The sequence below is a fragment of the Paraeggerthella hongkongensis genome (genome assembly GCF_003726035.1).
In the GTDB taxonomy this organism is placed as follows: domain Bacteria; phylum Actinomycetota; class Coriobacteriia; order Coriobacteriales; family Eggerthellaceae; genus Paraeggerthella; species Paraeggerthella hongkongensis.
On the sequence record NZ_QICD01000002.1, the window covers coordinates 172,283 to 287,625 of the forward strand.

Annotated in this window: 102 protein-coding genes and 1 tRNA gene (2 of these 103 running past the window's edge); 12 read left to right on the plus strand and 91 right to left on the minus strand. The window is 63.3% G+C overall.

Annotated elements, in window-relative coordinates:
* Positions 1-549 carry the 3' portion of a cysteine peptidase family C39 domain-containing protein gene (locus tag DMP08_RS02120; protein ID WP_123191345.1) on the plus strand. The gene continues 174 nt to the left of window position 1, outside the view, so only the last 549 of its 723 coding nucleotides appear in the window; its start codon lies off the left edge, out of view; the stop codon is at positions 547-549.
* A gap of 92 nt (positions 550-641) precedes the next feature.
* On the opposite strand, the gene DMP08_RS02125 is transcribed toward DMP08_RS02120, so the two are convergent.
* The 9 genes from DMP08_RS02125 to uvrA form a co-directional block, all read right to left on the minus strand.
* On the minus strand, positions 642-1,394 hold the full coding sequence (locus DMP08_RS02125) for a formate dehydrogenase accessory sulfurtransferase FdhD (RefSeq protein ID WP_123191346.1): 753 nt from the start codon (positions 1,392-1,394) through the stop codon (positions 642-644).
* Between the two features lie 88 nt (positions 1,395-1,482).
* Positions 1,483-2,382, minus strand: a complete 900-nt coding sequence (locus DMP08_RS02130) for a formate dehydrogenase accessory protein FdhE (protein ID WP_123191347.1) — start codon at positions 2,380-2,382, stop codon at positions 1,483-1,485.
* Between the two features lie 182 nt (positions 2,383-2,564).
* The gene (locus DMP08_RS02135; RefSeq protein WP_123191348.1) at positions 2,565-3,326 is read right to left on the minus strand and encodes a cytochrome b/b6 domain-containing protein; all 762 of its coding nucleotides are present in this window, start codon (positions 3,324-3,326) and stop codon (positions 2,565-2,567) included.
* Positions 3,326-4,246, minus strand: a complete 921-nt coding sequence (locus tag DMP08_RS02140; RefSeq protein WP_123191349.1) for a 4Fe-4S dicluster domain-containing protein — start codon at positions 4,244-4,246, stop codon at positions 3,326-3,328. Before DMP08_RS02140 ends, DMP08_RS02135 begins: the two co-directional genes overlap by 1 nt.
* Positions 4,247-4,261: 15 nt before the next feature.
* A complete protein-coding gene (locus DMP08_RS02145) occupies positions 4,262-7,399 on the minus strand; it encodes a molybdopterin-dependent oxidoreductase (protein WP_148042319.1) in 3,138 nt (1,045 codons plus the stop codon).
* 410 nt (positions 7,400-7,809) lie between these two features.
* Complete coding sequence (locus tag DMP08_RS02155; protein WP_123191352.1) at positions 7,810-8,658, minus strand: alcohol dehydrogenase; 849 nt, start codon at positions 8,656-8,658, stop codon at positions 7,810-7,812.
* A gap of 128 nt (positions 8,659-8,786) precedes the next feature.
* On the minus strand, positions 8,787-10,391 hold the full coding sequence (locus DMP08_RS02160) for a GNAT family N-acetyltransferase (RefSeq protein WP_244596748.1): 1,605 nt from the start codon (positions 10,389-10,391) through the stop codon (positions 8,787-8,789).
* 237 nt (positions 10,392-10,628) lie between these two features.
* Positions 10,629-12,173: a GNAT family N-acetyltransferase gene (locus DMP08_RS02165; protein ID WP_123191354.1), complete on the minus strand. Its 1,545-nt coding sequence runs from the start codon at positions 12,171-12,173 to the stop codon at positions 10,629-10,631.
* Positions 12,174-12,334: 161 nt separating this feature from the next.
* Positions 12,335-15,214 carry an excinuclease ABC subunit UvrA gene (gene uvrA, locus DMP08_RS02170; RefSeq protein WP_123191355.1) on the minus strand — a complete coding sequence of 960 codons (2,880 nt, stop codon included), beginning with the start codon at positions 15,212-15,214 and terminating at the stop codon, positions 12,335-12,337.
* Between the two features lie 228 nt (positions 15,215-15,442).
* On the opposite strand from uvrA, the gene DMP08_RS02175 reads away from it, so the two are divergent.
* Entirely contained in the window at positions 15,443-15,787 is a 345-nt protein-coding gene (locus DMP08_RS02175) for a nitrous oxide-stimulated promoter family protein (RefSeq protein WP_123191356.1), read from the plus strand.
* Positions 15,788-15,900: 113 nt separating this feature from the next.
* Here DMP08_RS02175 and DMP08_RS02180 read toward each other — a convergent pair whose 3' ends face one another.
* From DMP08_RS02180 to mtnA, 16 genes are all read right to left on the minus strand, one after another.
* Complete coding sequence (locus DMP08_RS02180) at positions 15,901-18,108, minus strand: FtsX-like permease family protein (protein WP_123191357.1); 2,208 nt, start codon at positions 18,106-18,108, stop codon at positions 15,901-15,903.
* Positions 18,098-18,937 carry an ABC transporter ATP-binding protein gene (locus DMP08_RS02185; protein ID WP_123191358.1) on the minus strand — a complete coding sequence of 280 codons (840 nt, stop codon included), beginning with the start codon at positions 18,935-18,937 and terminating at the stop codon, positions 18,098-18,100. Before DMP08_RS02185 ends, DMP08_RS02180 begins: the two co-directional genes overlap by 11 nt.
* Before the next feature lie 135 nt (positions 18,938-19,072).
* A complete protein-coding gene (locus DMP08_RS02190; protein WP_123191359.1) occupies positions 19,073-20,101 on the minus strand; it encodes a sensor histidine kinase in 1,029 nt (342 codons plus the stop codon).
* Positions 20,098-20,766, minus strand: a complete 669-nt coding sequence (locus DMP08_RS02195; RefSeq protein WP_123191360.1) for a response regulator transcription factor — start codon at positions 20,764-20,766, stop codon at positions 20,098-20,100. The genes DMP08_RS02190 and DMP08_RS02195 overlap by 4 nt, the downstream gene beginning before the upstream one ends.
* 75 nt (positions 20,767-20,841) lie before the next feature.
* Positions 20,842-21,312, minus strand: coding sequence for a hypothetical protein (locus tag DMP08_RS02200; RefSeq protein ID WP_123191361.1), 471 nt, complete (start codon positions 21,310-21,312; stop codon positions 20,842-20,844).
* 350 nt (positions 21,313-21,662) lie between these two features.
* On the minus strand, positions 21,663-22,634 hold the full coding sequence (locus DMP08_RS02205; protein ID WP_123191362.1) for a tyrosine recombinase: 972 nt from the start codon (positions 22,632-22,634) through the stop codon (positions 21,663-21,665).
* Positions 22,624-24,048 (minus strand): methylenetetrahydrofolate--tRNA-(uracil(54)-C(5))-methyltransferase (FADH(2)-oxidizing) TrmFO, encoded by a 1,425-nt coding sequence (trmFO, locus tag DMP08_RS02210; protein WP_123191363.1) that lies wholly within the window; start codon positions 24,046-24,048, stop codon positions 22,624-22,626. The genes DMP08_RS02205 and trmFO overlap by 11 nt, the downstream gene beginning before the upstream one ends.
* A 122-nt stretch (positions 24,049-24,170) precedes the next feature.
* Entirely contained in the window at positions 24,171-25,091 is a 921-nt protein-coding gene (gene dprA / locus DMP08_RS02215; protein ID WP_420541181.1) for a DNA-processing protein DprA, read from the minus strand.
* A complete protein-coding gene (locus tag DMP08_RS02220) occupies positions 25,088-26,581 on the minus strand; it encodes a YifB family Mg chelatase-like AAA ATPase (protein ID WP_123191456.1) in 1,494 nt (497 codons plus the stop codon). The genes dprA and DMP08_RS02220 overlap by 4 nt, the downstream gene beginning before the upstream one ends.
* Entirely contained in the window at positions 26,581-27,087 is a 507-nt protein-coding gene (locus tag DMP08_RS02225; protein ID WP_123191364.1) for a YraN family protein, read from the minus strand. The genes DMP08_RS02220 and DMP08_RS02225 overlap by 1 nt, the downstream gene beginning before the upstream one ends.
* Before the next feature lie 521 nt (positions 27,088-27,608).
* Entirely contained in the window at positions 27,609-28,397 is a 789-nt protein-coding gene (locus DMP08_RS02230) for a ribonuclease HII (protein WP_123191365.1), read from the minus strand.
* Positions 28,398-28,522: 125 nt separating this feature from the next.
* Positions 28,523-28,870, minus strand: coding sequence for a 50S ribosomal protein L19 (rplS, locus tag DMP08_RS02235; RefSeq protein WP_114565784.1), 348 nt, complete (start codon positions 28,868-28,870; stop codon positions 28,523-28,525).
* Between the two features lie 144 nt (positions 28,871-29,014).
* Positions 29,015-29,347 carry an AzlD domain-containing protein gene (locus DMP08_RS02240; protein ID WP_114565785.1) on the minus strand — a complete coding sequence of 111 codons (333 nt, stop codon included), beginning with the start codon at positions 29,345-29,347 and terminating at the stop codon, positions 29,015-29,017.
* Positions 29,347-30,033 (minus strand): AzlC family ABC transporter permease, encoded by a 687-nt coding sequence (locus tag DMP08_RS02245; RefSeq protein WP_123191366.1) that lies wholly within the window; start codon positions 30,031-30,033, stop codon positions 29,347-29,349. Before DMP08_RS02245 ends, DMP08_RS02240 begins: the two co-directional genes overlap by 1 nt.
* Before the next feature lie 229 nt (positions 30,034-30,262).
* Positions 30,263-31,306: a deoxyguanosinetriphosphate triphosphohydrolase gene (locus tag DMP08_RS02250; RefSeq protein WP_123191367.1), complete on the minus strand. Its 1,044-nt coding sequence runs from the start codon at positions 31,304-31,306 to the stop codon at positions 30,263-30,265.
* Positions 31,307-31,407: 101 nt separating this feature from the next.
* On the minus strand, positions 31,408-32,484 hold the full coding sequence (gene mtnA, locus DMP08_RS02255; RefSeq protein WP_123191368.1) for an S-methyl-5-thioribose-1-phosphate isomerase: 1,077 nt from the start codon (positions 32,482-32,484) through the stop codon (positions 31,408-31,410).
* A 207-nt stretch (positions 32,485-32,691) separates the two neighbouring features.
* Between mtnA and DMP08_RS02260 the strand changes: the two genes are divergently transcribed.
* Positions 32,692-35,436 (plus strand): cation-translocating P-type ATPase, encoded by a 2,745-nt coding sequence (locus tag DMP08_RS02260; protein WP_244596750.1) that lies wholly within the window; start codon positions 32,692-32,694, stop codon positions 35,434-35,436.
* Positions 35,437-35,539: 103 nt separating this feature from the next.
* Entirely contained in the window at positions 35,540-36,469 is a 930-nt protein-coding gene (locus DMP08_RS02265) for a MarR family winged helix-turn-helix transcriptional regulator (protein ID WP_123191369.1), read from the plus strand.
* Positions 36,470-36,521: 52 nt separating this feature from the next.
* Here the strand turns inward: DMP08_RS02265 and DMP08_RS02270 are convergent, their stop codons facing one another.
* Genes DMP08_RS02270 through DMP08_RS02285 form a run of 4 tightly spaced genes read right to left on the minus strand, consistent with a single transcriptional unit; the run spans position 36,522 to position 40,251 of the window.
* Entirely contained in the window at positions 36,522-37,247 is a 726-nt protein-coding gene (locus DMP08_RS02270; RefSeq protein ID WP_123191370.1) for a hypothetical protein, read from the minus strand.
* 15 nt (positions 37,248-37,262) lie between these two features.
* Positions 37,263-39,119: an FAD-dependent oxidoreductase gene (locus DMP08_RS02275; RefSeq protein ID WP_123191371.1), complete on the minus strand. Its 1,857-nt coding sequence runs from the start codon at positions 39,117-39,119 to the stop codon at positions 37,263-37,265.
* Between the two features lie 13 nt (positions 39,120-39,132).
* Complete coding sequence (locus tag DMP08_RS02280) at positions 39,133-39,624, minus strand: FMN-binding protein (RefSeq protein WP_123191372.1); 492 nt, start codon at positions 39,622-39,624, stop codon at positions 39,133-39,135.
* 57 nt (positions 39,625-39,681) lie between these two features.
* On the minus strand, positions 39,682-40,251 hold the full coding sequence (locus tag DMP08_RS02285) for a cytochrome c3 family protein (protein ID WP_123191373.1): 570 nt from the start codon (positions 40,249-40,251) through the stop codon (positions 39,682-39,684).
* A gap of 371 nt (positions 40,252-40,622) precedes the next feature.
* Between DMP08_RS02285 and DMP08_RS02290 the strand changes: the two genes are divergently transcribed.
* Positions 40,623-41,249 carry a TetR/AcrR family transcriptional regulator gene (locus DMP08_RS02290; RefSeq protein WP_123191374.1) on the plus strand — a complete coding sequence of 209 codons (627 nt, stop codon included), beginning with the start codon at positions 40,623-40,625 and terminating at the stop codon, positions 41,247-41,249.
* An 85-nt stretch (positions 41,250-41,334) separates the two neighbouring features.
* Positions 41,335-42,330: a DUF5692 family protein gene (locus DMP08_RS02295; RefSeq protein WP_123191375.1), complete on the plus strand. Its 996-nt coding sequence runs from the start codon at positions 41,335-41,337 to the stop codon at positions 42,328-42,330.
* 127 nt (positions 42,331-42,457) lie between these two features.
* On the opposite strand, the gene DMP08_RS02300 is transcribed toward DMP08_RS02295, so the two are convergent.
* From DMP08_RS02300 to rpsP, 20 genes are all read right to left on the minus strand, one after another.
* Complete coding sequence (locus DMP08_RS02300; protein ID WP_161555402.1) at positions 42,458-42,961, minus strand: rhodanese-like domain-containing protein; 504 nt, start codon at positions 42,959-42,961, stop codon at positions 42,458-42,460.
* On the minus strand, positions 42,954-44,126 hold the full coding sequence (locus DMP08_RS02305) for an XdhC family protein (RefSeq protein WP_123191377.1): 1,173 nt from the start codon (positions 44,124-44,126) through the stop codon (positions 42,954-42,956). The genes DMP08_RS02300 and DMP08_RS02305 overlap by 8 nt, the downstream gene beginning before the upstream one ends.
* Positions 44,127-44,262: 136 nt before the next feature.
* Positions 44,263-44,754, minus strand: coding sequence for a hypothetical protein (locus DMP08_RS02310; RefSeq protein ID WP_123191378.1), 492 nt, complete (start codon positions 44,752-44,754; stop codon positions 44,263-44,265).
* 18 nt (positions 44,755-44,772) lie between these two features.
* A complete protein-coding gene (locus tag DMP08_RS02315; protein ID WP_123191379.1) occupies positions 44,773-45,852 on the minus strand; it encodes a hypothetical protein in 1,080 nt (359 codons plus the stop codon).
* 5 nt (positions 45,853-45,857) lie between these two features.
* A complete protein-coding gene (locus tag DMP08_RS02320) occupies positions 45,858-46,805 on the minus strand; it encodes an FAD binding domain-containing protein (protein ID WP_123191380.1) in 948 nt (315 codons plus the stop codon).
* 15 nt (positions 46,806-46,820) lie between these two features.
* Positions 46,821-49,133: a xanthine dehydrogenase family protein molybdopterin-binding subunit gene (locus DMP08_RS02325; RefSeq protein WP_123191381.1), complete on the minus strand. Its 2,313-nt coding sequence runs from the start codon at positions 49,131-49,133 to the stop codon at positions 46,821-46,823.
* A complete protein-coding gene (locus DMP08_RS02330; protein WP_123191382.1) occupies positions 49,133-49,849 on the minus strand; it encodes a 2Fe-2S iron-sulfur cluster-binding protein in 717 nt (238 codons plus the stop codon). The genes DMP08_RS02325 and DMP08_RS02330 overlap by 1 nt, the downstream gene beginning before the upstream one ends.
* Before the next feature lie 144 nt (positions 49,850-49,993).
* Positions 49,994-52,600 (minus strand): winged helix-turn-helix domain-containing protein, encoded by a 2,607-nt coding sequence (locus DMP08_RS02335; RefSeq protein ID WP_148042320.1) that lies wholly within the window; start codon positions 52,598-52,600, stop codon positions 49,994-49,996.
* 39 nt (positions 52,601-52,639) lie between these two features.
* Positions 52,640-53,020 (minus strand): iron-sulfur cluster assembly scaffold protein, encoded by a 381-nt coding sequence (locus DMP08_RS02340; RefSeq protein WP_161555403.1) that lies wholly within the window; start codon positions 53,018-53,020, stop codon positions 52,640-52,642.
* The gene (locus DMP08_RS02345) at positions 53,007-54,263 is read right to left on the minus strand and encodes an aminotransferase class V-fold PLP-dependent enzyme (protein WP_161555404.1); all 1,257 of its coding nucleotides are present in this window, start codon (positions 54,261-54,263) and stop codon (positions 53,007-53,009) included. Before DMP08_RS02345 ends, DMP08_RS02340 begins: the two co-directional genes overlap by 14 nt.
* Entirely contained in the window at positions 54,256-54,888 is a 633-nt protein-coding gene (locus DMP08_RS02350) for a nucleotidyltransferase family protein (protein ID WP_123191386.1), read from the minus strand. The genes DMP08_RS02345 and DMP08_RS02350 overlap by 8 nt, the downstream gene beginning before the upstream one ends.
* Before the next feature lie 542 nt (positions 54,889-55,430).
* Positions 55,431-58,169 carry a pyruvate, phosphate dikinase gene (gene ppdK, locus DMP08_RS02360; protein ID WP_123191388.1) on the minus strand — a complete coding sequence of 913 codons (2,739 nt, stop codon included), beginning with the start codon at positions 58,167-58,169 and terminating at the stop codon, positions 55,431-55,433.
* 57 nt (positions 58,170-58,226) lie between these two features.
* Complete coding sequence (locus tag DMP08_RS02365) at positions 58,227-59,111, minus strand: pyruvate, water dikinase regulatory protein (RefSeq protein ID WP_123191389.1); 885 nt, start codon at positions 59,109-59,111, stop codon at positions 58,227-58,229.
* Positions 59,112-59,115: 4 nt separating this feature from the next.
* Positions 59,116-61,206, minus strand: a complete 2,091-nt coding sequence (gene glyS, locus DMP08_RS02370) for a glycine--tRNA ligase subunit beta (protein WP_123191390.1) — start codon at positions 61,204-61,206, stop codon at positions 59,116-59,118.
* A complete protein-coding gene (locus DMP08_RS02375; RefSeq protein ID WP_123191391.1) occupies positions 61,203-62,168 on the minus strand; it encodes a glycine--tRNA ligase subunit alpha in 966 nt (321 codons plus the stop codon). Before DMP08_RS02375 ends, glyS begins: the two co-directional genes overlap by 4 nt.
* Positions 62,169-62,216: 48 nt before the next feature.
* Entirely contained in the window at positions 62,217-62,780 is a 564-nt protein-coding gene (gene lepB, locus DMP08_RS02380; RefSeq protein ID WP_123191392.1) for a signal peptidase I, read from the minus strand.
* Positions 62,781-63,081: 301 nt separating this feature from the next.
* Positions 63,082-63,801 carry a tRNA (guanosine(37)-N1)-methyltransferase TrmD gene (gene trmD, locus DMP08_RS02385; protein WP_123191393.1) on the minus strand — a complete coding sequence of 240 codons (720 nt, stop codon included), beginning with the start codon at positions 63,799-63,801 and terminating at the stop codon, positions 63,082-63,084.
* A gap of 43 nt (positions 63,802-63,844) precedes the next feature.
* Entirely contained in the window at positions 63,845-64,294 is a 450-nt protein-coding gene (locus DMP08_RS02390) for a ribosome maturation factor RimM (protein WP_244596751.1), read from the minus strand.
* A gap of 72 nt (positions 64,295-64,366) precedes the next feature.
* The gene (locus DMP08_RS02395) at positions 64,367-64,621 is read right to left on the minus strand and encodes a KH domain-containing protein (RefSeq protein WP_114565815.1); all 255 of its coding nucleotides are present in this window, start codon (positions 64,619-64,621) and stop codon (positions 64,367-64,369) included.
* A gap of 5 nt (positions 64,622-64,626) precedes the next feature.
* Positions 64,627-64,872 carry a 30S ribosomal protein S16 gene (gene rpsP / locus DMP08_RS02400; protein WP_114565816.1) on the minus strand — a complete coding sequence of 82 codons (246 nt, stop codon included), beginning with the start codon at positions 64,870-64,872 and terminating at the stop codon, positions 64,627-64,629.
* A gap of 667 nt (positions 64,873-65,539) precedes the next feature.
* Between rpsP and DMP08_RS02410 the strand changes: the two genes are divergently transcribed.
* Positions 65,540-66,265, plus strand: a complete 726-nt coding sequence (locus DMP08_RS02410; RefSeq protein ID WP_123191395.1) for a B3/B4 domain-containing protein — start codon at positions 65,540-65,542, stop codon at positions 66,263-66,265.
* A gap of 126 nt (positions 66,266-66,391) precedes the next feature.
* Here the strand turns inward: DMP08_RS02410 and DMP08_RS02415 are convergent, their stop codons facing one another.
* The 18 genes from DMP08_RS02415 to DMP08_RS02510 form a co-directional block, all read right to left on the minus strand.
* A complete protein-coding gene (locus tag DMP08_RS02415; protein ID WP_123191396.1) occupies positions 66,392-66,898 on the minus strand; it encodes a GNAT family N-acetyltransferase in 507 nt (168 codons plus the stop codon).
* 203 nt (positions 66,899-67,101) lie between these two features.
* Positions 67,102-68,514, minus strand: coding sequence for a signal recognition particle protein (gene ffh / locus DMP08_RS02420; RefSeq protein ID WP_123191397.1), 1,413 nt, complete (start codon positions 68,512-68,514; stop codon positions 67,102-67,104).
* Between the two features lie 747 nt (positions 68,515-69,261).
* Positions 69,262-70,182, minus strand: coding sequence for a signal recognition particle-docking protein FtsY (ftsY, locus tag DMP08_RS02430; RefSeq protein ID WP_123191399.1), 921 nt, complete (start codon positions 70,180-70,182; stop codon positions 69,262-69,264).
* 287 nt (positions 70,183-70,469) lie between these two features.
* Positions 70,470-74,030: a chromosome segregation protein SMC gene (gene smc / locus DMP08_RS02435; RefSeq protein ID WP_123191400.1), complete on the minus strand. Its 3,561-nt coding sequence runs from the start codon at positions 74,028-74,030 to the stop codon at positions 70,470-70,472.
* 6 nt (positions 74,031-74,036) lie between these two features.
* Complete coding sequence (rnc, locus tag DMP08_RS02440) at positions 74,037-74,882, minus strand: ribonuclease III (protein ID WP_114565951.1); 846 nt, start codon at positions 74,880-74,882, stop codon at positions 74,037-74,039.
* 68 nt (positions 74,883-74,950) lie between these two features.
* The gene (plsX, locus tag DMP08_RS02445; RefSeq protein ID WP_123191459.1) at positions 74,951-75,976 is read right to left on the minus strand and encodes a phosphate acyltransferase PlsX; all 1,026 of its coding nucleotides are present in this window, start codon (positions 75,974-75,976) and stop codon (positions 74,951-74,953) included.
* A 204-nt stretch (positions 75,977-76,180) separates the two neighbouring features.
* The gene (gene rpmF, locus DMP08_RS02450; protein ID WP_114565823.1) at positions 76,181-76,360 is read right to left on the minus strand and encodes a 50S ribosomal protein L32; all 180 of its coding nucleotides are present in this window, start codon (positions 76,358-76,360) and stop codon (positions 76,181-76,183) included.
* A gap of 316 nt (positions 76,361-76,676) precedes the next feature.
* Positions 76,677-78,551 carry an ABC transporter ATP-binding protein gene (locus DMP08_RS02455; protein WP_123191401.1) on the minus strand — a complete coding sequence of 625 codons (1,875 nt, stop codon included), beginning with the start codon at positions 78,549-78,551 and terminating at the stop codon, positions 76,677-76,679.
* Between the two features lie 182 nt (positions 78,552-78,733).
* Entirely contained in the window at positions 78,734-79,435 is a 702-nt protein-coding gene (locus DMP08_RS02460) for a hypothetical protein (RefSeq protein WP_123191402.1), read from the minus strand.
* A gap of 4 nt (positions 79,436-79,439) precedes the next feature.
* Positions 79,440-80,297, minus strand: coding sequence for an ABC transporter ATP-binding protein (locus DMP08_RS02465; protein ID WP_123191403.1), 858 nt, complete (start codon positions 80,295-80,297; stop codon positions 79,440-79,442).
* The gene (locus DMP08_RS02470; RefSeq protein ID WP_123191404.1) at positions 80,290-80,661 is read right to left on the minus strand and encodes a GntR family transcriptional regulator; all 372 of its coding nucleotides are present in this window, start codon (positions 80,659-80,661) and stop codon (positions 80,290-80,292) included. Before DMP08_RS02470 ends, DMP08_RS02465 begins: the two co-directional genes overlap by 8 nt.
* 527 nt (positions 80,662-81,188) lie before the next feature.
* Positions 81,189-81,737: a YceD family protein gene (locus DMP08_RS02480; protein ID WP_123191406.1), complete on the minus strand. Its 549-nt coding sequence runs from the start codon at positions 81,735-81,737 to the stop codon at positions 81,189-81,191.
* Positions 81,737-82,210, minus strand: a complete 474-nt coding sequence (locus DMP08_RS02485) for an ATP synthase subunit B family protein (protein WP_103265837.1) — start codon at positions 82,208-82,210, stop codon at positions 81,737-81,739. The genes DMP08_RS02480 and DMP08_RS02485 overlap by 1 nt, the downstream gene beginning before the upstream one ends.
* Before the next feature lie 163 nt (positions 82,211-82,373).
* Complete coding sequence (gene coaD / locus DMP08_RS02490; RefSeq protein ID WP_114565826.1) at positions 82,374-82,856, minus strand: pantetheine-phosphate adenylyltransferase; 483 nt, start codon at positions 82,854-82,856, stop codon at positions 82,374-82,376.
* 27 nt (positions 82,857-82,883) lie between these two features.
* Positions 82,884-83,477, minus strand: a complete 594-nt coding sequence (gene rsmD / locus DMP08_RS02495) for a 16S rRNA (guanine(966)-N(2))-methyltransferase RsmD (protein WP_123191407.1) — start codon at positions 83,475-83,477, stop codon at positions 82,884-82,886.
* A 1-nt stretch (position 83,478) separates the two neighbouring features.
* Positions 83,479-85,683, minus strand: coding sequence for an ATP-dependent DNA helicase RecG (locus tag DMP08_RS02500; protein WP_123191408.1), 2,205 nt, complete (start codon positions 85,681-85,683; stop codon positions 83,479-83,481).
* A complete protein-coding gene (locus DMP08_RS02505; RefSeq protein WP_123191409.1) occupies positions 85,676-87,310 on the minus strand; it encodes a DAK2 domain-containing protein in 1,635 nt (544 codons plus the stop codon). The genes DMP08_RS02500 and DMP08_RS02505 overlap by 8 nt, the downstream gene beginning before the upstream one ends.
* A gap of 86 nt (positions 87,311-87,396) precedes the next feature.
* On the minus strand, positions 87,397-87,744 hold the full coding sequence (locus tag DMP08_RS02510) for an Asp23/Gls24 family envelope stress response protein (protein ID WP_123191410.1): 348 nt from the start codon (positions 87,742-87,744) through the stop codon (positions 87,397-87,399).
* A gap of 219 nt (positions 87,745-87,963) precedes the next feature.
* Between DMP08_RS02510 and rpmB the strand changes: the two genes are divergently transcribed.
* Entirely contained in the window at positions 87,964-88,155 is a 192-nt protein-coding gene (gene rpmB, locus DMP08_RS02515) for a 50S ribosomal protein L28 (protein ID WP_114565831.1), read from the plus strand.
* Positions 88,156-88,283: 128 nt separating this feature from the next.
* On the opposite strand, the gene DMP08_RS02520 is transcribed toward rpmB, so the two are convergent.
* The 5 genes from DMP08_RS02520 to rpe are packed head-to-tail and all read right to left on the minus strand — an operon-like array spanning position 88,284 to position 92,780.
* Complete coding sequence (locus DMP08_RS02520; protein WP_123191411.1) at positions 88,284-89,003, minus strand: zinc ribbon domain-containing protein; 720 nt, start codon at positions 89,001-89,003, stop codon at positions 88,284-88,286.
* A 49-nt stretch (positions 89,004-89,052) separates the two neighbouring features.
* Positions 89,053-89,958 carry a Nif3-like dinuclear metal center hexameric protein gene (locus DMP08_RS02525; protein ID WP_123191412.1) on the minus strand — a complete coding sequence of 302 codons (906 nt, stop codon included), beginning with the start codon at positions 89,956-89,958 and terminating at the stop codon, positions 89,053-89,055.
* Positions 89,959-90,003: 45 nt separating this feature from the next.
* Positions 90,004-90,813 carry a histidinol-phosphatase HisJ family protein gene (locus tag DMP08_RS02530; protein ID WP_123191413.1) on the minus strand — a complete coding sequence of 270 codons (810 nt, stop codon included), beginning with the start codon at positions 90,811-90,813 and terminating at the stop codon, positions 90,004-90,006.
* 52 nt (positions 90,814-90,865) lie between these two features.
* Positions 90,866-92,071: a cysteine desulfurase family protein gene (locus DMP08_RS02535; protein WP_123191414.1), complete on the minus strand. Its 1,206-nt coding sequence runs from the start codon at positions 92,069-92,071 to the stop codon at positions 90,866-90,868.
* Positions 92,072-92,075: 4 nt separating this feature from the next.
* A complete protein-coding gene (gene rpe / locus DMP08_RS02540) occupies positions 92,076-92,780 on the minus strand; it encodes a ribulose-phosphate 3-epimerase (protein ID WP_123191415.1) in 705 nt (234 codons plus the stop codon).
* A gap of 211 nt (positions 92,781-92,991) precedes the next feature.
* Here rpe and DMP08_RS02545 point away from each other — a divergent pair, with 211 nt between their 5' ends.
* Together DMP08_RS02545 and DMP08_RS02550 are read left to right on the plus strand one after the other, a co-directional pair.
* Positions 92,992-93,468: a methylated-DNA--[protein]-cysteine S-methyltransferase gene (locus DMP08_RS02545; protein ID WP_123191416.1), complete on the plus strand. Its 477-nt coding sequence runs from the start codon at positions 92,992-92,994 to the stop codon at positions 93,466-93,468.
* Positions 93,465-95,501 carry an NAD(P)H-hydrate epimerase gene (locus tag DMP08_RS02550; RefSeq protein ID WP_123191417.1) on the plus strand — a complete coding sequence of 679 codons (2,037 nt, stop codon included), beginning with the start codon at positions 93,465-93,467 and terminating at the stop codon, positions 95,499-95,501. Before DMP08_RS02545 ends, DMP08_RS02550 begins: the two co-directional genes overlap by 4 nt.
* On the opposite strand, the gene DMP08_RS02555 is transcribed toward DMP08_RS02550, so the two are convergent.
* From DMP08_RS02555 to DMP08_RS02635, 17 genes are all read right to left on the minus strand, one after another.
* Positions 95,491-95,946 (minus strand): DUF3887 domain-containing protein, encoded by a 456-nt coding sequence (locus DMP08_RS02555; RefSeq protein WP_123191418.1) that lies wholly within the window; start codon positions 95,944-95,946, stop codon positions 95,491-95,493. The two genes, DMP08_RS02550 and DMP08_RS02555, sit on opposite strands and share 11 nt — an antisense overlap.
* Before the next feature lie 374 nt (positions 95,947-96,320).
* Positions 96,321-97,322 carry an NAD(P)H-dependent glycerol-3-phosphate dehydrogenase gene (locus DMP08_RS02560; protein ID WP_123191419.1) on the minus strand — a complete coding sequence of 334 codons (1,002 nt, stop codon included), beginning with the start codon at positions 97,320-97,322 and terminating at the stop codon, positions 96,321-96,323.
* A 187-nt stretch (positions 97,323-97,509) separates the two neighbouring features.
* Positions 97,510-98,169, minus strand: coding sequence for a glycerol-3-phosphate 1-O-acyltransferase PlsY (gene plsY, locus DMP08_RS02565; protein WP_123191420.1), 660 nt, complete (start codon positions 98,167-98,169; stop codon positions 97,510-97,512).
* Between the two features lie 7 nt (positions 98,170-98,176).
* A complete protein-coding gene (gene der, locus DMP08_RS02570; RefSeq protein WP_114565842.1) occupies positions 98,177-99,490 on the minus strand; it encodes a ribosome biogenesis GTPase Der in 1,314 nt (437 codons plus the stop codon).
* Positions 99,491-99,514: 24 nt separating this feature from the next.
* Complete coding sequence (locus DMP08_RS02575; protein WP_420541182.1) at positions 99,515-100,975, minus strand: DUF512 domain-containing protein; 1,461 nt, start codon at positions 100,973-100,975, stop codon at positions 99,515-99,517.
* 50 nt (positions 100,976-101,025) lie between these two features.
* Entirely contained in the window at positions 101,026-101,862 is an 837-nt protein-coding gene (gene ispH, locus DMP08_RS02580) for a 4-hydroxy-3-methylbut-2-enyl diphosphate reductase (protein WP_123191421.1), read from the minus strand.
* Positions 101,859-102,746, minus strand: a complete 888-nt coding sequence (locus DMP08_RS02585) for a lysophospholipid acyltransferase family protein (RefSeq protein WP_123191422.1) — start codon at positions 102,744-102,746, stop codon at positions 101,859-101,861. Before DMP08_RS02585 ends, ispH begins: the two co-directional genes overlap by 4 nt.
* On the minus strand, positions 102,743-103,441 hold the full coding sequence (cmk, locus tag DMP08_RS02590) for a (d)CMP kinase (RefSeq protein ID WP_123191423.1): 699 nt from the start codon (positions 103,439-103,441) through the stop codon (positions 102,743-102,745). Before cmk ends, DMP08_RS02585 begins: the two co-directional genes overlap by 4 nt.
* Positions 103,438-104,766, minus strand: a complete 1,329-nt coding sequence (gene aroA, locus DMP08_RS02595) for a 3-phosphoshikimate 1-carboxyvinyltransferase (protein WP_123191424.1) — start codon at positions 104,764-104,766, stop codon at positions 103,438-103,440. The genes cmk and aroA overlap by 4 nt, the downstream gene beginning before the upstream one ends.
* On the minus strand, positions 104,756-105,931 hold the full coding sequence (locus DMP08_RS02600) for a prephenate dehydrogenase (protein ID WP_123191425.1): 1,176 nt from the start codon (positions 105,929-105,931) through the stop codon (positions 104,756-104,758). Before DMP08_RS02600 ends, aroA begins: the two co-directional genes overlap by 11 nt.
* Positions 105,932-106,044: 113 nt before the next feature.
* Positions 106,045-106,863 (minus strand): pseudouridine synthase, encoded by an 819-nt coding sequence (locus DMP08_RS02605; protein ID WP_123191426.1) that lies wholly within the window; start codon positions 106,861-106,863, stop codon positions 106,045-106,047.
* A 93-nt stretch (positions 106,864-106,956) separates the two neighbouring features.
* Complete coding sequence (scpB, locus tag DMP08_RS02610; protein ID WP_123191427.1) at positions 106,957-107,778, minus strand: SMC-Scp complex subunit ScpB; 822 nt, start codon at positions 107,776-107,778, stop codon at positions 106,957-106,959.
* 1 nt (position 107,779) lies between these two features.
* Positions 107,780-108,571: a segregation and condensation protein A gene (locus tag DMP08_RS02615; protein WP_123191428.1), complete on the minus strand. Its 792-nt coding sequence runs from the start codon at positions 108,569-108,571 to the stop codon at positions 107,780-107,782.
* 12 nt (positions 108,572-108,583) lie between these two features.
* Positions 108,584-109,261, minus strand: coding sequence for a site-2 protease family protein (locus tag DMP08_RS02620; RefSeq protein WP_123191461.1), 678 nt, complete (start codon positions 109,259-109,261; stop codon positions 108,584-108,586).
* A 555-nt stretch (positions 109,262-109,816) separates the two neighbouring features.
* Positions 109,817-110,899, minus strand: a complete 1,083-nt coding sequence (gene serC / locus DMP08_RS02625; protein WP_123191429.1) for a 3-phosphoserine/phosphohydroxythreonine transaminase — start codon at positions 110,897-110,899, stop codon at positions 109,817-109,819.
* Positions 110,900-111,052: 153 nt separating this feature from the next.
* A complete protein-coding gene (locus DMP08_RS02630; RefSeq protein ID WP_123191430.1) occupies positions 111,053-111,523 on the minus strand; it encodes a tRNA (cytidine(34)-2'-O)-methyltransferase in 471 nt (156 codons plus the stop codon).
* Positions 111,520-113,604, minus strand: a complete 2,085-nt coding sequence (locus DMP08_RS02635) for an ABC-F family ATP-binding cassette domain-containing protein (RefSeq protein WP_123191431.1) — start codon at positions 113,602-113,604, stop codon at positions 111,520-111,522. Before DMP08_RS02635 ends, DMP08_RS02630 begins: the two co-directional genes overlap by 4 nt.
* A gap of 171 nt (positions 113,605-113,775) precedes the next feature.
* On the opposite strand from DMP08_RS02635, the gene DMP08_RS12405 reads away from it, so the two are divergent.
* On the plus strand, positions 113,776-113,928 hold the full coding sequence (locus tag DMP08_RS12405) for a hypothetical protein (RefSeq protein WP_161555405.1): 153 nt from the start codon (positions 113,776-113,778) through the stop codon (positions 113,926-113,928).
* Positions 113,929-114,070: 142 nt separating this feature from the next.
* Positions 114,071-114,445 carry a MerR family transcriptional regulator gene (locus DMP08_RS02640; protein ID WP_123191432.1) on the plus strand — a complete coding sequence of 125 codons (375 nt, stop codon included), beginning with the start codon at positions 114,071-114,073 and terminating at the stop codon, positions 114,443-114,445.
* Positions 114,446-114,605: 160 nt separating this feature from the next.
* Here the strand turns inward: DMP08_RS02640 and DMP08_RS02645 are convergent.
* A tRNA-Asn gene (locus tag DMP08_RS02645) sits at positions 114,606-114,680 on the minus strand.
* Between the two features lie 134 nt (positions 114,681-114,814).
* A protein-coding gene (gene trpS / locus DMP08_RS02650; protein WP_211328370.1) for a tryptophan--tRNA ligase crosses the window boundary here: on the minus strand, positions 114,815-115,343 show its 3' portion. It continues 518 nt past the right edge of the window; 529 of the gene's 1,047 nt are visible here — the last part of the coding sequence; its start codon lies off the right edge, out of view; its stop codon occupies positions 114,815-114,817.

A 115,343-nucleotide genomic window follows, 5' to 3' on the forward strand; every position in this document is an offset into this window, starting at 1 on the left:
CACGAAGGCTCGCCACACGATCTGGACCAGGTGCAGGCGCTCACCGAGCAGAAGATGGCCGAAGAGGCCGTGCGGGCTGCCGCCGAGCGGTCGAACAAGCGGCTCGACTACGACCCCGCGCTCATCACCGCCATCGGCAACCAGCTCAACGGCGGCCACACCATCTGCTGTCCCGCCTACGCGTGCGCTTACGGCGACGCGATCCTTACCGGGCAAGCGAACGGCCACGAAGCGTACGGATGCGGATGCTGCACGTGGCCCGGATGGGGCGGAGGGAACTCCTCGTTTCGCTCGCTCGGATCTGACGCAGCCCTATTGCGAGAAGCCTACGACGAGATCGCCGCAGGCAGGCCCACCGTCATCCATGTATCCGGACCCTACGGCGAGCACTGGATCTGCCTCATGGGATACCAAAACGTTCAGGACCCCGACAACCTCACGCTGGACAACTTCCTGGCTCTCGACCCCGCGAACGGAGAAGAGCACGTTGCCTCCTATCGCTACGCGCTGTACGGCGACTCCTGCCAACACGTAAGCGACCTGCGCTGATACCCGAATGAGACAAAGGGACGGGGTCAATGACTCATTTTCCGGCCTGCGGCTGAAAATGAGTCATTGACCCCGTCCCTTTGTCTCATTCCTTACCCGGAGATGCGCTCTGGACAGGACAACACCCTCAGGCGACCGTCGCGACAATGCGAAACAAGCGTAACGCCTAAAGAAGCCGCGCGTCGAGCCGCTTCATCGGTAGCCGACTTGCGCGACACCAGCACGGGGCACCCGCCGCGATACGCTTTCAGCGCCATCTCCGCGCTGATGCGTCCTGTGATGAACAGGGCCTTGTCACGTACATCCACGCGATCGAGCCACGCCTGCCCTATCAGCTTGTCCATGGCGTTATGGCGCCCTATGTCCTCGCGCACCAGCAGCAGGCGATTCGCCCCCGGCGCGCCCAAGCCGCATCCGTGCACGCACTCGCCCGTGTTGCGCCGCGGGCTTCTTTCGCACAGCTCGTCCATGCAGGACAGAAGCGCATCGGCATCGAAACGCGCGGTTGTCGACAGCCGCGCCGCATCCGGCACGCACGTCCCGCTGCGCATGAGCGCGGATTGCGCGCAGCCAGACGACGTCACGCGATGCAGAGGCACGTAGCCGTCGACCGCCTGCTCGCCCGACGCTACGTACACCTCCGCCTTCTCGGGATCCGCCGTGACCTCGACCAGGCGGTCGCGGTCGCTCAGCAAGCCCTCCGAAAGCAAATAGCCCACGGCAAGCTCGTGCAGCCCGTAGGGGCTTCCCTGGCTGACCGCCACCGGAGCGTCGTTCAAATAGATGCGAATAGGTCGCTCGGCCGTCTCCCGCGGGACGGGCGCGGCGTATTCCACGATGGCCACAAGCGGCCTCCTTTCGTTTGCTCTTCCTGCATTCGGCGCGCAGCCGGGTGCGCTTTGCGCATGCGCGGCTGCATGCGCGCCAGCGCGATCAGCGCTCGCCAGCCGCTTGGGCGTTCGCCTGCTGATAGGCGATCAGATCCAAACGCGCCATCACCACGTCCTCCACCTCGAAGGCGAAAGGAGCCAGCGCATCCTCCTGGTACACGGTGCGCACGTAACCGCCGCATTCATCGCAGGTGGCTATACGGTGCGCGTCGTCGCCCTCCACGTTGAAGTAGTGCAGGTGCGCCTGGTTCTGCGTGCCGCAGCGCGCGCAGCGGACCCGCTCGAAATCCCACGCGGTGCCGCACTGGCCGCACCACAGCTCCTTGCCGCGGCCCTGCACCGCCTGGGTGTCGCCCACGCGCGCCACCGTAGCGGCACCGCCGCACACCGGGCAGCGCATCGGATGCGGTTCAGCCGCGCCCGCCTTGCGCAACGCGGAACCGACCTGGGCGGCCGGCCCGTCGAGCAGCGCGCGCAACGCCAGGGATGCAGCCAGCGCCCCTACGCGAGCGGGGTCTTCGCTCATGCCGTCATCGCGCAGAAGCGCCCCGAACGACTCGACGTATGCGGCAGGATCGCTCCCCGCGCACGCCACGTCGCTCGCCGCCACCACTCGATCCCATTTCGTGCGCGCGAACGCCTCCTGCACCGTAGCAGGAAAGCCGCCGCTGTCCAGCAGGCACGCCGCCGTGCGCGCGATTGCATCGGCAAGCGTTTCCGGGTCGATCGCCACCGGCGCATGGGCAAGCACCGGCTCCGATGCGGCATGCCAAGCAAGCAGGTCCTCGGCGGCAGGCACTTCGTACGACAGCGTAGCAGCTTCGGCCGCCACGCTGTCCTGAACGCCCCACACCTCGCGGAAGAACGCCAAACGGGCCGCGTCCGCGTCTTCGGATTTCGTCTTGTACGCGGCTATAGCCGCGTCGATGCGCTTCAGGTTCATTCCTGGTTCCCTCTCGTCGTATGTCCTCGTCATGCATCGAGCATCAGGTTATCCATCGGGACGCTCTGCGCGAAACCTCGGGCTTGCCAAACGGCAAGCGCTCGAGAGCGCCCCCGTGGAAGACCTGCGCCGCACCGGGCGGGCGCGAACCCGCCCGGCAGCGAAAGCCTCTCCCTACACGTTTACTTCTCCACGACGTTCTTGCCGCTTGCGATCTCCTCGCGAGCCCAGTGGCCCCAGTGGTACAGGGCGTCGGACTCGGACACCATGCCGTCGCCGAACATCAGCTTGGCCGTGCCGCGATACGGCTGGAAGATTCCCGCGCCCAGGAAGATGTGCGCCAAGCCGAACACGGCGATGAGCAAGAAGCCCACGTCGTGCAGGAACAGCGTCACGCCGTACACGCCGGCACCGAAATCGAACACCGTCGTACCCAACAGCAAGATGACGCCCGTTACGCCCATGAGCGCGCCGGCAAACCACAGCATGCCGTCGGCGAAGCGCTGGCCGGACTTCAGCTCGCGCTGGTCGGGCATATGGATCCACTTCGCCATGAACAGGTACGGGAAGAACAGGAGCATCCACTTCTTGTCGTCGGAATCCCACCGATCGAACAGGTTCTTGAAGACGTGCTTCACGCCCTTCGGAGCCATGATGGCGCTGATGAGCGGCACCGCCACGAACACGACGCCGAGCACGCGGTGCGACATGCGGATGGCGAACACCGTGTCCGCGCCCACCGCAGCCGCCAAGGCCGGAACGAACACGAACAAGCCGGAGATGCACAGCAGGATGCACGCGATGATCGTGATGCCGTGCGTCAGACGGGCCTGCAGCGAATGGCGCTTGATGTAGCGCTGCTTGCCGCTTGCCGCCATCTGGTCCAAGAACGCCTTGTTCTTGGCGGCTTCCTCAGCGGAAACCGCAACGGGTCCCTTGCTCATCAGTTGCCTCCCTTCTTGCCCGGAAGGTTCTCGGTGATGTGCTCCATCACCGTCTCCTCGTCCTGTCCGTCGCCGTGCTTGAGCACGTTTCCGCTGTCGACGGACAACGTGTCTTCCGTCTCGGCGTTGTACGCCAGCTTATCGCGCTTGTAGCCGATGCCCAGAACGAACATGGCCGCCAAGCCCGCAACCGTCAGGCCCGTCACGGCGCCCGTGACCGGCTTCATGATCTGCGTCAGGCCGACCATCGGGTTGATCTGCGGATCCACAACCTGGCCATGAGCCTCGACGCCGTACTTGAGCACCTGCACAACATGGAGGCCGCCGATCTCGTCCTCGCCGTACACGCAGGCGTCGCTATAGCCTTTGCCCTGCAGGTACGCCACGCGCTCGCGGGCGATGGCCAGCATCTCCTCGCGATCGCCGAACTTGAGCGCTTCGGGCTGGCACGTGGTCACGCAGGCCGGCTGCATGCCCTGCTCGACGCGGTCGAGGCAGCCCGTGCACTTGTTGATCTTGCTGTTGGGACCATGGTAGCGCGGCACGTCGAAGGGGCATGCCGACTTGCAGTACTGGCACCCGACGCACTTGGACTCGTCGACCGACACGAAGCCCGTCTCCTCGTCCTTGGCGAGCGCGCCGCCCGGGCAAACGGTCGCGCAGGGAGCATCCGTGCAGTGCTGGCACGAACGACGGCCGAACGACCACATGACGCCCTTGTCTCCGCCGGCTTCCTCGTTGAAGCTGATCAAAAGGCGCGTGTCGCCATTCAGGTTCATCGGGCTCTGGTACGAACCCGTCCAAGGATTGCCGTTCTTCTCCAGCGTGGAGGGCAGGTTGTTCCACATCTTGCACGCCACCTGGCACCCGCGGCACGCCGAGCACCGGGAGGAGTCGAACAAAATCGCTTTCTCAGTCATTTCTCATCCCCTCCCTTACGCCTTCTCGACGTCCACGAGGAACGCCTTGTACTCGGGCACGAACGTGTTGGGATCGCCCACGTTCGGCGGCAGGTCGTTCACCACGTCGCCCGTGCCGAACTCTCCCGCCCAACCGAAGTGATGGGTCATGCCCACCTGGTGAACCGTCTGGCCGTTCACGGTGAACGGCTTGAAGCGCGGCGTCACCAGCGCATGCACCTTGACCGAACCGCGGTTGTTGAACACGCGCACCAGATCGCCGTTGGCGATGCCCTTCTCGGCCGCCAGCTCTTCGGACATCTCGATGAACTGCTCGGGAGACGCCTCGAGCAAAGCCGGGCAGCAGCGGGTCTGGCCGCCGGTCTGCCAATGCTCGGTGACCGAATAGGTGGTCACGGCGATAGGATACTGGCTGCGGTCGCCCTTCTTCACCGACTCGTACTCGGCGAAGCGGATGCACGGCGAGTTCTGCGAGCCGTTCATCTGGTTGTCAGCCGGGCTCTCGAAGGGCTCGTAATGCTCGGGAACCGGACCGTCGTTCATGCCGTAGCTGATCAGACGGGCGTTTTGCTCCCACAACATGAAGAACGCCTTGTTGTTCGGCGGAACGGGAGTGCCGTTTTTAGCCGTCACGAAGTCGGCCACGTCCACCTGGTCCCACTTCTCGCCGGTCCACTCGACCAGCTTCTTCTGCGGGTTCCAAGGCTTGCCCGCCAGGTCGGCGGACGCGCGGTTGTACAGGATGCGGCGGTTCGACGGCCAGCAGTACGCCCACTCGGAGTTCAAACCGATGCCCGACTTGTCCTCGGTGTTGCGGCGGCCGATAGGCTGCTCGGCCGGATCGAGCGGGGCCTTCTTGTTGGCCCAGAAACCGGTGTAGATCCACATGGCGCACGCCGTGGTGCCGTCCGCCTGCAAATCGCCGTAGGTGCCCAGCAGATCCACATCGGCCTTGCCGAAGTCGGACGAGGCGATCTTGTAGCCGTTGAGCGCCCATGCCACGGGACGCGGGTCGATCTTGCCGTCCACGTAGTAGTCCCACTTCGCGTTCAGAATGGGATCGGGGTTGGCGCCGCCCTCCTTCTTGTACAGGTCCACGATGCTGGTCCACAGCAGGTCGCAGATCTCGTAGTCGGGCTTCGCCTCCTCCCACGGCTCGACGGCCGCGTAGCGGTACTGCAGCCAACGGCCCGAGTTCAGGATGATGCCGGGCTTCTCGTAGATGAGCGCGGCGGGCAGGAAGTACACCGTCGTGTCGATCTGGGAGGCGTCCATGTCGGGAGCGTCCCAGAAGCTGGCGGATTCCGTGATGACCCAGTCGGCCACGACCAGCCAGTCGAGCTTTGCCATGGAGCGGCGCACGTTGCCGGCGTTCGGAGCGGAGTGGCACGGGTTCATGCCCCAGTTGAAGTAACCCTTGATAACGCCCTTGTTCATCAGCTCGAACGAGCTCATGATGGTGTAGTCCGGGCTCTTGGGAACCTTCGGCCACCAATCGTAGCCGTAGTCGTTCTCGACCGTGGCCGCGTCGCCCCACCATTCCTTGAGCGAGGACACCAAGAACTTCGGCTTGTTGGTGTAGTAGCCGTCGGCGTACGTTTCCTTCTCGCACCAATCGCGCAGCGTGGGCGTGCCGTACTCGGTCGGCCACTTGAGGTAGGCCGGATGCTCGTGCACCATCATGCCCATGTCCGTCGCGCCCTGCACGTTCGGCTCGCCGCGCATGGCGTTCACGCCGCCGCCCGGCATGCCCGCGTTGCCCAGCAGAAGCTGCAGGATGGACATGGCGCGGCAGTTCTGAGCGCCGTAGTGATGCTGCGTCTGACCGAGCGCGTACAGGATGGTGCCGGACTTGTCGGGAGCGCCCGTAGCGGCGTACGTGGCGTACACCTTCTCGAGCAGACCCTTGTCCATGCCGCAGATGCTGGACACCGTGTCCAGGTCATAGCGGGAATAATGCTTCTTGAACTGCTGGAACACGCACATCGGATCCTGGAGGGTCTCGTCTTTCTTGGGCGTTTCCAGCGTCAGGGGCGTGAACGCCGGCGTGCCGGGCTTGTTCACCCAGGCGTAGTCGCCGCCCTCGGAGGTGTCCCACTTCGCCTCGGATTCCACCTGGTAGTGCCAGCTATGGTTGTTGTACGTAGCCGTCTTGTCGTCGAAGCCCGAGAATATGCCCGTGTTCACATCGAACGAGTATTCGGAATCGAGCAGGTACGAGGCGTTCGTGTAGTTCAACACGTACTCGTGCTGCCACAGATCGTTTTCGATGATGTAGTTGTACAGACCGCCGTAGAAGGCGATGTCGGTGCCCGAACGGATGGGGCAGTAGATGTCCGCCATCTCGGCCGAGCGGGTATAGCGGGGGTCGACGACGATCCACGTCGCGCCCCGGTCGAGCGCCTTCTGCACCCATTTGGCGGAAACAGGATGGTTCTCGACGTTGTTGGAACCGATCGTCATGATGACGTCGGCGTTCTGGTAGTCGCACCAATGGCCCGTCATCGAGCCGCGACCGAATGAAGCTGCCAGACCGGCAACCGTGGGGCTGTGTCAAACACGAGCCTGGTTGTCGACGGCTATCACCCCTAACGAGCGCATCATCTTCAAGATGAGGTACTCTTCCTCGGAGTTCTGCTGGCTGCCGCCCAGGCTCGCGATGCCGGGCGTGCGGTTGACCGTGACGCCGTTGGACGTCTCCTCGAACGTGGCGTCGCGCGTCTGCTTGACCCAGCGCGCGATCTCCGCGATAGCGTCGTCCCAGGAGATGTCTTCCCATGCGGAAGAACCGGGGCGCCGCACGAGCGGCTTCGTCTTGCGGTTCGGGTTCTTGATGACCTCGCGCGTCTGAGGATCAACCACGTTGCGCAACTGGAACATCGTCGCGCCCTTCGGGCACAAACCGCCCTGGTTGATGGGATGATCGGGGTCGCCTTCGAGGTTGATCAGCTCGCCGTCGCGCGTCGAGCAGATAACGCCGCACCCGCCCGAGCAGTAACAGCAGATGTTCGTGTACTCCTCGGTGTTCACGAGCTTCCAGTCTGAAGACGGCTCTACCGCGAACGCCTCCGACTGAGAGGACAGCTCAAACGCCATGGTCGCAGCTGCCGCTGCGCCAGCGGCTTTGAAAAAGCCCCTGCGTGACAGGTTCATGTCCTCGTTCTCCTTCCTTCTCGTCCAGTGAATGCACGCTTCGGGAACCAACGAGCGAAACGGCGCCGAGGGCATGGGAGACGTCGTCTTGTTCGCATGGTGCCAGGCTCGCATGCAGGGTCGCGGGCAGCAGCCCTCCGCTGCCTCGCTGTCGCGATCGTACCAGTTCGGCAGAAAGCGACCTCATCAGTTTCTGATGAAACGGGGGTCTTTATGCGTATACATGCGTAACCGGGCTATTTTTACTCGGTGAACGGCATTCCATCAAAAATGCCCTCTGACGAGGTGCGAAGGCCAACGGCGCGTTTCAGGCGGCAAACGGCGCGCAGGAAAACGGGAGCGGTAGCAGCGACCCTTCCGGGAGGCGAATGAGGACTCGTCTGCACATTGCATACGGCAAGAACGGGTTGCTACAGGTCCTCGATGACTTTGGCGGAAACCACATTGCTCGGCGATATGAGGATGGCGCCGACTTTGCCGATCTCCGGCGCGTCGACATAGAAGGTTCCGGAAAGCGTTTCACCCATGACGAACAATCCTTCGTCCTGCGTCGACACCACGATATCAACCCCGGATACTCCTTCGAGATGAGCCTTGTCGTTGGTCACCGCCACGATGAAATCAACCTTGTGCTCGACGAAATACGCCACCTGCTTCTCGACCGTGCGCTTCGACAGCGGGCGGTCCACGCTGAACACCCCAAACCGATGCGAGCCCTTCTTGAGAATCGTGCCCTCGGCGTAGCGCTCGGGAGATTCCGTATCCAACTCGAATACCGTGGCGCCCTTGCCCTCGTAGCTTGAGCGAGCCTCCTCAACCGTCAACGGCTTCTTCGCTTTCGATGCCGTAGAGCTAGCCGCCGACGACGCCGTTTCAAGCGCGCTGTTCTTGCGAGCCGTTTCGTCAAGCGCATCGGGCTTCGCGCGCGCGGCATCGGCTTCGGGAACCGAAACAGCTGCCGAACCCGCCGATTGCCCGCCCTCGAGGCTCTTGGGCGCTTCGGACTCTTGAGGCGAAATCGACCCGACAGGCGCGTCCGGGACAAGCGCATCGTCAACATCGGTATCGTCGGGCGGAACGGTGCCCGCGTACACGATGGCCGTGTAGCCGTCCATGCTGCCGAACGTGTCATCAATGTTCGAAGCCGCAACATTCCACGAATGCCCAGCGACCAGGTACCATCCCAAGCCGCCCAAACTGAGCACGATCAAGGCGGCGAACACCGCCAGCGCTATTTTTTCGCGTGATTGAGGAGACATAATGCCGGTTATTATACCCTTGTGCGCGCAGGGCGGCGGCGGATGCGCAAACCAGACAGAATCTCGACAGGTTCCAACGCCGGCGCGCGCCTTTGTCGATGCGTCCGACCGAGGCGCGCGCTAACCTGCTACCAGCACTTTTCGTAAACCACCCTGCGTTTCACACGGCCCAGCCTATCGCGTATCTCGATATCGCCGCAGAACACGTAGCCGCACTTCTCAAGCAGTGCGCGCATGGGCTGGTTCTCGGGGTAGACGTCGGCGCGCAGGCTGCGCCTCCCGGCATCGCGCGCGATGCGCTCCGCCGTGCCCAGGATATAGGCGCCCACGCCGCACCTGCGCGCCTTCTCCTGAACGCACACCCAGTGCAACGCGGCGTAATCAGGCTCTCCATCAGGCGGTTCAGGCGAATCGGTGAGCCACCGCGCGCCCGTTGCGCGCCCGTACGCGGGATCTCCCGCCGGGTTCACAGCGAACATGCCCAGCACGCGCTCGACGGGCTCCTCCGAATCACCGTCGCTCGCCTCGCCCGCCGTCACCACCACGTACGTCTTGCCAGCATCGATCGAGCGCATGATGCGCCGCGACGACGGGTACTTTTTCAGCCCTTCGTCAACTCCAAGGCGCGCAATAGCGCGGTGGGTTTCCTCCTGCAGCAGCTGCACGCGCCTGAAGTCGTCGCGCTTCGCCCTGCGCGCGGCGTAGTATCCCAGCTCGGACGCACGGCCTTGGAACAGCGGAAGGTCCTCGGAGGCACCGTCGTAGGCAGCCGCCCCTTTTGCGCCTTCCTGGCCCCGCTCGGTGATCATGAATATCATGGCCACGATCATCGCGCAGCCCACGACGTCGAACACCCCGACGGGAGTGCCCAGCCACACGGCAGAGATCACCGTCGCCGCAACCGGCTCCACGCACCCCACCAAACCCGCGCGCACGGGGCCCGCGTCGGTGATCCCCTGCAAATAGAACAGGTACGCGGCGAACGTGCCTACGAGCACCATGGCGATCAACACGCCCACCACCGACGGATTCAGATCGACCGGTATGGTCCACGGCTGCACCACTGCGGTGGACACCACGCCTCCCATGAGCATGGCCAAGCCGGTCACGATGAAGCTGCCCCATTTCTCCAGCGCCTTGCCGGGCAGCAACGTGTAGAACGCCAGCGCGATAGCCGAAATTAATCCCCAGAACAGCGCCTCGGGAGGGATGGCCAAAGACCCCAGATCGCCCTTCGTGGAAACGATGACCGTGCCCGCCATGGCCAGCACGAGCCCGATGCCCTGACGAAGGCTGGGCAGGCGCCGCGTGCGAAGGCACACGTACAGCATGATGATGATCAGGCCCAGTCGCTCGAGAACGGTGCCCGTCCCCGCGTTGGTGTACGAGATGGCGGTCAAGTAGCTCACCTGGGTCAACAGCACGCCCAGCATCGCGAACGCCGCGATGCGCCCGAGCGAGCGCTTGTCCCGGAACACGGCTGCAAGGTTGCGCGGCTCGCGCACCATGCACACCACCAGAAACAGGCACGCGGCCAGCAAAAGACGCACGCACGTGATCCAGGAAACGGGGATGCCGCCCTCGCCCGTGAGCATCTGGGCGCACGTACCGGAGAAGCCCCAGCAGATGCCGCCCAGCGCAGCGAACACTACGCCTCGAAAAATGCGCCCGCGCGACCGTTCGCTCGAAGAACCCCCGTCGTTCGCGCTCGTCGCCTCAGCTACCTGGCTCATTCCGACCCTCCCCTCGCGCATTCCGTCATGCCGAGCGAAGCGCTTCGGGGCATGAGGTCGGGGTGCGTGCTCTCCGGCTAACTGTCCATCGATTCGTCGCGTTCGTTCGGGGTGACGCTTGCCTGTTCGTCAGCACATTCTCGCATGCGGGAACAGCTTCGGTAAAGGACTTTCCGCATACTTTGAGAACTTTTTTGCAGTTGAACGAAAACGCCCCGTCAAACGGCTGTTTTAAAGCTACGAGCGCAAAACCCTCTCGTACGCGACGCGATGCTTCTCCCGTCCGAACACGTCGCGTATCACCATGGAGCCGCATCGCTCGTAACCGTGCTTCTCCAAGAGCTTCTGCATGGGAAGGTTCTGCGGGTACACATCGGCGCGCACGCTCAAACGGCCTCCTGCGCGCGCGATCTGATCGGCCTTGTCCAAAATGAACATGCCCACGCCGCGTCGCCGCGCGTGACGGTCGACCGAGACCCAATGCAGCTCGGCGTAGGGCTGCGGACTGGCCTTCGTGTCGGTAAGCCACGCGCCGTCAAGCTCGTTGTCGTAGTTCTTGTCGGGCGAAAACGAAACCGCGAACACCGCGATGACGCGGCCGTTGCCGTCCTCGATCACATGCGTGGTGCCGTTCTTTATGCTGTGCATGAGACGGCGCGCCGAGGGGTACTTCTTGCTGCGCCCTTCATCGATCCCCAGCTCGGCGAACGTTTCATGCCCCACGTCCAGCAACGCCGCAACGCGATCGAAGTCCTCGCGCACAGCCGGGCGCGCGGAGTAGTAGCCCAGAACCGACGCCCGACCGGCGAACAACGGCGGATCGTCGAAATCCGCAGCCGGCGCACCAGCCGCATCGCCGGGCGCCGCCTTCGGCTCGCGCTCGGTCACCAAGAAGATCATGACCACGATCATGACGCAGCCCAGCATGTCCCAAGCCGAAACGGAAGCGTGCAGCCAGAAGAGCGCCAGCAACGTAGCCGATACCGGCTCCACGCAGCAGAGCAGGCTCGCCTTCACCGGGCCGGCATCCGCCACGCCCTGCAGGTACAGCATGTACGCGCCCAGCGTGCCCACCAGCACGATGGCCACAAGCGCTGCCAGCGCGCCGCCCGAAAGCTGGACCGGCACCGTCCAGGGTTGGAACACCGCAGAGGCCGCCGATCCGCCGAACAGCATGGCCAGGCCCGTCACCAGCATGGCGCCCCATTTCTTCAGGACGCGCACGGGCATGAGCGTGTAAAAGGACAGCGCGACGGCAGACAGAAGACCCCAGGCCAGGCCCTCCACCGGAATGGCCAGGCCGCCGAAGTCGCCCTGGGTCGCGATGACCAGCATGCCGCCAAGGGCAAGCAGCAGGCCGCCCGCTTCGCGCAGCTTCGGGAAGCGGCGCTTGCGCAGGCACACGTACAGCATGATGAAGACGAGTCCCACCTGCTCGAGCGTGGTGCCCACTCCTGCGCTCGTGTACTCGATGGCGTACAGGTAGCTGATCTGCGTGAGCACGACGCCGAACACCGCGAAGGCGGCTATCTCGGCAAGCGAGCGCCAGTCGCGAAACACCGCAACCAGATCGCGCCAATTGCGCATAGCGGTTATGGTCAGGAAGAACGCGGCGGCTATCAGCATGCGCACGCAGGTGATCCATGTCGCCGGCGCGCCGTACTCCATGAGCAACTGCGCGCAGGTGCCTGAAAAACCCCAGCAGATGCCGCCCGCCAACGCGCACGCCACACCGCGCGCCACATGGCGCCTTCCGCCCGTCGCCGCTACCGCTTCCGCCACGTCTCCTCCGACTCTCGATCGATTCCGAATGCTTCCCCGGCCCCGTCAAGCGCCAAGGCCGCCGCGTATAGTCTCACGCGCGACGGCCTTGGTAAAGACAAGAATCGGTAAATTCTCGCAATATATGCATTGCGCCGCATAAACGGCGCGAAATCCGCCCGCTAGCCCAGCATGCGCTTCACGAACGAACCGGTATGGCTGCCCTCGACTTGGGCCACTTCTTCCGGCGTGCCCTGCGCCACGATCGTGCCGCCGCGGTCGCCGCCTTCGGGACCCAGGTCCACGATGCGGTCCGCGCACTTGATGACGTCCAAGTTATGCTCGATGACCAGCACGGTGTTGCCCGCGTCCACCAAGCGCTGCAGCACGACGAGCAGCTGGCGCACGTCCTCGAAATGCAAACCCGTGGTGGGCTCGTCCAGAATGTAGAACGTCTTGCCGGTCTGGCGACGTTGCAGTTCGCTGGCCAGCTTGACGCGTTGAGCCTCGCCGCCCGACAGCGTGGTAGCGGGCTGTCCCAGGCGGATATAGCCCAGCCCCACGTCGAACAGCGTTTGCAGCTTGCGCTTGATACCGGGAATGTTCTCGAAGAACGCCAAGGCGTCCTCCACCGTCATGTCGAGCACGTCGGCGATGTTCTTACCGCGGTAGGTGACCTGCAAGGTCTCGCGATTGTAGCGCGCACCGCCGCACACTTCGCACGGCACGTAGATGTCCGGCAGAAAGTGCATCTCGATCTTGATCTGACCGTCTCCCTTGCACGCCTCGCAGCGACCGCCGTTCACGTTGAAGCTGAACCGTCCAGGCCCGTAGCCGCGCGCCTTCGACTCCTGCGTCGAGGAGAACAGCGCGCGAATATCGTCCCACAAGCCGATGTACGTGGCAGCATTCGAGCGCGGGGTCCGTCCGATGGGGCTCTGGTCGATGTTGATGACCTTGTCGATCTTGTCCAGGCCGGTGATCTTGCGGTACGCTCCCGTGCGACGATGCGCGCGGTTCACGCGGTTCGCCAGCGCCGGAGCCAGCGTGTCGGTGACCAGCGAGCTTTTACCCGAACCCGACACGCCCGTCACCACGGTCAACGTGCCGAAGGGGATTTCGAGGGTGACGTTCTTCAGGTTGTTCTCGGTCGCACCCGTCAGCTTGAGCGATCCCCTGCGCGGCTTTCGGCGCGTCTCGGGCACCTCGATGGCGCGACGGCCCGACAGGTAGTCGGCAGTAAGCGACCCTTCCGTGCGCATGACCTCCTCCGGGGTGCCGGCGGCCACCACTTCCCCGCCGTGCTCGCCCGCACCCGGACCCATGTCCACCACGAAGTCGGCGCTTCGGATGGTGTCTTCGTCATGCTCGACCACGATGACGGTATTGCCCAGGTCGCGAAGATGCTCGAGCGTGGCGATAAGGCGCTCGTTGTCCCGTTGGTGCAAGCCGATGGACGGCTCGTCCAAAATGTAGAGAACGCCCATAAGGCCCGCTCCGATCTGCGTGGCCAAACGGATGCGCTGCGCTTCGCCGCCCGACAGCGTGGCCGTGGCGCGCTCGAGCGTCAGGTAATCCAAGCCCACGTCGACCAAGAACTTCAGGCGAGCTTTGATCTCCTTCACGATAGGTCCGGCGATATGGCCGTCCTGGCCGTCAAAGGAAAGCCCCTCGAAGTACCGCAGGGAATCAGCCGCGCTCATTTCCGTTACGTCGTGGATCGACTTTCCGCCCACGGTCACGGCCAGGATCTCCGGCTTCAGGCGCTTGCCGCCGCACGTCTGGCACGGCACCACGGCAAAGTAGGTGGCCAGCTTCTCGCGCTGGGAATCGCTTTGAGCCTCCTGGTAGCGGCGTTGCACGGCAGCCAGCGCGCCCTCCCACTCGATGTACCAGTAGGTTTCGCGCCCGTCCACCGTCACGTAGTCGACGCGAACCTTTTGACCGTCCAGCCCATGCAATAGAGCGTCCTGAGCCTTCTTGGGCATATCCTCCCACGGAGTGTCCTCGTCCGTGCCCATGTGCTCGGCCACCGCGCGCAGTACCTGGGGGTAGTAGTTGCCGGTCTTGAACGGGGCGATCACGCCCTCGGCCAAGGTGAGCGACGGATCGGGAACCACGAGCGACGCATCCACTTCCTCGCGGCTTCCGATGCCCAGGCAATCCGGGCAGGCGCCGTAAGGGGCGTTGAAACTGAAATCGCGCGGCTGCAGCTCGTCCATGGAATGGCCATGCTCGGGACACGCGAGCGCCAGGGAGAAGATGTGCTCCCCTTCGCCCAAACCGCCCGTGGCGCCGCTCGACTTGCCGCCGCCCTCGCCGAGCGGCTTTCCATCCTCGCCCAGCACCTGCACGAGCACGCGCCCCTCCGCCAGCTTCGTCGCCAGCTCCACCGCTTCGGCAATGCGGCTCGTCGCGCCGTCCTTCAACTGCACACGATCCACCACCACGTCGATGAAGTGCTTGATCTTCTTGTTGAGCGTACGCGGCTCGCCGTCAAGCTTCACGATTTCGCCGTCGATGCGAACGCGGCCGAAGCCCTCCTTTTGCAAATCGGCGAACAGCTTCGTGAACTCGCCTTTGCGACCGGCCACCACCGGCGCCATGATAATGGCCTTCGCGTCGGGCGCGAGCGCCAGAATCTCGTCGGTCACCTGGTCGGTTGTCTGCTTCTTGATGACGCGCCCGCACTCAGGACAGTGCGGCACGCCCACGCGCGCGAACAGCAACCGCAGATAATCGTAGATCTCGGTGGTGGTGCCCACCGTGGAACGCGGGTTCTTGCTCGTGGTCTTCTGGTCGATGGACACCGCCGGCGACAGGCCGTCGATGCTGTCCAGATCGGGTTTGGACATCTGGCCGAGAAACATGCGCGCGTAGCTCGAAAGGCTCTCGACGTAACGGCGCTGGCCCTCGGCGTACATCGTATCGAACGCGAGGCTCGACTTGCCGCTGCCCGACAGGCCCGTGATGACGACCAACTCGTCACGGGGAATGGCGAGGTCGACGTTTTTCAGGTTGTGCTCGCGGGCACCTTTGATAACGATGGCGTTCTGTCCCATGTGCGCTTCCGCTCTTTCTTCCTCTATCGTTCAATCGGCATCCCTGCTCCCGGTTCAAGGGAGCAAATATGGATACCTGAAAACTATCATTTCCATGCAATCGTTCATTGTAGCGCACACGGCCCAGAGATAGCGCAAAAACATTTGTTCGTGTGTTCCTGTTCAAGGTTTACGCACATTTCGTTCGATAGACAACCTCGACGCACGAGCTATGGTACAGTGCCGCCTATGGAAGACATCCCGAAAACAGCCAAGCGACGCGAGCGCGAAAAGCGGACCATTTCGCAGATGGTCGCCCTCTACTGCGCGGGCAACCACGACCCCGCTGCGCGCACCGAACGAGCCCACTGCGGCGAAACCGTATGCCCCGACTGCGCTCGCCTGGACGAATACGCCGTGCTGCGCACCGAGCGCTGCCGCAAAATGGACGTGAAAACCTCGTGCGAAGCATGCGGCAACCAGTGCTACAAACCCGAGATGCGCGCGCAGATCCGCACCGTGATGCGCTACGCCGGCCCCCGCATGCTGAAAAAGCATCCCGTGGCCGCCATCCGGCACATCTTGGGGAAATGAGACGAAGGGACGGGGTCAATGACTCATTTTCAGCCGCAGGCCAGAAAATGAGTCATTGACCCCGTCCCTTCGTCTCGTCCAGGGCGCCCGTCCGGACGCCCTGCATCGGCAACCTATCCCAAAAGCTTCGATCCGAGCGAGCTTTTTATGACGCCCCGGCAGGTGAAATACGTCACCGCCAGGTAGCTTCCGTACACGAGCACGGTCAGCGCGCCCGTCATCAGGATGGGGCCGCTCACGGACACGCCCAGCAGGTCGAACACGCTCGACCCGATCACGCTGACGGCGCACGCCGCATGGCACACGGCAAGCCCCAGCGGCGCCAGGAAGTACACGAGCACCTGCGTGCGCAGCGACCCCAAGATCATGCGGCGGTCGCAGCCGATCTGCGCGAGCACCTTGTAGCGCGGCAGCGAATCGCTCGTCTCCGACAGCTGCTGGATGGCCAGCATGGCCGCCGTGGTGATGAGGAACGTGAACCCTATGTACAGAGCCAAATACGTGATGAGCACGTTCATGCCGCCCGCCTGCTCGATCACCTCGGCCTTGGTCATGGTCACGGTCACAGGCCAAGGCCGCGACCCGTACGACCAGCCGGCGCTCTCCTGCTGGTCGTCAGGCGGAAACGCCTGATCCAAAGCCTCCTCGAGCATCTTGTCACCCTGCGCCGCGTCGACGGAATAGTTCACGTCCAGGTAGCTCATGTAGGGCATGGTCCCGGCAGCGCGCGCCTCGGCGATCACGGAATCGGGCACGACCACGATGCCTGCATCGTTGACGAACGGGGACGTAGCCAGCACCTGCTCCGCGTACGCGCCCGTCGCCGTGAGCGTACGGCCCGCCACGTTCACTTGGCGCCCCTTTTCAGCTATCGCGCGCGCCAGGTCCTCGATCGCGCTCACAGCGTTGCTCACCGCGTAGCCGTCCTCCCCCACGCTGACCGGATCTTGACCGGTCAGCGTGCGCACGGCATTGAACTGCGACTCGCCCACGATCAGCAACGGCTGAGTGCGCATGCTGCTATCCTGCAAGGAATTTCCCGAACCCACCTGGTAGCGGTCCATGAACTCGCCGTACGTGGTGGTTCCTTCGGTCGGCTGGTACAGGTCGGCCTGGACCGATTCCTTCACGAAGTCGTTCCACCAAGGGGCGTCGGCGGATATGCGCGCGGCGATATCCCAGTTCCAGGATTCGCCCTCTGCGCGCAGCTGCTGCGCGCGCTCCTTTTCCCGCTGAAGGTAGGCCTCGGCCTCCTCAGGATCTTCCACGCGCATCTTCTCAAGGCGATCCTGCGCCAAATCGCCATGGCCCAAGTACACGTTCGCCGTGAGCGTGGCGTCGAACTGCGTGCTTCGCTCGATGTCCCCCGTGAACACGCTCACCAAGCCCGTTCCCGTGGAGAACACCGTCAACGAGAAGAACAGCATGACGCATACCACCGAAAGCGACAGAAACGCCGTATTCACTTTGCTGGCGATCTGGCGCATGGTGAACATGGCCAGTCCCTTGAAGTACACGCCGCGCGTCCGCTCGACCACGATGAGCGCGAACCCGGCCGCCGACCAGAAGAACAGGAACGTTCCCACCAGCATGAGCGCGGTCGCCAAGAAAAACTCGCGGCCGAACTCCATCATCCCGAAATCGACGAGCGTCTTGTACGCCGCCGCCAGCAACGCCACGGACGCAATGAACCCGACCAGGCTCACCCACGGGCTGCGCACGCGGAAGCCCTCGTTGCGGCTTTTCGCCGACAGCAGGTCGATCAGCTTATAGCGCCTGATAGACAACGTGTTGAACGCCGCAACCACCACGAAGATGATCGTGAAGCACGCAAGCGTCTGAACGAACGCCTCTGAAGAGAACACGAACCGGTACTGCTGCATGGGAATGTCGAAGAGCCCTGCCGTGAAAAACGACAGGCCTTGGGACAACGCCACGCCCAGCGCAAGACCCACGACAAGCGACACCGCGCCTACCGCGATCGTCTCCATGAGCACGATCGCCGACACCTGCCCGGGCCGCATGCCCAGAAGAAGGTAGGTGCCGAACTCCTGCTTGCGGCGCTTGATGAGAAAGCGGTTCGAATAGACCACCAAAAAGCCCAGAACGAACGCGATCAAAACCGAGAACATGCCCAGGAACTGGCCCGTCAGGTTGAATATGCTCTCGGTCGAGGCACCTTCCAGGTCGAACAGGATCGACTGGCTCTGCACTGAGTTGAACGCATAGAACACCGCCACACCGAACACGAGCGTCACGAAGTAGATGGCGTAGTCGCGCACCGAACGGCGGACGTTGCGAAAGGCGAGTTTAGACAGCATCGCGCACGTCACCGCCCAAGAACGTGACCACTTCCATGATGCGCGCGAAGAAGTCGCTGCGGGCGGTGTCCCCGCGACGGATCTCGTTGAACACCGCACCGTCCTTGACGAACAGGATGCGATGCGCGAACGACGCCGCGAACGAATCGTGCGTGACCATCATGATGGTGGCGTCCAAGTCGCGGTTCATCATGGTCAGGGTGTCCAGCATGGCCTGGGCGCTGCGCGAGTCAAGGGCGCCCGTGGGCTCGTCGGCCAAAACGATCTTGGGGTCGGCCACGATGGCGCGCGCGGCGGCGACGCGCTGCTTCTGGCCTCCCGACATTTGGTACGGGTACTTGCCCAGCACTTCCAACACGCCGAGCGTGCGGGCCACGGCCTCCACCTTGGGCTTTACCGTAGAGGCGGGATCGCCCTTGACGGTGAGCGCCAGCGCGATGTTTTCGAAGCCGGTGAGGGTGTCGAGCAAGTTGGAATCCTGGAACACGAATCCCAGGTCGTCGCGACGAAACTTCGCAAGCGAGCGGGAGCGCAACGCAGTGATGTCGCGTCCGTCCACCAGGATATGCCCGCTCGTCACCGTGTCGATGGTGGCCACGCAGTTCAAAAGCGTGGTCTTGCCGGATCCCGAGGGCCCCATGATGCCCAGGAATTCGCCCGGCATGACGTCGAAGCTGATGTCGTTGATGGCATGCGTCACGGAATCGCGGTTGCCGTACACCTTCTGAATCTGACGAACGGACAGAATAGGGTGCGCACCTCCCACAGGCGCGACTTTACCGTAGCCGTCTGCAGCGGTATCCTGCGGCGTCGCGTACACTTCAGTCATGATTGCTCCTTTGCATTTTTCGGACTGCAACGATAGTACGCCGCGCTGAAACGAAGAGCCATCGGGCGAACTTACACCACCCTTACAGATTTGAAAGGTTGAAAGGCGCACGAAGAAACCGCAGGCGGTCGACGCCTATCGGCTTGCGTCCAGACGGCGACGGTCATGCGGAAACCGTATCAACACGCGCGTTCCGACCCCTTCTTCGGAGGCAATCGCCACGCCTAAGCCCATTTTTCGGCACATTTGAGAAACCAGGTACAAGCCCATGCCGGTCGAGCTTCCCTGTTCCCGACCGTTCGACCCAGTGAATCCGCGCTCGAACACGCGCGAAACGTCGGCAGCCGGAATGCCGCGCCCGTCGTCGGAAATCTCGAGTATCGAGCATGCGTTCTTCGTTCCCGGATCGGCCTCGTGCAGCGAGAACCGAACCGAGGTCGCTCCGTACTTCGCCGAGTTCGAAAGCACCTGCCCAACAATGAAACCAAGCCACTTGCCATCCGCGAACACCCGCGCATCGTCATCCACTTCGATGACCGGCAAGGTTTCCCGCTCGATCAAGTAGCGGGCATTCTTCTTGCACGCCTCGCGCACCACCGCGGCAAGCACGGTTTCCCGTATGGCGTAATCTCGCTCGAGCGACGTGGAGCGAGCATAGTACAGAGCCTGCTCGACATAGGATTCGATGCGGTCGATCTCCCCCTTGATCCTCGATCCCTCGCTTCCGCGAAGCCCCGACGCCATAAGCGCGGCGGCGGCGATGGGGGTTTTGACCTCGTGAATCCACAGCTCGACGTACTCGCGGTAGGCTTCTGCTTCCTGCTTGTGACGCGCCACGTCGTCAGCCGCCGCTTTACCCACCCGTTCAAGCGCTCGGTAGGCAAGCCGGCCTTCCAGAAACGAGGGCTCTTCCAGAAGCGCCGAAGCGTAGTACGCTTGGTCGAGCTCTTCGGACAAGGCGTCGAGCTCCCGGCAAAAACGTCGACGGCGAGCGTAATCCAACGCCAAGGCGCCCGCCCAGCACGCTCCCACGAACGTCGCGGACAGAACCGCCGCATCAAAGCCCTGGCCCAGCACCGCGAACATGCCGGCCACCCCAAGGGCGCACGCCGCCCCGGCAGCGATGAACACCGCCCGGTCTTTGCAGTAGGAACCCGGCGTCATACCAGGTAGCCTTGGCCCCGTCGCGTAACCAGGAAGTCGTCGGGCACCCCGATGGACGAGAGACTCTTCCTCAAGCGGTTGATGTTGACGGTCAGGGTGTTGTCGTCGATGAACGCATCGGACTGCCACAGCTCCATCATGAGGTCCTGACGCGAGATGATGACGTCGCGATTCGACATGAGAAGGTGAAGGATCTTCAGTTCGTTTCGCGTGAGCTCGGTGGATTCGCCCTCATGCGAAACCCGCCCGCGCCCCGCGTCAAGCACGACGCCTTTGTGCTCGATGCGGGAAGGCGGTTCCTGTCGCTGGACCCGTCGCAGCACCGATTGGATACGGGCGAGCAGCACGGCGGGATTATAGGGCTTGGTCACATAATCGTCGGCACCCAGATTCATGCTCATGACCTCGTCGAACTCGCTGTCAGACGAGGTGAGCATGATGATGGGAACCTGGCTGGTCCGCCGTATGTCGCGGCATACCGCATGCCCGCCGGACCCCGGCAGCTTCAAGTCCAAGATCACGCAATCGGGATCGTCGGCAAGCGCCGCCTCGGCAATTCGACCGAAGTCCGTGCTCGTCGAGGCGAAATGCCCTTGCAGCTCGAGCAGACGCATAAGCTCTTCGCGCAGCGACGCATCATCTTCGACCACAAATATCCGAGCCATGATCCTCCTCCGAGCGGCACCTGGCGGCGCGCGTTTCCCAGAACTGCGTCGAAAAGCCTCACTCGGCCCGAAACGCTAATCCTTGTCGTGGTTCGCGTACGTCTTCGGCAGCACCGGGCAACCGACCTTCGCGCTTTTGAAGTACCGCAGGACAAAGCTGACTCCCGCCACCGCAAGAGCCGCGCCCAAACCGGTGTAGAAAAACGCGATGAACCAGTCGGGCACCAAGCCCGAAGCGCGCAAGGCAATGCCGAAGCCCATCATGCACGCCATGACGATATAGCCTTTCTTGTCGAAGAACTTCAGAACGTGCGTCTTATCCTCGCTGTAGCCCCTGATGCGCTCGGCATGCTTGCCCACCATCTTCGAGAACACGAAGATATGGAACAAAATGAAGATGAGCAGCGTCCCTCCGACCAAGGCCCAGAACAGCCAGCCGGTTTCGTTGAAATAGGCGGCTATGCCGATGTTGGCGATGTTGACGCCCGCGATGAACCACACGATGCCCGCCACCAACAGCAGCTTCTCGGTCGATATCTTCAGCATGAACTCGTCCCTTCACCGCAACGCCCCGTCATTGACGTTTCGCTATTATAGGCTTCTTGCACGGGGTTGCAAACAGAGGCGCGCCCGACAAACCCGCCCGACGCCCGATCAAAACCAAAATCCCGAGCAACCTCCAAGGAACGGAACCAGGGAAAGCACCGCCGCAGCCGCGCAGGCAAACGCCCTCATCTTCCGACTCATACGCTTCCTCCCGCCCATCCGTCCGAATTTCGCCGGCACGCTCATAACAGCCAATCCCAGTATGAGGAGACGGAGCCCGCGCCCGTGCAGCGAACGTAAAACGTCAAGCAGCAGTCACGAGGCCGCAACCATGTTGGAAAAAGCAGGGCCTAGCCGCGCGGATGAGCCTGCGCGTGAACCTTCTTGAGGCGCCCAGGCGTCAGGTGGGTGTAGATCTGCGTCGTAGACAAGCTGGCGTGTCCGAGCATTTCCTGCACGGTGCGCAGATCCGCGCCGCCCTCCAGCAAATCCGTGGCGAACGTGTGCCGCATGTCATGGGGGGACAGCGTCCCGTCCAGACCGGCTTTGGACACCGCGTCCTTGAACATCTTGCGCATAGCGTCCGTGCCCATCCGGTTTCCGCGCGTCGATACGAAAAAGTAATCGCAGGCGCGATCTCCAAGCAGGTTGGGACGGGCGATCAGGGCGTAGGTCCGCATCGACGACACCGCCATATCGTGCAGCGGGATGATACGCTCCTTGGAGCCCTTGCCGAAGACCTTGACCTGCCCGGTTGCGAAGTCCACATGCGCCGAGAGCAAGCCGGATGCTTCCGATACACGCGCGCCGCACGCGTACAGAAACTCGAGCAGCGCCTGGTTGCGCATGTCGGAATACGACTGACCGCGCACGTTGCCGGCCGAATCTCGCTTTCCGTACACAGAGAGCAGTTTCACCATGTCGGCGGGCCGGATAACGTGCGGCAGGCTTTTCGGCTGCTTGGGCCCCTGCAACACGCTGGCGGGATCCTCGTCGGCAGCACCCGTCACGTTGAGCCAGCGAAAGAAACTGCGCAACGCCGATAGCCGCCGATTGATGGTAGTGCGCGAGTACTGCGCATGGTCGAGCTCGCCCAAGTAACGGCGAAGCTGACGGTGACTTGCTTGCAAAGGGTCGATATCCTCGCGCCATGCCCAGCGCGCATAGTCCAGCAGATCGATCCGATAAGCGCGCACAGTATGGATGGAAGCGTTGCGTTCCACGCGCATAGCCTCGCAGAACGCCTCGACCATGGCCGCGGCAGCCGGATCGCACTCGGGTCGATCAACAGCGTCAGGCGAACCGCCGAGCTCAGCGGGCATCGAAGCACGTCTCCCCGCGACCGGCTTCAACGTCGGCTTCGGCCGACGACAGCAAACCGCAAGCGGCAAGGCCGTCGCGATACGTCAGCAGCGCCTGTTCGCCGCGCTCGGCATACGCAGCGTAACGATCGCGCTTGCTGCGGATATGCCGGTCGAGAGGGGCCATGATGCCGAAGTTCACGTGCATGGGCTGATAGTCCACCGTAGCAGGATCGGTCGCGTAGGCCATAAGAGCGCCGAAAGCCGTGTCGCGCGGAAGCTCGGGCAGGCTCTGCCCCTTCAGGAACGCCGTCGTCGACAGGGCTACGTGCAAGCCCGACCTGATAGCCTCGCAATACCCTTCGGTGCCGGCAAGCTGTCCGGCAACGAACACCGGAACCGTCGAATCGGGCAACGCGTCAAGGCGAAGACGCAGCTGCGCATCCAGCAAGCGAGGAGCATCGACGAACGTGTTGCGATGCATCACGCCGTAACGCGCGAACTCCGCGTTCTCCAAACCGGGGATCATGCGAAACACGCGCCGTTGTTCGGGAAACGTCAGATTCGTCTGAAAACCCACCAGGTTGTAGCTCATGCCCTGCGCGTCTTCCGCCCGCAACTGCAGGGCAGCCCAAGGCCGCCGGCCCGTACGGGGATCGGTCAGCCCCACCGGCTTGAGCGTCCCGAACCGGGGCGCGTCCGCACCCTTGCGGGCGATCTCCTCGATAGGCTGGCAAGCCTGGAACAAGTCGCGCGTCTCGAAATCGCGCTTGATGACGCGCTCTGCGTTCACCAGCTCTTCGATGAACGTCTCGTACTCCTCGCGGCTGAACGGCGCGTTGAGATAGTCGCCCGCACCGGTTTCGGCATCCTCGTAGCGGCTCTGGCGAAACAGCTTGTCGAAATCAAGGGAGTCGGCCATGACGATAGGCGCCGCCGCATCGTAGAACGCCAGATGCTCTCCGCCCGTGAATCGAGCAAGGTCCTCAGCGAGCGCATCGGAAGTAAGCGGGCCCGTGGCAACCACAAGAGCGTCCGCTCCCTGCGCGTATGCCGCAAGGCCGGTCGCCTCCTCCCGAACCAGCTCGATCAAAGGATGCGCTGCAATCCGCGCGGTCACATCGGCCGAAAAAGCCGCGCGATCGACCGCAAGCGCGCCGCCAGCAGGAACCGCGTTACGCTCGGCCGCCGCATAAACCTGCGAGCCAAGCAGGGCAAGCTCGCGCTTGAGCATGCCGGCAGCGCTTTGCGGCTTCGTGCTTTTGAGGGAGTTCGAGCACACGAGCTCAGCACAGTCCGACGACACATGGACGGGCGTAGACGAAACCGGGCGCATCTCCACAAGCCGGACGCGCGCGCCGCGGTCGGCAAGCTGCAGCGCGGCCTCGCTTCCCGCAAGCCCGGCTCCAAGTATGGTTACCGTTGAATTAGACATGCCTGCAAGGATACCAAACCCTGGCCGCGTGCAAGACAAAAACCGCGAAACTCCCCTGCTTCGCCGCAACAGTCCCTTCGGAGCCGCCGGAACCGGGCATGAGCCTGCTCGGAACACGCGCGTCATCGGACCACCGGTCCCCACCGGCCATCCGGGTGCCGCGCGAAAAGACCCGCGCGCTCCCCCTCGACAAGCCGCTGCATGAGCCAAGGAAGCGCGTCCTCCCCGTCGCAGCTTTCGCGCGCAAGATCCATCAAGCGCTCCATGCCCAAAGACTCCGCACGCAAAGCGGCCACCACCGGATCATCATCTTCCGCGCTTGCTCCTTCCGGGCAAAAGCGCTCCTGTTTCAAGCAACCGAACAGCGAGAACAGCGCGTCCTCGAAAGTCTCGTCGTCGATCACCGGCGTCGCGCCCTGATAAAGCAAACGATTGGCACCGCGCGACGAAGCCGCCGTGATGGCACCGGGAACCACCAAGACGTCGCGGTTCGCAGCCAGCGCCTCGTCGGCGGTGGAGAACGTCCCGGACGGCAACCCCGCCTCCACGATGAGCGTGGCGCGCGCGAGTCCCGCTATAAGGCGATTCCTCGTGCGGAACTGATGGGGCAAAGGCGGCTTTTCCCATTCATGCTCGGATGCCACCGCGCCGCCGGCATCGACGATCCGCTGGAACAGGCCGCTGTGTTCGGCAGGGTAAGGACGATCGCACCCTCCGCCTAGAAACGCGACCGTAAGCCCTCCTGCATCGAGCGCCGCTCGATGGGCGGCGGCATCGCAGCCGCGCGCGCCGCCCGACACCACGCACACGCCGCGTTCGGCGGCAATACGTGCGAACCGCTGGGCGCAACCGCGCCCATAAGGAGTTGCCTTGCGAGCTCCCACGATGGCGATTCCCTCCTGCAAAGCACCTGCGCTGCCAACGACGTACAGCTTCTTCGGCGGGTTGGACACAACCGCAAGGGCTTCCGGATAGTCGCGCCCGCCCAACTCGAGCACGTGCCGCGGGCCCGAAAGAGGCTGTCCTTGCACGCGCGCGCTCACGATTCTCCTTCCCGAAGCCTGAATCCCACGGCTTCGCACAAATGTCGCCGTTCCACGCGATCTCGCTCCTCCATGTCCGCCACCGTGCGCGCCAACGCAAGCGTGCGCATGATGGCCCGGCCGCTCATGCGACTTGCCTGGGCAACCTCTTCGAGGAACCTCTCGTCATCGTCCGAAAGACCGCAGGCCCGCACAAGGGCCTCCGACGTATCGGGCCTGCTCTCGTCGGCTCGCGCGCGCCTCCACGACGAGAACTCCCGCGCCCGCAGCACATCGCGGCGCAATTCTTCGGAGCCGGTCCCGCACCCGGTTGCCAGCACCTCGCCTGGAGGTATGCGGCGAACGTCGATATGCACGTCAATGCGATCCATGATGGGCCCGCCGATACGCCCCTGGTACAACTTGATCTGACGCTGGGAACACGTGCACGGTTCTTCCTCGTCGCCGTAGTATCCGCATGGGCACGGGTTCGATGCCGCCACCAGCATGAACCGCGCCGGGAAGTCGATGTTGCCATCCGCCCGCGTAACCGTAACCCGGCCCGCCTCCAAAGGCTGGCGTATCCCCTGAAGCGCCGAAGGCGAAAACTCCGCCAACTCGTCCAGGAACAAAACGCCGTTGTGCGCCAAGGTTATCTCGCCCGGGCGAACAGGGGACCCGCCTCCGACCAAACCCGCCAGCGTAGCCGAGTGATGAGGCTTTCGAAACGGGCGCGCGCCGCCAAGCACGGCTTCCAGGCTTTCCCCCGCCACCGAATGCACCACCGCCGTTTCAAGCGCCTCGTCCTTCGACAAAGGAGGCAGGATGGAGGGCAATCTTGAGGCCAGCATCGTCTTGCCCGAGCCGGGGGGACCCATCATGAGCACCCCATGGCCTCCCGCCGCCGCTATCTGCAAGGCCCGCTTCGCCATGCTATGACCCGCAATGTCGCGAAAGTCGGGCAAAGCCTCGCTGCGCTTGGCGAGCCGCCCGGTCATGACGGGAAACGGAAGCGTACGGAAGTCGGAAAGACTCTTTACGCAGCGATGCACCGCGCCTTTGACGGCGTACAGCCCCTCCGAGGGCGCCGCAGCCAACGCGCAGCCCAACCGCTTTGCGCACAGCGCGTGGGCGAGCAGGCCGGCAACGGGCCTGACCGCACCTTCCAGCGACAGCTCCCCCACGAACAAGACCCCTTCCACCGCCCGCGGATCCACCTGCCCCGTAGCGCATAGGATGCCCGCGGCAATGGGCAGGTCGAACCCCGTTCCCGTCTTCCTGAGCGTGCCCGGAGCAAGGTTCACCACCACTTTGCTCGCAGGCATCGTAAACCCGCATGACCGCAGCGCAGCCTTTACGCGCTCCCGCGACTCCTGCACCGACGCATCGGCCATCCCCACGATGGCAAAACCGGGAATCCCGTTCGAAACGCTTACCTCGACGTCCACCGCCACCGCCTCGACGCCGCGAACCGCAGCCGCGCGAACCGTACAGCGCCCCCTCGCAGCCATCATGACGAATACGCGTTGATGTGATGCCGGATCATGGCACGATCAGGCGCAACCAGCACGATGGAGACCACGTCGAAGCGCACCGGCACGTCGACCACATCGTAATCCCTCAAAAACAAAGCTGCTATGTTCTCGTAGCGCTTTCGCTTTTCGGGGTCCACCGCTTCTGAAGGAAATCCCTTCTCGCAACTCGATCGCGTTTTCACCTCCACGAACACCACCCACTCTTCATCTCGCGCGATGATGTCGGCTTCCCCCGCCGAGCACGTCCAATTCCGCTCGACGATCTCGTAGCCCCGTCGATACAGGAACCGGGCAGCAGCGTCTTCGCCGCGCTTCCCAAGCTCGATGTTGTGCGAGTCGGCACTCGAAGCGCCGTCCGACCCCTTCTTGCGCCCCCGACCTTGCTTCCTGCCCCGATCGTCTCCTGAACGATCTTCTCGTCTCGCTCCCTCGTCGCGCGCCGATGCCACAGCCCGTTCGGTAACTCCTGCCCGATCCTCCATGACCGCTCCCCCTTTCGTCGTGGCTCTATCATAACGAGCGCATCTAGCGGAAACATGACGTGCGTCTAGCGCCGACCCTGCGCAAATTCGCTCGAATCAGCGCGGGTTCTAGCCGAGATGCGGCGCGTTTCGAGCGCGAATCCGGCAAGAATCCAGCGCGTTTCCAGCGCGTTTCCAGCACAAATCAAGCAGGATTGAAAACGTCCAGGTCAGGCAAAGGGAAACCAAGAGGATATCGCTCGGAAGCTATGATAGATGCAGACTGGGCGAACTTTGCATCGCGCGCCGTATTCCGTGTTCAGCGCCAATGCCCGCGCCGCCTTCGCAACCGAGCCCCATGTCCATGCACCACGCGCGCCGCTTTCGCAACCGCGCGCCCTACGCATCCGCCGCCTCTCTCGCTTCCGCCGCGCCGTCGCATTCTCGCAGAATGCGGTTCGCAACGCCCGACCAGCGTCATCAACAGCGGACGAAAGCAACGAGCCCCATCGAAGCATCCGACAGGGCTCGGGGAAAAACCGCTAGAACAAAGCAGGCTGCGTGAACGCCGTGCAGAACGAGACGCGATGGATGGGCGTCAAGCCGTACCGCTTGATCGCCTCGATATGCGCGGCGCTCGCATACCCTTTGCACGAATCGAATCCGTAAGCCGGATACTCTTCGGCGTAACGGCACATGAGCGCGTCGCGCTCCACCTTGGCCACAATGGAAGCCGCAGCAATGGAGGCGCAGCGGCCGTCCCCCTTTACCACGTTCACTTCGCGCGGATCCATGCGCAAGGGATTGCCGTCAAGCAAAACCACATCAGGACGCGCGCCCGCGCGCTCCACGCTTGCAACGGCCCTCCGAAAAGCGGTGACCAAACTTGCAGTCATGCCGCACGCATCGATGTCGGCAGGCTCCACGTACTCGACCGTCCAAGCAAGCGCCGTCTCTTTGATCTGAGCGGCTATACGCTCCCGCGCTTCGGGCTTGACCTGCTTCGAGTCGTTCAATCCCTCGATAACGGGCTTGTCGGGGAGCACGACCGCCCCTACGGCCAACGGACCCGCCAAAGGACCTCGCCCCACTTCGTCAAGCCCCACGATCACCTGCGCGCCGCGCGCTGCGGCCAGCTCGCGCTCGTACGCGTACATCGAAGCCAATCGCTCGCGCTCGGCAGCCTGCGCCGCAAGACGCTTGCGCGCGCTCTCCATAGCGGCGAGCACCCCTTTGCGCGTCTCGGCCGCCAGAGAGCGCTCCAGCACGGCGAACTCGGCTTCGTCAGCCTGCTGCAATCGTTGCTTTATGTCGGCTACCGTCAGTCCCATGCGTTCCCTCTCCCTCTCCGATCCCTATCGGCGTCACCGCATCATAGCAGAAGCGCCGCATGCACAAGAAGAACACCTCGCTTCGTGTGAAACGAGGTGTTCTTGTACAAGTTGCTTCGCAGAGCTTAGCGGAAAGACTTCTCCTTGATTTTGGCAGCCTTGCCCACCTTGTTGCGCAGGTAGTAGAGCTTGGCGCGACGCACGTCACCGCGACGGACAACCTCGATCTTCTCGATCTTGGGAGAATGCACGGGGAAGGTGCGCTCCACGCCGATGGAGAAGCTGATCTTGCGGACGGTGAACGTCTCGCGGTTCGAAGCGCCCTGGCGGCGGATAACGTCGCCCTGGAACACCTGAACGCGCTCGCGGTTGCCCTCGACGATGCGGTAGTGGACCTTCACGTTGTCGCCCACGTTGAATTCGGGGACGTCCTGCTTGATCTGCTGCTGTTCAATGGCGCGAATGATATCCATGACCCGTTCCTTCTTATATGTTCAGTGAAAACTCGTTCGTGTTGTCTCATAAAGACACGATTGGACAGTATACCTCGATGTGCTTCTGCTTGCAAGGCAATTCCTTGCCTTATTCGGAAAAACTTGCCTACCTCCAAACCCCGCCTAGAAAAGCATGAGCACCGCGTACGCGGCGACGCCCGATACGGCGCACCACAGAAGAGACTTGGTCTTCCATGCCACCAGCGCAACCACCAGCGCGGCAACCAAAGGAGCGGCGGCAGGCCAGAGACCCGCATCGAACATCCCTGGTGTGAGCAGGTCGTTCGCCACCAACGCGGCAAACGCCGCCGGCGGTATGAACCCAAGCGCGCGCTCGACGTTCTCGGGTAGGTTGCGCCCCTTGAGCACGAACAAGGGAACCACGCGGCATATCAGCATGGTCACCGCGCAGCACGCGAACACGACAAAGAAGTCGCCCCATCCCATGGCTTCCATTAACCGCGCCCCCTTGCCCACGTGAACAGCAGCGCCGCAGCAACGCCCGCAAGCGACCCCACGAGGATTGCCGGACCGCCGAAGCCCGCAGCCTTGCACGCGAACACGCCCGCTATGGCCACGACCGCCGCTACGACGTTAGCGGCCGATACCTTCTGGGTAACCAGCAGGCAGATGAAGATGGAGGTCATAGCGAACGCCGCAATGGCCAGCGGAATGCCGATAGCGTTGCCCACGAGCGCGCCCACCACGTTCGAAAGCGCCCACGAGCTTTGCGAGAACAGGTTCACCATGGTGGCGCGGCCAACCGACCACTCCCCTTCGGCGAACTTCGACACGTTCACCCCGTAGCTCTCGTCGGTCACCGTGGCCGCGAACAGAAACGACAGGCGCTTCTTGACGCCGCGGCACGCCGGCGCGAACGCCGCCGAGTAGAGCATTTGCCTTGTGTTGACCAGCGAAACGCTTGCGATGATGGATGCCAGAGGCGAAGCCGCCAGCCACATGTTCGGGATCATGAACTGGCCGGCGCCCGAATAGAACAGCGCGGACAGCAAGAACACTTGCAAAGCGTTCAGCCCGATGGAGTCGCACAGGATGCCGCAGGGAATGCCGATGGCAACGTAGCCCAACATGATGGGCAACGCCGCTTGAAACGACTGTTTTATGTGATCCCCGGTAAGCATAGCGTCCCGATTATACAAGTTTTGTGCAGATGCGCAATGGGGGAATCTCGCTTGCCGTCAGCTTGCTGCCAGGAAGCTCGAATTGCAACGGACGCAACAGATTGTCGCCCGAAACGTACGGAATCGAAGCGAAAAACGTACGTATCGGGCGACAATCCGCCGGCGTGAGCGCATAAGCGGGAAACGGCCGCACAAGACGGCGGCAAACCGCGCACCAACGCGCTGCACATCAAAAATGCAAGGAATGCGGAATGAAAAGCTGCTGGTAGAGGCTCTTGGCGTAGCGGTCGGTCATGCCGGCCACGTAATCGGCCACGGCGCGCAGGTCGTCGCTTTCGGGAATGTCGCGGTACTCGCGCGGCACCTCTTCCACGTGATCGACGTAGTAATCGAACAAGTCCTCGATAAGGTGAGTCGCCTTCGCCACCTCGACCGTGACGGTCGGCGCGGTATACACGCGATCGAACAAAAATTCCCGCAGCTCCATCATCGCGTCCCACACCGTGCTGCTCATGCGAATATCGTCGATCGCGGCGGAGGTCTCCACCATGTCGCGTACGAGGGTCTCTATGCGCGTAGAGTGATCGGACCCCAAAACGGCGTGCGTAGCCGCGGGCAGGTCGGACTCGGAAAGGACGCCCGCGCGAATAGCGTCGTCGATGTCGTGGTTCACGTAAGCGATCCGATCCGCCGTGCCGACGATGCGGCCCTCCAGCGTTTCCGCCCGCAAATCGCCCGTATGGTTGAGGATGCCATCCCGCACCTCGGCTGTGAGGTTCAAGCCCTTTCCGCCGTTTTCGATGCGTTCGACCACGCGCAGGCTCTGCTCGTTGTGCCGGTACAACGCCGCCGCCCGGGAAGACTCCGGATCGATTCCCTTATGGCGCGCAAGGCAGCGAGCCAAGGCCGACTCCCCCGTATGGCCGAACGGCGTGTGCCCCAGGTCGTGCCCGAGCGAGATAGCCTCGGCGAGGTCTTCGTTCAAGCCGAGAGACCGCGCGATAGTCCGCGCGATTTGAGCCACTTCGAGCGTATGCGTGAGGCGCGTCCGAAAATGATCGCCCTCCGCCGCCAGAAACACCTGAGTTTTATGCGAGAGCCGACGAAATGCCTTCGTGTGCAGGATCTTGTCGCGGTCGCGCTGGTAATCGGTGCGCAAAACGTCCGGCTCGGCCGAGCGATCCCGGCCTTCGCTCTGATCAGCGAACGCCGCATCTACGGAAAGCGTCTCGTGTTCTCGCTGCTCTTGGTCTTCGCGATGGATGACATGCATGGAATCCTCCTTGCAACCGACGTCCTGAACGGCATTGTACCAGATGCAGCGCCATTTCATCGGGCAAGGCGGGTCCGCCCCGTCCTAGCGGCCTTCGCCGCTCATTCAGCCAGCTCGTGCGGCAAGAAGACGCCCCGCTCGGTGACGATGCGGGAAACGTAGCGCGCGGGGGTCACGTCGAAGGCCGGGTTCCATACGTTTACGCCCTCGATGGGGCAAGGCAGCACTTCAGACGGATCGCGCTCCTCGATGGGAATGAGCGAACCATCCGAAATGGAGAAATCGATGGTGGAAGTAGGAGCCGCCACGTAGAAGGGAACGTTGTGTTCGGCGGCCAGCACGGCAACGCCGTACGTGCCTATCTTGTTGGCCACATCGCCGTTGGCAGCGATGCGATCGGCTCCAACGATAACGGCATCCACCTGGCCTTTCGCCATAAGGCTTGCGGCCATGCCGTCGCAGATGAGCGTGGTGGGGACGCCCGCGCGGGAAAGCTCCCAAACGCTCAGTCGCGCGCCCTGCCCCACCGGGCGCGTCTCGTCCGCGTACACCCGCTCGATTCCGCCGCGCTCGGCCGCCGCATACACCACGCCAAGAGCCGTGCCGTAGAACACCGTGGCCAAGCTGCCGGCGTTGCAGTGCGTGAGGATCCGCGCGCCTTCGGGCAAGAGCGCTGCCCCATGCAAGCCGATAGCCCGGTTCGCCGCTTCGTCCTCGACTTCCATGCGCTTCACCTGGCTGAACAGGCTTTCAGCAACCTCGGACGGAAGCGCGCCCTCCCGCAGCACCTCGCGCGCAAGAGTCGCGACGCGCCCGACGCCCCAAGCGAGGTTGACCGCCGTGGGCCGAGCGCCCGCAATCCGTTCGGCAATCGACTCGAGCAGCTCCCAGAAGCGCGAACCTTGCTCGGCGCATCCATGCGACGCAGCTTCCGACGCTCCTTCATTGCATGCCCATACAGCCACCGCAGCCGCCCCCGCTACGCCGATAGCCGGCGCGCCGCGCACGGCAAGCGTCTCGATAGCTCGCACGACGACACGCCAATCGTGCGTACGGGCTACGGAAAGCCCGCCTGGCAGCAGACGCTGATCCACGTACGCGAAGCATGCGCGGCCGTCGCCGTCGCGTTCGAGCTCGACGGTGCGCGGCAATCGGTCAAGACGGAGGGGCTGGCTCATGAAAGGTCCTTTCTTCAGTTGCAGCATTGTAGCGCACCGAGCGGCGCGTAAAACGACGGCGATGCGCGCTCTTCGAAAATGGTAATGGTTCAGCCACCGGCAGATAACGGTTCGGCGAGCAAGAAGCTTGCCCGATTATGGTAAACGAAACACCGCCGAACGATTCCCGACGGCCGCGAACCGCAACCGCCACGACGAAGGGGTCCCATGAGCAACCATCAACCACCGAAGCGCCGCGATCAGCACAGCGCCGCTCGCATCCGCGCTCCCAAGAATGCTGAGGAACGTCAAAAAGTCGCGCAGCGCGCCTGGCACGCCATGTCGCGCGAGCAGGTCATCAAGGAACTCGACACCTTCCCCGACGGCCTGTCGCCCTCCACGGCGCATGAACGGTTGGCCGAATTCGGCCCGAACGAGCTCAACGCCAAGCCGCCGCGCACGTTGGCCGATATGGTCCGCGAGCAGCTGGCGGATCCCATGATACTCATCCTGCTGACCGCCGCGGCCCTCTCGGCCCTGCTGCAAGAATGGGTCGAGGCCGGGATCATCGGCGCCATCGTGGTGGTGAACGCCGTCATCGGGATCGTCCAGGAAAAGAAAGCGCAATCATCGCTGGAAGCCTTGCGCAGCATGGGCGCCCCCGAAGCGCGCGTGATGCGCGGCGGCATGGAAACAGTCGTGCCCGCACGCGATCTGGTCCCCGGCGACCTCGTACTGCTCGGGGACGGCAGCATGGCCCCGGCGGATCTGCGGTTGACCAAAACCGCCGGCCTTCGCATGCAGGAAGCAGCCTTGACCGGCGAATCCGTCCCCTCCGACAAGAACGCGCAATCGGAGGCGCTTCCCGGGGCCCCGTTGGGAGATCGGGCCAACATGGCCTTCGCCACGGCCATCGTCACCGCGGGGCGCGGCGAGGGCGTGGTGGTGGCAACCGGCAGGAACACCGAAGTGGGGCGCATCGCCGGCATGCTGGAGGAAAGCGACGGCCTGGACACGCCCATCAAGCGCAAGCTCGCCTCGTTCGGCAAAGGACTCACCGTGGTGGGCATCGTGGCTGCGCTGGCGGTCATCGCCATCGGCCTGGCATACGGACGTCCCCTTGTCCCGTTGCTGCTTTTGGCCGTGTCGCTTGCCATCTCAGTCATACCCGAAAGCCTGCCCGCCACCGCAACCGTCACCATGGCACTCGGCGTACAGCGCATGGCCCAGCATGAAGCCCTGGTCAGACGCCTTCCCGCCGTTGAAACGTTGGGCGGGGCAACCGTCATCTGCACGGACAAGACCGGTACGCTGACGGAAAACCGCATGAACGTGGTGCGCGTGGCCCTGGGGCCCGACCTAGCCCAGGAACGCCAACTCGACCCCGAGCAAGCACGCGAGAAGCACGCCCGCCTCTTCGAGCACCTTGCGTTCACCGCCGTTCTCTGCAACGACGCGGTGTTCTCCCCCGCGGAATCGGAAGCCGTCGGCGACACGGCGATCGGCGACCCCACCGAAGGCGCGCTGCTCCTGCTTGCACGCGACGGCGGCATCGATCCGGGAGAGCTGCGCGCCGCCTATCCGCGCCTTGCCGAACGCCCCTTCGATTCCGACCGCAAGCGCATGTCCACCGTGAACGACCGCGACGGGCAGGCCGTCGTGTCCGTGAAGGGCGCGCTCGATTCGATGCTGCCGCGCTGCGCCTACCTGCTTGACCAAGACGGCCCTCGTCCCCTTACCGACGAGGATCGCGAACGAACCTTCGCACTGGCCCAAACGCTTTCCGACGAGGCATTGCGCGTACTGGCCTTCGCAACCCGCGCACTTGCGGGCACGCCGAGCGAAGACGACGACATCGAGCGCGACCTGGTGCTGATCGGCATCGTGGGCATGATGGATCCGCCTCGGCCCGACGTGAAGCAGGCGGTCGAGACGTGCCGGTCCGCCGGGGTGCGCACCGTCATGATCACCGGGGACCATGCCGCAACGGCGCGGGCGATCGGCCGCGACCTGAGCATACATCAACCTGGCGACCTGATCATCACCGGCGAGGAGCTCGACCGCATGGACGACGAGGCTCTCGACGAAGCCGTCAAGCGCGCTTCGATATTCGCCCGCGTGTCGCCCTTGCACAAGCTGCGCATCGTGCGCGCCCTTCAGCGGGGAGGCGAGGTCACGGCGATGACGGGCGACGGCGTGAACGACGCTCCCGCGTTGAAGGCCGCCGACATCGGCGTCGCCATGGGCATCACCGGAACCGACGTGGCCAAAGACGCTTCGGACATGATCCTCATGGACGACCGCTTCACCACCATCGTCTACGCCGTCCGCGAGGGCCGTCGCGTGTTCCGCAACATCCAGAAAGTGGTAGCGTTCCTGGTTGCCGACAACGTCGCCCAGATCATCGTGCTGCTGACGGCGCTGGCCCTCAACTGGAACGCCCCGTTGACCGCCGTCATGATCCTGTGGGTGAACCTGGCAACAGCGTCGCTTCCGGCGCTGGCTCTGGGCGTGGAGCCCGCCAGCCGCCACATCATGGAGCACCCGCCCATGCGCGCGAACAACCTGCTCGACGCAAAGCTCGCGCGCCGCGTCATCGGCCAAGGCGCGTTCATCGCAGCTTTGGCGCTCATCGCGTTCGCCATCGGCCGCGAAGTCGGAACGGACGCGCTCGGCAGCACCATGGCCTTCGCAACGTTGGCGCTGTCGCAGGTGCTGCGCGCCCTGAACCAACGCTCGACCACCGATCCCGTCTGGGATCGCGGCGGCGCTCGCAATCCCCAGCTCGTCTGGGCGACCGCGACGAGCTTCGCGCTCATGATGATCGTGCTCTTGGTTCCGCCGGTGATCGAGGCCTTCGGCGGAGCTTCCATGAACGCATGGCAATGGGCGCTCGTCGGCGGCTTCGCCCTGCTGTCGGTCGTTCAAACGGAGATCGCAAAGGCCATCGGGAGGCGGCGCGCCCAACGATAGATTGAACAGCTCGTGGATGTTTGGTTTCCCTGCGGCGCAAGCGCCGTCGGCATCGTATCATTTGCTTCACCACTGAAACGATATCGACGGGGAAAGAAGGCGCATGCGCGCAGGCGAACAAGACGGGATCACGCTCGACTCGACGTACTTCGTCGCATTCGAGCTCATGCATCGAGCGCTCAAAAGCGGGTTGAAAAGCGCCAGCGACCTGAGCATCACGCAATACCGCGCGCTGGTCAAGCTGCTGGGCGTTTCGCCGAACATGCTCGGGCAATCCGATTTGGGCGAGATGCTGGGTGCGAAACCCAACGTGATGACCCAGGCCTTGAACGCCCTCGAAGCGCGCGGGCTCGCGAAAAGGGCGCGCGACGACCGCGACGGAAGATCGCGTTCGGTCGGCATCACGCAAGCCGGAGTCGCCCACGTCGCCTCGGTGAACGACTCCATCGTGCGGCAGCTGTACGCGCGCTTCCCTACCGACGACCCGACCTACCGAAGAATCCTGGAAGCATCCATCATCGCAGGCGCAGCCATCGATCCGCCGCTCTCGCCCGAAGCGGCGCGGCGCTTCCCTGCCTCGCGCACCCTTGTGTCGTTCGAGCTGATCCGCCACATGATGGAGAAGAACCTTGAATCCGCATGCGGCGCCTCGTACCACGAGTGCCGCATCATGCAGCGCCTCGACGAAGAGGGCGGGCCGCTGCGCATCGGGGATTTGGCCGAAGCGCTCCAGTTGAGCGTCGTCAACGTCGCCCGCTGCGTCGACCGGCTGGCGGAGCGCGGATGGGTCGAGCGCATGAGGTCGCCCCGCGACCGAAAAGCCGTGTTCGCCGTCGTCACGGAAAGCGGCGCCCTTCAGCAGCGCATCATCGCCCGCACTGTCGACGACATGGGGCGCACGCAGCTGTGGGGCAAGCTGGGACCCGAGCATCGCAAGGCGATCGCGCAGGTGGGCAGCGTCGTGTTCGCCGACCTGCAAACGCGCAAGGAGGTCGAACGCAAAGCCGCGCTCGACCTCCTTGCACCCCTCTGAAAACAGAAGAGGGGCGCATCGATCGCCCCTCTTCGCCTCTGCGCCCTTTCGTCTACGCGCGCGCCTTCTTCACGAGCGCGGAAGCGCCGAACAACATTCCCAGGTTCGCCACGACGTCGGCAGCAAACCACATTCCCACGACGCCCATGTTGATGCTCGCCGTGTTGATGGCGGAAAACGTGCCCACCGTCAGTACCATGACCGCAAAGCCGCAGCCCGCCGTTGCCGCCACCAGGTTCCAACCTGCGCGCTTCTCGTTTTCAGCGCGCGCCAAGCACGCGCATACCACCATCGACGCGGCCCCCAGCAGCGTGCCGATGAACGCCGCCCACACGACGAGCGCGACTATCAGCACCGGCAACGCCGGCAGCTTCGAGCTCATGGAATGCACCTGCACGCCCGACAGGATTCCCGAAAGCACGACGAACAGGCACACGATGGCCGCAAACGCCGTCGCCCAACCCCACAGAAACGCGGTTGCCGGCTTGCCGGCTCCCGGCACGCCGCGCGCGAACAGCAGGCCGTGCAAAGCGACGCCAGCCGTGGACAGCACTATCACGAGCGCGGACAGGAACAGAAACGCCATGAAGGCCGATCCCGTCAGAATGGAGCACACCACGTCCAGGATAGGGACCCCGGAAGCCGATATGTAGTCGTAAGCCAGCGCGCCGGACAGGTCCATGGCGGCCAACCCGATCCGCCCGACGAGGGCCACCGCCAGGGCCATCGAAAACAGCATCGCGTACGGACGGGCCATGCCCTTCAGTTGCTCTTTCATCTTGCATCCCCTTCCCTACGCGCCTGCGCCGGTCATCTCGTGCTCCACCGCGGAGGTGCCGCACAGGTATCCGCCGCAAAACGCCAACCCGACGTCGCCCATGAGCGAGCCCAAGATCGGATCGCCCACGTAGCTGTTCTCGCCGCAGGCTCCTCCGGCGGTGTGCCAACCGGCGTACAGGCCGTCGATGGGGCGCCCGTCGGTGCCCATCACCTGCATGTCCTCGTTGATCAGCAAGCCCGCCTTCGTGCCGTACAGGTTGCCGCCGATGCGGCAGCCGTAGAACGGCGGCTCCTTGACGGCATGCAGCCATTCGGGAGGCATCGGGTACAGGTAGTCGTCCTCGCCCTTCTCGCAGCATTCGTTCCACTTTTCCACGGCCTCGGTCAGCACGCCCTCGGCCAGCCCCAGATCGCGCTCGAGCTCTTCCAGCGTGTCGCGCTTCTTCAGCACGTCGGCGTCGATGGCGTCCTGCACGCCGTGATGCCAGTCTCGGTAATGCTCGGGCACCTTGTCGATCTGCTCGAGGTCGGGCGTGATGAGCTTGCGGCAATGCTCCTGCGCGAATCCTGCCAGATGGTCCTCGTAGTTCGCGTCGAAGATGATGTAGGAGCGGTGCCCCGGAGGCGTCATCTGGATGGTGGCAAGATCGCCTAGGGCGTAGATGGCGTTTGCGCCGTCCTCGGCCACGCGGCTGTCCAGGTAGCGCAAGCGATTGCCGCAGCGATCGATGGTCAGCCACGGCTGACGCGACAGCTGCGTCATGCCGTCGTAAAGGAAGCGCGCCCACTGCCCGCCCTCGGCCTGCCAGTCCACGCCGCCGTCGAAGCTGGCGGAGCTGTTGAACCCGGACACGTCGGCGCCCGCGCCCAACCCCATGCGGAAGCATTCGCCCGTCTCGCCGCCCACCAAGTAGCTTGACGCGCAGCCCATGGCCGCCGTGGGGATGTACTTCTCCAAAAGCGCCTTATTGTTGCAGAAACCGCCCGCCGTGAGAATGACCGCGCGCGATGCGTGGATGTACACCTCGCGCTCGAAATCCTCTTTGGCCACCAGGCCCACGATGCGGCCTCCCTCATCGCGTACGAGCGCCACCGCCGGACACTGGAACTTGTACTCGACGCCTTTGCGCTGGCCGTAGCTGAACATGGCGTCCGTGGCGTCCTTCATCTTGAGCACGTGATGGTCGAGCGTCGAGTTCTTCGGCGCCACGTACACGGGCACCTCGCCCAACCGCCACCGCACGCCGCAATCGGCCATCCAGTCCAGGCTCTTGCCGCCTTCGCAGGCCAGCTTGTAGATGAGCTTGGGATCGGCAGCATAATGGTACTCGTCCATGGCCCAATCGGTCAGGGCCTTCGGATCGAAGGGATAAGAGGGGAAGGCGAAGCGCTTCTCATCCTGTCCGCTGTAGCCGCCCAGGATCCCGCACATGCCGGCCGACTGCGCGTTGCCGCCATGCAGGCCCATGGCTTCCACGCATATGGTCTTCGCGCCCAGTTCGGCTGCGCGCGCAGCCGCGTTCAGGCCGCCGCCGCCCGCGCCCACCACGCAGATGTCGCATTCGTAGTCCCACTTCTGCGGCACCGCGCGCGGCGGGATGGGCGTTGCATCGTTCGCGGGAAACGCAGCGGCGTTGTGCTCGCGGTACGTGCCGTCCTCCCACGAGGCGTTCGTGGCCGCGCTATCGGGGACTCGCACGCTCTTCGACCCGTCGGCGGCCCAATCGCCGATGACGCCCGCCGGCACCGCATGCGCCGCAGCCGCCGGCATGACCGCCGCAGCCGCCGTGCCGCCTACGACCGCGGCCGCGCCCGTCAGGAAAGCGCGGCGCGACATGCCCTCCGCACTGCGTTCGATATGCTCCTTCATGACAATCCCCTCCTTAGTTTCCCGTAGAAGCAACGGCGCTCGCGCCCGCTTCCGCCTGCGCGAGCGCATCCTCCACCGCGTGCTTGACGCCCGCAGTGGTGATGGTCGCCCCGCTCACGGCGTCGATATCGGCGCCCTGCGCCGCATCGATCAAGGCCGCGTACTTGCCGTCGCGAATGGCCTCGAAGCCGCCGACGCTCTGGGTTTCTCCCTCCTGCGTGGTTTCAATGCAGGTCAAGCGGTTGTCCTGGACCAACAACGTCACGGTGATCAAACCGTCCATGCCTTTGCCGGTGCCGGTGTACACGCCGTCGCGCAAGGTCCCTTCCGCCTTCTTCGCCGAATCGACCGTCACCTGCGCCGCCCACGGGTCGTCCGTGCGAAGCGCCAGCTGCTCGGCGCTTGCGGCATCTTTCGATCCGGACCCCTCGAAGCCCGCGCCGCAGCCCGTCAATCCCAACGTCAACGCCGCCGCGCAACCTGCGGCCATGGCTGTCTTTCTCATATGCACCCTCCCTGTTCTTTCAGGCTTGCAAGCCGAATCGCAAGCTTCGCCGAATAGCTATCGACCCGAAGCGTCGTTCCACCCTGCGGGGACTTCGAAGTCGTGACATGCGTTGCAGTACATCTGGGAAGCCTCATGCACGCCGTGACAGTTGCTGCAATCGATGGCTTCGCCCTGATGGGAACGATGCGGGTTCACCCCCGTCCGACCTCCCCAATCCTGCGTGGCAGCCACGACGCCCTCCCAGTCATGGCATCCGTTCTGCGTGCACATCTTCTTGTCGGCGGTAACGCCCGTCCGCGTGATGCGGCCCGATTCGTCGGTCTCGAAATCACCCGATACCCAGGCCACGCCCTCGGCCACCTGCTGTTCGATGTTAGCCTCGTGGCATTCCAGGCATGTCGCGTCGGCCCGTTGATGCACGTTCGCCAGCAACGCTTCGTCGTAGTAGTACCCCTCGACGTACGCATCCATCGGATCGTGGCAAATCGCGTTGCAGAAACCGGGCTGCTCATGCCAAACCCAGAAGCCCCCGCCCGCGGCAACCGCCACGATCGCCACGACCGCGACGACGATCGGCCATTTCTTCCTGCCCGTGCGCTTCCCGCTCGGCTGCTTGTCCTCCATAACCCCTCCTTCTCTCCCTTTAGTTCATCTTAGTTTCTTTTTTATTTCACTGATGAACTTTATAGGCGCATGCTAGCATCTTTAGAAGAACGATGAAACCTGCCTTTGACGAGCATGTCCGTTCTGTCAACAAGCCCTTCCCCCTAGAAAAGGCCGACGGTCTTCGCCGAGCGGAAAACGCGCACGGCGGCGACGCGCTCGCCCATCCGAAGGCCATCGAGTATTGACGTTTTGTCAAAAGTGTTGATTGACGGGTCGTCAACTAGGGGCGTATGCTGCGCTCATCAGGGGATCGACAACAGTTCGCCCGCTCCGAAAGCAAGGCTCAAGCCAGCGCCGAGGATCAAGCGACCGTCGACAAGGAGGAAACCATGGGCACGGCTCACGACAAAGCCGCACGAAACGCCCCGTCGGCTACGCGCCGCGCGGACATCGTGGCTGCCGCTCGCACGCTCTACGAGGAGCGCGGGCTTTCCAAAACCTCCGTCCAAGACATCACCGACCGCGTCGGCGTCACGCGCTCGCTGTTCTACCACTACTTCGCCGACAAGGAAGCCGTCACTTCGGCCGTGCTCGACGATTACGTTGCGGATTTCATCGAAGCCACGCATTATTGGAACGCGCAACGTCGCACGGGCGACATCGAGCATGCGCTATCGAGCGTAGTCAAGCTCATGCGCCTGGGCGTGTTCGAGCATGACGCGTTTCGCCGCTCGCTTGCTTCGCGGGAAAACGCGGCGCTCTACATCGACTTCGTGAACCGCGTGGCGGATCGGATCTCCTCCTACATCGTTGAAACCACGGTGCAGGATTACGGGGCGCGCCACCAGATCCGCATCGACCACGTGTACGAGACGTTCTACGTTCTCATATTGGGAATCGTGGGGTACTTGCGCACGCACCCCGAGGCCGACGACGAGGTGCTGAAGGATCTCATCGCGCAAACGCTGCATATGGATCGCGGGAGCGCGGAGCACGGCCAATCCGGCACCGGCTAAACGCCCCGGAAGCGGGACGACAACCAAGGAAGAAGCAGGTCGAAAGGCGACCTGTGCGAAGCATACCCGAAAGAAGGAGGGTTCCATGTTGTTCCAAGTGTACGGCGAGAACGCCGTGTACCAATGGCTCGGCTGGGCGATGGTCTTCATCTGCCTGATCCTGGTCAACGAAGTGGCGCGTCGTTCCAAGGCGGGGGGCGTGTTCTGCTTCCTGATCCTGCCCGCAGGGCTGACGGCGTACTTCATCGCCATCACCGTCGGCGCCATGTCGGGCGCGCAGTGGGCGCTCGACAACCCCACGCATCTGTACATGAACAGCTGGTTCCACTACGCGAAGCTGTACGCGGCGACCATCGGCTGCATCGGCTTCATGGCGCTCAAGTACAAGTGGGGAAAGATCGGCAAGTCGCATTGGTTCAAGTGCTTCCCGTTCGTCATCGTGGCCATCAACATTCTGATCGCCGTAGTAAGCGACTTCGAAAGCGCCATTCGCGCCTGGGGCACCACGTGGGTGTCCACCGAGGGCGTCACGCTTTACGGCGGCTGGCACAACGTGTTCAACGGCGTCGCGGGCATCTTGAACATCTTCGTCATGACCGGTTGGTTCGGCATCTACGTGTCCAAGAAGAAGCAGGACATGCTGTGGCCTGACATGACCTGGGTGTTCATCATCTCCTACGACATCTGGAACTTCTGCTACACCTACAACTGCCTGCCCACGCACTCCTGGTACTGCGGCTTGGCGCTGCTTCTGGCTCCCACCGTGGCGGCGATGCTGTGGAACAAGGGCGGCTGGATCCAGAACCGCGCGTTCACGCTGGCCATCTGGTGCATGTTCGCGCAGTGTTTCCCGCTGTTCCTGGACGACAGCGTGTTCGCCGTGCAGTCCGTGAACGACCCGAACGTGAACCTCGTCGTGTCGGTGCTGGCGCTGGCAGCGAACGTGGCCGCGCTGGGATACGTGGTGTACCGCAGCAAGAAGCTCGGCAGGAACCCCTACACCAACGAGATCTTCGTGGGAACGAAGGACTACGAGCAGGCTATGGCTCGCCGCGAGGACGCTCCGGCCCAAACGGTTTAGCATATCGTCGATCACAGGTTCCTTCCCCGAGGAGCGGCCCGGATTTCGGGCCGCTCCTTTTGCGCAAGGGCCGACATCGGACCGGAACGCAACGCCGCAACGCGCTGAAGACAATCGTTGCCAGGGGCTATTCGGGTACTGGCTTCGTCTTGCCGCACACCACTTTCACGCCCACAGGCAGCTCGTCGTTGTCAACGGTGCCCGCGCCGCCGCCGTCTTTGGCATCGACGGTGGAGAACGGCCATGACTCGATGCCGCCGAAATCATGCACGTGCGCATAGCCGAGCGCGGCCAATGCGGCGCTCGCTTCAGCCGAACGAGCTCCCGTACGGCAATAAACGAGCACGGGCGCATTCTTGTCCGGAGCCGCAGCGGCAGCCGACTCCGCGTCGATGGCGTCGTGAGGAAGCAAGCGCGCGTTCGCGATATGCGACGCGTCGTACTCCTCCTGCGTACGCACATCGAGCACGACCACGCGATTCGACGTCATGAGCTCGTGAGCCTCCATCGCCGTGACAACCCGCACAGCCGCCGCTTCCTCCCGACCGGCCTCGTCCGCCCCGACGGCGCATGAAGCCATCGTGAACGCCGCCGTCAAAGCCAGTGCTAAAGCCACCGCGCCGCTACGCATTCCCGCACTCCAGCTCGGCTCGCTGCGCCGAAGCGAGCATCGTAGACATGGGAAACGTCGCACCATGGCGCACTGCCGTAATCTCGGCCATCACCGACAACGCAATCTCAGCCGGCTCGCGACCCTTGAGGTCAAGACCGATAGGCCCGTACACCCGAGCAATGGCCTCGTCGCTATAGCCCTCGCGTACGAGTTGGCGATAACGCGACAACTGCGTGGTGCGGCGTCCGAGCGATCCGATGTAAAACGCTGGCGAATCAAGCCCAGCAGCCAGCGCGGGCACGTCGATCTTCGGGTCGTGCGTTAGCGCGCACAACGCCGTCGACGCATTGAGATGCAGCGTCTGAAACGCTTCTTGGGGCCAAGCGTGCACGAGTTGATCGACGAAGGGAAACCGCTCCTCGGTAGCAAACACGCCACGCGGATCCACCACGACCGTGCGATAACCCAGCATCTTGGCCATGCGTGTCAGATGGATGGCGATATGCACGCTACCAACGCACACGAGCTGGGGTTGCGGATTCATTCGCGCAAAAAATGCTGCACCCGCACCGATTCGCACGAGTCCTGCATCCTGCGTCGGTTCGCAAGAGCATACGCTGCGGGCAGCCTCCGCAAGCGCATCGCGCCCAAGCTGTTCCTCCACGTCGCGCGGCACAATCAACCGCCACCCTTCGCAGCCAAGAGCCGTAAAAGCCCGCAAGCCCACGCGCCCTTGCGCCGCAGGCGCATCGGGCGAGACCAGCAGGAAGTACGCGCCCACAACGCTCTCATTCGCCAACTCAGCAAAACTGACGCGCACGTACGGACGCTCGGCATCAAGTTCAACGCACTCCGCCTCGAACAGTGCACGATCCAGGCGCGATACGAGCACCTCGATGTTGCCACCGCACGACAACCCCACCTCCTGGGCGCGCACGGTAGAAGCATGAAAGCGCTCGAGGCAGCCGCCCTGGGAACTCTCAAGGCAATCGATCGCCATCTGAATGACGCTCCCTTCGATGCAGCCACCCGATACCGACCCGGCAATGCCGCCCCACGCGCTCACCGCCATCACCGACCCCGGAACGCGCGGCGAAGACCCCCAAGTCTTCGTCACCTGGGCCAGAGCTACGTCGCATCCGGCCTCGAACCATCGCGCCACGTCGTTTCGTATCTCGCGCATCTTCGTGCTCCTTTCAAACCGCTCCTGAACGTTCGCTCCTCTAGCACGCTTCGCTCAGCTGCCCGAGCCGCCTGCCGGGAGGTTCGCGGGCGGCTCGGGCAGCCGCTCCAGCGTCGAAACGCTGGAGCACGCTCCGCTAGCGAGCTTTATGGCAGCTCGTGCACTCTTCGTTCGAGAGATTCGCGGATTCATGGCTCAAAGGCTGCTTCGCCTTCGAGCTCTCGCCGCTGTGACAGCTAAGGCAGTCAGAGCCGTTGTCGCCATGCCCTATCGCAGGCGGTTCGCCGTCGATGCCGTACACGGGAGCGTACTCGCCCGCAGGCCCGTCAACGATGCCCTCCAAGGGCTCGAGGTTCTGGGAAACCACCCCGCCTACCGCGCCGCCTGCAATGCGCTCCTGCTGCAGCTCCTCTTCTTCAGAGCCCTCGATAGCCTTGCCGGACGTATGCTCCGCTTCCACTGCAGGATCGTAGGGTACGTACTCTCCAGCCACCGTCGTGTCGTTGCTTTTTTTCGCGGAGCCCTCTCCTTCGGAGACGTTCTGCGGCGCGCAGCTTGCAAGCCCGAAAACCAATGCTGTCGTCGCCAAGAGCGACGCGAACGTAACTTTTTTCCGCTCTACTTTCATAGTCTCTCCAATCATCGTTTACGCAGGTTGCTCGACTTGCAGCGCAGCATCGTCGAGCAACCTGGCAATATCTTCCAAACGCCGCTCCTCGCTGCCGACGAACACGAGGTCACGCGCAGGCAGCGTCAGGTCCGCTTCGAACTCTGCAGGAAACGAAGCTCCCTCTTCCAAGGTCACCACGCACACCGACCTGCGCGACGGCACCGCCCGGTACCGCGAAGCCACGTGCGAGGCAAAAGAAGGCTTCGCCATCTCCTTCTGCGACAAGACCTCGACCATAAGGTCGACGGGCCTGATCATCAACTTGTCGCGATCTGCAAGAAGCGGAATGCTCGCGATGCTCTCCAGCTCATAGAGCATGAGCACTCGATGAGCCAGTTGGTCCGCGCTGTTCCCTCCCAACGACATATCGCGCCGTCTTCTGATTCTCAATCCGTAAAAGTCGAGCTCGCGCGCAGGCTCGTTCTTGAATGCGAACAGCCGTCCGGATTTCGTCTCGAACACCGCATCGGGAATACGACGCTCAGGGCTGGTCACCTGATGCCCTACCACGATCCTTTCGGCAGGCGTGGCGAACGTTTGAACCGTATCGGGCGATTCGACAAGCCAGAAACGCACGGGATCCAACGCCGCGACAACGCCGAAATACGTCCAGAATTCGTAGGCGTAACGCGCAAGGGACGCATGCGCCCGGTCAAGCGCGCCGCATGCGTTCCGATACAAGGCGCGCTGGTCCTCCCCTGTCTGCAGGCAATCCATCACGCAGCAGAAAAGCGTCTTTTCAAGCGCACGTCGAGGGCTCTCGATGTAGTGTCCCACAGACGCCGGCAATGCGAGTTCCGACAATCCGGACGCGTCCTCTATGCGCTTCTTGACCGCTCGGCATCGAGCAGCAAGGCTCTCCGAGCGCGCAAGGTCGCTTCCAGCTGCCTCCTCTACCAGCCCTTCTTGGATTTCCGAAACCAACCGATAGAAGCCTTCTCGCGATGAAGGGGGGATCGCCAAACGCTCAGGCGTGCAGACGATCTCGTCGCTCCCGTCGACCATCGCGCGAACCGACCGCAGCGCGCGCCTCCATTCGAGAGCATCGTGCGTCATTGCGCTCACCCCCGTTCAGCGAGCTCGAGCAGGGTGCGCTTTACCATGGTGCGCGCTATCTCCACCTTGTATCCGTTTTTGCCCAAAGGCTTGCATACAGACACGGCTGCATCCGCCGCACGTTCGACCGATACGGCATCGATCCCTCGCGAAAGCTCAGCTTCAGCCTCCGCCGAACGCCAGGGAGCAGGATACACCCCTCCCAGCACCACGCGTACCGAACCGTCCTCCTGCTGAGCCACGGCGCAGTTGACCAAGGGGAAATCGATAGATTTGCGCAAGGCGAACTTCTGGAACGCGCTTTTCGGCGCCTTGGGAACCTTGAACTCGGTGACGACCTCGCCGTCTTCGAGCACGTTCGAACGGGTACCGCTCGCACGGAAGAACTCTTCCGCAGGAACCTCGCGATTCGTCGTCACCACCGTGGCCCCGAGGGCCGCCAACGCAGGAGCCGTGTCGTGCGAGCTCGATGCATAGCAACCGTCCTGGTCCCCGTAAATAGAATGGTAGCGATTGTCCCCGATGCGCGCCGGACACCAATCCCCGCCCTTTCGGATGCAGTGGAACCGATCGTCAGGCGTGCGGAAGTACCAGCAGCGATGCATCTGGCACGCATTGCCGCCGATCGTTCCCATGTGTCGTATGGTAGGAGACGCTGCGCGAGCGCACGCCTCGGCAAGGACCGGGCACCCGTTTTTCACCGTTTCGCTCTCGGCCACCTGCGCCAATGTGGCCAAGGCGCCGATGCGCAGCGCATTGCCGTCCTCTTTGATTTCGTCCATTCCCTCGATGGTCTTAATGTCAACCACCGTCTCAGGATAGGTCGGCAGTATCTCGTCCTTGAGCGTTCCCAAGATGTCCGTGCCGCCGGCAATGAGCACCGAGGCTCCGTTTTTCGTCTGGTTAGCCGCCTCTTTTGCCGAAGAGGCCTGCATATGCTTGAAGTGTTTCACGAAAACCTTCCTCCCTTACGCTTTGGCGTTGCTGTCAGAACCCGTCGTTCCCAAAGCCGAAAGCACCTTGTCGGGGGTGTAGGGCACCATGGGAATGAAGGATCCGATGGCGTTCTGAATCGCCAGACCCACCAATCCGGCATCGGCATGGGCATGCGCAACCCCGGTCGATCCGTACGCGCCGCCGCCGCAGCGCGTCTCCACGGGCACGGCGTTGATCACAGGCTGATCGAGCGCGGTGGGAACCTTGTAGTCGTACAGATTGCCGTTGAGCAGCACGCCTGTCCCCTCGTCCCAGATCAGCTCTTCGCGCAATGCCCGGCCCGATGCCATGGTCAGGGAATTCTCCAGCTGGCCGATGGCGGACGAAGGCCTGATCACCTTGCCGAAATCATGGGCTGAGCAGTAATCGAGAATATCCACCAAGCCCGTTTCGGGGTCGACGGCCACTTCGCAAAAGTCGACGTTCATCGTGCGTATGACGTCGTTTTGGAACGGAACCTTCGGCTTGCCGCAGTAGCCGACGGCAAGCTGACCGATGCCCACGAGCGAGACCCGCTTCGAAGGATCGGACTTGAGCGTGATCATGGAATCGATCAAATCCACTTCGTCGGGAGAAGCCCCGAGCAATGCAGAGCCAACCTGAAGTATCTGGGCCCTCAGCTGAACGGCTGCCTCTTTCGCGGCCCAGGTGCAGGTGGCGCCGCGATCGGCAGCATCGCCCTGCTGCCAGTTGTTGTAGTTCGGCGCGTAGTAGACGATGACGTCTTCCAGCTTCATGCCCATTTCTTCCGCGATGACCAGCTGGGCCGAATCAGGCCAGAACGTGCCGATGAGCGACTCGGCGTAGGGCATGTACACCTTTCCGTCGACGCCCATGCGCAAGTTGATGTTGTAGGATATCATTCCCCAGGTCATTGACCAGCATGCGCGACAAGCCACCCCGTGCAGGCGCCCGTCTTCGAGCGTGCGCTGGCCAGCCAGGTGCCATTTCTCATCCCATCCAAACGCTTCTTTGCCGGAAGCCATGCACGTCGACAGAGAGGGCTCGGTCACCTTCACGTTCTTCATGATGACGTCGGAAATCGGAATCCCCAACGTGTCCGCGATCTTGGCGAAGGCCAGGTTGACGGGCTCCCAATGATCTTTGCCGGGGTCAGCCGTCGTACATGCCCCGTTCGTCACGTAATAGGCCATTTCCGAGTATATGTTCGGACACGAGGTAGATTTGAATCCCTGCGCGTTCGCAGGAAGCACCAGGTGCCCGTGCGTCTTGTCTCCGTAACCGCCGCGCGCGCCGCTCTGATGCACGTTCTTCGACTGAACCGCCACCAAGGTTCCGTCCTTCTTGAAACCGATGCGCACCGTGAAATACGTTTGCGGCACTGCCGCGTCGAACGATTCTCGGCGGCTCTGAACGTAGCGGACCGGCACGCCGCCCAATCGCTTCGACAGCACGGGGGCAAACTGCGCTCCGCGCTTCTCCACAAAATCGCAATAGCGCGCTGCCATGTACGGTGACAGGGCGCGAAACTTGTCGGCATGCGACCCCAAGCCCATGAATGCGGAAACGATAGGGCCGTTGCTGGGGAAATGCGCGTGATTCGTGACATAGCACATCTTCTCCCCATCAGGATTGCCCCAAGGATCGTTGTCCCAGTACGAGAAGTACGCGGGCGGCATCGGTCGGAACTGGCTCCACATAGGGCGCCCGTACTCTACAACCTCAATGTAGTCAGCCTCTTTGAACCCTTCTTCGACGTTGCCGATTTCCCACTCGATAGGCGCGCCGAACGTGTTTCCCGTCATGTTCGAGTCGGGGTTCATTTCGGGACGCAAAATGGGCGCGCCCGGCTTCGCCGCCTCCCGAGGGTCGGTAACGAACGGAAGAACCTCCCATTCCACCTTGACCGCCTCGAGCGCGCGCTTGCACGTCTCCTCGTTGATAGCCACCACCACGCAGCCCACCTCGTCGCCTTCGAACTCGGCCTCGTCGCCAAGCAGGGGGCTGCGGCCGAACTCGAAGTAGCTCGGAACGTTGACGGGCATCGCAGCAAGTTCTTCATCTTCGTAGGTAAGGACGAGCTCGACGCCCTCCATCCGCTCCGCCCCGGAGATGTCCAAGCTCTTTACTTTCGCATGCCCGTACGGACTACGCAGCGCCATAGCCGTGAGCGTGCCCTCCATCCACAGATCGGTAGGGTACTTGGCCGCGCCCGAAACCATGTCCCATGATTGGCGTCCAGGATGGTCCCATGTGCCGACGACCTTGAAATCCTCGCGATCCTGGTTGGCTCCCTCAAGCTCCCAAACGCTCGTTTCGCCCATTAGTTACCCCCTTCGATGGCCGATGCGGCTTCCTGAATAGCCTCCACATGCCTCTTGTACGTTCCGCATCGGCAAATATTGCCAGCCAACTCGGCGCGAATCTGCTCCTCAGTTGGTTGCCCGTATTTTTCGATGATGTACTTCGCGACGGTGAACTGCCCGGGGGTGCAGTAGCCGCACTGCATGGCATCGTGCTTCGCGTACGCTTCAACCAAGGGCCTCCATCGCTCGTCGGCGGCGATGCCCTCGGACGTCTCGATCTGCTTGCCCGGGCATTCCACGACCAACGTGCTGCATGACAAGGCCGGTACGCCGTCGATGAGAACCGTGCACGAGCCGCACCCGCCCCGATCGCACATCTCCTTTGCGTTGCCGGTCAACCCGACCGCCTTGAGCAGGGTTTCGCGCAGGGTCCAATGCGGTTCTGCTTGCACTTTGACGACGTTCCCGTTGATCATGAGCTCGACGCATTGCGGCACGCCGGAGCTTGCGTCGGGATGCTCCTCCTCGAAATGCTTCACAAGAGCATCGTAGTCCGTGGTTTTCCGCCCGCATACGGGACAGGTGTACACGAAATCGGTCACCGTGACGGTTTCCGCTAGCGCGGTCTCCGGCGTACCGAGTATCGATCCGATCCCCAAGCCGGCCACGCCTGCTGCAAAGCCGGCCACCCCGCCAGCTTTGAGAAAGTCGCGACGAGTAACGTCGTAAGCCATCAGCTTGTCCTCCTCCTGATTCAGTGATCCCAATACTGTAAGGAACACTTTAAGGACGAGGCCCGCCGAGACGTATTACCCTACCAGGTACCGTTGCGGGTGATTTTAAAGCGAAGCGCGCTTCGAAGGGTCGGGAGAAGACGCCTATAGAACGCCTTGCTCGCGCAGCAGCGCAACCGCCTGCATTTTCGAATGCACGCCCAGCTTGGCATAGGTGTTCGAAAGATGCTTCTTCACCGTGTCGCGGGAGACGTACAAAGCCTCCGCCGCTTGCGCCACCGTATCGCCTGCGGCTATGCGGCGCATGACGGAAAGCTCCCGTTCGGTCAACGCTGCCTGTGGCGCCCGATTCCTCCCGTCGTCAAGCCCCAAACGAAGCAATTCCGCGTTTTGCCCCTCGAAGCCGCAAGCAAGAAGGCGCTCGGCGACCGGTCTTACATAGGCGGCGTTCTCGCAAAACGCCCCTTCGAGTCCTACGGCGACGGCCAGATCGGTCGCTTCGCTCAGATAATCCTCCGCACGCCGGAATTGAGCGACCTTCTCTGAGAATGCGGCCGCAACGCTCAGCGCCCGAACGCGCAGCGAGGGCATCTCTTTCGGAGCCCATTCGGCAAAGGAGCAGACCTCCTCGAAGTTCCCGATCCAATCAAGATGATAGGCGATCATGGCATTGAACAAGCGCTCGGATACCGTGCCGCCTTGCTCCTCGAGCTTCTCGACGGCGCGCTGGCGAAAGGAAGCGCACCAGTCTTTTACCATGGGAAGCGATGGGAACACGGAGACGGCGCCGATCTCGCTTTGAGCCATCGCCTCGAAAAACGCCTCCTTGGCACGAGGGTTTTTCGTGCAATACCCTATCTTGGCTGCGAGCGCCTCCAACTCCGCCCGCCTTACGAGCACGACGCCGTCGATAGACGTCTCCAACGCAACCCTGCGCTCTTCGAGCGCCCGCTCGAAGTCGTTCTCCTCGTACGCGCATTCCATCAGGGCAAGGTGGGCATATGCAAGCATGGGCTTGAATCGGCGGATCTCCTCATCGTACAGCTGCAAAGCGTTACGGGCGTTCATTCGCGCCTCGCCCATCAGCCCCAGATCGGCGCACGTCACCGCTAGGTTGCAGTAAGCCGAGCACGAGAGGTTTGCGTTGCCGATAGGAACTTGGAGCCGCACGGCCCGCGCCAGCTCCGCGCGCGCGGCAACAGGATCGTCGTACCACAGGGTGGCGGCATTGATCTGAAGCATCATGCCGCGCAGATAATGCTCGCTTTCCGGGAGGTGCCGCATCGCCGCGTCCACGTACGCCCGCATGCCGGAGCGGTCGCCGCGAAACGATGCGATATAGGCTTTTTGCGCCATGCAAAGCGCGAAAAGAAAATCCTGATCGTCGTGCAGGCGCCCGACAGCCGCCTGGATGAGCGCATCGGCACGCATGAAATCACCGGCGAGTGCAGCGGGCATCGCGAGCACCGCGCACAAAAGAGGGCTTGCCGTAATGGCCGCTTCGGGCATCGCGGAAGCCCATTGCCTCAAGGTCTTATGGGAGTCGTCCATGTACAGCTGCTGCCAGTGCGCGAGTATGACGTCGCGGACACTCTCGTAATCCCCCAACTCGGCGGAAATCTCCACCGCAGCGTCGAGAAAGCCGTTCTCTTCGTACCAATCGCGCGCGGCGCGCTTCACCCCCGCCGATTCCTCCGGAGCAAGACGGCCCAGACGTTCGCGCAGCACTTCGCTCAACAAGAGATGGTAGCGATACCAATCCTCCCCGTTCTTGCGCTCAAACCGTTCGGTGAACAGATCGTTATCGATCAAGAAGTCCACCTGTGCGGCAACTTCGGCGCGCGAAAGACCCGTGATACGCTCCGCAAGCGGCAGGCAAAACGACTCGACCGCCGACGTGCGCACCAAGAAGCGCTGGGTGTCCTCGCCCAGCACCGAGAACACCTCTTGGAAGAGGTATTCGCTCATACCGCGTTGAGCCTGCGCGAGCGCCTGGTCAAGATCGGTTTGGGGGCCGTTGCCGCACAGCAGAGCAACCAGCTTATCGCCGGCTGCCCAGCCTTGCGTAACCGAACGTATGAGGCGCACCTCGTCCTCGGTCGTCCTCACGCCCATCGATGCGAACAGGGCCCTCGTCTCGTCGAAGGAAAAACGCAGGTCGGCCTCGGTCAGCTCCGCAAGCTCGCCGACCACCTTCATCTTTGCAGTCGGGAAGAGCAAGGGCCGGCGCGAGGCAATGACGAAGTGCGCGTTGCCGGGCATGTGACGCAGCAGGTACTGAACGCTTTCAAGAACCTCCGGATGTTCCTGCGCTTCGTGAAAATCGTCGAGCACGCACGCGAACGTGCTTCCAAACTCCTCCATCTGAAGTATGAGCGAGTCGATGACAGGGCGGATGCCTTTGAAGTCCTCAGGTAATCTCACCTCGTCGAACGAGGGGCATATCCGTTGGTCAGCCATCCGCAAAGCAGCCGCAAGGTGCAGCCAAAAGCGCTCGAGCGGCGCGTCCTCCGCCTCGATCCGGTACCAGGCCACCGGCACGTCGGAAAGCGAAGCGACCCATGAGGACACCGCAGCGGTCTTGCCGTAACCCGCCGCCGACACCACCGAGGTGACCGGGCGCGCTAGAGCGCGCGACAGCTTCTCGCGCACCTCTGGTCGCTCGATGACGTTCGATGCTGGAGACGGGATGCTTATCTTCGAAGGAAGGACGATCCCTCCCCAGCCCCCTCTGGACGTTCCTTCGCGCACGCCGATCCCCCCGTCGTCTCGCGCCTAGCCTGCGTATCCCTATTGTAGCAAAGCGAGCGCTCGCTTCAGCACGATGAGAGGCAGCTCGACGCATCCACGTCGGGTGCGTCCGACCTCGAGCCCTCCCCAAAGCGCCAGCACGTCCTCGACAGACAGCGTCTCGGCTTCGCGCACGCGCATCCCCTCCACGCGCTGCATAAGCGCATCGGCGCACGCCGAGCACAGCGTGCAGGCGTAGCCGTCGAAGGCCGCCCGCTCTATCACGGCACCGTTTTCTCCTGACCGCACAGCCACGCGCACGCTCAGCATGTCGCCGCAAAAGGGATTGTCGCCCTGCGCTTCGGCGTCGTACAGTCCCGAGAAGCCCTTGCGCATCGGATGCGCTCCGCGCTCTTGAATCATTTCGTCATCTGCCCGCACGCCCCGTCCTTTCGACAAGAAGCGTCGCGGCACGCAGCAACGCATCCACATCCGCCTCGCTCGAGTAGCCTGCGAAACTGGCACGCACGCTTGCGCGCACGCCGAGGGCTGCATGAATCGGCTTGGCGCAATGATGCCCGGCGCGCACGAGCACGCCTTCGGCATCGAAGGCCGCACTTGCATCGTGAGGGTGCACGCCTTCCACCGCAAAACTCACCAGCGATGCGCAAGCGGAAGGCATCCCGCCCAGCACGCGCACGCCCGGCAGATCGCTCAACCCACGCTGGGCGCGGGACGCCAGCGCAGCCACGTGACGATGCACCGCCTCCATGCCCGCCTCCTCCAACATGGACAACGCCTCGTCCCATGCAACGGCAGCGGCGATGGCGGGCGTACCCGCCTCGAAACCCTGCGGACCGGACGCGGGCACGTAGCCGCGCGCGTCCACCCGAGCCGCCATCCCGCCTCCCCCGATGGCGGGCCTCATGCCTTCGAGAGCGCGCGGCGAGCACACAAGCGCACCGATACCGGTGAGCCCCATCATCTTATGCGCCGAAAGGACGTAGAAGTCGACAGGCAGGGTGGCCAGATCTACCGGCGCATGGGCAGCCGCCTGTGCACCGTCCAATGCAATAAAGGCACCCATGCGACGCGCATCGTCCAGAATACGGGGAAGATCGGGTTGCATCCAGCCGATGACGTTCGACTGCTGCACCAGCGCCACTACTTTAGGAGCGCGCGCAGCAATGCGGCACCAAGCTCCGTAATCGAGCCTGCCATCGGCTTTGACGGGTATCCAGGCCAGCTCGACCCCGCGGCGCTCGGCCAGCATCAGCCAACACACGATATTAGAGTGATGATTGTCTTCGGCCACGGCCACTATATCGCCCGGACGCAGCGCATGCTCCGCCCAGCACAGCGCCGCCAGGTTGAGCGACTCAGTGGCACCGTGCGTGAGCACGACGCGCGCCGAATCCTCTACCCCCAGGTAAGCCGCAAGATGCTCTCGCGCGCACTCATAGGCGTCGGTGGCCTCTTCGGCCAGTACATGCGCACCCCGATGAATATTGGCGCAGCTCGTATGCAGAAAGCGCGTTACAGCGTCGGTCACGCGCCGAGGCACAAGCGCGGTGGCTGCATTGTCGAGATACGCGAGCGCACGATCGCCGTCACGTCCGATGCGCCGTTCGAGTACGGGAAACTGAGCACGATCAAGCGGCGGAGCAGCGCACGGTTCAAACACGATGCGTCTCCCTTCCCTCCCGAGCGAACGCTTCGAGTCGCGCAAGATCTTGCGGCGTATCGACATCTTCGAACAGATCGACGTCGTCAAAATAGATATACCGAACGGGAAAGCTGGAATCGCGCCGAAACAGCGAGCGAGCTCCTTCGTCCCCTTCCAGCTTCGTCAGAGAGGAAAAGCAGCGCTTGTCGAACAAGCACGGATTCCCGCAGCGATTGCCGTTCGCGCTCAGATACGCCCCTGCCCTTCCGGCATCGTACTCGGTTAGGAGGGCATCCAGATGAGAAGCGGTCACAAAGGGCTGATCGGCGACCATGAGCAGGACAGCATCAAATCCCTCCGATGAGGCATGGCACACCGCCGTTTTCACCGATGAAGCCTGCCCGTTGCCCCACGAAGGATTATGCACCTCCTCAACGCCGGCGCATGCAATGGTAGCCGCCATCTCGCTACGGTACGCGCCCGTCACCACCGCAACGCCCTCCGCTGCGCACCCGATCGCAGCGTCGAGCGCGCGTTCGAGCAGCGTCGAGCCTGCGAACGGCAAGAGCAGCTTGCAGGCTCCCATGCGTTTGGACTCCCCCGCCGCAAGTACGCATGCGCACACGCGCGGAAACATCTGCATCGAATCCTCCTTTCCTCGCTGCAAGTGTAGGAGTCCCAACGCCGTGCGCGCATCACCCAAACGGGTAGTCTTTCAGAATACGAAAGACTATGCAGCAATGCCCAAACAGCGTTCGCATTGCCGGACCTCTCCTGATTCACTCGTTTTCGCATCCGGACGCAGCTGTGCCCAGGTACGCGGGTGCCTGTCGACCTGGGCGCAAATCGGGACCTGTGACACTATCGAACGGGAAAACGGTGCTGCAGGCGCATCTGGAAAAACCACCACCTGGGCTTTTATCGTTAAAGCGCCGTCGAGAAAGGGCGGATCGGGCGCACAGCGTGTCACAGGTCCCGATTTGCGCCCACAAACATCGCGCGCCCTCCCCCGTTCGTCGCAAGCGCCGCTAGGATCCGCAGCTCGGCGCGCGAGGCGAAAACCCCGGCAACGCTCGAGCGCGAACGCGAGTTTGCCAAAAGGCGCCCCGCTATTCTCTTCGCACGCAGAAGGACCCGCAGCACGTTCGCTGCGGGTCCTTCGGACATGCATGCTTTTGAAAGCGCTTACTTGTCGCGCGCGTCGCCCATCTTCTCGGCGAGGGCAGCCTGACCGGCGGCCAAGCGAGCCAGCGGCACGCGGTACGGCGAGCAGCTGACGTAGTCCAGACCGATCTTGTGGAACATCTTCACAGAGTCGGGATCGCCGCCGTGTTCGCCGCATACGCCGCACACGATGTCGGGATTGCCCTTGTGACCCAGCTCGACGCCCATCTCGACCAGCTTGGCAACGCCCGGATCGATGGTGGCGAAGGGGTTGTACGGCAACAGGCGCTCGGCCAGGTACTGCGGAACGAACTCGGCCTCCACGTCGTCGCGGCTGAACCCGAACGTCGTCTGGGTCAGGTCGTTCGTGCCGAAGCTGAAGAAGTCCGCCTGCGTGGCGATCTCGTCAGCGGTAACGGCAGCGCGCGGCAGCTCGATCATGGTGCCCACGGGGATGTCCAACTCGATGCCCTGCTCGGCGGCAACCTCGGCAATGGCCTCCTCGGCCACGCGACGCAGCTTCTCCAGCTCGGGAAGCACGGACACCAGCGGAATCATGATCTCGGGCTTCGGATCCAAGCCGCGCTTCTTGAGCTCGGCGCATGCCGTAGCGATGGCGCGAACCTGCATGACCGGCAGAATGGGATACACGATGCCCAAGCGGCAACCGCGCAGGCCCAGCATGGGGTTGGCCTCGCTCATCGAGTCGATCTGCTCCATAAGCTTGCGCTTCTCGGCGATGGTCGCCTTGTCGCCGCCGGTAGCCTCCAGCTTGGCAATTTCCACGTCAAGAGCGCGCGGGCTTTCCAGGAACTCGTGCAGCGGCGGATCGAGCAGGCGCACGATAACCGGCAGCCCGTCCATGGCTTCGAACATGCCCAGGAAGTCACCCGTCTGAGCAGCCAGAAGATCGTTCACAGCCTTCTCGCGCACGGCTTCGTCCTCATTCAGGATGAAGGTCTGGATGATCTGCTTGCGATCGCCCAGGAACATATGCTCGGTGCGGCACAGGCCAATGCCCGCAGCACCGAAGCCGCGGGACAGTTCAGCATCCTCGGGGTTGTCGGCATTGGCGCGCACGCCCAGCGTGCGGAACTCGTCAGCCCACTCCAGGATAGTGTCCAGGTCGCCGGTAAGCTCGGGAAGCACCAGGTCGACAGCGCCCAGCACCACGATGCCCGACGTGCCGTCGATGGAGATCATGTCGCCCTCGTTAATGACGACGTCGGTACCCATCACGATAGCCTGCTTCTTCTCGGCGTCGATGCGCAGCGCCTCCACGCCGCACACGCACGGAGTGCCCATGCCGCGCGCGATAACGGCAGCATGAGAGGTCTTGCCGCCGTGCGAGGTCAAGATGCCCTCGGCGGCGATCATGCCGGCCAGGTCGTCGGGGTTGGTCTCCCAGCGAACCAGCACGCACTTGCGACCGGCCTCGGAAACCTCTACAGCGTCCACCGCGGAGAACACGGCTTCGCCCACGGCAGCGCCCGGAGAGGCGTTCAGGCCGCGAGCCAGCACGTCGTAATCGGCATCCTTGTCGAACTGCGGGTGCAGCAGCTGATCGAGCTGATCGGGATCCACGCGCATGACGGCCTCCTCCTTCGAGATGAGGCCCTCCTTCTCCATTTCGATGGCGATATGCAGCGCGGCGGCCGCGGTGCGCTTGCCCACGCGGGTCTGCAGCATCCACAGCTTGCCCTGTTCGATGGTGAACTCGATATCGCACATGTCGCGGAAGTGGTTCTCAAGCGTCACGAACACTTCTTCCAGCTCGCGACCGGCCTCTTCCAGACCTGCGACCTCTTTGAGCTCGGCGATGGGGCTCGTGTTGCGGATGCCCGCCACCACGTCCTCGCCCTGCGCGTTCACCAGGTAGTCACCGTAGAATTCCTTGTCGCCGTTAGCGGGGTTGCGCGTGAACGCGACGCCCGTGGCGGAGGTGTTGCCCTTGTTGCCGAACACCATGGACTGCACGTTGACGGCAGTGCCCAGGTCGTCGGCGATCTTGTTCTGCTTGCGGTACAGCGTGGCGCGCGGGTTGTTCCAGCTGCCGAACACGGCCTCGATGGCAAGCTGCAGCTGAGCCATGGGGTCCTGCGGGAACTGCATCGCGCCGTCGACCATGAGGCTCGGATACGCCTCGGCGGAAACGTTCTCGGCGAAGATCTGCTTGAACTCGGCCACGAGCTCCTGTAGGTCTTCGGCGGTCAGGTCGGTGTCGGACGCCACGCCGCGCAGGTTCTTCATAGCGGTGATGGCGTTCTCGAACAGGTCGCCGTCCAAGCCCATGACCACGCCGGAGAACATCTGGATGAAGCGACGGTAGGAGTCCCATGCGAAGCGCGGGTTCTCGGTCTGCTTGATCAGGCCGTTGATGGACTGGTCGTTCAGGCCCAGGTTCAGCACGGTGTCCATCATGCCCGGCATGGACATGGGAGCGCCGGAGCGAACGGAAACAAGCAGGGGATCCTCGGCATCGCCGATCTTCTTGCCCATGCGGGTCTCAAGATCCTCGCGGTACTCGCGAATGGTGTCGAGCGCGCCTTCGGGCCAGGTGTTGCCGGCATTGGCGTACTCCATGCACGTCTGGCACGTGATGGTGAATCCCGGAGGTACGGGCAGGCCGATGTTGGCCATTTCAGCAAGGTTCGCACCCTTGCCGCCGAGGATCGCCTTCATGTTGGTGTTGCCCTCGGTCACGTTGTTGCCCTGAGCGTCCTTGCCGAACGCATAGACTCGCTTGACTTCTTCAGTCACTTTTTCTCCTTAACCCGAAGTGCTTTTCGTTACCGTTTCGAACCTTGAGTCACAGGTCTAGCCCATCATATCAGCCGATGGCGGATGAACGCGCTCATAGTAGCGCAAAATCTCTTGAGCGGTTTCCTCAACGGCTCGATTTTCGGTGTGAATGACAATGCAGCCGAGTTTGCGCATCAGGGCGCGCGCTTTCTCCAGATCCTGGTAGACGAACTCAGGATCGGCGTAGCGCGAAGCCACCCCGCCGGCACGGCCGAGCCTTCGCTGGCGGATGCTTACCAGCACTTCCGCCGTGGTCATAAGCCCGAACAGCCGGGTTCGCTCCACATCGAAGATCTCCTTCGGCGGCTCCGTCGAGGGATCGAGCGGGATGTTCGCCACCTTGTAGCCTTGCTGCGAAAGATAGATAGACGTCGGCGTTTTCGACGAGCGGGACACGCCCAAAAGCACGATGTCCGCCTGCGCGATCTCCTGCGGGTTGCGGCCGTCGTCGTGGGCGATGGTGAACTCGATGGCCTCGATCCGCCTGAAGTAGTACTGGTCGGCCACGTGCACGCTGCCCGGCGTCGTGGACGGGGCAAGCCCCGTCATGCGCGCGATGGCTCCCACCGCGCTCGTCATAAGATCGACGGCCACTACGTCGTCGCGCGAGGCGGCGTACTCCGCCAGCCTACGCGATAGACCGGCGTCCACCAGCGTGTAGAAGACCAGGATGCGCCCGTCCCCCGTACGCTGCCGGTGGAAAGCGCTGTGCTCGTCGATGAACGCCTCGATCTCCTCGAACGTGCGCGCCTTCGGCAGCACCTCGATAATGGGATTCGTGACGCCGAACTGGGCGGCGGCCGCACGGGCCACCGCCTGAGCCGTCAAGCCCACCGAATCGCTGATCACGTGAATGGTGGGCAGCGGCGTCGCGTTCTCGTGAACGATGAAATCGCCCATGGCGCTACTTGGCCGACTTCGCCATCTTGCCGAAATCCGCCACGTGGGCGAACACGGCCACGAAACGGTTCAGCAAGCGCAGGCGGTTCTCGCGCACCGCCTGGTCCTCGTCCATGATCATGACGTCCTCGAAGAAGGCATCGATCGGCGCGCGCAGGGCCGAAAGCGCGGCGAGCGCGGCGGCGTAGTCGTCGGCGGCAAGAGCTTCGGACACACGTGCGGCGGCCTCGTCAGCTGCAGACAGGAGCGCACGCTCCGCATCAGCCGTCAGGGCCTCGTCCACGTCGGAGCCCAGTTTCGCGTCGCGCAGGTTGTTTGCGCGAGCGTACGCGATGGCCAGGTTGTCGAATGCGTCGGGAGCGTTGGTGCGAGCCGCCTCGAGCGCGCGGGTGCGGGCGATGATCTGCGCCGGCTCCTCTACGCCCGTAGCCAACACGGCGTCCACTGCATCGGGCGAGCAGCCGCCGTCGCGCAGCATGACTTTCGTGCGCGTGACGAAGAAGTCCGACACCTCGGCGCGAACCGCGTCCCGATCGAACTCCACGCCGGCCGCCTGGTAAGTGGACAGCGCCGCATCGATGGCGGCCGTCAGGGAAACGGGAAGGCCGCCTTCGAGCATGGCAACGATGCCGATAGCGCTGCGGCGCAACGCGAACGGGTCGGAAGATCCGGTCGGGCCCTGGCCCACCGCGAACAAGCCGCAGATGGTGTCCAGCTTGTCGGCCGTCGCCACGATCTTGCCCACGTTGGACGCGGGCGGCTCGTCGCCGGAGAAGCGGGGACGGTAGTGATCGGCGATCGCACGCGCCACCTGGGCGCTCTCGTTCGCAGCCTCGGCGTAGTACGAGCCCATGATGCCCTGGACGCTGGTGAACTCCACCACGGCGTTCGTCACCAGGTCGGCCTTGGCCAGATACGCAGCGCGCTCGGCGTCGGCGGCGTCGGCTTCGGAAAGCCCCGCGTCGCAAGCCAGGTGCTTCGCCAGCGCCACGATGCGGTCGGTCTTCGCCTTCATGGTGCCGAGCGTTTCCTGGAACACCACCTCGTCCAAATGATCGACGTACGCCTCGAGCGGACGCTTGAGATCCTCTTCGTAGAAGAACTTGGCGTCGGAGAGGCGCGCGCGCACCACGCGCTCGTTGCCGTCGATGATGGTGGAGGCATGCGCCGGGTCGCCGTTGCTCACCACGATGAAGTTGTTGGTCAGCTTGTCGTTCGCATCGTACAGCGGGAAGTAGCGCTGATGCATGAGCATCGCATCCACGATGATCTCCTCCGGCACGCGCAGGAACTCCTCGTCGAAGGTTCCCACCAGCACGGTCGGCTGCTCGCAGAGGTTCGTGACCTCCAGCAGGGTCTTCTCGGGCAGCTCGGCGCGAGCGCCCGTCTGTGCCTCGGCCTGCGCCACGCCTACTCGAATAACCTGCTCGCGCGCTTGCTCGCTCGTCACCACATGGGCAGCCTCGACAACGCCCAGAAGATCGGCGGCCGTGGCCACCTCATGCGGGCCGGGAGCCAAGAAGCGATGGCCGCGCGTCAGGCTGCCGGCAGTCAAGCCCGCGAAGGAAACGGGGATCACGCGCTCGTCCAGCATGGCCACAAGCCAGCGCACCGGACGCGAGAAATACTCGCTCGTGGTGCCCCAGCGGCAGGACTTCGGCCACGAGATGCCCTCGATCACGCCCTCCAGCACGCCGGGCAACAGCTCGGCCACGTCGCGCGCGGGAACGCTCCTCGTGGCGAACACGTACTCCACGCCATGCTCCTCGCGGCGCTCAAGCGCATCGACATCGACGCCCTTGCCGCGCGCGAAACCAGCCGCGGCCTTCGTCGGGTTGCCGTCGGCATCGAACGCGATCTTAGCGGACGGACCGCGAAACACCTCGTCAAGAGCCTCGGTCGTATCGGCCACATCGGACACCATCGCGATCAGGCGGCGGGGCGTAGTATAGATGGCCACGTCGCCGTGCGGTATGCGCACTTCGTCGAGCGCGGCCGGAACCAGCTTCTCAAGCTGAAGCGTTGCCTTGTGCAGATCGAACGCCGGAATCTCCTCGGTGCCGATCTCGAATGCGAGCGTATGCAGAATGCTCATCGTACCTCCTCCTTTCCTGCCTCGACGTCTTCGGCAGGCTTGATGCCCACCACGTGCTCCATATAGCTTGCGCACACGGCCTTCGCCAGCGTGCGAACGCGCAGGATGTAGGCCATGCGCTCGGTTGCAGAGATCACGCCGCGCGCGTCGAGCAGGTTGAAGGTGTGGCAGCACTTGAGCACGCTGTCGTAAGCGGGCAGCGGCAAATCAGCCTCGAGCGTGCGCTTGCACTCGGCTTCGCGCTCGTTGAACTCCTGGAACAGGAAGTCGGTGTCGGCCACTTCGAAGTTGAACTTGGAGTACTGGCGCTCGTTTTCCAGGTACACGTCGCCGTACGTGAACGTCACCCCGTCGGCACCCCGGCTCCACACGATGTCGAACATGCTGTCCACGCCCTGCACGAACATGGTCAAGCGCTCCAGGCCGTAGGCGATCTCCACCGGGACCGGGCTGCACTCGAAGCCGCCGACCTGCTGGAAGTAGGTGAACTGGGTCACCTCCATGCCGTCGATCCACACCTCCCAGCCAAGGCCCCAGGCGCCCAGCGTCGGGCTTTCCCAGTCGTCCTCCACGAAGCGGACGTCGTGCGCGTCCACGTCGATGCCGATGGCGCGCAAGCTGCCCAGGTACAGGTCCTGGATGTTGTCGGGCGAGGGCTTCATGAGCACCTGGAACTGGAAGTAGTGCTGGGTGCGGTTGGGGTTCTCGCCGTAACGGCCGTCGGTAGGGCGGCGGCTGCCCTGCACGTAGGCCGTGCGCCACGTGTCGGGTCCCAGCGAGCGAAGCGTGGTGGCGGGCGCGTTGGTGCCGGCACCCACCTCGTTGTCGTAAGGCTGCAGGATAACGCAGCCTGCGTTTGCCCAGTAGCGCTGCAGGTTCATGATGACGTCCTGGAACGTCGGCGGCAGCTGATCGGCGGCCCCCTGCTGCTGCGCCAAAGCGTTTGCAGTTTCGGTTGACATGGCTCTCCTTGTCCTCGTACGGAATCCCTCAGTGTGTTCGAACGCCCGCTATTCCAGCAGGCCGAAATTGCTCAAAGGCCAGTACACCAGCGCCCCCCGACCCGTGACCGAGCTGACCGGCACGGCGCCGAAGAAACGCGAGTCCTGCGAGTTGGTCCTATTGTCGCCCATCACCCAGATGAACCCCTCCGGAACCGTGTAGGGATAGGTGATGTCGCTTGCCAGCGGATACGACGGCAAGCCGTTGGTGTAAGGCTCGGAAAGCGCTCGGCCGTCCACGTAGACCAGGCCGCTGTCATCGACGGCGACCGTCTGCCCGCCCACGGCGATGCAGCGCTTGATCAGGACGCGCCCGGGAATCTCGGGATCCTGAAACGTTACGATGTCGCCCGGCGCAGGCTCACGGAAATAGTAGCTCACCTTTTCGGAGAACACCATGTCCCCCGTCATGATAGTCTCTTCCATGGAACCGGAAGGAATCTCGTACGGCTGGAACACGTAGGTCCTCAGCAACCACGACAGCCCGAAGACGAAGGCCACCATGATGACCAGGCTGAAAAACGACCTGAGTATGCTCGGACGCTGATGATCGGCGTGCTGACCGGAATTCATGAAGCCTGCTTATCCTTTCGATGCGGGCGCGTGGAGCCCGAATGAGATCACGAGTGCCTATGATAGCGCGTCCGAGCGACGCACCCGACCCGTTCGACAAAGTTTGCAGAAAAATCCCGATCACCGGGCGAAAGAGGAAGCGGCAAAGAGGCGCGGGGCTCAAGCTTCCGGGAAAAACGTCGCACGCCGGATACAACCGGCGCCTCCCCTTCGTCCGCTTGCCCGTACGCGAATGCGACCAGCGCGGCGAACGCGCGCAAACCGTCCTCGCTGGCAGGTTTGCGCGGTTTGGGTTGTCGCCCTACAGGGCGTTGAGGAATTTCCTATCCTCCGAAGACAAGTCCACGGCGTCAAGCAAGTCAGGGCGCAAGCGATAAGTGCGCTCCAGGCTGCATTCGCGACGCCAGCGAGCCACGGCTGCGTGGTTTCCCGACAAAAGAACCGGCGGAACCTCCATACCGCGAAACGAAGCCGGACGCGTATACTGGGGATACTCCAAAAGGCCGTCGGCGAAACTCTCGCCGAGAGCACCCGTCTCGGCCCCCAACACGCCCGGAACCTTGCGCACCACGGCGTCGATGACCACCATGGACGCCAGTTCGCCGCTCGTGAGCACGTAATCGCCCAGCGATATCACGCGATCAGCCAGCGTGTAGGCGCGCTCGTCGATGCCTTCGTAATGGCCGCACACGAACAGCAAGCGGTCTTCCTGCGCCAACTCGCACGCCAGCGCATCGTCGAAAGGAGCCCCATGCGGACTCAGGAAAATCGTGCAGGGGCGCGCAGAATGCTTGGCTACGATGTCGTCGTGCGCCTCGAAGATGGGCGCGCATTTCATGACCAGCCCGTCGCCGCCGCCGTACGGGTCGTCGTCGGTAGTGCGATGCCTGTCGTGCGTCCAATCCCGCAGATCGTGCGCTTTGAACTCAAGGATGCCCTTCTCCTGCGCTATGCGCATCATGGAAGAGCCCATAACGGAATCGTACATAGAGGGAAACGTCGAGAGCGTCTCGATGATCACGGAAGGGTCCTTTCAGGCAAACGGAAAGCGCCGCGCAAGGACGCTACAGATCGAGCAAGCCGTCGGGCAAAGCTACGTCGATACGGCGGGCATCGTCGTCAAAGCCCGTAACGAAGGCATCTACCAAAGGGATGAGCGCCGATCCGCTCCCGCCCGCTCGGGCAACCGAAAGAAGCGTTTGACCGGGGTTTTCGAGCACGTCCTCCACAATGCCCACGTACCCGATGCAAGCATCGTGCACCTCGTAGCCCGCAAGGTCGTCGTCAACCGCGACCAACGCATCTTCAGGCAGATCAGCTCGTCGAACCAGGCAATAGCACCCAGCCAGCAGCTCTGCCGTATCGATGTCGCGCACGCCTTCGAACGTGACCAGATACGCGTCTTTCCCCTCGTGCTTCGTGCTTTCCACGATGCCGCGACGCGGTCCGTCGTGCCGAGGCGGAACGAACGCCACCTCCAGGCCCTCGGACAGCAAAAAGGGAAGACCCGGCACGCTTCGCGCGACGAGCCCTCCCGATAAGGTTTTTGTTCGAGCCAGTTCGGCTACGTTAACCCATGCACGCATTTAATCGAGAAGTTCCACTTCGACATGCGTGTTCGTACGAGAAGCAGCAGCACGGGCGAGGGTGCGGATAGCCTTGATGACGCGACCCTGGCGGCCGATCACCTTGCCAGCGTCCTCTTCATGCACGCGCACCTCGACGAGGATCGTTCCGTCCTCCGCGTTGCTCGCCGTGATCTCGAGATCGTCTTCGAACTCGATAAGCGGACGTACAACGGATTCAACCAGACCGACGATGTCTTCCGTCTGCTCGGCCATAGGATTTACGCGTTCTCGCGGGCGCGCCTGATCAGCGAAGCGACCGTGTCGGTCGGCTGTGCGCCGTTCTTGATCCACTGGTCAACCTTGTCCATGTCAAAAGACACCATGGCAGGCTCGGAGCAGGGATTGTAACGACCCACTTCCTCGATGAACTTACCGTCGCGCGGGCAGCGCGAATCGGCGACGACGATGCGGTAGTACGGACGCTTCTTGGCACCGTGGCGGGCCAGGCGAATTTTAACTGCCATGAAGATGAACTCCTTTTGCTTCTTACATACGATTCATGCCTCGACACCGTCATTACGGTGTAGGGAAAACAGCAATTGCTTATGATACGGCGAAACTACCGGTTTGACAAGCGGATTACCAAGCCGAATTTTAAGTGTTTAAGGTCCGCTGCGCAAAGCAAGGCGCAATCGTCCTCGAAAAGCCCACGTTTGAGTGCACCCGACATGCGCATGGCAGCCGCCGCAATGTCGGGATGCGCGAGCGTTCAGCTCGCCCGCCCCAGTGCAGCACCCGGCCAAACCAATCACATAGGGTATCTGCCGCCGGGTAGATCAAGACGCGAGCATGCGCGCTTTCATCAGCATGCCTGAGAAGACAGAGCAGACATGCTTTTTTGTTGGAAGGAACCATGAATTGGGCTATCTTGGTCATCGCCGGCTCGTTCGAGATGCCTTGGGTCTGCGAGCTCGAGCTTTCGAAGGTTTCACAAAGCTTGTTCCCAACCTGCTCACCGTTGGAGGCACGATCGTCAGCTTCGGGCTATTGTTCCACGCGTTCAAAACGCTGCCGCGAAGGAGCCGGCAAGCGCGCCTAAGATTATCTGCATCGCGTTGATCGCCGTAGGAATCATCGGCCTCAACTTCACGATGCACGAAGGACGGCAACGACGACACGAAGGAGAAGGACATGCAAAAGTTTATAGCTGAAAGCTCGTTTTGGGAGCTGTTCCCCGATGCCGCCATCGGCGTCATCGTCGTTCACGACATGAAAAGAGCAGGTGACGTGCCCGCCGCCGACGCCGCCGAGATCTCGAGGCTGCTGAGCGACGCGAACTGCGAAGCAAACACCCACCTGATCAGCAACGTGATTTCCGAAAACGAGCCGGTCAAGGTGTGGCGCGAGGCGTATCGGCAGTTCAAAACGAAGAAAGGCGCGCGCTGCTCGATCGAGAACCTGCTCAAGCGCGTGCTGAAAGGCAACCCCGTGGGATCCATCACGCCGTCCGTGGACGCCTACAACGCCATTTCGCTCAAATACGCCCTGCCCGTGGGCGGCGAGGACATCGACGCCTTCGTCGGCGATTTGCGCCTGGGGCTGACCGAGGGCGGCGACGCGTTTTTGCCCCTCGGCGAAGACGAGGACGATCCCACGCTGCCGGGAGAACTCTGCTATCGCGACGATGCAGGCGCCGTCTGCCGCTGCTTCAACTGGCGCGACGGGCAGCGCACGGCGCTGACGGACGAATCCGAGAACGCGTTCCTCGTGATCGAGAGCATTGATCCGGCCCGCCGCGGCGACCTCGAAGCCGCGCTCGACGAGTTCGCCGCCCTCATGGAACGCTACTTGGGAGCAACCGTGACGACGCGCGCCGTAATCGACCGCGAGCATCCTGAAGTCGTCATTGCCGAGTAGCTGCGCAAGCAGCGTCTTGCGCCCTCCGGCAAACCGACGAGGCTCCCATTCGAACGGACGCCTCGAAACCGGCATGCACCGATCTCGAGGCGTCCAGTGCAACCTCGACCAGGCTGAAGGCTACCCTCAGCAGTTGGAAGCAGAGCGGGCCGTGCTCTTGAAGTAGATGTGCATGTCCTCGTAAGAGCCCATGAAGTTGACGAATCCGCAGGGAATGGTGCCCACGCGCGTGAAACCCATGTCCTCGTACAAATGGATGGCGCCTTCGTTGCTGGAGACCACCGCATTGAACTGCAAGCCCAAAAAGCCCTTCTTGGCCGCCTGCTCGAGCGAATCCTGCACGAGGGCGCGTCCCAAGCCGACGCCGCGGGCGCTCGACGCAACGGCGTAGCTGGCATTCGCGATATGGGCGCATCGGCCCACGTTGTTCGGGTGGAGAATGTACAGGCCGAACAGCTTCGAGTCGATAGCCGCCACCGTAGCCAAAGCCTGTTCGGCGAAAAACTCACGCGCGGTATCGAGCGTGAGCGGTTCGATCTGCGGGAAAGCCTCCCCGCCTTCGACCACTTCGTTCCACACCTTGATCATGCCCGAAAGATCCTCTTCACGGTACGGGCGTATCTCAAGCGCCATGGCGCGCCTCCTGTCGTTTGTCGCCGTCTTGCCTGCGCGGCGCGCGAACGCGTCGCGCAGGCAAGTATAGCAGAGCAGGGTCGCGCGGATGCGCTTCAAGCCGCAAGGCCGTGCAGGCGAAGCGGGCCGCTCGCCCGCACGGCCTTCACGAGGACGCCGGGATCCCCCAAACAGTTCCACCGGCAATTGCCGGTGGAATCGCGCTACTGCCCCATCATATCCTGGAGCTTCTTGATGTCGGACATGCTCATGCCGCCCATGCCGGGAATCCCCCGACGGCGGCGGCCCTTCTTGCCCTTCTTGCCTTTTCGGCCTCCCTGCATCTCCTCCATGGCGGGCATCATCTTCTTCATCATCTTCTTCGTCTCGTTGAACTTCTTCATAAGCTGGTTCACGTCCGAGACGGTGACGCCCGCCCCCGCCGCGATGCGCGCGCGGCGGCTGCCGTTCAGGAGGTCGGGCTTTTCGCGCTCCGCTTTCGTCATGGAGTTGATGATGATCTCCATATGATCGAACGCCCTCTCGTCGACCTGGCCGGAAGCCATGGCCTTATCGCCGCCGGGCAAGGCGCTGATCAGCTTCGACACGCCTCCCATCTTGCGAACCTGGCGGTTCATCTCGATGAAGTCGTTGAGGTTGAGCTGCGCCTTCATCATGCGCTCGGCGGACTCGGCCTCCATCTCCTCTTGCTGCACCGCCACGGCGCTTTCGATGAGGCTGACCACGTCGCCCATGCCCAGGATGCGCTTCGCCATGCGGTCGGGATGGAATTCCTCAAGGGAATCGGGCTTCTCGCCCGAGCTGATGAACTTGATGGGCTTGCCGGTGACCTGCTTGATGGAAAGCGCGCCGCCGCCGCGGGCGTCGCCGTCCATCTTCGACATGATCACGCCGTCGAAGTCCACCCGCTCGGCGAACGCGCTCGCCACGTTCACCACGTCCTGGCCGGTCATGGCGTCGACCACCATGAGGATCTGGTCGGGCTTGACCGCGCGCTTGATGGCCTCGGCCTCGTCCATCATCTCGTCGTCGACGTGCAGGCGGCCCGCCGTGTCGACGATGACCACGTCGCGCAGATTGTCGATGGCGTCCTGAACGCCCTCGGCGGCGATCTTCACGGGATCCTGCCCGTCGCCGCGGTACACGCGCACGCCGATCTCGCCGCCGAGCGTTTCCAGCTGATCGGCCGCAGCGGGACGGTACACGTCGCAGGCAACCAGCAACGGGCTGTGGTTCTCTTGCTTCAGACGGTACGCCAGCTTCGCGGCTGCGGTGGTCTTGCCGGAGCCCTGCAAGCCCACCAGCATGATCACGTTGGGAATGCGGCTGGACAGCACCAGCTTGGAGTCCGTGCGCCCCAAAAGCCCGGTCAGTTCGTCCAGCACGATCTTGATGACGTTTTGAGCAGGCGTGAGCGAGTCGAGCACCTCTGCGGTCAGGCAGCGCTCCTTCGTGTTGGCAACGAAGGTCTTGACCACCTTGAAGTTGACGTCCGCTTCCAGAAGCGCCATGCGGATCTCGCGCATGGCGCCGTTGATGTCGTCCTCGGTCAGGCGGCCTTTGCCGCGCAAACCGGAGAATATGCCTTGAAGGCGTTCGGAGAGGTTTTCGAGCATGGTCGGTAAGCTCCTCGTCGTATGCGTCGATTAAGCGTAGTGGTTCGAATTATACGACACCAATCCTGCCCAGACCACAAACACACAAGCAATCCGACCGCGTATTAGAAGCGCCCGCATCCCTCAGCGGCGGTATCGCCGACGGCGTCGACAGTACGCCGAACATGATGAGCGGCCCGTTCGACGAATTCGTTCGAAAGCGAAGGATTCGCCGACAGAACATTTCCAACAGCAGCACAATGCCCGAAAGCCGCCTCTTGAAACTGGCAATGGAAACGCAAGCGGCCACCGCACGCGCGATTCTTCCCCCAATGTTGCGCTCGAGCGCGTGTCGAGACTCGTCCGCCAACGAAAAACACCTGCGACCAGGCAATATGCATGCTCTTGTCGAAGACCATCCCTCAACGCGTCCTCCGAACGCAACATTGGGGGGAAGAATCGCACGACAAGCAATCGAGCACGAGGCGCATGACTCATCGGAAGATCGGGGACCCCATGGCATACTGCATCAGACAGTATCCTCTCGATGTCAATGGCGGTTCAACATGGAGTCAGGTAGAGCTTGGACGCGAATCAGGACCTATGGCAATTCGAATCGCGCGAAAGGCCGTATCCTGGCCGCGTCAGAAAACGCGGCCAGGGCTTTTACCAGCGAAGCGACCGCACGCGCACGTTCGACACCTGGTTCTTTTGTCACGGGCGCCGATTCGCGCCCGAGTTTGCGAACCCTCCCGCCTGGCCGCTGCGTTAGCTTCGCTCGTCGAACGCGCCAACAAGGGCACGCGCGAAATCATGGGCGTCGAACTCCTTGAGGTCGTCAAGCCCCTCCCCTACGCCGATCTTGAGCACGGGAAGCCCCAATTCATGCGACACGGCCAATGCGATGCCGCCTTTGGCCGTGCCGTCCAGCTTCGTGACGATCACGCCGTCCAAGTCAAGCGCGCGATCGAATTCGCGCGCCTGCTGCAGGCCGTTCTGCCCGGTGGTCGCATCGGTCACGAGCACCGTGTACACGGGCATGTTCGCGCGCTTGCGCACCACGTTCACCACCTTCTCAAGCTCGCGCATGAGATCGGCCGACGTATGCAGGCGTCCGGCGGTATCGACCAATACCAAATCGGCGCCCTCCTGCTCGGCGCGCTCGATGGTGTCGTAGCACACGCTGGCAGGATCGCTGCCGCGCTCGCGCGTGCACACGGGCACGTCCGCGCGGCGCGCCCACACCTCCAGCTGCTCGATGGCCGCCGCGCGAAACGTGTCGGCGCTGCCCAGAAGCACCTTGCGCCCTTCGTCGGTAGCCGCCTTGGCGATCTTGCCCACCGTGGTGGTCTTGCCAGTGCCGTTGATGCCCACGAACAACACGATGGCATCGCCGCCGCCGAACACGTCCTGGCCGCCTTCGGCGAACGTGCTGGCAATCTGATCGTTCAGCAGGTCGAGCACGGCGTACGCGTCGGGCAACGCCTTGCGGGTGGCCTGGTCGCGCAGGTTCTCCACGATCTCCGACGCGGCAGCGCCGCCGATGTCGGCAAGGATGAGCGTTTCCTCCAACCCGTCCCAGAACTCCTCGTCCAAATCCGGACCGCGATCCAGAAGGACGTTCATCTGCTCCTTGAACTTGTCGCGCGAACGGCTCAGCCCTTCGCTGATCCTATCGAAAAATCCCATGTCGGGCTCCTTTCTCAGCAACTTGAACAGTGTAGCTCAAAAAAAGCCCCCCGTCAGCGACGCAGATTCCTCTGAAGCCCGCACCCCGCGAACATCGCGCCCGTCCCATCCCCCTAGCTCCCTCGCAGGCAGAAGCGAACCGCCCTGCGCTACGCACAACGCCTGCAAAGGCGCCGGGCGGCGATGCCCACCAAGCGAGTTCCGCACGAGCCGAACAGCCCAGTGGGCTGTTCGCGCGAGCTCAGGACCGTTCGAGCGACTGGGCATCGCCGCCCGGCGCCCGAAGGCTATTCAGCATGGCGCAGAGCGTTCTCCAACTTCTGGCTGACCACCTTCGTCACGCCGTCGGCCTGCATGGACACGCCGAACAGCACGTCGGCCATTTCCATGGTGCGGCGCTGGTGCGTGATCATGATGAGCTGCGTGGAATCGCGTAGCGACTCTAGATACGCCGTCAACCGCCGCAGGTTCGAGTCGTCAAGCGCCGCCTCTACCTCGTCGAGGATGTAGAACGGCGTCGTCCGAATGCGGTAGACCGCGAACAGGAGCGCAAGCGCCGTCAGCGACTTTTCGCCACCGGACATGAGCATCATCTTCGTGATGCGCTTGCCGCGCGGCTGAGCCGTCACCTCCACGCCCGTGGCCTCCAGATCATCCGGATCAACCAAGGTCAAATGAGCCGAACCGCCCGGGAAGAGCACGGCGAAGATCTCCTGGAAGTTCTTATCGACCGCTTCGTAGGTGCGAATGAAGTCTTCCTTCATGCGCGCATCGATGACGCGGACGATCTTGGAAAGCGACCGGCGGGCGCCGTCCAGGTCGGCCAGCTGCGCAGCCAGGTAATCGTAGCGGCCCTTGAGCTGTTCGTACTCTTCGGCGGCATCGGGGTTGATGGTGCCCATGTTGGCGATGCGACGGCGCAGCTTGAAGGCGGCATCCTCCGTAGCGCCGCGATCCTCCAACTCGGGCGTTTCGAGCGCATGGTCAAGCGGCACGCCGCAGTCGTGGACGATGGCGTTGACCGCGCCTTCCACCTGAACCTCCAGGCGACCTTTCTCCACGCGAGCCTCGGACAGGCGGGCGTTCGCAGCATCGAAGGCATCGTGTGCCGCACGTGCGGCGGCGCGAGCCTCGTTGACCGCGGTGTGCAGGCCAGCCGACGAATCCTGTGCAGCCGTTGCCGCTTCCTCCAGATCGCGCGTCCAGCGGCGAGCGCTCGCGGTAAGCTCTTCGAACAACGCGAGCAAAGGCTCGATGCGCTTTTGAGCCACCGTTTTGCGCGCAAGGGAATCGCGCGCTTCCGCATCGCTTGCATCGACGGTTTCCAAGTCGCGCGTCCTCGCGTCCACCATGCGCGACGTGTACGTTTCACGCTCGGACAGCGTTGCCGCTTTGAGCTTCGCTTCCGAAAGCGAATCGCGCAGCTGCGCCGCAAGCTTGCGCAGGGGAACCACCGTGTCCTGCGCTTCCTGAAGCTTCACCGCGCCTTCGTCCAGGCTCTGCTTCAACTGAGCCAGACGCTGCTCGAGCGCTTCGACCGAAGGCCGAGCCTCGGCAACGGTACGCTCGGCCTGCGCGCGCTGGCCCTCGATATCGGAAAACTCACGGCGCACCGAAGCAAGCTTCTCCTCGGCGCGTCGGGCGTCTGCACGCGCCGCGTCGGTCTTGCCTCGCAGCTCGGCCAACTGCTGCGACAGCTTCAAGCTGTCGGCCTGTGCGCTGCGCAGCGTCTCCTCGGCAGCCTGAGTGCGCTTTTCCGAAGCGGCGCGCGTCTCCTCGGCAATCGATAACCGAGCGCGCAGTTCATCGGCGCGTCGAGCGCGCGCGAGAACGCCCTCGGCATCCTCGATCGTCGCCGAACCGACCGTCACCTTTCCGTTCGGCCATACGACGCACCCGTCCGTCGTGACGAAGCGAGCGCCAGAACAGTCGCGCGCATGAGCCGCGAACGCGTCTTCCCGACTATCGCACACCACCACATCGCCCAGAAGCGCCTCGACCGCGCGAGACGCCTCCTCGGGATACGAGAGATCGTCCACCAAGGCACGGCCGAGCCCCGCTTGCGCGGCAGCGCGGGCGGGCACCGACGCCGTCTGCTTCCCCGCGCGGGAAACGAGCACGACCTCGCCCTGCTCGTCGCAGGACAGAAGGGCAGCCGCAACCGCGCTCGCGCGAACCTCGTCGTCTACCAACAGCGCTGACACGTCCGCGCCCATCAAACGCTCCACCAACGCCTCGGCACCGGCGGGCGCACGCACCGCGCGGGCGATCGGCTCGATCCCCGCCTCCAGCTCGTCGGCGTGGTCCAGCAGCCATGCGAGCGCCGGCCCCGAAGCGGCTGCCGCGCGCTCAAGCTCCTCAAGGCCCTTGATCTCGGAAGACAGCAGCGTGGCAGCCTCTCGCGCCTGGTCAAGCTCCGCGCGCGCCGATTCGCGCGCGACCAGAGCCTCGCCGACCTTCGCGCGCGCAACAGCTTCCTGCTCGGTCAACGCAGCCAGTTCGGTTTCGGCCCGAGCGGCGGCTTCGGCCTGCGCGGCGGCTTCGGCCTGCGCGCGACCCAGCTGCAGCTCCAGCTCTTTGCCGTGGCCTTCGATCAGCTTCACGTGGGCAAGCCCGCTCGCCAGGGCTTCCTGCGTTTCCGAAAGCTCGCGGCGCGCCTGCTCCTGCGCACGCTCGTCGGCGCGCCTCGCCTTCTCAAGATCTTCCAGCTCGCGTTCGAGATCGCGGCGGCGCTTGGCGTTTTGCGCCTGCTCCTCGCTCAATCGGGCAACGGCAGCATCGGCAGCCTCGCGACTCGCGCGAACCTCGGCCAACTGCGCCGCCGCCTGCGCACGGTCCGATTCCGCCTGCGCGCGCTTGACCTTGTTCGATTCCAGCGTCACGCGAAGATCGGCCTCGTAGCTTTGCGCCGCGCGGCGCTTCTCGTGCAGCAAAAGCACCGCGCCGTCGAACCGCTCGACAGCCGACGACGCGCGCCGATGCCGTCGAGCCAGATCTCCCGCGTCCACGCTTTCGCGCCGAATCTTCTCCTGCAGCTCTTCCGCATGAGCCTCCGCCTTGCCGATAGCGGCGCGCTTCTCCTCCAGTTCCGCCTGAAGAGCCTGCTCGCGGGTTTGCGCGCCGTCCCATGCTCGGCGCAGCGTGCGCAGGTCGTCGACGGCCAGCGACAAGCTCAAATCGGACAGCTCGGCTGCCAACCCTTGATAGGCGCGGGCGCGTTTCGCTTTGCGCTCGAGCGGCCCCAATTGGCGCTCCACCTCAGCGGCCACGTCCTTCACGCGCGCCAAATGCGCATCCATAGCAGCCAGCTTGCGCTCGCTTTTCGCCTTGCGCTGCTTGTGCTTGAGAACGCCGGCCGCCTCCTCGATGAGCGCGCGACGGTCCTCCGGCTTCGACTGCAGGATGGAATCCAGGCTTCCCTGGGAGATGATGGAATGCGTGCCCGTGCCCAACCCCGAATCGTGCAGGATGTCGAGCACGTCCATACGCCGCGCAACCGTGCCGTTGATCAGGTACTCGCTCTCGCCAGAGCGGTACATGCGCCGCGTGATGGCTACCTCGCTGTAATCGACCGGAAGCGTGCCGTCCGAATTGTCCAGTACCAGGTCCACTTCCGCAACGCCCACGCTCTTGCGCGCCGAAGATCCCGCGAAGATCACGTCCTCCATGGCTTGTCCGCGCAGGTGCTTGGCATTGCGCTCGCCCAGCACCCAGAGCACCGCATCGGAAATGTTGGATTTTCCCGATCCGTTCGGGCCGACCACGGCAGTGATGCCCGGTTCCATGGCCAGGACGCTGCGGTCGGCGAACGACTTGAACCCTTTGAGGACCAGTGACTTCAAGTGCATGTGAGACTACCCTTGCTTGCGCTGCTTGGCGCGCTCTCGTTCGGACTTCTTGCGAGCCTTCTGCTCGGCGCGCGCGGCGGCCTTCTCTTCCTTGGCCTGCTTGGCCGCGGCGGCTTTCTCCGCGCGCACGCCCTCGTCGACGCCCAGGCCGAAGAACTCGCCCAAACGAGCGAGCGTGCTTTTCGCGGCCTGGCTCTCAGCCTCCTTCTTCGTGCGCCCGGTGCCGCGGGCAAGCCCCTGAGACCCGGCGAACACCTGCGCTACGAACGTGCGGTCATGAGGCGGGCCCTGCGTCTCCACCAGCTTGTACGTAGGCGTGATGCCGTCCTCTTGCAGCTTTTCCTGCAACGCGCTCTTCGGGTTCTCCGGCTCCTTTGCCATGTCCACCGACATGCGGGGGATGAGCGTTTCGCGCACGAAGCTCACGGCAGCGCCCATGCCGCCGTCCAGAAACAGCGCAGCCACTACAGCCTCGTACACGTTCTCGAGCGCAGAGTGCAGCCCGCGCCGGCCCGTTCCCGTCTCGGAAGATCCGAATACGATCACGTCCGTGAACCCCAGGCGCTCGGCCACCTCTGACAAGCTCGCGCCCGAGACGAGAGCCACCTTGATGCGCGTCAAACCGCCTTCATCCAGGTCGTGAAAGCGATCGAAGGCAATGGTGGCCACAATGGCACCCAAAATGCTGTCGCCCAAAAACTCGAGCCGCTCGTAGGAGTACTTGACGGCCTTGCCCTCGGTAGCCGAAGGGTGGGTTATAGCCGAAAGGAGCAGTTGCTCTTGATTGAACCGGTATCCCAGGATGCTCTGAGCTCGATCGAGCTTGCCGCGCTGCTCGTCGGTCAGCATCATGGGAGTTTCGAATCTCTTGTCAAGATTTGAAACCGAAGGCTCGTTGGAATCGAACAGGTTCTCAAGCGTCATTCTTGACCGCCGTTTCCCGGAGCACCCGCTTGGACGCCCGTAGCCGTCTGCGCGATTATATCCGTGATGCCCGCACGTACGAAATTCGCCGTAGTCAGAACGCCGCTCTTTATCGCGTAGGCGCTCGACGAGCCGTGCCCCACGATGCATGCGCCCTTCACGCCAAGAAGAGGCGCGCCGCCGTACGTATCGGGACTGACCTGCGCCATAAGCTGCTTCAAGCCGCCCTTGATGGTCAAGGCGCCCAGCTTGGTAACCGGCGTTGCCATCATGACGTCCTTGAGCGTTTTGAACAGCACCTTCGACGTGCCCTCGATGGTCTTCAAGCACACGTTGCCCGTGAAGCCGTCGGTGACGATGACGTCGTAGGTTGCAGCCAGGATATCTCCGCCTTCGGCGTTGCCCGCGAAGTTGGGAAGCTGCTCTTTCAGCAGCTCATGAGCCTCCTGCGCGAACTGCGATCCCTTCGTGTCCTCCTCGCCGATGTTCAACAAGGCGGCGCGAGGATTCTCGATCCCGAGGATCCTCTCGGCGTACACCGATGCCATGCGGCCGAACTGCACCAGGTATTCCGGCTTGCAGTCCGCATTCGCCCCCACGTCGCACATGACCACGGGACGAACCGGCGACGGGATGACCGTCGCAAGCGCGGGACGCGCTATGCCCTTGATGCGACCCATGACCAACGTCCCGGCCGCCAGGCAGGCCCCCGTAGAGCCTGCAGAGAAAAACCCTTGCGCCGCGTCCTCTTTCACCAGGCGGCAACCCACCACGATAGACGAGTCCTTCTTCTTTCGCACGGCGTTTGCCGGATGCTCGGCCATGCCGATAATCTCGGTGGCAGGCTGAGCTATGCAACGCTCGTGCTGAGAGGCGAAGGGTTCGACCACCTCGGCCGGACCGCACAGGATAACGGTCAGGTCGGAATCGGTCGATAGCGCGTCGGCAACGCCTTCGAGCACGACAGCCGGGGCGTTGTCGCCCCCCATGGCGTCGACGGTGATGGTAACTTTATCGGGCATGGTGTCCTCGCATTCCTCGGTGGAGTCGCGTGGACGCATGCGTCCGACCGCAATCGCGCGAGCGGGCGCATGCGCGCAGCGCATAGCTTCCTTCAACAGTATAGACGAACATGCAAAAAAGCCTCCCGGCTCGTCACGCAAAAAGCGTGATGTGCGGGGAGGCTTGTCAAGGCGCGGACGTAAGCGCTCGCGCGCAGGAGACGGTTAGTCCGTCTCGATGACCTCGCGGTTCTTGTAGAAGCCACAGTTCGGGCACACGCGGTGCGGAAGCTTGGCTTCGCCGCACTGGGGGCACACGGAGCGGGAAGGCGCCGCGATCTTGTCGTTGGTGCTGCGACGGGCATGAGTGCGGGCACGGCCCATTTTGCGCTTAGGTACTGCCATGATCTCTATCTCCTTGCTTTTTGCCGAGCGGTACGCTCGCTCGCTTTCGCTTAGTAAACACGCGAAGTGGTATGGTATCAAAGGTTTATCGCTCCCGCAAGGGTCCTACGAGGTCATTTTTGCAAACGGCATGCGGGATTCATAAACTTCAGACACCCTTACGCGAGACGCTTCGCTGATCATAGCGCAAAACCGGCTCCAAGTGCGCAAAAAGCATCGAGATACAAAAGAAAGACCCCGTTGGCGCGGAAAGGCGCAGGAAGTCGGGCAGCACGGCACGATTGGCCGCCCGCGTCGGCGGGCGCGGCCCCACGGCTTAGACAGCCCCGAACTGCATGCGGTAGTAAGCGGCGTACGTGCCGCCCAAGGCCAGCAAGTCCTCGTGGGTGCCCAGCTCTGCCACGCGCCCGTCATCCACTACGGCAATGAAATCCGCTCCGCGAATGGTGGACAGGCGATGCGCGATGATGAGCGTGGTGCGCCCGGCCGACAGCTCGTCAAGCGAGCGCTGCACGGCGCGCTCGCTCTCGTTGTCGAGAGCGCTCGTGGCTTCGTCCAAAATGAGAATGCTCGGATCGCGCAGAAACACCCGCGCAATGGCGATACGCTGCTTCTGGCCGCCGGACAAGCGAGCGCCGCGCTCTCCCACGAACGTATCGTAGCCGTCGGGCAGACTCTTGACGAACTCGTGAATGTTCGCGCGCCGTGCGGCCTTTTCTATCTCCGCCGCCGTCGCATCGGGCCGCCCGTACGCAATGTTCTCGGAAATGCTGCCGCCGAACAGGTATACGTCCTGCTGCACGATACCGATCGCCTCGCGAAGCGACGCCGTCGTGATCGCGCGGATATCGATGCCGTCAACCTCGACCGACCCCGACTGGGGATCATAGAACCGAGGGAGCAGCGAGCATGCGGTGGTCTTCCCGCCGCCTGAAGGCCCTACCAGCGCCACGGTGGCGCCTGCCGGCACGGCCAGGTCGAACCCCCGCAGAACGTCGCGCTGGCCATCGTAGCTGAACCGCACGTCGCGATAGCGAACCGCTCCCTGCACGCGCGCGCCGGCTTTCCCCGCTTTGCCGCCAGCGTCCGCATCGAAGCCGCGCGCCGTCCGAGCGGCGCGCAAGTCCAAGGCCCCCGGCGCATCCTGGATGTCGGGCCGCACGGCCAGAACCTCCATGAACCGGCGAAAGCCGGCGTAGCCCTTCTGGAACGTCTCCACGAAGTTGATCAGCTGCTCGATGGGAGAGATGAAGATGCCGATGTACAGAGCGTAGATGGCCAGATCCGTCACCGCCAGCTCGCCCCGCGCCACGAAATACCCGCCGCCCACCACGGTGACCGCGTACAGCACGCCGATGAACAGCGAGTTCACGGCGTGGAACGACCCCATGAACCGGTACGAGCTCTCCTTGGTCCCCACGAACCGATCGTTCACGCGGCTGAACTTGCCGATCTCCACGGACTCGTTCCCAAACGACTTCACCACGCGGATGCCACCGAGAGAATCCTGCAGGCGGGCATTGATGTCGGCCATTTTCTTGCGGTTCTCGGTGAAGATGACGCGCTTGCGGTAGTTGCGCCATGCGGCGTAGGCAGCCAGCAGGACGGTCGCCCCCAGCATGATGGCGGTCAGCGGCACGTTGATGAAGAACAGCAGCGCGAACGATCCCACGATCTTCAGGATGCAGATGAACAGGTTCTCCGGCCCGTGGTGAGCCAGCTCCGACACGTCGAACAGGTCGGTCACCAGCTTGCTCATCATCTCGCCGGTGTTGTTGCGGTCGTAATAGCCGAAGCTCAAGCGTTGATACTGCTTGAACAGGTCCATGCGCATGTCCGCTTCCATGCGCACGCCCATGATGTGACCCCAGCTGGTGATGAAGTACTGGCACGCCGTGCGCACCGCGTACAGTGCGGCGAACAGAAGGGCGATCCAGCCGAGCGACGCCAAGACGACGTCGGCCGATCTGGTGAAGAAGTCCCTGGTAAAGAAATTCAGAAGCTGAGGGAACGCCAGGTCGACCGCTGCGAGCACGGTAGCGCACGCCAAATCGAAGAAGAACAAGAACTTATACGGCTTGTAGTAGCTTGCGAACCGGGCGAACACCGTGCGCGCGCCCACGGCGGGCACGTCGGTCGCAGAGGCCCCGGGCGTCGCGGGTTGGTTTGAGGGGATTCGTTTCGTTTCCATGACCGCTATTGTAGCGCCCACCTTCCCTTCCCGCTTCCTCAATCCTTGCGCATGCGGCTCGCGAGGCCGCAGCCGAACATCCCCATGTCCGCGCCGCCCGCCGCGAGCGCGAACGGGAAGCGGCGTCAACGAGCCGACGTCCCAGCGCACCGTCCGGTCGCCCGGCTCATGCGTTCCGGGCGCTAGCGCACCTCGACGCCGCGCACGGCAGCCCAGGCAACGACCCCGCCGAGCGCTATCACGACGACGAACGTGAAGAACGGGTTCGCAAGGCTCGCTCCCGCACCGAAGCCGAGCGCCGTCTGCATTGCGTCCATCAGGGCCGGTAGAAAAAACGCGGCCGACGGCATGACGGACGGCAGCACCGAGAAAACCACGAGGCCGACGGCAAGGAGCGTGAGCGCGATGCGCCGCGCACCGAAGCGCATCTGCAGAGCCGCGAACGCAAGCCCCGCGCTCGACGCCGCAGCGCAGCCCAAGAACATGAACAGGAAGTCGAGCGCAGGCCCGTTCCCCACTCCATACGCCATGAGGAACAACGACTGTTCGCGCGGCCAAAACGGCACGAGAACCGCGCACGCCGCTTCGACGAGAGCCAGAAACAGGCAAACCGCAGCGAGCGACGCCGCCGTGCTCGTGACCATCTGCAAACGCGTAAGCCCCATCTGCACGAGGAACCGCACGTCGCCCGAAAACGTGGACAGCGCGAGCAGCGGCATGAGGACGTAGGGCAGAAAGCCCATGCCCGGCATCGCAATATATGCGATTTGATTGATGTTCATGACAAAGAGCACAGCGATAAGCGCGCCGATGATCAGGCAGAACACCGCCGCGCTCTGGACGAGCTCGACAGCTTGGTAGCGGAAGGCAGCCTTGAGTTTCATGAGATCACTCCCCCTTCTCGGTCAGTTTCACGAACAGCTTCTGCAAGTTGACGGGCGCCGTGTCCAATCGGTCGTTCAACCGCGTCGCGTCCGGCGTGCCCAAGAGGTACGCCACCGCCATGCCGCCCAACTCGTCGATGTCGAGCACGTCGAGCCCCTCGCAGTACGCGCGCACGTCCGCCGCGCGGCCCGACACGCTGTATCCCTTCGAACGCAGCTCGTCGGCCGAGGCCTGCATGATCACGCGACCCTCGTCGATGACGGCGACGCGCTCCACGAGGTTCGCCACCTCCTCGATGAGGTGCGTGGCGATGACCACCGTGCGCTGGCGCTCCAGGTAGTCTTCCATAAGCAGCCGGTAGAACAGCTCGCGATGGTTGGCGTCCAGCCCCAACACCGGCTCGTCCAGCAGCAGGTAGTCCACGTCGAGCGAGAGGGCCATGACCAGCTGGCAGATGGTGCGGTAGCCGGTGGAGAGCGCGCCCATCTTCGCCTTGGTATCAAGGTCGAACGCCTTTGCCAGGCGCAGGGCGCGCCTGGTATCAAAGCCCTCGTGGAAGCGGTCCATCCACCCCACGAGGTCGTCCACGTACATGGATTCGGGGGTCATCTGCACGTCGCCCGTGCAGAACACCTTCGAGAGCGCCTGAGGATTGTCCGTGACAGGATCACCGTCCACGAAGACGCATCCCCCCGTAGGCACAAGACGGTTGGACGCGATGCCCAGCAGCGTCGTCTTGCCCGCGCCGTTGCGGCCGAGGAGCGCGTGTATCTTGCCGTACTCCAAGGACAGCGACACGTCGTCGAGCGCCGTCTTCTTCCCGAACCGCTTCGTCAAATGCTCGGCTCGCAGCTCACGCATGATCGTATCCCTTCTCGATGAGGTCGATGACCTGATCTTTCGTCAGGCCCAGCTTCTTCGCCTCGGCCACGAGCGCGCTTACGAAACACTCGCCGAAGGCGTTCTCGCGCTTTGCTCGCACCTTCTCGCGCGCGCCATCCTGCACGTACATGCCCATTCCCCTCCTCTTGTAGATGACATCCTCGTCCACGAGGATATTCATGCCCTTGAGGACGGTGTGCGGGTTTATGCCGAGCAGCGCCGCAAGCTCGTTCGTGGAGGGGACGCGGTCCCCTTCGGCGTACGCGCCCGTGAAGACGTCGTCCTCTATCTGCTCGGCGATCTGCACGAACAGGGGCACGTCGCTTGCCGGATCAATGTTCATGCTGCTCGCCTCCTTCCTTGCTAGTTAGTTACTTGAGTAACTAACTAGCATTCTAGGGAGTTCCAACGCGCATGTCAAGGCGCAAGAAGCGGACATCCAGATCCGAGCTCGAGACACGCGGACGCAAGATCGTTCTCACCTCTCTCACGCGAGACGTTCATGCGGTTTCCTAAAATGCTCGCAACACGCTCTCGTAGGCAGGACCGCGCCGTGCTGGGCAACCTCCTCCACCCCGACGACGTCGCCCCCTTCGTTCGCTGGATGCTGCCCTTCCCGTTCCCGCCTTCATCCTGCAGCTCCGCACGCAGCAGGAACCATTGCACGGGATAGCCGAACTTGGTGCCCAGCCTCCCTTCCTCCCTTTCGGCCCGGATGCTCCATTGAACCAGAACGACGCGGCGCACGTCTCTACTTTTCTAGCTCTGTCGGAAAAAGAAAACGCCCGCCGGGGGCGGGCGTTTCGAAACAACGTAGTCAAGTGCATCGAAAACGACTGGAACGGACCTTTCGCAATGATGGAAAGGGGCTTACTTCTCCTCGAAGGGGAAATCTTTCAGCACGGCGAACGGGTTCGGCGGCACGTCGTCTTCATCGGACGCCGGCTCGCAGCCGCAGGAGCCTTCGTTGAGGTTCGCGCCGCAGGTGGAGCACAGGCCCTTGCACTCGTCGTCGCACAGCGGCACCAGCGGGAACTCAAGCAAGAGCGCAGCCGTGGCAAGCGGTTCGACGTCGATGACCTTGTCTTCGGAAAGCACGTCGAACTCGTCTTCGTCCATGTCTTCGGGCGCGGCTTCCTCGGAGCTCAGCAGGAAATAGCCCTCGATCTCGCCGGTAACGGGAAACGCGATGCTGTCGAGACAGCGAGCGCAGGCCGTTTTAGCCTCGCCTTCCACCGTGCCGGTCACCAGCAGGGCGTCGCCTGTGTTGGATATATCGATCTGCCAGCTCAAAGGAGCCGAGAAGTCGTACAGGTCAGGACCCGACTTGACGACGGGCACCGTAAGCTCGCCTTCGAAATGAGCGCTTTCGGCAGGCGTGAACAGCTCAAGGGGTACGTGGATGCGCGTCGCGTCCATTAGCGCCCCGAAGCAAGCGAGTTGGCGTTCAAGCGATCGCGGCAACGGCGCACGTTGCCCAACAGCGTATCGAGGCTCTGCTCGACGTGACCGAACACCTCGTCAGCGTAGTCCTCGGCACCGGCGCGGGTCTGACGCTCCAGCTCGCGCGCGTCGGCGAGCACCTGGTCGGCCTGCTGCTGAGAGATGCGGACGATCTCCTGCTCGCTGGCGATGGTCATAGCCTGGCTGCGTGCATCCTCGATCATGCGATTGGCCTCGGCCTCTGCGTCATCGAGCAAGCTCTGCCGCTCGCGTACGATCTGACGAGCCTGAGCGAACTCGCTCGGAAACGTGTCGCGAATCTCATCCATGATCTCGAACGCCGCGGCGATGTCAACCTGGCGCATGTTGCCTTTGCCGAAAACCGGCTTAGAGTCCTCAAGCAGAATCGAGAGCTCTTCTAACAGCCCCAAGACTCCTGTTTCGTCCATGATTGTCCTTCCACCCTGGCGTGCTGCGTTTCATCTGCGTTGGCGCGCACGGGCACCATCGCGCACATGCGTCGCAATATTCTAGCACGTATGGTCGGGAAACCGACTTCCAATGCACAAAGCAAGCACATTTCACCCGGTCGGAACGTAGGTTACAGTTGCCTTACGCGTCGCCGAACTTCTTCAGCAACGCCTCGTGCACGCAGGGGGGAACGAACTGCTCCACCTTGCCGTGCAGGCTGGCTATCTCGCGAACGATCGACGACGAGAGGTACATGTACTGCGGAGGCGACATGATGAACAGCGTTTCGAGCTCCTGGTTCAACTGGTAGTTGAGGGCCGTCATCTGAAACTCGTACTCGAAGTCGGTGATAGCGCGCAGGCCTTTCACCACCACGGTCGCATCCATCTTGGCAGCGAACTCGACCAGCAGGTCGTCGAAGGGCTCCACGCGCACGTTGGGCAGATGACTGGTGGCCTTGCGCACCAGCTCGACGCGCTCCTCCAGCGTGAACAAGGGCTGCTTTTTCGGCGAAGCCGCCACGGCCACGATGATCTCGTCCACCAGCTGGGCTGCGCGGGTTATGACGTCAAGATGCCCGCTCGTGATAGGGTCGAAGGTTCCGGGCGTCAATGCACGTTTCATGAATGGGTCACGTTTCCTCTCGTTTGGTCACACGGTGCGGCTGGACTCGTCAAGCAGCAGCACGTCCACGACAGTATCGCCGTACTTCTTTCGCTGCGCAAGGGACAAATCGCGCGCTTTTGCCGCCTCGTCCACCGACGAAACCGAAGCAGCGTCGTGCTCGTACACCACCAGGGCGTCCTGCGCAAGAACGCCGCACAGCCTGAGCCCCGCCACCAAATCCAGAACAGCCTCCGCCTGGTAAACGTAGGGCGGATCCAAGAACACGAGGTCGAACGGAGGCCGCGCGTACGTCGGGGGTTCCTTGAGCACGTCCGCACGATGGATGCGCGCGTCGCGCGGCTCAAGCCCCAGCGTTTTGGCGTTCGCGCACAACGCGCGCATGGCCTCGCCGCCGCACTCGTAGAAATGGGCGCATCGCGCGCCGCGCGACAGCGCCTCGAACCCCAGCGCGCCCGATCCCGCGAACGCGTCGAGCACGACCGCTCCCTCGAAACCTCCGCGTGCGCTGTTCACCACGCTCATCATGGATTCCCGAACCCGGTCGGTAGTGGGGCGGGTGCCCTCCCCTTTCGGCGCCTTGAGCGTGCGCCCGCGGTACTCGCCTGCGATAATCCTCATGCTATCCTCCCTGCACGGCATGCTCGCCCGCGAACATGCGCCTCATCTCGCGCGCGAGCGGGCGATGCGCCGCATCCTCGAGCGCCGGGTCCTCGTCTATGATCGCGGCCGCATCGGCATGCGCCGCCTCGATGATCTTGCCGTCCCGCACCACGTTCACCAGCTTGAGCCCGCTCGCGCCGTGCTGCCGGTTGCCCAGGATATCGCCTTCGCGGCGAAGCGACAAGTCGTAGCTGGCAAGCTCGAAGCCGTCGTCGGTGCGCTCCATTGCCGCCAGGCGCGTGAGCGCTGCGTCCGATTTGGAAGCCGAGATCAAGTGAACCTGCGCCGCAAGGCGGCCGCGCCCCACGCGTCCGCGCAGCTGATGCAACTGCGAAAGGCCGAAGCGATCGGCGTCCTCCACGATCATGATCGTGGCGTTGGGAACGTCCACGCCCACCTCTATGACCGTAGTAGCCACGAGAACCTGCGTCTCCCCTGACCGGAAGCGGTCCATGACGGCCTGCTTCTCCGCAGAGCGCATGCGCCCATGCAAAAGCTCCACGTTCCAGTCGGCGAACACGGTCGCTTGCAAGTAGGTTGCCTCCTTCGCAGCGGCGGCCACGTCGTCTCCGGCCAGGTCGTCGTCGCTTTCGATGCTGATGGCGGCGTACTCGTACGCCTCTTCGTCGGCCTCGCGGCGACGCCCGCCCGCTCCCCCGTCGGATGCTTTCGCGTCCCGCTCCTCGCCGCTCTGCCCGATAAGCGGGCACACCACGTACACCTGCTCGCCGCGCGCCAGCGCTTCGCGCGCGGCGTCGTAAGCGTGGCCGCGATCAGCCTTCTGGTGCACGAACGTGGTTCGCTGCGCCGTGTCGTTCGGCCTGTGCTTGATGTAAGACAGCGTCAGGCCGCCGAACAGCGCCAGCGCAAGGGTGCGCGGGATGGGCGTGGCCGTAAGGAACAAGGCGTCGGGCGCATCGCCTTTCGACAGCAGCTTCGCGCGCTGCTCCACGCCGAAGCGCTGCTGCTCGTCGATCACCGCAAGGCTCAAGCGCTTCGGGGCCACGTCGTCCTCCAAAAGGGCGTGCGTTCCGATGAGCACGTCGAGCAAGCCGTCCGAAAGCCGGTCCAGGATAGCCTCGCGCTCCGCAGCGGACGTCGATCCGGTCAAGACGTCCCACGACACGCCTGCGGCGTCAAGCAAAGGGCCGAGGCTTTTCCCATGCTGGCGGGCAAGCACCTCGGTAGGAGCCATGAGCAGGGCTTGCGCCTGGGTGTCGGCCGCCGCCGCCAGCGCGAACGCGGCCACGACGGTCTTGCCAGTGCCCACGTCGCCCAACAGCATGTGGTTGGCAACCGTCGGCGCGGCCAGCTGCCCCAAGATGTCCGCCTTCGCCTGCTCCTGCTCGGCCGTCAGCTCGAAGGGAAGCGCACCGGCAAGCGCGCGCACGCGAGGGCCGTCCGTCCGATGGCGCACGGCCTCGCGACCGGCGCTGCGCTCGCGGCCCTGGCTCATGAGCATGAGCTCCAAAAGCAGCAGCTCCTCGTAGACCAAGCGGCGCCGCGCCTCGGCAACCTCTTCCATCGAATGGGGAGCATGAATGCTCGACAGCGCAACGCCCCTGCTCATCAAGCGGTACTTCGCTCGGATCTCAAGAGGAAGCGGATCGTACAGGCCCGCGCACGCGTCAAGCGCGTTGCCGACGAGCCGGCGCATCCACGCAGCCGACACCTTCTCGCACGCCGGATGCACGGGAATGATCATGCCCTCCGCCGCATTGGGGCCCTCGAGCACTTCAAGATAGGGATTGGTCATGCGCTTGAAACCGTAGTTGAACTCCAGCTTCCCGGCCACCGCGATCCTCATGCCGGGCTTGACCTGGTCCATGAGCCACGGCTGCCGAAAGCACGTCACCATGAGCAGCCCCGTGGAGTCCACGAGCGAGATCTCCACCAGGGAAAGCCGAGGCTTGGGACGCTTGAGCTTGATCTCGTGGACCGATCCCTCGATGGTGCAGGAGCTGCCGATAACCGCCGAGGCCACCGTCTCTTTGGCGGAAAGGTCGACGTAGCGGCGCGGGAAATGGGTCACCAGATCCCGTACCGTGCGAATGCCGAGCCCCGCCAGCGCCTTGGCGCGACCGGGGCTCACCAAACGGACGCGCTCGACGGATTCGTCGAGCGCGAGAGTGGCTGCAAGTCTGTCGGGCTGGCCGTTACTCAACGGACATCACGATGGGATACAGGGGCTGATCGCCGCGATGGGCGTCGATCTCAAGATCCTCGTGGGCCTCTTCGATGCGCGCCACCAAGGCGTCGAACGCATCGTCGTCGATGTCCTCGCCCGCCAGGATGGTCAGCGTGTCCGCATCGTCGGCGTCCATGACGGTCAGAAGCGCCATGACGACCTCTTCGGTCGAAGAGCCGACGGATTCGATGGAGCCGTCGGCGATGCCGATGACGTCGCCTTCCTTGATGGGGTTGTCATGCGCGTCCTTGGAGTCCTTGATGGCAGTGGTGACCTCGCCGGTCTTCACGTCGGCGTACGCCTCGGTCATGGACTCGACGTTGTCGTCCAGGCTGGCGTCCTCGTCGAAGCCGAACAGAGCTGCGAACGCCTCGGGCACGCTGCGCGTCGGAACCACGGCGCACGGCTTATCGGCCAGCTCGCAGGCGCTCTGGGCAGCCATGATGATGTTCTTGTTGTTCGGCAAGAAGATCACGGCGTCGGCGTTGACCTCGCCCGCGGCGTCCAAAAGGTCCTTCGTCGAAGGGTTCATGGTCTGCCCGCCGGAAACCACCACGTCGACGCCCAAGCTCTTGAGTATCTTCGCGTTGCCCTCGCCCGCGGCAACCGCCACGAAGCCGAGCGGCTTGGAAACGGCGGCTTCCTCGGCGGCCAGCGCGTCGGTGCGCGCGGCGCTCTGAAGCTGCATGTTATGGATATGCACCTCGGAGATCTGGGAATCGTGCGTCAAGAACCAGCCGAGCACCTCGTCGGGACGGTTGGAGTGCACGTGCACCTTGAAGTTGGGGTGCATGCCCACCATGAGGTCGCAATCGCCCATCGTGGGCAGAAACTCGCGCGCAGCGTCCACATCGACCGTATCCGAATGCACCAAGAACTCGGTGCAGTAGCGAAACGCCGAGCCCTCCCAGTCGTTGACCTGCTCGATCTCGACCTTCGGCGCAGCATTGCGGGCGAAGGCCAGCTCGTCGCGCAAAGGGCCCTCCTTGCCGGTCAGCGCGGCCACGAAGGCATCGAAGAAGATGGCCAGGCCGAAGCCGCCAGCGTCCACTACGCCGTTCTCCTTGAGAACGGGAAGCAGATCGGGCGTGCGCTGCACGGAAGCGTAGGCTTCCTCCACCACGGCGGCCAGCGCTTCGTCGCACGAGAGCTTCTTCTTGCGCGCGCGCTTGGCGGCGGAAGCCGAATCCTTCAGCACCGTGAGGATGGTCCCCTCGACCGGCTTGCGCACGGCCTGGAACGCCACTTCCTGGGACTTGGCGAACGCGGCTTCGATGCTGTCGGCATTCAATTCATCGTGCCCGACACTGCCCTCGCACAGACCGCGTAAAATTTGCGAGGTGATGACACCGGAGTTACCGCGAGCGCCCATGAGCGCGCCGGTCGTGATCGCCTTGCGAATTTCCGCGCCGCTAGCCCCGATGGGAAGCGCGGCAAGGTTCTCGACAACCGTCTCGAGCGTCAGCGACATGTTCGTGCCGGTGTCTCCGTCGGGCACGGGAAAGACGTTAAGACGATTGATCTCGTCTTTGCGCTCGCTCAAGGTCTTGCTCGCCGCCGCAATGGCATTGAGCAGGTCGTTCGCGGTATAGGATTCTGACATGGTGGTTCTATTCTCCTTCAAATTGGCCCGCCGCGCGCGTCGTCCTCGCGCTGTGCGCAGCGGTTCGTCAAAGACAGGCGGCGATGCTACTTGCGCACCTTCACGCCCTGCACGTGCACCTCTACCCCGTCGAGCGGGACGCGAGCGTACTCGGTCAAGGCGAACGTTACCTGGTCGATGAGGTTCTGCGACACCGTGTTGATGTTCGTGCCGTACTCGATGACCACGTACAGCTCAACGTGCACGCCGCTGTCGGTCGCGGTCACCACCACGCCGCGACGAAGCCGGGAGGCCGGGAGTATCTTCGCGATGCCGTCGGCAGCAGAGGGCGCAGCCATGCCGACCACGCCGTAGCATTCGAGCGCGGCATTGCCGACCATATCGGCCAAGACATCGTTGGCAACATGGAGGTTGCCAGGTATCGTATCGTTCATGGCGTTCCTTTCCGAGCGCGGACGGACCGCGCGCTGCAAAACCTGCTTCAGCAGTATAGCGCAAGGCCTTGCGCCCGTGCGACGTGCCCAATTGCAACTGAAAGTATATTACACGAAAAATTCTTGTGGCCGTTTGAGTTTATGTGCTATAGTGTGAAGGCTTTTTTGTCATCAACGGCTTGCGCCGACGAGCAACCAACGTACATGGAGTGATGAACGATGTCGAAGATTTGTGAAGTTTGCGGTAAGGCTCCCGTGGCGGGTCGCAGCATTAGCCACTCGCACCGCGTGAGCAATCGCTGGTTCCGTCCGAACGTGCAGAAGATCACGATCAAGGACAACAAGGGCCGCGTCCGCAAGGCCAACGTCTGCACGAAGTGCATGAAGGCCGGCAAGGTCGAGCGCGCGTAAGTTCGCGCTTCGCGCGACCGCTCGTCGCGCATGCATCGAGTAAAAAGCCCGCATCGCTGCGGGCTTTTTCTCGTTGGGCAGCACGCTCGACGGCGGAAGCCCTGGCTTGGATGCGAATCGGAACCGATTTACTCCAAGATGAGCAAACGGCCGCAATGGGGACATGCGGCCATGTTTCCCTGCGCGCGCATGTCGATGAGCCGGCCGTGTTCGATTCCCATGCGGCACGCCCCGCAGTTGGCCCCCTGCAAGCGCGCGACCGCAACGCCCCCTGTACGGGAAAGCGTTTTCGCGTACGCCTCGAACAGTTCCTTCGGCAACGCCGCCGCCAGCGATGCGCGCTCGGCCTCCAACCGGGCAAGACTGTCCTTGAGCGCCCCGCCTTCCTTCACGAACACCTGGGTAGCCGCTGCTTCCTGGGAGTCGATGTCGGCAAGCGCCTTCGCCACCTGGGCTTGCACAGCCTCTATCTTCGCCAGTTCTTCACCTACGGAGGTCAGTTCGCCTTCCAAGAAGTTGCGACGCTTCGCGAAGCCGTTGAGCTCCTTCGTCCGAGCCTCGACGGCACGGTAGTCTCCGCGCGCACCATCGATCTCGCCTTGGACCTTGCTCTGCTTTTCGGCCAAGGACGCATCCTCGTCGGTAATGCGCGCGAGCTTCGCGTCGGCTTCAGCATGAAGCGCCTCGAGCTGCGCGCGCTTCTGGTCGACCGCCTTGCGCTTGGTTCGCGCGTCGAGGATGATGCGACGCTGAGGAAGCTCTTCAAGCTGCTTTCGCGCGCGCATGGCCTCCAAATCGATATGCTGCATTTGGAGCAGCGTTGCAAGATCATCGGTATCTACATGCATGCGTTTCCTTTGTCTGCGTCTCAGCGCCGCGCACGCGACGTTGAGATCATTATACCCGTACCGTTTCAGGGTACGTCCAGTTATCCCGTTGATCGATCATCATCACAAGCTCATCGGGAATACCCGCGCTTTTGACGGCTGCCGCAAGCACCGGCACAAGCGGAAGCTCGCTGGTGTCGTGCCCCAGCTCGATCACGCCCAAGCCCGCTTGGGAAAGATCGAGCGCTTCGTGGTACTTGATCTCGCCGCACACCAAGCAGTCGGCTTGGGCGCGCAACGCCGCGCGGCCCACGTCGCCGGTTGCGCCGGTGCAGGTGACCACGCGATCCAAGTCGCGCGAGAAATCGCCCCATACGCGAGGCGCGCGCGCGAACACCGAAGTACAGCGCGCGGCCAGCTGGCCCAAGGTGAGCGCATCGCCTTCGCCAAACCCGCACACCTGCCCGTATCCCTTGCCCTGGGCTCCGGGGATAGGCAGCAAGACGCGATGGAACACCAGGCTCAACATGCCCGGAAGCACGCAACGGGCGCGCGGGCTTACGTCCAGGGCCGTATGGTAGGACATGATCGCCACGCCGCGCTCCACCGCACGCCACACGCCCGCTCCCGAGCACGCCGCCACCGACGATGCCGGCTTGAAGGAGTCCGGCGGAGCAAGAAACGCTGGATGGTGCGTCACCAGCACGTTCGCTCCGGCGTCGGCCGCAGCGTCGATGGCCGCCACCGTGGGATCGAGGGCAACGGCCACCCCGGCCACCACGCGCGCGGGGTCCCCCACGGTCATGCCGGTGCGGTCCCACGACTCGGCGTCCGCGGGCGGGAACTCGGCAAGAAGGGCGCGCTCGAGCGCGCCGATCGTAAGGGTTGCCACCGGCTTCGAAAGCGGGCCGGACGCACGGCAGGCGAGGCCCTTCTGCTTCTTACCGTCCTTTTGGTTCTTCTTAGCTGCAACCATGACGCTGCTCCTTTGCTCGAATTGCAAGAAACGACTGCATCCAGATTACTCGATGGGTATTTCGCGACGGTCCCCATCGGCTGTCGGCACCGTAACCGTTTTGTAACCGGCTCGAGCCATGAGACGGTACGCCTGCTCGATATCGCGCGCAACGTTTTGGGGCCTGTGCGCGTCGGTGCCAACGGTGCATGGAACGCCGGCGCGGCAAAACGCCTCCAGAAGCGCGGGCGCGGGGAACATCTCCTTGCAGGCGTAGTACGAGCCCGACGTGTTCACCTCGATCATGCGGCCCGACGCCGCGCACGCCTGCGCGGCCTGATCGTAGAGCGGCTGCGGATCGAAGCTGGGGTAGAACCCGAACTTCTTGGCCAGATCAGGGTGGGACATCACGTGAAACGGCATGGTCGACAGCACGGCTTCGCACCAAACCTCGAAGTAGCGGCGCCAGATGGCGTCTGCGCCCACCTCGTCCCATCGACCGCGCTGGGCAGGATCGTCGAACGGCCAGCGGTCCACGAAATGCACCGACCCCAACACCAGGTCGAACGGCGAGAAATCATCTTCGGCAAACACGCGGTCCTCGTCGTCGCCCAGCCAGTCCAGCTCGCAACCCGCGATGATCTCCATCTCCGGATGGGCTGCACGAGCGGCCTCGATGGCGGCCAGGTACTCGCCCACCCGATCGGCGGGCATGGCCAAGTAACTCTGCGGATCGAACGCATCGGTCAGCGGAAAGTGCTCCGTCACGGCGATGGTGGAAATGCCTGCCGCCGCTGCAGCGGACACCAGCTCCTCCACCGTGCCCTCCCCGTGGTTCGTAAAGCACGTATGCGTATGCGTGGTAACGAGTTCCATGCTGTTCACAAGCTCCTTAACGCGATCGGGTTCGAAAACCCGGAGGGTCGTATCAGTTCCAATCCAGGCTTTTGCGCATCGCTTCGACGAATGCGTCGACGTCCGCCTCGGTAGTGTAGCGGCCCATCGACACGCGCAGCGCGCCATGGGCGCGGTCAGCGTCGATTCCCAAAGAGCGCAGCACGTGGCTCGGCTCGAGGGAATGCGACGAACACGCCGAGCCGCCTGACACGCCGAAGCCCTGCATGTCCAAGCGCAGGATAAGGGTTTCGCTCTCAAGCCCGTCTACCAGCACGTGCACGATATTGGGCAGAAACGCGTCGTCGCCCGGCACAACCTGAACCGTAGCGCACACGCCCTCCAGAGCCCCAAGACAAGCGTACAGCTTGTCGCGCAACGCCCGCAAGCGCACCGCCTCGGCCTGCCATTCGGGCTGCACCGCGCGTACGGCCGCGGCGAACCCTGCCGCAGCGGCGACGTTTTGGGTACCGCTGCGCCGACCGCTTTCCTGCCCGCCGCCCATCTGGTAGGGCTCGAACGGCGTGCGGGTTTTCAGGTACAAGGCGCCGATTCCCTTGGGGCCGCCCACCTTGTGCGCGGAAAACGAAGCGGCATCGACGCCCCACGCCTCCAGGTTCACAAACGTCTTGCCAAGCGCCTGCACGGCGTCGGTATGAAAGAGCGCGCCCGCGGCATGCGCGACGCGCGCAAGATCGGCTATCGGCTGGATGCTGCCCACCTCGCTGTTCGCCGCCTGTACCGAAACGAGCACCGTGTCCTGGTCGAGCGCGCGCTCAAGCGCCTCGACTTCGATGAACCCCTGGCGGTTCGGCGCGAGCCTGGTAACGCGAAAGCCCTCCGCCTCCAGGCGCTTTGCCGGAGCCAGAACGGCGTCGTGCTCCACTGCCGTGACGATCACGTGGAGCGCAGCCGATCCCTTGCCCGCGCGCCTGCGCACGCCAGCGGCCGCATGCGCCAGTCCTACGAGAGCGGCGTTGTCCGCTTCCGTAGCGCCCGAGGTGATCACGATCTCGTCAGGTCGGCGCGCACCCAAATCGGCAGCGAGCGACCTGCGCGCGTCCTCGAGAGCCTTGAACGCCGCCCGCCCGGGAGCATGGAGCGAGTTGGCGTTGCCTCCCACGGAAAGGTTGGCGCGTCCGGGAACCTGGTAAGGAGCCATGGCAGCCGCAGCCTCTTCGCACAGGGGCGCCGTAGCCGCATAGTCCAGGTACACGTAGTCTTCGGGCACCGAGCGCATGAACCTACGCCTCCTTCGCGGCAAGGGCGGCCGCGCGCGCCTCTTCGGCGACGGCAGTAATATCGGCGATGGCCTGCGCGGGATTCTCGGCCCCGCACACGGCGTTGCCGCATACCAAGACGTCGGCGCCGGCCGCCGACACCAGCGGAGCCGTCGTCAAACCTATTCCGCCGTCCACCTGCACAAGCGGAGAAACGCCCAGCGCACGCGCCATCTCCACCACGCGCTCGACCTTTTTTTCGCTGCCTTCGATGTAGCTCTGGCCTGAAAAGCCCGGTTCTACGCTCATGATGAGGACCATGTCCAGATCGGCGAGAACCGGAGCCAGCGCGCCGGTCGGCGTGTTCGGCTTCAAGCTGACCGCAGCCTTCGCGCCGCCCGCATGGATGGCCGCTACAGCGCGCGACAGCTCGTCGGCCCCCAGCGCCTCAGCGTGGACGGTCACGATGTCCGCGCCCGCGTCGAGGAACCACGGCAGCTGCTCAAGCGGGTTCGAGATCATGAGGTGAACGTCCAACGGAAGCTCGGTCGCGCGCTTGAGCTGTTTGAGCACGGGCACTCCCATGGTCAGGTTCGGGACGAAATGCCCGTCCATGACGTCTACGTGCACGTACCCCGCGCCGGCTTTCTCCAAGAGCGCCACATCGCGCCCCAAGTTCATGAAATCGGCTGATAGGATGGACGGTGCAATCTTCACCGGTTCGAACATGGCTGCGTTCCTTCCTCGTCGCTTGCTGCCGTCATTCTAGCGCAACAGACGTGCGCACGCTTGCGACCGACGCGCGGCAGGCGAAAAACAACACGCAGCCGCAAGCAGCACCGACCTCTTTCGCGACTCCTTGGTTGCCGAACCGTAACATCGAGGATCGTCCGAGCCGGACTGCATTATAATGAGGCGAAACCGACCGGAAGAAGGCAAGATGGCTTCAAGCACCGGGATGTACTTCGCGTACCGCACCCCGCACGGACCCATCACCATACGCACGAGCGACCGCGGCGTCACGCACGTGGCCTTCGGCGACATGGCCCTGTCCGGCATTCGCCATCCCAGCCAGCTTGCCACCCGCACGGCCAACGAGCTTCTGGAGTACTTCGCCGGAAAGCGCACCTTCTTCGACATCCCGATCGACGCCGAAGGAAGCGCGTTCCAGCGCGCCGTATGGTCCGAGCTGGCCCGCATTCCGTACGGGGCGTCGCGCACGACGACCGAGGTGGCCACGCTCATGGGCAAGCCGGGCTCCTACCGATCGGTCGGCGCGGCGGTTAAGAAGAACCCGCTTGCCATCTTGGTTCCCGACCACCGCGTGGTGGGAAGCGACGGTCGACCGATCGGCGCCGATGCATCCGCGCGTCTCAAGAGGGCGCTGCTCGACATGGAACGGAAACGCCTGACGTGAGCACGTACGCTTCGAACATCATCTTCGCGGCCACCGCATTCCCGCTGGCCGCCTTCCTGATCACGCTGCCTTACCTTATCTACCAGTACCGACGATTCGGCTCGATTCCCTGGTTGAGGACCCTTGTCGTGTACTCGTTCGCCTTCTACCTGATGTGCGCGTACTTTCTCGTACTGCTCCCGCTGCCGGCCGACCGCTCCGCGGTGGTTCCCTACGCCGCCGCGCCCCAACTGGCTCCCTTCAACTTCCTGCGACAATTCTTGGCGCATGCCGCGTTCTCCCCCGCCGACCCGGCCTCATGGATCTCCGCGATACACAGCCCTTACATCTACGAAGCTCTGTTCAACGTTTTGCTGCTGGTACCCCTTGGCATGTACCTGCGCTACTACTTTCGCCGCACGTGGTGGCAGACCCTGCTCATAGGCTTCGCCGTAACGTTGTCGTTCGAGCTTTCGCAGCTCACGGGCCTTTGGGGCCTGTACGAGCACCCGTACCGACTGTTCGACGTGGATGACCTGATCATGAACACGCTGGGCGCCATGACAGGGTTTTGGCTGGTCGGCCCCCTCATGCGCGCGCTGCCCGATATCCGCCTCGTCAACGAGGAGGCGCGCCAAGCCGGACTGCACGCCGGAGCCGTGCGGCGCGCGCTTTCGTTCACGATGGACTTCGCGTTGGCGCTCGTATCGACCTCGGCTTGCATGTTCGCGCTGCGCAGCACGGGCATCCTAGCCGCCACGTTCGCGCCCGGCACAGACGACGGCGTTGCGGCGGCTATCCTGACGTGCGCCTGCCTGGTGGTGTTCGGCGCGATTCCCGTGCTCGCCCACGGCCAGACGCCAGCTCAAAAACTCTTGCGGCTGCGCGTTGTGCGCCCCGACGCCTCCCCCGCCCGCTGGTACCAGTACGCAGCGCGCTACGGCCTGCTGTTTCTGTTCGCAGCTCTTCCGCTGTTCGCGTTGCTGCTGGTCATCGGTGCGGGCGCGTCGCAAGGCGGAGAGGCTGGAGCGGTCGGCAGATTCGTCGCCGCGCAGCGCGGGTACTTCACGGGCGCCTGGGCCGCGCTCATGCTGGCATGGGCGATCTCGCTTGTCATGAGGGCAAGGCACGCCGTGCGCGCAGGCACCCCCTTCGTCATGCTCAACGGGTTGATGAGCAACACGCGCGTCATGACCGAGCAGGGCGTTGAGATCGAGCGCGAGCGGCGGCGCGCGCTGAACGTGGCCGACGTGGCGCGGCTCGAGCAGATGATAGCCGAAGACGGCATGCCCCTTTCCGCGCTCATGGAGCAAGCGGGGATCGCCGTGGCGGAAGCGGTGCGCGATTGGGCGCCCGATCCGGTTCCCGTTGCGATCTTGGCGGGATCGGGCAACAACGGCGGCGACGGATGGGTTGCGGCGCAAGCGCTTGCAGAAGCCGGGTACCCCGTGACGCTGATAGCGCCCGACCTGGCCGAGCGTTTGCATGCCGAGCCTGCGCGAACGGTTGCCATGAGCGTGTTCTCGCAAGCTGCCAAGCAAGGCCTTCCGCTCAGCGTGCTCATCGCGCCCGATGCCGACATCCTGACCGATGCGATCGAGCGGGCGGACGTCGTCGTGGACGCGCTTCTGGGAACCGGGTTCGCGGGAACCGGGGTGCGCGAGCCGTACGCGACGTGGATCAAGGCGGCCAACCGCAAGCGCTTCGAGGGACCGCGCGAACGGGGTCGCGGACGGCATCGCAAGCGCGTCTACGAGCAGGGCGACCATGCCCGGCTGCCCTACAGCCTTCCCGCGAAGGCCAAAGGAGCGCCCTTCGCCGTGTCGATCGACGCCCCAAGCGGCCTATCGGCCCAAACGGGAGCCGCAGCCGCCCCCTGCTTCGCCGCCGACATGACCGTGACCATGCTGGCTTACAAGCCGGGGCTCATCGCGCCCGGAGCTCGGCGATGGACCGGCATCGTCACCCTTGCGAAGCTTGTGGACACGCGTCCTTATCTGGAGAAGCTTCGGTCCCTTGATGCAGAGCCGAAACACGCGCCCCCTACTCTTTAGCTTTCAGGAAGTAGAAGCCGGCCAGCGATCCGTCTTCGAAGAAGCTGACGCGGAACTCGGCGGAACCGTTCTCGTAGGACGCCTGCTCGATAACGGTTGCATACGAGCGGCCCTTGCTCTCGCCGTGCAGAAACGTCTTGTCGCCGTACTCCACGAACGCGCCGTACTCGTCCTGTGCGGCGCTCAGGTTCTGAGAGAGTTGATCGGCCGTCACGCCCGCGTCCTGATAGCGCGCAGCAAGCGCCTCGTAGTCGCGCGCATTGAACTCGTCGACCACTTCATGGGCCCAGACGGTCACGCCCTCCTCGGTCGCCCACGACGGCAGACCCTTCTCGACCTGCGCGTCGGGCTGCGAACATGCCGTAAGCAGCACGCACGTAAGCAGCGCCGCCGCAAGCGTCAACGAAACGACAAGCCGTCCCCGCCCCTTCCTCGATGCACTCATACCAGCCACGTCCTTCCCTGTTTGATTCGCATATAGCGTTCGACCATTATACCGAAAGCCCTCCCAAAGCCCGGCGTGCACGAAAAAGCCCCTCTTCAACCGGGGGAATCGAAGAGGGGCTGCGCAATGCGCACCAAGGAGAAGGGGAAGGTGCGCATGTCCTGCGACCCGTCGCGAAGTTGAGAGAGATGAGGTTCACGCGAGTGACGAAGCGGCGGGTCTCGAATCGGTTGTCAAAGCCTTGCGCGAAGGCGCACAGCAAAGACTACCCTCGATACCAGAAGGGCGCAACGAACTTGGACGTTCGGTGAACCCTTGGTCATCGCTTCGTTAATCAACTGTAGTTTTGATCATGCGACCAAAACTACAGCGCGCTACAACCCGTAGAATTCCGTGGTCAAAGGCCGGTTCGTAAGCGTATGGGCCACGTCGTGGGGGTCGGCTCCTTCCCACACGATGCTGCGCACCACATCGGTGATGGGCAGCTCAACCCGGTACGCGTCGCCGAGCGTTTTGAGGGTCTTGCACGCCAGAGCGCCTTCGGCCACCATGTGCGTCTGCGCGGTGAAGTCGTCGAGCGTGGACCCTTCGGCCAGCAGCTTGCCGAAACGGCGGTTGCGCGAATGCTCGGACGTGCACGTGGCGATCAGGTCGCCCGTGCCCGCCAACCCCATGCACGTGATGGCCTGCCCGCCGCAGCGCACGGTCAAGCGGCTCATCTCCGCCAGGCCGCGCGTCATGAGCATGGCGGCGGTGTTGTCACCGTAGCCCAACCCGTAAGACACGCCCACCGCGATGGCGATGACGTTCTTGAACGCAGCGCACAGCTCCACGCCGCACACGTCGTCGCTCACGTACGTGCGGAAACTCTCCGCAGCGAACAGTTCCTGGAAAAACGAAGCGGTATACTCGTCGGAGCTGGCGATGACCGTGCCGGAGGGGATGCCCTTGATAACCTCTTCGGCATGGTTCGGACCCGAAAGAACGGCCAAGCGGCCGGCGTTTCCCATTTCGGCCTCGAACACCTCGACGGGAAGCAGCCCGCTTCCCTCCTCCACGCCTTTCGAGCAGATGATAACGGGGAAGTCGGCATCGACCACGTCGGCGAGCGCACGCGCCACGCCGCGCATGAGGTTCGACGGCGTTACGATGACCGCGGCTTTCGCGCGCAGAAGCGCGTCTTGGTACGACACGGTGGCCACGATGTTCTCGGACAACTCCACGTCGCTCAAGTAGCGAGGATTGCGGTGCTCGGCGTTGATCGCCTGCACCACTTCGGGCTTTCTTGCCCACAATCCCACGTTGTGGCCGTTTTCGGCAAGAACCTGCGCCAGCGCCGTCCCCCACGACCCCGCCCCGATAACCGCGATTTTCACGTAGGACTCCCTTCAAGCTTCCCTGTCGTTCGCAAAGCCGGCAAGAGGCGTCGAAACACCTGAGGCCGCGGAGATGGCAGGACGTTGCGCACTTCCCGTACGCGAGCCATCGGCATCCCCGCGAGATCCGGAGCATCGGCGCTTCGCAGCATCGGCATGTTCCGCCGCTCGGCAGAACGGCAAAACCTTACGCCTTCTTCTTGTCGCCGATGCGGCTTTCCGTCCCCGCGCGCAGGCGCGCGATGTTCTCGCGATGCGCCCACACCACGGTCAACCCGGCTATCGTGCACAAAGCGACCGCAGCCCAATCACCCCAGAAGTAGTACAGGGAGAAGAACGGGCAGGCCGCCGCCGCCGCGATCGAACCGACCGACACGTACTTCGTGGCAACCACCAGCACGATGAAGATGGCAAGCTCGAGCCATGCGCCCACCCAGCCGAACACAACGAACAGGCACCCCACGGCCACCGCGATGCCCTTGCCGCCCTTGAACTTGAGCCAGGGGCTGAAGATATGCCCCCACACGCAACCCAGGAACGCCACGGTCAGCATGGTGTCGTACGACACGAGGGAACCGGGTCCCATGTCGCCCCCCGGCAGCAGGTACCACGAAAACGCCCACGCCAGCACGCCCGACAAAAGGCCCTTGCCGAAATCCAGCACGAACACCGAATAGCCGCCCACCTTGCCCATCGTGCGGATGGCGTTCGTGGTTCCGATGTTGCCGCTGCCGTGCTCGCGGATGTCGGTATGGTAGAACACCTTCGAGATGATCAGCCCGAAGGGAATGGAACCCAGAAGAAACGCCGCGGCGAACAGCGCTCCTGCAACCAGCAAATCCTGCATCGTATGCTTAATCCTTCTTCTTGAATTTGAAACCGACCGGCGTGCCCGTCAGGTCAAAGCTCTCGCGCAAACGGTTTTCGAGGAACCGTTCGTAATTGTCGTTCACGAGATCCGGACGGTTCGCGAAGAACGTGAAGCGCGGCGGACAGGTAGACGTCTGCGTCACGTACTTCATGCGCAGCACCGCCTTGCCGTTGCTCACCGTATGGCCCGTTTCCCGAATGCCCGTAAGCCAGGTATTGAGCTTGTTCGTAGGGATGGTCTGGCTGTAGTTCTCGAACGCGGAATCTATGGCGTCCCAAATACGGTCGACCTTCTTGCCCGTAAGCGCGGAAATGGCGATGACGGGAGCGTAGCCCACGAATCCCAGGCGGTCGGCTATGCGCTCGCGGATCTCGGCCTTGGCCTCGGGACCCTCGACGAGGTCCCACTTGTTGAGGACGATGATCATGGCGCAACCGCGATCCGCCGCGAATCCGGCGACACGCTGGTCCTGATCGGTCAAGCCCAGCGTGGAGTCTATGACCAGAAGCGCCACCTGGGCGCGATCGATAGCGCGCATGGCGCGCACGAACCCGTAGTACTCCACGTCCTCGTCGATCTGGCTCTTGCGGCGCAAGCCCGCCGTATCCACGATGGTGTAGTGCTTGCCCTCGTGCTCGACCAGCGTGTCGATAGCGTCGCGCGTGGTTCCCGCCACGTCGGAGACGATGGAGCGGTCCCCCTTGGTCATCCGGTTCGTCAGCGAGCTCTTGCCCGCATTGGGGCGCCCGATGATAGCCACGTTGATGCCCGGATCGTCCTCGACGTCCGGCACCTCGACCTTGCGCAGCTCTTCCACGATGGCATCCAGCAAATCGCCGGTACCGTGGCCGTGCGTAGCCGAAACGGGCCACGGATCTCCCACTCCCAGCTGGTAGAACTCCCACAGCTCGTCTTCGCTGCCGGGCGTGTCCATCTTGTTCACGGCCAGAAACACCGGCTTGGAGGTTCGGCGCAGAACGCGAGCCACCTCTTCGTCGTCGGCGTTGATGCCGGTCTTGCCGTCGACCAAGAACACGATGACGTCGGCTTCGTTCGCACCGGCGAAGGCCTGGGAGCGAATGGATCCCTGGAAGGCGTCGTCGTCGCCCATCTCGATGCCGCCGGTGTCGATCAGCTTGAAGTCGCACCCGTTCCAGTCGGCTTCGTGATAGGATCGGTCGCGCGTGACGCCGCGCATTTCGTGTACGATGGCCTCGTTGGCCTGGGCTATGCGGTTGACGAAGGTGGACTTGCCGACGTTCGGCCGTCCCACCACCGCCACGATTGGCAAAGGCATGGTGCAACCTTTCAGATTGATTCGTTAGCTTGAAGTCGGCGCGTTTTGCCCGACAAGGTCGGTGATCTCGGAAAGAAAACCCGACGCGTTACAGGATACCACGGCAAGCGGCGCGCCCGCGCGCTTTCCCATATCCTCCAAAGTCATGTCATCGAGGGTCACTCCGTCGTCGTTGAACACGACGCTTGGAACCACGAACAAATCGCCGTCGTCGCACGCCTGGATCGCTGAAGCGATGTCGCACCCGCACAGCAGGCCCGTGACGTCCACGTTGCCCCCGAAGAAGTCGTTTTTCACGAACAGGGGCTCGAACCAGGGCGCGACGGCGCTGCGCGCAGCAAGCGGCCCGAGGAACTCGCGGGTTGCGAAACCGGCGACGTAGCGCACGCGCAGGCCGGCCCGCCCGAGCGCGTCCGCAGCACGAGCCACCGTCCCGTCGCGCTCGGCCCGCTCCCAGTCGTCCACGAACGACCGGATGATGCCCACGCCGTCCTCGAACATGCCGAAATCGCCGTAGTGCTGCGACGGAGGAAGGTTCTGCAGCAGCTCTGATCCGTACGCGTTATGGTAGAACTCGTCGGCGGCGAACGCCCACATGGTGCCGCGTTCGGCAAGCGCGCGCGCCTGGAACGGCACGACCAGGTCCATGACCGCGCGCGACGACACCGGGTCATTGAAGCTGCGGTCGAAGCACGTCTGATGCTTGGTGAACCCGAGGGGCACGATGCAGACGTCCAGAATGCCCGGACGCTCGTACGCCCAGGAAAGCGTGTCCTCCAGCACGGACCCGTCGTTCTGATCGGGCACGAGCACGATTTGCGCATGGAATTCGATGCCCGCCGAAAGCAGGCGCTCGAGCACGTCGATGCCATGTTGCGCATGCTTGCCGATCATGCGACGGCGCACCTGAGGATCGGCGACGTGCAAAGACAGGCGCAGCGGAGAGATACGCTGCTCTACGATACGCGCCTCATCGTCGGACGAGAGATTCGTGAAGGTCACGAACGTGCCCGCGAGGAAGCTCAAACGGAAATCGTCGTCGCGCAGCGTGAGCGACGAGCGCATGTCATCGGGAAGCTGGCGCATGAAGCAGAACGTGCAGGCGTTGCGGCATTGCTTGACGCCGTCGAACACCACGCCTTCGAACTCGAAACCCCAATCCTCCCCCGGGTCGCGCTCGAGCTCCACCTCGCCCGCCTCGCCGTCGAGATCGATGTAACCCAGCTCGATGACGTCGTCGGACGTGAGCCAACGCCAGTCGATCACGTCGCGCACAGGAGCGCCGTTCACGGAGGTCACGTAGCACCCCGGCTCGAAACCGGCGTCGTCGGCCGGGCTTTCGGGCTCCACGGATGCCACCAAGGCGCGCGGAGGATCGCCCTTTCGGCGGCGCTCGTGCGCGGCCGCGGCGCTGAACCCGCGCGCGGCGAACGAAGCGGAGCTTTCCGCCTCGCGCGCGATGTCCTTCGATGGGTACGTGCTCACCTGCCGCCTTCCGTCCGCTTTCTTCGAGCAAGAGTATACGCGATGCCCGCCTACCAAGCCTCCAGGCGGTCGACGACGGCGGCTATCTGGGCCTCGGGCGTACTCGCCCCCGCGGTGACGCCCACGCTCTCGCAGCCCTCGAACCAGGCGGGATCCAGCTCGTCGGGCGCTTCCACATGATGCGTGCGCGAGCACGCGGCCGCGCAGATCTCGGCCAGACGCGTCGTGTTCGACGAGTTGCGCCCGCCAATCACCACGATGGCATCCACCTCGTCCGCAAGCGCTGCGGCGGCTTCCTGCCGCTGCCGCGTGGCAAAGCAGATAGTGTTTTTGACCTGCGGCTCGATGCCGCGCGCAACAAGCGCGTCCACCACAGCGTCAAGCGACTCGCGCGTCTGAGTGGTCTGCACGACGATGCCGACGGGAGCCGGAAGGCCATCCGGCAGATCGGCAGGCTCGGTGACCACGGCCACCTGGCCTCCCGCCTCGCGGGCACAGGCAACCAGCCCTTCCACCTCGGGGTGCCCCGCCTCGCCCACCACCACCACGCGCCCGCACTGCCGCGCAAGCTCCGCAGCCGCCTTTTGAGCGCGCGCCACATGCGGGCACGTAGCGTCGATGATGGGCAGCCCGCGCTCCTCCACGCTGCGGCGCACGCCCGGCGTCACGCCGTGACTGCGAATGATGACCGACCCGTGATCCACTGCGTCAACGCTCTCGACTGCACGTATGCCGCGCTCGGCCAGCTCGCCCACCACCTGCGGGTTGTGGATGAGCGGCCCGAGCGTAGAGGCTCCCTCGGTGCGCCCGGCCGCCTCGAGCGCCATGTCGAGCGCCCGCTGCACGCCGTAGCAGGCGCCCGCGTGCTTGGCCTTCACCACCCTCATGCGCATGCTCCTTCCGCAGGCGTTTCCTTGGAAGCGCAGCGTGCCTTGGCGGCCTTCTTCTCCCTGATAGCGGCCACCAGCTCCTCGGTCGTGCGCCGCGCAACGCGATGATCGGCGAACGCCGCCGTGAAATCGCGGCCTTCCGGGAACAGCTCCGTCATATCCACCTGATCGGCCGGCACGTTCAGCGACAGCGCGAAGCATTCGCGCATCGCGTACCACGTGCAGCCGTCCAGACGATCCTCTTTCGGAAGAAAGTCGAAATCGCTCACCAGCAAAGGATCGCCGTACTCGATGGTCACCTTCGGGAAGCGCAAGAACTTCCCCTTCTCCTTGATGCGCTCGGCGTTGCGCACGGTCATCGGCAGGATGGGCGCATGCCCCATCTTCGCGATGAACGCCGCCCCTGAATGGATCTCGGGTGTGCGATCGCTCTTGCCGCGGCGCGTTCCCTCGGGAAGGATTCCCACGATCTCTTCGTTTTTCAGCATGCGGGTCGCGCGCTTGATGGCCGTTCTATCAGCGGAATCGCGTTTGATGGGAAACGCGCCCACGCGCGACAGAATATGCCCGGCCAGCCCATGGGCGTTGCCGAACAGGTTCTCGCGCCCGAGAAAACGGATCCATTGGGACGGGCGCGATGCCAGGTACATGAACACCACGTCGAGAAACGAGGTATGGTTCGCCACCACGACCACGCCGCTTTCGCCTTTGAAGCCGCGCAGGCTTTCGAGGTTGTCCACCCGATAGCGAAAACAGATCTTGAACACGAAGGCGAGGAATCCGTAGATCAGGTTGCCGACGAGACGCGGCGCCTGCTTTTCGTCGGACGCGCCGTCATAGGGCATGTCCCAGATCTTCTCATAAGGCAGGATCAGGCTCATGCGCGCTCGCCTTCGCCGCCGTCCGCACCCTTCTGACGCGCGAGCGCGCAGATCTCGTCGATCACGTCTTCGATGTAGTGCCCGGTCGAATCCAAATGCACGGCATCGTCTGCAGGCCGCAACGGCGACGTGGCGCGCGAGGAGTCCAGCTCGTCGCGTCGGCGAATGTCGGCAAGCACCTCGTCGAAGTCGATGGAGCCTACGGCACGGTCGACGTTTTGACGAACCCGACGATGAGCCCGCTCTTCAGCCGAAGCGGTCAGGAACACCTTCACCGGGGCTTCCGGAAACACCGTGGTGCCTATGTCGCGCCCTTCCACCACGTAGTCGCCCGCGCGGCCGATGCGCTGCTGCTGCTCCACCAAAGCCGCACGGACGGTTGGCGCGGCGGAGACGGGACTTACGGCGCGGTCGATCTCGGCGGTTCGGATGGCGTCGGTTACGTCAACGCCGCCGATGGAGACGCGGCGCGGAACCGGCTCGCCCGCCTCGTGTGCAAACGCGATGTCGTAGGTGCGCGCAAGGTTTCCCAGCGCGTCGCAGTCGTCGAGCGCCACGCCGTCTTGCAGGGCGCGCCATGCAACGGCTCGGTACATCGCACCGGTGTCCAGGCAAGAAAAGCCCAGTTCGCGCGCAACAGCTTTCGCAACAGTAGATTTTCCGGCCCCGCTCGGACCGTCAATGGCGATGATCATCGTGCCAACCTTTCGATATCGGAGAGAAATTGAGGATAGCTGATCTTCACGGAATCGAAGTTCGCTACGCTCACAGACGAGTCGCCTGTCAGGCCGACGAGCGCCCACGTCATAGCCAGACGATGGTCGCCCTTCGAGTCGAAGGACGCAGCATCCGGCACGACCAGATCCGGCTGCCCCTCGATGAACAGGTCGTTGCCTTCGACCCACGCGTCAACGCCCAGGGAGGACATGCCTTCCACCACCGCCTCCAGGCGATCGGTCTCCTTCACGCGCAGCTCCCCCACCTCGCGAAACACCGTGACGCCGCGCGCATGCGCCGCAACAAGCGACAGCACGGGGATCTCGTCGACGATGGACGCGATCTTGTCGGCGGGAACCTCGCAGCCTCGCAGGTTCGGCGTGTAGTCGACGGAAACGGTCCCGTAGGGTTCCTTGCCCGCAGATCCCGTGCGACGCAGGTTCACGCACGCGCCCATGCGCTCGAGCGTACGGGTGAAGCCGATGCGCGCCGGGTTCAGGCTGACGTTCTCGATTTGCACGGAGCTGCCTGGCTTGAGCGCCGCGGCGCACGCAAGGAACGCAGCGGACGAAGGATCGCCCGGAACCTGCACTTTGCAGGCTTTGAGTGCAGCAGGACCCGCGACGCTGGCCGTTCGATCCGCAGCCGTCGTATCTACGCCGAACTCCGGAAGCATGAGCTCGGTATGGTTGCGCGAAGGCGCGGGCTCGTTTACGGTGGTGGTGCCATGCGCGTACACGCCAGCAAGCAGCACTGCCGTCTTCAGCTGGGCCGACGCCATAGGAGCATCGTAGACAAGAGGATGCAGATTGCGCGTTCCGCACACGACGAGCGGCAGCGTTTCGCGACCTTCGGGCTGAAAGCGAACCCCCATCTTCATGAGCGGCGCAGTAATGCGACGCATAGGACGCTTCACCAGGGACTCGTCGCCGGTCAGCTCCACGCGCACGTCCCACGGAGCAAGCACGCCCATGAGCAGGCGCGCCGTGGTGCCGGAGTTGCCGCAGTCGATAGGGCCTTCGGGCTGAGACGGCCCCTTCGCCCCCCAGCCCTCCACCACGCCCGCCAGGCTTTTGTCGGGCTGAGGTTCAAGCTCGGCCCGCGCGCCCAGCTGCCGCACCGCCGCGATGGACGAACGCACGTCCTCGGAATCAAGAACGCCGGTCAGTTTCGAGATGCCCTCGGCCATGGCCGCGAACAGCACCGCTCGATGCGAGATGGACTTGTCGCCCGGCACGGTAGCCGCGCCCCGCAACGGCGCGCGCAGAGGCTCGATGATGGTCGCCGCTGATTCAATCGACATGTATATGCTCCTTTGCCGCCAGAGGACTGAACGAAACCGAAAAGCCCGCGTTGATGAGCTGCGCGGACAGCTGGCCGACGTCGCCCTCGTCGGTCAGCACCAAGCTGAGCACGGCGCTGTCCTCGGTGACGTGGTCTATCTCGATGGACTGGATGTTGCAACCGACCGAGCTGGTAATGGTGGTCACCTCGGCCACCACGCCCGTGCGGTTCTCCATGGGAATGCGAACCTCGAGCAAACGCTCGGTCGAAGGCACCCAAGCAACGGGCAGAGCCCGGCGAGCTTCCGCTGCGGTGGCAAGAAGATCCGTCAGCTGCGCGCGATTCCCCGACTCGAGCGCGCCGGAGAACGAGGAGATGATCTCCTGCATCTCCGACAGCCCGTCGACGAGTGCGTCCTTGTTGTCGAACGCGATGCCGCACCACAGCTCCGGCGAACCGGCAGCGATGCGCGTCGAGTCCTTGAACCCGCCCGCGGCCAGCCGCATAAGGGCCTGCTGGTCGTCCGCATGACGACTCGCCAGCTGCATGAGCGACGAGGCGACGATATGCGGAACATGGCTCACCACCGCAACCGCCTCGTCATGATCTTCGCGCGGCAGCACGATAACGCGCGCGCCCAGCGAAGTGATCAGCTCGTGCAGGCGCGGAAAGTGCTCAGCGGGCGTGTTCGCATCGGGGCACAGAATCCAGTGAGCGCCCTTGAACAGATCCGCCCGCGCTCCTTCGATGCCGTTTTTCTCCGAGCCCGCCATAGGATGGCCGGGAACGTAGTTTTCAGGACGGGCAAGATGCGCGCAGGCAAGCTCCACGATACGGCTCTTCGTGGACGCGGTGTCGGTGACGATGCCTTGAAAATCCCATGCAGCCAGGTCTTTCAGGTAGTCTTCGACCGCTCCTACCGGCGTGGCCAGAACCACCAGGTCGCAACCTTCGTCCACGAACTGCCGAAACGCAGGATCGGCCGGAAGCGCGCCTTCGGTCGCCCAGCCGCGCTCGAGAGCCTGCGCAAGCGTGCGCTGGTCGACGTCGACCGCAAGCACCCGCGCATCGGGATGCGCAGAGCGAAACGCCGCGGCGAAGGACGCGCCAACCAGGCCGAATCCCACGACCGCAACGCGATCGAATCCCGGCTCCGCGATATGGTCAACTTGTTGATGTGACATGAAACGGAAACACTCTCCCTGTTGCAAACATATTGACGTGCGCCGGCAGACAATGCCGACGTGCGTATTCTAGCATTATCGACCGAAGGATCGGCCGCCCGCGCCGCGCGTCGCTACGAACCGTCCTCCACGGCTCGCTTCAAAGCCGCAACCTCTTCGGACGAGAGCATCCGCCACGAGCCGCGTTCGAGGTCGCCCAGCTCAAGCGGGCCGAACGAATCGCGATGAAGCGCCAGCACCGGATGACCGATCGCAGCCAACATGCGCTTCACCTGGCGCTTTCTTCCCTCGCGAAGAACCACGCGGACAATGGAGCGGCACGCCGCGCGCTGCTTGCACTCGACGGCGTACTCGCGCGACGCCCGGGCGGGCACGGCCGGCGGCGCTTCGAGAACGCGCTCGGCGCGGCGAGCTGGCGGACCTTCCACAAGACGGACGTCGGAAGGGGCCGTAAGCCCGTCGTCAAGCTCCACCCCGCGACGCAAGCGCGCAAGGTCGCGTTCGGCGGGCCGACCCTCGACGCATGCCAGGTAGCGCTTCGCCACATGATGCTTGGGATGCAGCAAGCCGTTGCCCAGGTCGCCGTCGGTCGAGAACAGCAGCAAGCCCGTGGTGTCGGCGTCGAGCCGCCCGATGGGAAACAGCCCCGGATACCGATCGACGGGGACGAGCTGCGCCACGGCGGGGCGCCCCTGCGGATCGGACATGGTCGTCACGAATCCCGCCGGCTTGTGCAACATGACGGTCACGGGGCCGTCGGCCAGCCGAACCTCTATCCCGTCTACGGCAACCTGGTCCACAAGCGGATCCACTTTACTGCCCAACTCGGTTACCACCTGACCGTTCACCGTTACGCGACCGGCCGTCATGAGGTTCTCGGATCCACGGCGGCTTGCAGCCCCCGCTCGCGCGAGGAACTTCTGCAAGCGCATGGGGACGACGCGGGGTGTTTCGTTGGTTTCTTCGGTCACAGGTCCTCCAGGATCGGCGAGGGCTTCCGCTGTTCGGCAGAACGGCGGAACCGCTTACTCGTCATCGGTTTCAAACGTCAGCTCGTCAAAGTCTATTTTCTCGACCAGGCCGAAGCCGGAAGCCATGGCCTCGGCCAGCATGCGCTGGGCGGCGTCCGACGCGGCTTCCTCGCGCGGGCTCTCAGCCACGATGACGCCGTCTTCGTCGTCGAGATCGAACTGCACGCCCGCCAAAGGATCGACTTCGTCCGACCCCTCCTCCGCGCCCGCTTCCGCAGCTTGGGCGACGCGCACGTCGTCGCGCGTTGCGGACAATCGCTCGCGAATGAACGCGCGCGTATCGTCGTCGGGCGCGAACTGGTCCAGATCGGGCAGGTCGGCCACCGAGCGCAACCCGAACTTCTCCAGGAAGGCGCGCGTAGTTGCGTACAGCGTGGGGTTTCCGGGCGCGTCGGCCACGCCAGCCTCGCGCACCAAGCCCTTCTCCACCAGCGAGTTGATGGAGCTGTCCGAGTTGACGCCGCGCACGCTAGCGACCCCGCTGCGCGTCACCGGCTGCAGGTACGCCACGATGGAAAGCGTCTCCATCGCAGCCTGGGAAAGCTTGCGGGTATCCCACGACAGCACGTACTTCTCTATCAGCTCGTGATACGCAGGATGCGTGTACAAGCGCCATCCACCGGCAACCTCGCGCAGCTGGATGCCGCGGTCCTCGCGCTCCAGCTGATCGCGCAGCTCCACGAGCGCATGCTCGACCTCGCCCGGGGCAACCTCCAGCATGTCGGCCAGGGCAAGCGTGCCCACCGGCTCGTCGGTTACGAAGAGCATGGCTTCGATAGCGCCTTTGATCTGGCCTTCCTGCAAACCTTGGAACATGTCAACCTTCCTCGACCGACGTAAGGGCGTCCTCGCCTTCCAGCGAAAGGTCGCCGGACCCTTCGATGTAGCGGATGTCGATATCGCCGAACAGCTCGGCCTGCTCGATCTTCACCATGGCGCGCTTGTACAGCTCGAGCACCGCCAAGAACGTAACCACCACCACGGGCGTGGGCGTCTGCGCGTTGACCAACTCTGAAAAGCGGATCTCCTTCTTGTTGCGGATGCGCTGATGGATGGCGCGCACGTGCACCTCGACGGGAATGGGCTTTGCTGCGATATGCTCTGACTCCAGCAGGAACACGTCGCGCCGAGCAAGCGCGCGTGCTGCCAAAAGCGCCAACCCGTCGAGCGTGACGTCCTTCAAATAGTCGGGCATGAGATTCAAAAAGCACGCGTCGGGACCGAAGGGTCGAGCATGCATGCGACCCTCCGCCACGAAGCGCATATGCAGCGCGCTGGCGGCGTTCTTGTACTGCTTGTACGCCAGCAACCGCTCCACCAGGATGTCGCGCGCTTCGCTGGGAGCGAGCTCTTCCAATTCCTCCTGCACCGCATCGCGCTCGCGTGGAAGCAGGCTCTCGGCCTTGATCTCCAAAAGCGTGGAGGCCACCAGCAGAAAGTCGCTCGCGACGTCCAGATCCAGGTTGTCCATGCGAGAGACTTCGGCCAGGTACTGGTCGGCGATCTGCGTGATGGAAATGGCCCCGATGTCCACTTTCTGACGGCTGACCAAATGCAGCAGCAGATCGAACGGCCCCTCGAAGCTGTCTATGCGAACCTTGTACGCCATGCACGGCCCCGCCTACCTGAACGGGTACAGCAGGTTGAACACGTTTCCGGCCGTCGCGTCCAGATAGATGCCGATGGGGTTGAAATGCAGCACGTACGGCACCAAGATGACGGCGATCATGAAGATGGGAAACGCATATTGCTGCACCTTGTAATACTGGGGAAGATACTTCGCCGGAAGCAGGAACGCGAAGATGGACGATCCGTCCAACGGCGGGATGGGCAGCAGGTTGAAGAACATGAGATACAGGTTTATCAGCGAGAACATGGGTAGGAACAGGGTGAAGAAGTAATAGAACACCATGCTTTGAGCCAACTGGGCAACCGGCAGGACGAACAGGATAACCGCGTACACCGCCGCGCCCAGAACGGCCAGCGCCAAGTTTGCCGCAGGGCCGGCCAAGCCCACGATGAGGTCGCCTTTGCGAGGATCCTTGAAGTACGCCGGATTATACGGCACCGGCTTCGCGTAGCCGAACACCGGCATGTTCATGGCCATGAGCATAAGCGGCATGATGACCGTGCCGAAAGGATCCACGTGCTTGAGCGGGTTGAACGAAAGCCGTCCGGCTCGCTTGGCGGTAGGATCGCCCAGCTTGTAGGCGGCAAAACCGTGGCACGCCTCGTGGCAAACGATGGCAGGCACGAAGCTCAGGATGGAGCATATAAGGTAAGGCAGCGATATAGACATAATGCTGATCAGTCTACCGCAAGCGCCCAGCCCGCCCGCCCCAAGAGGGAAAACTTCATAAACTCGCAGCGTCAGGAGTTCCAGGAGCAAGCAAGTTTGGGCGCAAATCGGAACCTGGGACAATTCTGCGCGCGCGAAGCCGCCTGCTAGCGGCGTCGCCAAATGAGACCATGCCTTTTGCCGGTAGAATGCCGCCGAAGCCGCGTTCGGGGTCCGATTATTTGTCACAGGTGCCCATTCGCGCCCAAAACTCGGAACGCTACCGCAGCCTGCCCGCGGAGGGTTCGAAAATGGCAGAGATTCCGAGGTTTGCGGATTTTGACTCGCGACGGCGCGCATAAAAAGGGAAGATGAGATCTGCGACCAGGCATTATGCGATCACTTGTTCGCTATAAGTGGAATTTCTCGCGTTCGGGAGCCACAAACCTCCCAATCTCTGCCAAAAAGCGGACGTCCGCTGTTAACCTGCACCGCGTGCAGGCCGATCCCGCACGCGAAAAAGGGGCCGCGATTCAACCGCGGCCCCTTCGGGTTCATCGAGCAGCATGCAAGAGACTACGCGTTGTCGGCTTCGAACTGCTTCATGAAGGCGACGAGCGCCTCCACGCCCTCGCGAGGCATGGCATTGTAGATGCTCGCGCGCATGCCGCCGACGCTGCGGTGGCCCTTGATGCTCTCGATGCCCGCCTTCCTGGCCTCGGCCACGAACTTGGCGTCCAATTCGTCGTTGCCGGTCACGAACGGCACGTTCATGATGGAGCGATCTTCCTTGCGCGCCGTACCGCTAAAGAGCGCGCTCTGATCCAGGTAATCGTAGAGCAGCTGCGCCTTCTCCACATTGCGCTCCTTCATGGCCTCCAAACCGCCCTGGGCCTTCAGCCACTTGAACACCTTGCCGCACATGTAGATGCCGTAGCACGGCGGCGTGTTGTACAGGCTCTTCGCGTCAGCATGCGTGTCGTAGCGCAGCATGGTGGGCGTTCTGGGGAACACGTCGTCGCTGATCAGGTCTTCACGGATGATGACGATGGTCACGCCGGCCGGACCGACGTTCTTCTGCACGCCGCCGTAGATCAAACCGTAATCGGACACGTTGATGGGCTCAGACAGGAAGCACGAGGACACGTCGGCCACAAGCGGCTTTCCCTGCGTGTCGGGCAGCTCGTGGTACACGGTGCCGTAGATGGTCTCGTTCTGGCAGATGTAGACGTAGTCGGCGTCTTCGGAGATCTCGAGCTTCTTCACGTCGGGCACATAGCTGAAATTCTCGTCGTCGCTGTTGGCAATGCAGCGCGCGTCGCCGTAGAGCTTCGCTTCCTTCCATGCCTTCTTCGACCAAGAGCCGCTTACCACGTAGTCGGCAACCTTGTTGCGCATCAGGTTCATGGGAATCATGGCGAACTGCGTGGACGCGCCGCCCTGCAAGAACAGCACGCGGTAGTTGTCAGGGATGCCCATGAGGTCGCGCAGATCCTGCTCGGCCGATTCGATGATGGAAGCGAACGGCTTGGAACGATGACTCATCTCCATGACGGACATGCCGCTGCCCTGGTAGTCGAGCATTTCGGATGCCGCCTCGGCAAGCACTTCCTCCGGCAGAACCGCCGGACCGGCCGAGAAATTGTACACACGAGCCATGGGGACCTCCTTGACATTCTTTCAGACAATGCCGCCCAGTATACACGCTCGCAGCGCGCACGGGACGCTTTATCCCGCTAAAGCGGCGAATAGGCTCCCAGACGGCAAAGGCGGATGCGCTTCGGCCGCTTTAAGCCCGATCCAAAGCGCAAGCTAACCCAGTCCCGGATACCCTTGCTGTCGCAGGGCCTCGTAGGAAGCCACGGCTACGGCGTTGCTCAGGTTCAAGCTGCGCAGCCCCTCGCGCATGGGGATTCGAACGCAACGGTTGGCGTAAGCCTCGATGAAGCGCAGGTCGAGCCCGCGGCTTTCGCGCCCGAACACGAGAAAGGCGCCCTCGCCGTACGAAACCTCGGCGAAGCCGCGGCACGCCTGCCCCGTGAACAGATGCAGCTCGTCGTTTCCGTGCGCCTCGAAAAACGCATCGGCGCACGGCCAGCGCACGATGTCCACTTCGTCCCAGTAGTCGCATCCGGCGCGCGACAGGTTCTTCTGCGTCAAGCGAAAGCCCATCGGCTCCACCAGGTGCAGGCGCGCGCCCACGCATGCGCACGTGCGAGCGATGTTGCCGGTGTTCTGCGGAATCTCAGGCTCCACGAGCACGATGTTCAGCGACTTGCTCACAGCGCCTCCGCCTGTTTCGCCATTTCATCTTCCAGCTCTTCCGTGAGCAAGAACCACTCCTCCTCGGCAGCGGCAAGGCGCTGCTTGAGCTTGGCGTGCTCGGCCACGGCGTCCGAAGAAGCGTCCTCGTTCACGTAAAAGCCCGGATCGGCCATGAGCTCGAGCAGTTCCGCCATGCGCGCGCTGTCGCGCTCCATCTGCCTGTCCAGCTCGGCTATGCGCTTGCGATGGTTCTTGAGCGCGGCGTACGCACGGTTGCGCGCCTCCGCCTCGCGGCGCTTCTGCTCCTTGGACTTCGGCGCGCTCGCGCGCGGCGCCGTAAGCTCAACCTGCGCAGCGCCGGACGCGGAACCCGCACTGTCCGGCCGATGCTCGGCGCCGGACGCCGGCCGAGAGCCACCCTTCCCCTTCTGAGCGCCCTTCCCTCGCGGCGCGTCCTCGCCCATCACCTCGTCAACCAGCGAGCGGTCCTCCGGTGCCGGGCCGTCCAACTGCCCGCTCTTGAACAGGTAGTAGTCGTAGTCGCCGTCGTAGCTTGTCACCTTGCCCGGCTCGATCTCCACGATGCGGTTCGCTACGCCCCGAATCAAATGCCGGTCGTGGGTGATGAACAAGATGGTGCCCTCGAAGGTTTTCAGAGCTTGCTCCAAGATGTCGGCGCTGGCGATGTCCAAGTGGTTCGTCGGCTCGTCCAAGCAGAGGAGCGGGCGCGGCGCTACCAGCATCTTCGCCAAAGCCAGGCGGCTCTTCTCGCCACCTGAGAGAACACTTACCTTTTTATCCACCGCGTCGCCCGTGAACAGGAACGCGCCGAGCAGCGTGCGAACCTGCGATATCGACCAGCCCGGAGCCACGTGGTCGAGCTCTTCGAACACCGTGTTGCCGGGATGCAGCTCGTCAAGCTGGTGCTGGGCGTAATAGGTTTTGGAAACGTGAACGCCGTAGTCGATGCTGCCCGCATCGGGACTGGTAGCCCCCGCGATCATCTTCAGCAACGTCGACTTACCCGCGCCGTTGGGTCCCACCAGGGCAATCTTGTCGCCTCGGTACATGGTGAAATCGAAGCCGTCGTAAACGGTCTTGCTGCCGTAGCGCTTCACGAGGCCGCGGGCGCGCACCACTTCGTCGCCCGTGCGCGGCGGCTGCTTGAAATTGAACTTGACGGTCTTCTTCTCTTCGGGAAGCTCGATGCGCTTGATCTTCTCAAGCTTTTTGACGCGATCCTGAACCTGCTTAGCCTTGGTGGGCTTGTAGCGGAACTTCTCGACGAATGCCTCCATGTGGGCGATCTCCTCGGCCTGCTTCGCCGCTTCGGCGCGCAGGCGCTCGAGTCGCTCTTCTCGCGACTTGAGGTAGGCCGAGTAGTTGCCCTTGTAGATGCTCACCTGCCCGTTGTCCACTTCGGCAACGCGATCGACCATGTTGTCCATGAATGCGCGGTCGTGGCTGACCACGACGACGGTTCCCGCATAACCGCGCAGAAAGCCCTCGAGCCATTTGACGCTTTCCAGGTCAAGGTGGTTGGTGGGCTCGTCGAGCAGCAGCACTTCAGGGTTGCGGATGAGCAGTTTCGCCAACGCGATGCGCATCTGCCAACCACCGGAGAACTCAGTGGTGGAGCGAGCAAGATCCACCTCTTTGAAGCCCAAGCCGAAAAGCACGCTGCGCACCTTCGCCTCGATGGTGTAGCCGCCCAGCACCTCGTAGGCATCGCGGGCGCGGCCGGCCGCTGCCAACTGCTGATCGGTCGGATTGTCGCCCAGCTCGGCCTCCAGCTTGTGCAGCCGGTGCTCCGCTTCAAGCACTTCCACCTGCGAGGACATGACCTCTTCGAAAATGGAGCGATCCTCCATCTCGATGGCCTCTTGCTCCAGGTAGCCGACGCGCGCGCCCTTTGCAAACAAAACGCGTCCCTCGTCGGCGTCCTCCTGACCGGAGACGATGTTCAAAAGCGTGGTCTTGCCCGCCCCGTTCGGGCCGACAAGCGCCAAGCGCTCGTATTCCTCCAAGCGAAACGTCACGTCATGGAAAAGCTGACGTCCCCCGAACGATTTTGATATGTGCTCAAGCTGCATGATCATAATGCGAACGCGCCTTCGGTTCTCGTACTGGCAAAAACGGCGCGCGCTCATCGCGAACGCCAACCGTCTATGATAACCGAAGATGCCGTTTACGGCGATGCACTTCCTGGATCGCGAGCCAACGCCTATACTGAAGCTGAATGAAGCCACGTCGACAAGGAGGCGATCGCCATGACCATGAATCCCAACACGCGCGTGTCGGACATCCACGCCGACGAGAAGTCGCTCATTCTCCGTCGGGCCGAAACCGCCACGATCGGTTCGCTTTTCGCCGCAGCTTTCATCATTGCGGTCACGTTCATCGCCCGCACGTTCTACGAATAGTCTCGGGCGAAGCCTCACCCGAAGAGGCCGCCGAGCGCAAACGTCAGGATCCCTTGCCTAAAAACTTGACTTGGAGCGCACTCCACATGCTTCAATGCAAGACGGCATGCGCATGCAAGCCGCAAGACGAAAGGATCCCCCCATGAAGATAGCCGAAGTAAGCAAACGATACGACCTTTCAGCCGACACGCTTCGCTACTACGAGCGCATCGGGCTGCTTTCCAACATAACGCGCAACGCAAGCGGTATACGGGACTATAGCGACCAGGATTGCTCGCGAGTGCAGTTCGTCAAATGCATGCGTAAAGCGGGGGTGTCCATCGAAGCGCTCATCGAGTACATGCGCCTGTTCGAGCAAGGCGACGACACGATCGCGAGGCGCAAAGCACTGCTCGAAGAGCAGCGAGACCTGGTAAGGGAGCGCATCGCCGAAATGCAGGCAGGCCTTGATCGCCTTGACTACAAGATAGAGCACTACGAGCAGACCATCGTGCAAGCCGAGAAGAAGCTCCGGTGAAATCGCCCGAGATCGGAAAGGGCCGGACAAACACACGTTTCTGCCTATAGCCCTATGATCAGCCCGCAGACACACATTTCTGCCTATAACTCCCGAACTAGCATTGCCCGCAGTACGCAAAAAAGGCCGCCAGTCGTTTGACTGGCGGCCTGGCGTTTCATGGCTCCCCGGGTAGGATTCGAACCTACAACCCTCCGGTTAACAGCCGGATGCTCTGCCGTTGAGCTACCGAGGAATGAGGAGCGCTCCGTTGCGCGAGTAAGTATTATACCGGAACCAAAACATTGTGCAAGACCGTTTTTTCAAAATTTGGGCATGTGCCCGAAAATAGTTCCCGCCATCGCTGGTTCCAGCAATCTACCTGGTGCGTTAGTACACCATACCCATCGTTTCACGCACTTGCGCAAGCGTAGCCTCGGCAATTTCGTTCGCCTGACGGTTCCCGTCATGCAAGACGTCCTTGATGTAGTCCATGTCCTGCATGAGCTCTAGACGGCGTTCGCGAATAGGAGCCAAAAAGCCGTTCACGCTTTCGGTCACGTACTTCTTGAGCGCCCCCGATCCCCCGTCGCCGATCTCAGCAGCAATCTCAAGCTCGGTGCGGCCCGTGCAAAGCGCGGCCGTCGTCAGAAGCGCGGACACGCCGGGACGGTTTTCCTTGTCGTACGTGATAACGCGATCGGCGTCGGTCTTGGATTTTTTGATGAGCTTCGCCGTCTCTTCGTCGGTAAGCGACAAGCTGATGGCGTTTCCGTAGCTCTTCGACATCTTGCGCCCATCAAGACCGGGAATCTCCACGGCGTCGTTGAGCACGCCCTCGGGCTCGGGGAACACATGGCCGAACCGTTCGTTGAAACGACGGGCGATCAAACGTGTCTGCTCGATATGCGGCAGCTGG

Excerpts from the sequence above, each read along its gene's own strand:
- plsY (WP_123191420.1), bottom strand. The coding sequence starts at position 98,169 with ATGCAGGATTTGCTGGTTGCAGGAGCGCTGTTCGCCGCGGCGTTTCTT.
- mtnA (WP_123191368.1), bottom strand. The coding sequence starts at position 32,484 with ATGAGCCAGCCCCTCCGTCTTGACCGATTGCCGCGCACCGTCGAGCTC.
- DMP08_RS02330 (WP_123191382.1), bottom strand. The coding sequence starts at position 49,849 with ATGGCTTACGACGTTACTCGTCGCGACTTTCTCAAAGCTGGCGGGGTG.
- DMP08_RS02315 (WP_123191379.1), bottom strand. The coding sequence starts at position 45,852 with ATGACGCACGATGCTCTCGAATGGAGGCGCGCGCTGCGGTCGGTTCGC.
- rsmD (WP_123191407.1), bottom strand. The coding sequence starts at position 83,477 with ATGAGGATTATCGCAGGCGAGTACCGCGGGCGCACGCTCAAGGCGCCG.
- serC (WP_123191429.1), bottom strand. The coding sequence starts at position 110,899 with ATGGCTCGTGTGTACAATTTCTCGGCCGGTCCGGCGGTTCTGCCGGAG.
- DMP08_RS02140 (WP_123191349.1), bottom strand. The coding sequence starts at position 4,246 with ATGACTGAGAAAGCGATTTTGTTCGACTCCTCCCGGTGCTCGGCGTGC.
- DMP08_RS02485 (WP_103265837.1), bottom strand. The coding sequence starts at position 82,210 with ATGGACGAAACAGGAGTCTTGGGGCTGTTAGAAGAGCTCTCGATTCTG.
- DMP08_RS02465 (WP_123191403.1), bottom strand. The coding sequence starts at position 80,297 with ATGCGTGAGCTGCGAGCCGAGCATTTGACGAAGCGGTTCGGGAAGAAG.
- ispH (WP_123191421.1), bottom strand. The coding sequence starts at position 101,862 with ATGAGGGTGGTGAAGGCCAAGCACGCGGGCGCCTGCTACGGCGTGCAG.
- DMP08_RS02410 (WP_123191395.1), top strand. The coding sequence starts at position 65,540 with ATGCAAAAGTTTATAGCTGAAAGCTCGTTTTGGGAGCTGTTCCCCGAT.
- lepB (WP_123191392.1), bottom strand. The coding sequence starts at position 62,780 with ATGAATTCCGGTCAGCACGCCGATCATCAGCGTCCGAGCATACTCAGG.
- ffh (WP_123191397.1), bottom strand. The coding sequence starts at position 68,514 with ATGCTCGAAAACCTCTCCGAACGCCTTCAAGGCATATTCTCCGGTTTG.
- DMP08_RS02375 (WP_123191391.1), bottom strand. The coding sequence starts at position 62,168 with ATGTCAACCGAAACTGCAAACGCTTTGGCGCAGCAGCAGGGGGCCGCC.
- trmFO (WP_123191363.1), bottom strand. The coding sequence starts at position 24,048 with ATGTCTAATTCAACGGTAACCATACTTGGAGCCGGGCTTGCGGGAAGC.
- DMP08_RS02240 (WP_114565785.1), bottom strand. The coding sequence starts at position 29,347 with ATGGAAGCCATGGGATGGGGCGACTTCTTTGTCGTGTTCGCGTGCTGC.
- rpmB (WP_114565831.1), top strand. The coding sequence starts at position 87,964 with ATGTCGAAGATTTGTGAAGTTTGCGGTAAGGCTCCCGTGGCGGGTCGC.
- rpe (WP_123191415.1), bottom strand. The coding sequence starts at position 92,780 with ATGTTCGAACCGGTGAAGATTGCACCGTCCATCCTATCAGCCGATTTC.
- DMP08_RS02640 (WP_123191432.1), top strand. The coding sequence starts at position 114,071 with ATGAAGATAGCCGAAGTAAGCAAACGATACGACCTTTCAGCCGACACG.
- rpsP (WP_114565816.1), bottom strand. The coding sequence starts at position 64,872 with ATGGCAGTTAAAATTCGCCTGGCCCGCCACGGTGCCAAGAAGCGTCCG.
- DMP08_RS02600 (WP_123191425.1), bottom strand. The coding sequence starts at position 105,931 with ATGTCACATCAACAAGTTGACCATATCGCGGAGCCGGGATTCGATCGC.
- DMP08_RS02275 (WP_123191371.1), bottom strand. The coding sequence starts at position 39,119 with ATGAAGGAGCATATCGAACGCAGTGCGGAGGGCATGTCGCGCCGCGCT.
- DMP08_RS02270 (WP_123191370.1), bottom strand. The coding sequence starts at position 37,247 with ATGAAAGAGCAACTGAAGGGCATGGCCCGTCCGTACGCGATGCTGTTT.
- DMP08_RS02535 (WP_123191414.1), bottom strand. The coding sequence starts at position 92,071 with ATGCGCTCGGTGCCCGAAGACTACGTGTACCTGGACTATGCGGCTACG.
- DMP08_RS02220 (WP_123191456.1), bottom strand. The coding sequence starts at position 26,581 with ATGGCTGCGAGGGGGCGCTGTACGGTTCGCGCGGCTGCGGTTCGCGGC.
- DMP08_RS02530 (WP_123191413.1), bottom strand. The coding sequence starts at position 90,813 with ATGGAACTCGTTACCACGCATACGCATACGTGCTTTACGAACCACGGG.
- DMP08_RS02620 (WP_123191461.1), bottom strand. The coding sequence starts at position 109,261 with ATGTCTATATCGCTGCCTTACCTTATATGCTCCATCCTGAGCTTCGTG.
- DMP08_RS02480 (WP_123191406.1), bottom strand. The coding sequence starts at position 81,737 with ATGGACGCGACGCGCATCCACGTACCCCTTGAGCTGTTCACGCCTGCC.
- DMP08_RS02310 (WP_123191378.1), bottom strand. The coding sequence starts at position 44,754 with ATGAAAGTAGAGCGGAAAAAAGTTACGTTCGCGTCGCTCTTGGCGACG.
- DMP08_RS02285 (WP_123191373.1), bottom strand. The coding sequence starts at position 40,251 with ATGGAGGACAAGCAGCCGAGCGGGAAGCGCACGGGCAGGAAGAAATGG.
- DMP08_RS02205 (WP_123191362.1), bottom strand. The coding sequence starts at position 22,634 with ATGCCCGCTGAGCTCGGCGGTTCGCCTGACGCTGTTGATCGACCCGAG.
- DMP08_RS02635 (WP_123191431.1), bottom strand. The coding sequence starts at position 113,604 with ATGATCATGCAGCTTGAGCACATATCAAAATCGTTCGGGGGACGTCAG.
- DMP08_RS02545 (WP_123191416.1), top strand. The coding sequence starts at position 92,992 with ATGGCTTCAAGCACCGGGATGTACTTCGCGTACCGCACCCCGCACGGA.
- coaD (WP_114565826.1), bottom strand. The coding sequence starts at position 82,856 with ATGAAACGTGCATTGACGCCCGGAACCTTCGACCCTATCACGAGCGGG.
- DMP08_RS02525 (WP_123191412.1), bottom strand. The coding sequence starts at position 89,958 with ATGGTTGCAGCTAAGAAGAACCAAAAGGACGGTAAGAAGCAGAAGGGC.
- DMP08_RS02615 (WP_123191428.1), bottom strand. The coding sequence starts at position 108,571 with ATGGCGTACAAGGTTCGCATAGACAGCTTCGAGGGGCCGTTCGATCTG.
- plsX (WP_123191459.1), bottom strand. The coding sequence starts at position 75,976 with ATGCCCGATAAAGTTACCATCACCGTCGACGCCATGGGGGGCGACAAC.
- glyS (WP_123191390.1), bottom strand. The coding sequence starts at position 61,206 with ATGAGCATTCTGCATACGCTCGCATTCGAGATCGGCACCGAGGAGATT.
- DMP08_RS02325 (WP_123191381.1), bottom strand. The coding sequence starts at position 49,133 with ATGGGCGAAACGAGCGTTTGGGAGCTTGAGGGAGCCAACCAGGATCGC.
- DMP08_RS02395 (WP_114565815.1), bottom strand. The coding sequence starts at position 64,621 with ATGGCCGAGCAGACGGAAGACATCGTCGGTCTGGTTGAATCCGTTGTA.
- DMP08_RS02460 (WP_123191402.1), bottom strand. The coding sequence starts at position 79,435 with ATGAAACTCAAGGCTGCCTTCCGCTACCAAGCTGTCGAGCTCGTCCAG.
- DMP08_RS02135 (WP_123191348.1), bottom strand. The coding sequence starts at position 3,326 with ATGAGCAAGGGACCCGTTGCGGTTTCCGCTGAGGAAGCCGCCAAGAAC.
- DMP08_RS02180 (WP_123191357.1), bottom strand. The coding sequence starts at position 18,108 with ATGCTGTCTAAACTCGCCTTTCGCAACGTCCGCCGTTCGGTGCGCGAC.
- DMP08_RS02350 (WP_123191386.1), bottom strand. The coding sequence starts at position 54,888 with ATGCAGATGTTTCCGCGCGTGTGCGCATGCGTACTTGCGGCGGGGGAG.
- ftsY (WP_123191399.1), bottom strand. The coding sequence starts at position 70,182 with ATGGGATTTTTCGATAGGATCAGCGAAGGGCTGAGCCGTTCGCGCGAC.
- DMP08_RS02250 (WP_123191367.1), bottom strand. The coding sequence starts at position 31,306 with ATGCATGTCATCCATCGCGAAGACCAAGAGCAGCGAGAACACGAGACG.
- DMP08_RS02415 (WP_123191396.1), bottom strand. The coding sequence starts at position 66,898 with ATGGCGCTTGAGATACGCCCGTACCGTGAAGAGGATCTTTCGGGCATG.
- rnc (WP_114565951.1), bottom strand. The coding sequence starts at position 74,882 with ATGATGCTGACCGACGAGCAGCGCGGCAAGCTCGATCGAGCTCAGAGC.
- DMP08_RS02555 (WP_123191418.1), bottom strand. The coding sequence starts at position 95,946 with ATGAGTGCATCGAGGAAGGGGCGGGGACGGCTTGTCGTTTCGTTGACG.
- rplS (WP_114565784.1), bottom strand. The coding sequence starts at position 28,870 with ATGGATATCATTCGCGCCATTGAACAGCAGCAGATCAAGCAGGACGTC.
- DMP08_RS02185 (WP_123191358.1), bottom strand. The coding sequence starts at position 18,937 with ATGACTGAAGTGTACGCGACGCCGCAGGATACCGCTGCAGACGGCTAC.
- DMP08_RS02200 (WP_123191361.1), bottom strand. The coding sequence starts at position 21,312 with ATGCTGAAGATATCGACCGAGAAGCTGCTGTTGGTGGCGGGCATCGTG.
- DMP08_RS02365 (WP_123191389.1), bottom strand. The coding sequence starts at position 59,111 with ATGGGCGATTTCATCGTTCACGAGAACGCGACGCCGCTGCCCACCATT.
- DMP08_RS02225 (WP_123191364.1), bottom strand. The coding sequence starts at position 27,087 with ATGGAGGATCGGGCAGGAGTTACCGAACGGGCTGTGGCATCGGCGCGC.
- DMP08_RS02245 (WP_123191366.1), bottom strand. The coding sequence starts at position 30,033 with ATGCTTACCGGGGATCACATAAAACAGTCGTTTCAAGCGGCGTTGCCC.
- DMP08_RS02230 (WP_123191365.1), bottom strand. The coding sequence starts at position 28,397 with ATGGGACTGACGGTAGCCGACATAAAGCAACGATTGCAGCAGGCTGAC.
- DMP08_RS02260 (WP_244596750.1), top strand. The coding sequence starts at position 32,692 with ATGAGCAACCATCAACCACCGAAGCGCCGCGATCAGCACAGCGCCGCT.
- DMP08_RS02130 (WP_123191347.1), bottom strand. The coding sequence starts at position 2,382 with ATGAACCTGAAGCGCATCGACGCGGCTATAGCCGCGTACAAGACGAAA.
- DMP08_RS02605 (WP_123191426.1), bottom strand. The coding sequence starts at position 106,863 with ATGCGCTTGCAGAAGTTCCTCGCGCGAGCGGGGGCTGCAAGCCGCCGT.
- smc (WP_123191400.1), bottom strand. The coding sequence starts at position 74,030 with ATGCACTTGAAGTCACTGGTCCTCAAAGGGTTCAAGTCGTTCGCCGAC.
- DMP08_RS02155 (WP_123191352.1), bottom strand. The coding sequence starts at position 8,658 with ATGTCTCCTCAATCACGCGAAAAAATAGCGCTGGCGGTGTTCGCCGCC.
- DMP08_RS02265 (WP_123191369.1), top strand. The coding sequence starts at position 35,540 with ATGCGCGCAGGCGAACAAGACGGGATCACGCTCGACTCGACGTACTTC.
- uvrA (WP_123191355.1), bottom strand. The coding sequence starts at position 15,214 with ATGGGACAGAACGCCATCGTTATCAAAGGTGCCCGCGAGCACAACCTG.
- DMP08_RS02280 (WP_123191372.1), bottom strand. The coding sequence starts at position 39,624 with ATGAGAAAGACAGCCATGGCCGCAGGTTGCGCGGCGGCGTTGACGTTG.
- DMP08_RS02455 (WP_123191401.1), bottom strand. The coding sequence starts at position 78,551 with ATGGAAACGAAACGAATCCCCTCAAACCAACCCGCGACGCCCGGGGCC.
- aroA (WP_123191424.1), bottom strand. The coding sequence starts at position 104,766 with ATGTCGATTGAATCAGCGGCGACCATCATCGAGCCTCTGCGCGCGCCG.
- DMP08_RS02195 (WP_123191360.1), bottom strand. The coding sequence starts at position 20,766 with ATGGCTCGGATATTTGTGGTCGAAGATGATGCGTCGCTGCGCGAAGAG.
- DMP08_RS02585 (WP_123191422.1), bottom strand. The coding sequence starts at position 102,746 with ATGAGCCTGATCCTGCCTTATGAGAAGATCTGGGACATGCCCTATGAC.
- DMP08_RS02305 (WP_123191377.1), bottom strand. The coding sequence starts at position 44,126 with ATGCGCGAGATACGAAACGACGTGGCGCGATGGTTCGAGGCCGGATGC.
- DMP08_RS02300 (WP_161555402.1), bottom strand. The coding sequence starts at position 42,961 with ATGCGTAGCGGCGCGGTGGCTTTAGCACTGGCTTTGACGGCGGCGTTC.
- cmk (WP_123191423.1), bottom strand. The coding sequence starts at position 103,441 with ATGATCATCGCCATTGACGGTCCGAGCGGGGCCGGAAAATCTACTGTT.
- DMP08_RS02510 (WP_123191410.1), bottom strand. The coding sequence starts at position 87,744 with ATGAACGATACGATACCTGGCAACCTCCATGTTGCCAACGATGTCTTG.
- DMP08_RS02470 (WP_123191404.1), bottom strand. The coding sequence starts at position 80,661 with ATGAACATTGATCCGGCAAGCGACGTGCCCCTGTTCGTGCAGATCGCC.
- DMP08_RS02520 (WP_123191411.1), bottom strand. The coding sequence starts at position 89,003 with ATGCATGTAGATACCGATGATCTTGCAACGCTGCTCCAAATGCAGCAT.
- DMP08_RS02175 (WP_123191356.1), top strand. The coding sequence starts at position 15,443 with ATGGAAGACATCCCGAAAACAGCCAAGCGACGCGAGCGCGAAAAGCGG.
- DMP08_RS12405 (WP_161555405.1), top strand. The coding sequence starts at position 113,776 with ATGACCATGAATCCCAACACGCGCGTGTCGGACATCCACGCCGACGAG.
- DMP08_RS02160 (WP_244596748.1), bottom strand. The coding sequence starts at position 10,391 with ATGAGCCAGGTAGCTGAGGCGACGAGCGCGAACGACGGGGGTTCTTCG.
- DMP08_RS02190 (WP_123191359.1), bottom strand. The coding sequence starts at position 20,101 with ATGACGCCGGGTTCCTACTGCAAAGACCGGGCGGTGTTCATCGCTGCC.
- rpmF (WP_114565823.1), bottom strand. The coding sequence starts at position 76,360 with ATGGCAGTACCTAAGCGCAAAATGGGCCGTGCCCGCACTCATGCCCGT.
- DMP08_RS02295 (WP_123191375.1), top strand. The coding sequence starts at position 41,335 with ATGTTGTTCCAAGTGTACGGCGAGAACGCCGTGTACCAATGGCTCGGC.
- scpB (WP_123191427.1), bottom strand. The coding sequence starts at position 107,778 with ATGTTCCAAGGTTTGCAGGAAGGCCAGATCAAAGGCGCTATCGAAGCC.
- DMP08_RS02290 (WP_123191374.1), top strand. The coding sequence starts at position 40,623 with ATGGGCACGGCTCACGACAAAGCCGCACGAAACGCCCCGTCGGCTACG.
- DMP08_RS02505 (WP_123191409.1), bottom strand. The coding sequence starts at position 87,310 with ATGTCAGAATCCTATACCGCGAACGACCTGCTCAATGCCATTGCGGCG.
- der (WP_114565842.1), bottom strand. The coding sequence starts at position 99,490 with ATGCCTTTGCCAATCGTGGCGGTGGTGGGACGGCCGAACGTCGGCAAG.